The 115,343-nt window shown below is 46.8% G+C and carries 86 protein-coding genes, 2 tRNA genes and 2 pseudogenes (1 of these 90 running past the window's edge); 64 read left to right on the forward strand and 26 right to left on the reverse strand.

Going from position 1 to position 115,343, the window contains the following annotated elements:
- Positions 1-481, forward strand: partial view of an alginate lyase family protein gene (locus V6668_RS09725; protein ID WP_338708285.1) — the 3' portion only. It extends 1,442 nt beyond the left edge of the window; the window shows 481 of its 1,923 coding nt (coding positions 1,443-1,923); its start codon lies beyond the left edge, outside the window; the stop codon is at positions 479-481.
- A gap of 62 nt (positions 482-543) precedes the next feature.
- Here the strand turns inward: V6668_RS09725 and V6668_RS09730 are convergent, their stop codons facing one another.
- Genes V6668_RS09730 through V6668_RS09750 form a run of 5 tightly spaced genes read right to left on the reverse strand, consistent with a single transcriptional unit; the run spans position 544 to position 6,906 of the window.
- On the reverse strand, positions 544-1,722 hold the full coding sequence (locus tag V6668_RS09730) for a YheC/YheD family protein (RefSeq protein ID WP_127544307.1): 1,179 nt from the start codon (positions 1,720-1,722) through the stop codon (positions 544-546).
- Between the two features lie 35 nt (positions 1,723-1,757).
- Entirely contained in the window at positions 1,758-2,864 is a 1,107-nt protein-coding gene (locus V6668_RS09735) for a YheC/YheD family protein (protein ID WP_338708286.1), read from the reverse strand.
- On the reverse strand, positions 2,864-4,237 hold the full coding sequence (locus tag V6668_RS09740) for a YheC/YheD family protein (protein ID WP_036609869.1): 1,374 nt from the start codon (positions 4,235-4,237) through the stop codon (positions 2,864-2,866). Before V6668_RS09740 ends, V6668_RS09735 begins: the two co-directional genes overlap by 1 nt.
- A 60-nt stretch (positions 4,238-4,297) precedes the next feature.
- Positions 4,298-5,488, reverse strand: a complete 1,191-nt coding sequence (locus V6668_RS09745) for a YheC/YheD family protein (protein WP_338708287.1) — start codon at positions 5,486-5,488, stop codon at positions 4,298-4,300.
- 50 nt (positions 5,489-5,538) lie between these two features.
- Positions 5,539-6,906 carry a YheC/YheD family protein gene (locus tag V6668_RS09750; RefSeq protein ID WP_036609865.1) on the reverse strand — a complete coding sequence of 456 codons (1,368 nt, stop codon included), beginning with the start codon at positions 6,904-6,906 and terminating at the stop codon, positions 5,539-5,541.
- 237 nt (positions 6,907-7,143) lie between these two features.
- Between V6668_RS09750 and V6668_RS09755 the strand changes: the two genes are divergently transcribed.
- The 3 genes from V6668_RS09755 (at position 7,144) to V6668_RS09765 (ending at position 9,519) form a co-directional block, all read left to right on the forward strand.
- Positions 7,144-7,491 carry a YlbF family regulator gene (locus V6668_RS09755; protein ID WP_036609862.1) on the forward strand — a complete coding sequence of 116 codons (348 nt, stop codon included), beginning with the start codon at positions 7,144-7,146 and terminating at the stop codon, positions 7,489-7,491.
- 196 nt (positions 7,492-7,687) lie between these two features.
- Entirely contained in the window at positions 7,688-7,972 is a 285-nt protein-coding gene (locus V6668_RS09760) for a hypothetical protein (RefSeq protein WP_085981456.1), read from the forward strand.
- Between the two features lie 212 nt (positions 7,973-8,184).
- Positions 8,185-9,519, forward strand: a complete 1,335-nt coding sequence (locus tag V6668_RS09765) for a DRTGG domain-containing protein (protein ID WP_036609860.1) — start codon at positions 8,185-8,187, stop codon at positions 9,517-9,519.
- Between the two features lie 143 nt (positions 9,520-9,662).
- On the opposite strand, the gene V6668_RS09770 is transcribed toward V6668_RS09765, so the two are convergent.
- From V6668_RS09770 to V6668_RS09780, 3 genes are all read right to left on the reverse strand, one after another.
- Positions 9,663-10,004, reverse strand: a complete 342-nt coding sequence (locus V6668_RS09770; protein WP_338708288.1) for a YtpI family protein — start codon at positions 10,002-10,004, stop codon at positions 9,663-9,665.
- A gap of 81 nt (positions 10,005-10,085) precedes the next feature.
- On the reverse strand, positions 10,086-10,574 hold the full coding sequence (locus V6668_RS09775) for a hypothetical protein (protein ID WP_338708289.1): 489 nt from the start codon (positions 10,572-10,574) through the stop codon (positions 10,086-10,088).
- A gap of 21 nt (positions 10,575-10,595) precedes the next feature.
- Positions 10,596-10,925, reverse strand: coding sequence for a YtrH family sporulation protein (locus V6668_RS09780; RefSeq protein ID WP_026081169.1), 330 nt, complete (start codon positions 10,923-10,925; stop codon positions 10,596-10,598).
- 171 nt (positions 10,926-11,096) lie between these two features.
- Here V6668_RS09780 and V6668_RS09785 point away from each other — a divergent pair, with 171 nt between their 5' ends.
- The 12 genes from V6668_RS09785 to V6668_RS09840 all read left to right on the forward strand — a co-directional run bounded on the left by V6668_RS09785 (position 11,097) and on the right by V6668_RS09840 (position 24,847).
- Positions 11,097-12,767, forward strand: coding sequence for an AraC family transcriptional regulator (locus V6668_RS09785; RefSeq protein ID WP_338708290.1), 1,671 nt, complete (start codon positions 11,097-11,099; stop codon positions 12,765-12,767).
- Positions 12,768-12,886: 119 nt separating this feature from the next.
- Positions 12,887-13,804, forward strand: a complete 918-nt coding sequence (locus tag V6668_RS09790) for an ABC transporter substrate-binding protein (RefSeq protein ID WP_338708291.1) — start codon at positions 12,887-12,889, stop codon at positions 13,802-13,804.
- A 1-nt stretch (position 13,805) separates the two neighbouring features.
- Complete coding sequence (locus V6668_RS09795) at positions 13,806-14,390, forward strand: nitroreductase family protein (RefSeq protein WP_076252315.1); 585 nt, start codon at positions 13,806-13,808, stop codon at positions 14,388-14,390.
- Between the two features lie 162 nt (positions 14,391-14,552).
- Positions 14,553-18,665 (forward strand): DNA polymerase III subunit alpha, encoded by a 4,113-nt coding sequence (locus tag V6668_RS09800; RefSeq protein ID WP_338708292.1) that lies wholly within the window; start codon positions 14,553-14,555, stop codon positions 18,663-18,665.
- A gap of 309 nt (positions 18,666-18,974) precedes the next feature.
- Positions 18,975-19,466: a phosphatidylglycerophosphatase A family protein gene (locus V6668_RS09805; RefSeq protein ID WP_036609851.1), complete on the forward strand. Its 492-nt coding sequence runs from the start codon at positions 18,975-18,977 to the stop codon at positions 19,464-19,466.
- Between the two features lie 284 nt (positions 19,467-19,750).
- Positions 19,751-19,939: a hypothetical protein gene (locus V6668_RS09810; RefSeq protein WP_017689496.1), complete on the forward strand. Its 189-nt coding sequence runs from the start codon at positions 19,751-19,753 to the stop codon at positions 19,937-19,939.
- A 207-nt stretch (positions 19,940-20,146) separates the two neighbouring features.
- Positions 20,147-20,281: a hypothetical protein gene (locus V6668_RS09815; protein WP_255319678.1), complete on the forward strand. Its 135-nt coding sequence runs from the start codon at positions 20,147-20,149 to the stop codon at positions 20,279-20,281.
- A gap of 63 nt (positions 20,282-20,344) precedes the next feature.
- Positions 20,345-21,238 carry an acetyl-CoA carboxylase, carboxyltransferase subunit beta gene (accD, locus tag V6668_RS09820; RefSeq protein ID WP_036609844.1) on the forward strand — a complete coding sequence of 298 codons (894 nt, stop codon included), beginning with the start codon at positions 20,345-20,347 and terminating at the stop codon, positions 21,236-21,238.
- Positions 21,239-22,270 (forward strand): acetyl-CoA carboxylase carboxyltransferase subunit alpha, encoded by a 1,032-nt coding sequence (locus V6668_RS09825; protein WP_036609840.1) that lies wholly within the window; start codon positions 21,239-21,241, stop codon positions 22,268-22,270.
- A 105-nt stretch (positions 22,271-22,375) separates the two neighbouring features.
- A complete protein-coding gene (pyk, locus tag V6668_RS09830; protein WP_017689492.1) occupies positions 22,376-23,803 on the forward strand; it encodes a pyruvate kinase in 1,428 nt (475 codons plus the stop codon).
- A 101-nt stretch (positions 23,804-23,904) separates the two neighbouring features.
- Positions 23,905-24,441, forward strand: coding sequence for an acyl-CoA thioesterase (locus V6668_RS09835; protein ID WP_076318369.1), 537 nt, complete (start codon positions 23,905-23,907; stop codon positions 24,439-24,441).
- A 7-nt stretch (positions 24,442-24,448) separates the two neighbouring features.
- Positions 24,449-24,847: an FxsA family protein gene (locus V6668_RS09840; protein ID WP_036609835.1), complete on the forward strand. Its 399-nt coding sequence runs from the start codon at positions 24,449-24,451 to the stop codon at positions 24,845-24,847.
- A 100-nt stretch (positions 24,848-24,947) separates the two neighbouring features.
- Here V6668_RS09840 and ytvI read toward each other — a convergent pair whose 3' ends face one another.
- Entirely contained in the window at positions 24,948-26,066 is a 1,119-nt protein-coding gene (gene ytvI / locus V6668_RS09845) for a sporulation integral membrane protein YtvI (protein WP_036609832.1), read from the reverse strand.
- 530 nt (positions 26,067-26,596) lie between these two features.
- On the opposite strand from ytvI, the gene citZ reads away from it, so the two are divergent.
- The 4 genes from citZ to V6668_RS09865 all read left to right on the forward strand — a co-directional run bounded on the left by citZ (position 26,597) and on the right by V6668_RS09865 (position 30,667).
- Positions 26,597-27,709 carry a citrate synthase gene (gene citZ / locus V6668_RS09850; protein ID WP_338708293.1) on the forward strand — a complete coding sequence of 371 codons (1,113 nt, stop codon included), beginning with the start codon at positions 26,597-26,599 and terminating at the stop codon, positions 27,707-27,709.
- Between the two features lie 147 nt (positions 27,710-27,856).
- Positions 27,857-29,149 carry an NADP-dependent isocitrate dehydrogenase gene (gene icd / locus V6668_RS09855; protein WP_036609828.1) on the forward strand — a complete coding sequence of 431 codons (1,293 nt, stop codon included), beginning with the start codon at positions 27,857-27,859 and terminating at the stop codon, positions 29,147-29,149.
- A 15-nt stretch (positions 29,150-29,164) separates the two neighbouring features.
- Complete coding sequence (gene mdh, locus V6668_RS09860; RefSeq protein ID WP_036609827.1) at positions 29,165-30,106, forward strand: malate dehydrogenase; 942 nt, start codon at positions 29,165-29,167, stop codon at positions 30,104-30,106.
- A 135-nt stretch (positions 30,107-30,241) separates the two neighbouring features.
- Positions 30,242-30,667, forward strand: coding sequence for a hypothetical protein (locus V6668_RS09865; RefSeq protein ID WP_017689485.1), 426 nt, complete (start codon positions 30,242-30,244; stop codon positions 30,665-30,667).
- Between the two features lie 263 nt (positions 30,668-30,930).
- Here the strand turns inward: V6668_RS09865 and V6668_RS09870 are convergent, their stop codons facing one another.
- Entirely contained in the window at positions 30,931-32,490 is a 1,560-nt protein-coding gene (locus tag V6668_RS09870; RefSeq protein WP_036609826.1) for a histidine kinase N-terminal 7TM domain-containing diguanylate cyclase, read from the reverse strand.
- A 390-nt stretch (positions 32,491-32,880) separates the two neighbouring features.
- On the opposite strand from V6668_RS09870, the gene V6668_RS09875 reads away from it, so the two are divergent.
- The 12 genes from V6668_RS09875 (at position 32,881) to V6668_RS09930 (ending at position 46,225) form a co-directional block, all read left to right on the forward strand.
- Positions 32,881-33,753 carry an SDR family oxidoreductase gene (locus V6668_RS09875; RefSeq protein WP_076326999.1) on the forward strand — a complete coding sequence of 291 codons (873 nt, stop codon included), beginning with the start codon at positions 32,881-32,883 and terminating at the stop codon, positions 33,751-33,753.
- 292 nt (positions 33,754-34,045) lie between these two features.
- Positions 34,046-34,393: a cupin domain-containing protein gene (locus V6668_RS09880; protein WP_338708294.1), complete on the forward strand. Its 348-nt coding sequence runs from the start codon at positions 34,046-34,048 to the stop codon at positions 34,391-34,393.
- 43 nt (positions 34,394-34,436) lie between these two features.
- Positions 34,437-36,257: a two-component system histidine kinase PnpS gene (gene pnpS, locus V6668_RS09885; RefSeq protein ID WP_036609824.1), complete on the forward strand. Its 1,821-nt coding sequence runs from the start codon at positions 34,437-34,439 to the stop codon at positions 36,255-36,257.
- Between the two features lie 279 nt (positions 36,258-36,536).
- On the forward strand, positions 36,537-37,265 hold the full coding sequence (locus tag V6668_RS09890; RefSeq protein ID WP_036609823.1) for a response regulator transcription factor: 729 nt from the start codon (positions 36,537-36,539) through the stop codon (positions 37,263-37,265).
- A gap of 152 nt (positions 37,266-37,417) precedes the next feature.
- The gene (locus V6668_RS09895; protein WP_338708295.1) at positions 37,418-38,599 is read left to right on the forward strand and encodes a methyl-accepting chemotaxis protein; all 1,182 of its coding nucleotides are present in this window, start codon (positions 37,418-37,420) and stop codon (positions 38,597-38,599) included.
- A gap of 229 nt (positions 38,600-38,828) precedes the next feature.
- Positions 38,829-39,584, forward strand: a complete 756-nt coding sequence (gene pstB, locus V6668_RS09900; protein ID WP_036609821.1) for a phosphate ABC transporter ATP-binding protein PstB — start codon at positions 38,829-38,831, stop codon at positions 39,582-39,584.
- A gap of 63 nt (positions 39,585-39,647) precedes the next feature.
- The gene (gene phoU / locus V6668_RS09905) at positions 39,648-40,307 is read left to right on the forward strand and encodes a phosphate signaling complex protein PhoU (protein ID WP_017689478.1); all 660 of its coding nucleotides are present in this window, start codon (positions 39,648-39,650) and stop codon (positions 40,305-40,307) included.
- A gap of 235 nt (positions 40,308-40,542) precedes the next feature.
- Positions 40,543-43,197 carry a DNA polymerase I gene (gene polA / locus V6668_RS09910; protein WP_338708296.1) on the forward strand — a complete coding sequence of 885 codons (2,655 nt, stop codon included), beginning with the start codon at positions 40,543-40,545 and terminating at the stop codon, positions 43,195-43,197.
- Positions 43,198-43,315: 118 nt separating this feature from the next.
- The gene (gene mutM / locus V6668_RS09915; protein WP_076318373.1) at positions 43,316-44,143 is read left to right on the forward strand and encodes a DNA-formamidopyrimidine glycosylase; all 828 of its coding nucleotides are present in this window, start codon (positions 43,316-43,318) and stop codon (positions 44,141-44,143) included.
- Between the two features lie 142 nt (positions 44,144-44,285).
- The gene (locus tag V6668_RS09920; protein WP_370739093.1) at positions 44,286-45,059 is read left to right on the forward strand and encodes a manganese efflux pump; all 774 of its coding nucleotides are present in this window, start codon (positions 44,286-44,288) and stop codon (positions 45,057-45,059) included.
- Between the two features lie 9 nt (positions 45,060-45,068).
- Positions 45,069-45,665: a dephospho-CoA kinase gene (coaE, locus tag V6668_RS09925; protein WP_036609811.1), complete on the forward strand. Its 597-nt coding sequence runs from the start codon at positions 45,069-45,071 to the stop codon at positions 45,663-45,665.
- Complete coding sequence (locus V6668_RS09930; RefSeq protein ID WP_036609809.1) at positions 45,662-46,225, forward strand: lytic transglycosylase domain-containing protein; 564 nt, start codon at positions 45,662-45,664, stop codon at positions 46,223-46,225. Before coaE ends, V6668_RS09930 begins: the two co-directional genes overlap by 4 nt.
- An 82-nt stretch (positions 46,226-46,307) precedes the next feature.
- Here V6668_RS09930 and V6668_RS09935 read toward each other — a convergent pair whose 3' ends face one another.
- Positions 46,308-46,529 carry an alpha/beta-type small acid-soluble spore protein gene (locus V6668_RS09935; protein ID WP_017689472.1) on the reverse strand — a complete coding sequence of 74 codons (222 nt, stop codon included), beginning with the start codon at positions 46,527-46,529 and terminating at the stop codon, positions 46,308-46,310.
- A 116-nt stretch (positions 46,530-46,645) separates the two neighbouring features.
- Here V6668_RS09935 and nrdR point away from each other — a divergent pair, with 116 nt between their 5' ends.
- Complete coding sequence (nrdR, locus tag V6668_RS09940; protein WP_036609807.1) at positions 46,646-47,113, forward strand: transcriptional regulator NrdR; 468 nt, start codon at positions 46,646-46,648, stop codon at positions 47,111-47,113.
- Positions 47,114-47,298: 185 nt separating this feature from the next.
- Positions 47,299-47,371 (forward strand) — tRNA-Ala (locus tag V6668_RS09945).
- Between the two features lie 237 nt (positions 47,372-47,608).
- Here V6668_RS09945 and V6668_RS09950 read toward each other — a convergent pair.
- On the reverse strand, positions 47,609-51,238 hold the full coding sequence (locus tag V6668_RS09950; RefSeq protein WP_076318376.1) for an S-layer homology domain-containing protein: 3,630 nt from the start codon (positions 51,236-51,238) through the stop codon (positions 47,609-47,611).
- A 421-nt stretch (positions 51,239-51,659) separates the two neighbouring features.
- Between V6668_RS09950 and V6668_RS09955 the strand changes: the two genes are divergently transcribed.
- Positions 51,660-59,684, forward strand: a complete 8,025-nt coding sequence (locus tag V6668_RS09955; RefSeq protein WP_338708298.1) for an immunoglobulin-like domain-containing protein — start codon at positions 51,660-51,662, stop codon at positions 59,682-59,684.
- A gap of 95 nt (positions 59,685-59,779) precedes the next feature.
- Here the strand turns inward: V6668_RS09955 and V6668_RS09960 are convergent, their stop codons facing one another.
- Positions 59,780-60,310 (reverse strand): hypothetical protein, encoded by a 531-nt coding sequence (locus V6668_RS09960; protein WP_051447139.1) that lies wholly within the window; start codon positions 60,308-60,310, stop codon positions 59,780-59,782.
- A 208-nt stretch (positions 60,311-60,518) separates the two neighbouring features.
- Here V6668_RS09960 and V6668_RS09965 point away from each other — a divergent pair.
- A pseudogene (locus V6668_RS09965) lies at positions 60,519-60,926 on the forward strand (cyanophycinase); the annotation flags it as partial.
- A gap of 14 nt (positions 60,927-60,940) precedes the next feature.
- Here V6668_RS09965 and V6668_RS09970 read toward each other — a convergent pair.
- Genes V6668_RS09970 through V6668_RS09980 form a run of 3 tightly spaced genes read right to left on the reverse strand, consistent with a single transcriptional unit; the run spans position 60,941 to position 63,095 of the window.
- Positions 60,941-61,213, reverse strand: a complete 273-nt coding sequence (locus tag V6668_RS09970; protein ID WP_338708300.1) for a hypothetical protein — start codon at positions 61,211-61,213, stop codon at positions 60,941-60,943.
- A 4-nt stretch (positions 61,214-61,217) separates the two neighbouring features.
- Positions 61,218-62,156 carry an FAD:protein FMN transferase gene (locus V6668_RS09975; RefSeq protein ID WP_036609799.1) on the reverse strand — a complete coding sequence of 313 codons (939 nt, stop codon included), beginning with the start codon at positions 62,154-62,156 and terminating at the stop codon, positions 61,218-61,220.
- 9 nt (positions 62,157-62,165) lie between these two features.
- Positions 62,166-63,095, reverse strand: a complete 930-nt coding sequence (locus V6668_RS09980) for a LysR family transcriptional regulator (protein WP_338708301.1) — start codon at positions 63,093-63,095, stop codon at positions 62,166-62,168.
- A gap of 180 nt (positions 63,096-63,275) precedes the next feature.
- Between V6668_RS09980 and V6668_RS09985 the strand changes: the two genes are divergently transcribed.
- Positions 63,276-63,890, forward strand: a complete 615-nt coding sequence (locus V6668_RS09985; RefSeq protein WP_338708302.1) for an NADPH-dependent FMN reductase — start codon at positions 63,276-63,278, stop codon at positions 63,888-63,890.
- Positions 63,891-63,903: 13 nt separating this feature from the next.
- Positions 63,904-66,330, forward strand: a complete 2,427-nt coding sequence (locus V6668_RS09990; RefSeq protein ID WP_338708303.1) for a flavocytochrome c — start codon at positions 63,904-63,906, stop codon at positions 66,328-66,330.
- A 137-nt stretch (positions 66,331-66,467) separates the two neighbouring features.
- Here the strand turns inward: V6668_RS09990 and V6668_RS09995 are convergent, their stop codons facing one another.
- Positions 66,468-67,883, reverse strand: a complete 1,416-nt coding sequence (locus V6668_RS09995; RefSeq protein WP_338708304.1) for a PLP-dependent aminotransferase family protein — start codon at positions 67,881-67,883, stop codon at positions 66,468-66,470.
- Between the two features lie 152 nt (positions 67,884-68,035).
- On the opposite strand from V6668_RS09995, the gene V6668_RS10000 reads away from it, so the two are divergent.
- The 4 genes from V6668_RS10000 (at position 68,036) to V6668_RS10015 (ending at position 72,271) form a co-directional block, all read left to right on the forward strand.
- On the forward strand, positions 68,036-69,085 hold the full coding sequence (locus V6668_RS10000; protein ID WP_338708305.1) for an LLM class oxidoreductase: 1,050 nt from the start codon (positions 68,036-68,038) through the stop codon (positions 69,083-69,085).
- 346 nt (positions 69,086-69,431) lie between these two features.
- On the forward strand, positions 69,432-70,241 hold the full coding sequence (locus V6668_RS10005; protein WP_338708306.1) for a lysophospholipase: 810 nt from the start codon (positions 69,432-69,434) through the stop codon (positions 70,239-70,241).
- Positions 70,242-70,287: 46 nt separating this feature from the next.
- The gene (locus V6668_RS10010) at positions 70,288-70,809 is read left to right on the forward strand and encodes a MarR family winged helix-turn-helix transcriptional regulator (RefSeq protein ID WP_036609787.1); all 522 of its coding nucleotides are present in this window, start codon (positions 70,288-70,290) and stop codon (positions 70,807-70,809) included.
- Between the two features lie 112 nt (positions 70,810-70,921).
- Positions 70,922-72,271, forward strand: coding sequence for an FAD-binding oxidoreductase (locus V6668_RS10015; protein ID WP_338708307.1), 1,350 nt, complete (start codon positions 70,922-70,924; stop codon positions 72,269-72,271).
- Positions 72,272-72,442: 171 nt separating this feature from the next.
- Here V6668_RS10015 and V6668_RS10020 read toward each other — a convergent pair whose 3' ends face one another.
- The 3 genes from V6668_RS10020 to V6668_RS10030 all read right to left on the reverse strand — a co-directional run bounded on the left by V6668_RS10020 (position 72,443) and on the right by V6668_RS10030 (position 73,901).
- A complete protein-coding gene (locus V6668_RS10020) occupies positions 72,443-72,739 on the reverse strand; it encodes a putative quinol monooxygenase (protein ID WP_076252271.1) in 297 nt (98 codons plus the stop codon).
- Between the two features lie 64 nt (positions 72,740-72,803).
- Positions 72,804-73,454: a nitroreductase family protein gene (locus tag V6668_RS10025; RefSeq protein WP_338708309.1), complete on the reverse strand. Its 651-nt coding sequence runs from the start codon at positions 73,452-73,454 to the stop codon at positions 72,804-72,806.
- A gap of 27 nt (positions 73,455-73,481) precedes the next feature.
- Positions 73,482-73,901 carry a MarR family winged helix-turn-helix transcriptional regulator gene (locus V6668_RS10030; RefSeq protein ID WP_036609779.1) on the reverse strand — a complete coding sequence of 140 codons (420 nt, stop codon included), beginning with the start codon at positions 73,899-73,901 and terminating at the stop codon, positions 73,482-73,484.
- A 419-nt stretch (positions 73,902-74,320) separates the two neighbouring features.
- Between V6668_RS10030 and V6668_RS10035 the strand changes: the two genes are divergently transcribed.
- The 14 genes and pseudogenes from V6668_RS10035 to V6668_RS10100 all read left to right on the forward strand — a co-directional run bounded on the left by V6668_RS10035 (position 74,321) and on the right by V6668_RS10100 (position 100,558).
- The gene (locus V6668_RS10035; RefSeq protein WP_338708310.1) at positions 74,321-76,342 is read left to right on the forward strand and encodes an AraC family transcriptional regulator; all 2,022 of its coding nucleotides are present in this window, start codon (positions 74,321-74,323) and stop codon (positions 76,340-76,342) included.
- 51 nt (positions 76,343-76,393) lie between these two features.
- Complete coding sequence (locus V6668_RS10040) at positions 76,394-77,995, forward strand: helix-turn-helix domain-containing protein (RefSeq protein WP_338708311.1); 1,602 nt, start codon at positions 76,394-76,396, stop codon at positions 77,993-77,995.
- 108 nt (positions 77,996-78,103) lie between these two features.
- Positions 78,104-79,072 carry an ABC transporter substrate-binding protein gene (locus V6668_RS10045; protein WP_338708312.1) on the forward strand — a complete coding sequence of 323 codons (969 nt, stop codon included), beginning with the start codon at positions 78,104-78,106 and terminating at the stop codon, positions 79,070-79,072.
- Positions 79,073-79,885 (forward strand): (2Fe-2S)-binding protein, encoded by an 813-nt coding sequence (locus V6668_RS10050; protein ID WP_101313374.1) that lies wholly within the window; start codon positions 79,073-79,075, stop codon positions 79,883-79,885.
- Between the two features lie 236 nt (positions 79,886-80,121).
- Positions 80,122-80,643, forward strand: a complete 522-nt coding sequence (locus V6668_RS10055) for a TetR/AcrR family transcriptional regulator (RefSeq protein WP_036670036.1) — start codon at positions 80,122-80,124, stop codon at positions 80,641-80,643.
- Positions 80,644-80,762: 119 nt separating this feature from the next.
- Positions 80,763-81,717 (forward strand): annotated as a pseudogene (locus V6668_RS10060) (NAD-dependent epimerase/dehydratase family protein).
- 351 nt (positions 81,718-82,068) lie between these two features.
- Positions 82,069-92,925: a hypothetical protein gene (locus V6668_RS10065; protein ID WP_338708313.1), complete on the forward strand. Its 10,857-nt coding sequence runs from the start codon at positions 82,069-82,071 to the stop codon at positions 92,923-92,925.
- A gap of 111 nt (positions 92,926-93,036) precedes the next feature.
- On the forward strand, positions 93,037-93,276 hold the full coding sequence (locus tag V6668_RS10070; protein WP_338708314.1) for a DUF896 domain-containing protein: 240 nt from the start codon (positions 93,037-93,039) through the stop codon (positions 93,274-93,276).
- 336 nt (positions 93,277-93,612) lie between these two features.
- Positions 93,613-95,043, forward strand: coding sequence for an NAD(P)-binding domain-containing protein (locus V6668_RS10075; protein WP_338708315.1), 1,431 nt, complete (start codon positions 93,613-93,615; stop codon positions 95,041-95,043).
- A 133-nt stretch (positions 95,044-95,176) separates the two neighbouring features.
- Positions 95,177-95,662 (forward strand): hypothetical protein, encoded by a 486-nt coding sequence (locus V6668_RS10080; protein WP_036609765.1) that lies wholly within the window; start codon positions 95,177-95,179, stop codon positions 95,660-95,662.
- Between the two features lie 189 nt (positions 95,663-95,851).
- Positions 95,852-96,598 carry a DeoR/GlpR family DNA-binding transcription regulator gene (locus V6668_RS10085; RefSeq protein WP_017689448.1) on the forward strand — a complete coding sequence of 249 codons (747 nt, stop codon included), beginning with the start codon at positions 95,852-95,854 and terminating at the stop codon, positions 96,596-96,598.
- 2 nt (positions 96,599-96,600) lie between these two features.
- On the forward strand, positions 96,601-97,512 hold the full coding sequence (pfkB, locus tag V6668_RS10090; RefSeq protein ID WP_338708317.1) for a 1-phosphofructokinase: 912 nt from the start codon (positions 96,601-96,603) through the stop codon (positions 97,510-97,512).
- A 90-nt stretch (positions 97,513-97,602) separates the two neighbouring features.
- Positions 97,603-99,570 (forward strand): PTS fructose transporter subunit IIABC, encoded by a 1,968-nt coding sequence (locus tag V6668_RS10095; RefSeq protein ID WP_036609761.1) that lies wholly within the window; start codon positions 97,603-97,605, stop codon positions 99,568-99,570.
- A 199-nt stretch (positions 99,571-99,769) separates the two neighbouring features.
- A complete protein-coding gene (locus V6668_RS10100) occupies positions 99,770-100,558 on the forward strand; it encodes a class I SAM-dependent methyltransferase (RefSeq protein WP_338708318.1) in 789 nt (262 codons plus the stop codon).
- Positions 100,559-100,758: 200 nt separating this feature from the next.
- Here V6668_RS10100 and V6668_RS10105 read toward each other — a convergent pair whose 3' ends face one another.
- Both V6668_RS10105 and V6668_RS10110 read right to left on the reverse strand, forming a co-directional pair.
- Complete coding sequence (locus V6668_RS10105; protein ID WP_100529029.1) at positions 100,759-101,922, reverse strand: oxalate decarboxylase family bicupin; 1,164 nt, start codon at positions 101,920-101,922, stop codon at positions 100,759-100,761.
- A gap of 142 nt (positions 101,923-102,064) precedes the next feature.
- Entirely contained in the window at positions 102,065-102,913 is an 849-nt protein-coding gene (locus V6668_RS10110; protein WP_338708319.1) for an SDR family NAD(P)-dependent oxidoreductase, read from the reverse strand.
- 169 nt (positions 102,914-103,082) lie between these two features.
- Between V6668_RS10110 and V6668_RS10115 the strand changes: the two genes are divergently transcribed.
- The 6 genes from V6668_RS10115 to V6668_RS10140 all read left to right on the forward strand — a co-directional run bounded on the left by V6668_RS10115 (position 103,083) and on the right by V6668_RS10140 (position 110,624).
- Positions 103,083-103,520, forward strand: a complete 438-nt coding sequence (locus V6668_RS10115) for a MerR family transcriptional regulator (protein WP_422395249.1) — start codon at positions 103,083-103,085, stop codon at positions 103,518-103,520.
- Positions 103,521-103,764: 244 nt separating this feature from the next.
- On the forward strand, positions 103,765-106,368 hold the full coding sequence (locus tag V6668_RS10120; RefSeq protein WP_338708320.1) for a hypothetical protein: 2,604 nt from the start codon (positions 103,765-103,767) through the stop codon (positions 106,366-106,368).
- On the forward strand, positions 106,352-107,035 hold the full coding sequence (locus tag V6668_RS10125) for a DUF1266 domain-containing protein (protein ID WP_338708321.1): 684 nt from the start codon (positions 106,352-106,354) through the stop codon (positions 107,033-107,035). The genes V6668_RS10120 and V6668_RS10125 overlap by 17 nt, the downstream gene beginning before the upstream one ends.
- A 4-nt stretch (positions 107,036-107,039) precedes the next feature.
- Positions 107,040-107,942: a LysR family transcriptional regulator gene (locus V6668_RS10130; RefSeq protein WP_017689438.1), complete on the forward strand. Its 903-nt coding sequence runs from the start codon at positions 107,040-107,042 to the stop codon at positions 107,940-107,942.
- A 160-nt stretch (positions 107,943-108,102) separates the two neighbouring features.
- Positions 108,103-108,840 carry a fused MFS/spermidine synthase gene (locus V6668_RS10135; RefSeq protein WP_338708322.1) on the forward strand — a complete coding sequence of 246 codons (738 nt, stop codon included), beginning with the start codon at positions 108,103-108,105 and terminating at the stop codon, positions 108,838-108,840.
- Between the two features lie 272 nt (positions 108,841-109,112).
- Positions 109,113-110,624 carry a sensor domain-containing diguanylate cyclase gene (locus V6668_RS10140; RefSeq protein WP_338708324.1) on the forward strand — a complete coding sequence of 504 codons (1,512 nt, stop codon included), beginning with the start codon at positions 109,113-109,115 and terminating at the stop codon, positions 110,622-110,624.
- A gap of 49 nt (positions 110,625-110,673) precedes the next feature.
- Here V6668_RS10140 and V6668_RS10145 read toward each other — a convergent pair whose 3' ends face one another.
- A complete protein-coding gene (locus tag V6668_RS10145) occupies positions 110,674-111,036 on the reverse strand; it encodes a winged helix-turn-helix transcriptional regulator (RefSeq protein WP_036609739.1) in 363 nt (120 codons plus the stop codon).
- A gap of 223 nt (positions 111,037-111,259) precedes the next feature.
- Entirely contained in the window at positions 111,260-112,252 is a 993-nt protein-coding gene (locus V6668_RS10150) for a Gfo/Idh/MocA family oxidoreductase (RefSeq protein ID WP_338708325.1), read from the reverse strand.
- Between the two features lie 226 nt (positions 112,253-112,478).
- Between V6668_RS10150 and V6668_RS10155 the strand changes: the two genes are divergently transcribed.
- A tRNA-Leu gene (locus tag V6668_RS10155) sits at positions 112,479-112,562 on the forward strand.
- Positions 112,563-112,666: 104 nt separating this feature from the next.
- Here the strand turns inward: V6668_RS10155 and V6668_RS10160 are convergent.
- Complete coding sequence (locus V6668_RS10160) at positions 112,667-112,852, reverse strand: hypothetical protein (protein ID WP_338708326.1); 186 nt, start codon at positions 112,850-112,852, stop codon at positions 112,667-112,669.
- Positions 112,853-113,010: 158 nt separating this feature from the next.
- Here V6668_RS10160 and V6668_RS10165 point away from each other — a divergent pair, with 158 nt between their 5' ends.
- A complete protein-coding gene (locus V6668_RS10165) occupies positions 113,011-114,165 on the forward strand; it encodes a sn-glycerol-1-phosphate dehydrogenase (protein ID WP_338708327.1) in 1,155 nt (384 codons plus the stop codon).
- A gap of 223 nt (positions 114,166-114,388) precedes the next feature.
- Here the strand turns inward: V6668_RS10165 and V6668_RS10170 are convergent, their stop codons facing one another.
- On the reverse strand, positions 114,389-114,985 hold the full coding sequence (locus V6668_RS10170; RefSeq protein WP_017689431.1) for a helix-turn-helix domain-containing protein: 597 nt from the start codon (positions 114,983-114,985) through the stop codon (positions 114,389-114,391).
- Between the last annotated feature and the right edge of the window lie 358 nt (positions 114,986-115,343).

Below are 115,343 nucleotides of genomic sequence, written 5' to 3' on the forward strand. Positions count from 1 at the left end.
AGGGGTGGAGATCCCTATACTATTAATTGTGGATTGGCTGGAGGCAGAAGCAGAGCATACTCTGGAGCAACGTTTTCACCTGCATCCGCAAGCGGATATTGCGTTGAGAATGAATGAAGCTGGAGAAATGACGGCGGATATGAGCTATGAGGCATCTTCCATAACGCTGACGATGCAATGGGTTACGGCAGGCATCGGGAAGGGAGCCTTCGCGTTGACGGAGCAGCCCGGCTGGGTATCTGAGGTGTATGGTTCCAAGTCGGAAACATCGGTCATCCAGGGCAAGACTGATTTCTCGGGTAAAGTGGGTATTCTGACGTTGTGCCTCCCCGCGGATCATACAGACCAGGTTACACGTGTAACCACATGCCAACTGGAACCTGACCTGATGAGATTGGCATTATCTTATGTGCAAGGTGAGGAAAAAGGGTATATTGTGATTGACAACGACACGCTGCAATGGTCGAAAGAACAGAAATAAAAACAGTGAAGCAGGAGCAGATGCTCGCACTTGGCGAACATAGACTCCTGCTTTTTCTTCACTCACTTGGCTTTATTTTTTCTTTTTACTCTGGGTGATTTTTGCGTAACGGGCTTGGGACTGGCTGGCTTTCTGGCCGTTCCGGGAGGTCTGTTGCGATATACCCATAAGGCATACTCCAGCGGCTGAGTGATGGCTTTATAATAGATTTCCCGCTCCCCGATGCGAGCGAATACTTCACGTGCAGGTTTGGGGTTAACTTCAAGCAGGTAGATACGCCCGCTTCTGTCAATCGCCAAATCCAGTGCCAACTCACATAGGTCCCCATACGTATCTTCCAGAAACGAAGCAACATCAATGCCGAATTTCTCTGCAGTTGTGTTAATTTCTGCCCGGAGGTCGTCATCTTCGATCCATTGCTTCATGAGTCGGTCCATCGCTATTGCCTGACCGCCGCCATGCAGATTGGAGGTTACGCTTTTTTCTGCACCCATGCGTCCAGCACATCCAGTAAGCTCCCATTGTCCTTCTCCGTTCTTCTGAACGAGCATGCGATAATCATGCACACGTCCATTCGGAAGCTGAAGTTGAATGCCCTTTTGTACAAGATACTTGTCTTTCATGTTCCAGTGCTGGAGCAACGCGCCAAGTCGTGATAAATGAACTTTACGTGGAGTGATGATACGACGCTTCTGATCCCGCCCTTGAACAAGCACTGTATTAGCCTCGCTACTGCTGCGTTCAATGCGCAGAATACCACGTCCGCCTGTTCCATTAATGGGTTTGAGATAGACCAGAGAAGAAACTTTAAGCATCCGGTTTACATCGGACATATCCTGAAATAGAGCGGTTTCCGGCAGGTGTTCACGAAAGTTAGCTTTTTGCAAAAGGGTCTGGTGGATGGTCCATTTATTGCGCAGTGGCCTGTTCAGAAAGAGCAGATGCCCATATTTCTCACGAAAAGCAAGCAATTGCTGAAACCTTCGGTTACGCTGTATCCGGCAGCGATCAAAGATCAGGTCCGGGAATGATCGCCACTCCCTGGACCAGCCTTTTCCTTCATGAAAAACCATGGCTTCAATTTGTTTGCCGCCGGGGTGTACGTCGGCTGGTGTGAATACATAGATATCGAGTCCCCGCTTGCGCCCTTCAAGAATCATTCTGCGATAAACGCTTCGTTCTTCAAGAGCGCGATGTTCATTTAAGTACAACGTCATAATGCCCAGAACAGGTGAGGACACAAACAATCACCTTCTTTTTGCAGTATTCCTGTCTATCATCGTTTGGACTGACGGGCAAGATAAGCGCTGTAGTGAAATATACGTTCCAATGACCGCCGTCTGATCTGTGGTTCATCAAACTTCATGGGCTTTGCATTGGCTTCGAAGAACCAGAGTTCCCCCAGGTCATCAATGCCCAGATCCATGGACATTTCTCCGAGCGTGTAACCTGATCCCCGTTCTACCTGTCTTGCGATCATTAATGAAGTGGATTTCACACGTTTCATCAGGGTTGTTGACATTTCTTCGCCAAAAAGATCGGTCAGCAGCTTCTCAGGGTCTTCTACGCTCCCGCCGCGCGGCACATGAGTTGTAATGCTGCGGGAGCCAGCAAGTCTCGCTCCTACACCGGTTACGCTCCATTGGCCCTTGGTGTTCTTTTGTACAAGAACACGCAAATCGAAGGGGCGTTTACGAGAGGATGCCAGTTCAATGCCTTGTTGCATGATATAAGGCGTATGTCCGGTTTCTTTGCGAATTCGTGCCCATAACTTGGCAAGTGTAGATGCTTTATAGGTCGTGCTTCTACGTGTGGTTTGTATTTTGAGACGATAGGGAAGCCGTTCTTTTTCCTGAAATTTAAGCATCATGATTCCTTTGCCAGCTTTGCCGCTCTCGGGCTTAAGGTACAGATAGGGATACGCCCGTAGAACGGCACCCAGAGAAGAAGCACTTCTCATCCGCCGAGTATAAGGGATCAGTTGCTGAGTCGATTTGGATTTCCTGAGCCATTCGAACAGATCCCATTTGTTGAAAAAGAATGGGTTATACAGTTCGATTCCTGATTGCATGCATTCGTCAATTTTACGCTGCACGGAAGGTTTTCCTTCGTCTTCCCGGTTGGGAATACGATTGTACAGAACATGGGGAAGGGGGAAAGGTTGTGAAACCCACTTTCCACTCCCCTTGTTGTACGTATATCCTTTCACGGTGGGGCCACTCACGTTCAGATCCCGTACAGTTACAATGTACACCACGTATCCCATGCTCTCGCCTGTCTGTAAGATATCTTGAAAATTTTGATGATTTCCCCTGAACATACGCTGTTTATCATGCATGGTCAAAACAGCAATAACAGGTTTGAAATCATCATGAAGGGTCATCAAATCTCTTCCTTCTTCCGGAACTTGCTCAAATACAGGCAGTGTTCCAAGATGTGCTCCACCGACGATTTGCCCTCCACCCGGAGTGAAGGGTGACGGAAAATGGAGCGCCCGGGTTTGGCGTTCGCTTCGAACATCCATACATGTTCCTCCTGATCAATGCCCAGATCAAAGCCAATCTCACCAATCAGATGCTGGTGCTGGGTTTCAATCGCCTGGGCCAGTGTAATAGCGACGGATTTGGCATGCTGAAGAACTTCTCCCGCACGATCGCCGAAGTTGCGACTGAGCGCCTGCTCAGGAGTCATTAGGGAGCCGCCATTTTTGATGTGTGTTGTGACGCTGCCACGTCCTGCCTTTTTGGCTCCAATTCCGACAACAACCCATTGATTGTTACCATTTTTGTGCATGTGAAAACGGAAATCAATTGGACATTCATCAATCTCAATTAGGCGTATTCCCTGCTGAACTACATATCCGCGTAACTGTTTACCATGTCTTCCCTGAAGCATGCGCATCAGACTATTGAAGGACCCAAAACGCAGGAGTGCATTACCGCCTTTTTTGCGATAACGTGCGAAATATCCACGTTTGGGCGAATAAGTCAGGCGGTAGATCCCGTTCCCCAGACTTCCTGCAGTAGGCTTATAGTAGACGAACTGATGGCGTTCCAACATTTCCTTCATCTGTTCAACAGAAGGATTGGTAATCGATTCAGGGATATACCGTCCTGCTGCCGGCTCGTTCTCCAGCAACGTATAGATATCCGATTTGTTGAAGAAGCTCCAGTTGAAGAACGGAATTTTTCGGCGAACAAATCGTTCCCGCAGCTGGTTGATGGCTGGTGAAAAGTCTGAACGACGGCTTGGTAACCGGTTGTAGACAACATCGGGCAGAGGTACCGTTCTGCGGGTAAAGCTTCCGTTATCATTCAGGAAAAAACCCGATACCGTCTCGTTCTGCCAATTGATATCCCGAGGAGTAAATGCGTAAATGTAGGATTTACGGCTGCCTTCACGGAGTAACTGTTTGATGAAACCAGTACGGGAACCGAATGGATTCGTGCTCGTCGCAGGCCCATCAGAGAGTACGCCGATCAGTGGACCTAACTGGACCTCATCATTTTGCAAATTCCGGAGATAAATACTGCCCCGTTTGGGAACGTTCATCATATTACGGATACCTGAAGCGAGATACAGATGTTTACCTGCTTTTTTAATTGGTTTGATCGTTGCAGGTACCCGGTCACGCCCGAAGCGAAGGTGCACCGTTTTTTTGCCGGACAGGTTGAGGCTCTTCATTAAAGCGTTGGATACATAAACCACTTTATCCGGTTGCTTGGTGAAATGCAGATTGCAAAAGGTCAAACTCATGATTTATCCTCCTATCCTGAAAAGATCCTTGGGCTCCATGGCAAGCGGGCGCTGCGGGCCTCAGCCGCCGTGAATCGGGATGGGTTTCAGGCCAGCTTTGCTGGATGTATTCGGCAATTTCATTGGACGAAAGACGTCCGTGAGAACATGTTGTTGCAACAGATAACGGGCATAGGCAAGCGGCCGGGTATAAGTCAGGGTATGCATGCGTCGGTCGCCCGCTTCTGCAAATGAGGTGCGGCCTGGTTTGGAGTTGACTTCAATTAGCCAGAGTTGGCCCTCTGCATCTGCTCCGAAATCAAGCCCCAATTCGGCTAACCTGCCGAAACGGTTTTCCAGCAGGGTGGGGATAAGCGTAGCAGTCTGCCGGATGCTCTTCAGCAGAGTTTCCGTGCGGATCGTTCCATATCGCTGGAGCAGATATGCGTGGGCAGGATATGCTTTACCCCCACCGTGAAGATTGGACGTGAGTGAACCTTCGGGTCCTTCCCGTACCATACATCCGGTAAGTGTCCAGCGACCTTGCCCATTCTTTTGCATTAGAGCCCGTATGTCGAATGCTCTTCCATGATGGCTAAGCTCCAGATATGGCTGCACGATCATCTTACGCTCAGCCTGATGTAATGCTAGCCAGGAAGATACAGCCTGGGTATGGTTGAATGTAAGAAAAAAGGTTTCATTGTCCTCGTTACGCCCCTCCACGATCCATGTTGATGGAGTCGTTCCCCGAGACAGGCGAAAGGTATTTTTGCCATGAGTCCCGGATACCGGTTTGAAGAACAGTCCTTTGGGCCAACGGTCCAGCCATGTTTCCCAAGGAATACGCGATCCGATCCGGGTTGTGGGAGCAAGTTGTGACCTCAATTCAGGATTTCGGGACAACACACGATGTACTTCCCATTTTCCTGGAAGGGAAGCAGACCAATAACGGTGTTGATCTGTGCCGTTGGTTGGTATCCATTCCTTAAGCTGTTGTCTGACGTACCTGGAGATAGGGCGAAGACAACGATCCATAATGAGATCGACTGCAGGAACAGGTACCGAATTCCACTTCCCTTGATGATAGACATATCCCCATTGAAGAGGGAGATGGACTGCATCATTTGATATCGGGATCACAATAATCTGAAGGGCGTATTTCATGCTCACCAAACTGAGACGACGGCAGAAAAGTTCATCCGTAAAGGGAGGTGAGCCTTCGGTTGCACGTACCAGAATGGCCAGTGTCTTGGTCTGAGATGTTGGAAACATTACGCTGCACCTCTCCTCTATCAGATTTGTTTTCCATAGGGAATAACTTTTCAAAAACCCGCCAGGTACGTAGAATATTCGAGCATGGCTTTGACGGAAGGGCGGATCTTGCTCTCACTCAGTGGTGTATTATCATTCTTGGATGGTTTGGAGTTGACTTCGAGCAGCCATACGCGCCCAGTGGTGTCCAAGGCCAGATCAATACCAAGTTCACCAAAATGAGCAGGGATGGCACTCTCGATTCCTTTAGCGATATCCAGTGCTGCGGTATGCAATCCTGCATACGCGGAAGCTTTGGCTGATCCAGACAACTGTGTTTTGGCAACAGCATCCTTGACGGTGCTGAGACTTCCACCCCGTGCCAGATTGGATACGTAGTGACTCCCGCCCGCAATCCGGGCGACGATGGAGGTTACACTCCATTTACCTGTACGGTTTTTTTGCACGAGCGCACGGAAATCCACGGGTCTGCCACTGTTGTCAATGAGAGTCAGCCCTTGTTGGATCTGATAACGCGTTGTTTTCATTTTCCCAGACATACTGGCATACAGTTTATCCAGAGAAGTATACGTTTGTTTCCGGGTCCCCCCGACGCCAGTCGCCAGAGTCAGGAAGCTTCCGTCAATCTGACGTGAGACCCGGATGATCCCTTTGCCCAAAGAACCGCGGACGGGCTTCAGAAATACAACCGGATGTCGGTTGCACATCGTCTTGAGCATGGCAGACGTCTTGAGCAAATGAGACTCGGGAAGAACTCGTTTAAGCGTTGAAATGGACTTGAGTGCGTCAAACACTTCGTTTTTGTCCAGAAACTTTTCATTGAAGGTTTGCGTGCCGTAGAGCGATTTTACTTCTTTCATAAAATGCTGTACGCTAGGTTTGTTCTCAAGCTTGCGGGACGTTAGCCGGTTATTGACGACGTCTGCTACAGGCAGAACAGTCTTTTTCCAGCCGTCATCATACACCCAGCCTTTCATATAACCCGTTACCGCTCCAATATCCTCCGGTGTGAAAAAGGATACATAGGCGCCTTGCTTACGGCAGGCGTTCACCAGTTCTTGACAGAACATCGTGATGGAGCCAAAGGGCCGATCTGGCTGATCGGGATAATCCTGGCTAACCAGTACACTGATGTAGGGTCCAAGGCGAAGCGTACGGCTGGCTGAACGATAGGATACCCTCAGGACCGAACGTGGAACGAGACCGGTCTTGCTGGCAACTGTCTGATTGATGCGCAGCCCGTCATACCTTGGTACCGGAATAACAGTGACTTCGCGGCGGAAAGAGCCAAATTGCAGCTGAAGCGGCCTTCCTGAAGGGATTTTAAGCGCCTTAAGCACCCCTTCGCCCAGCATGATGACGTCGTCCTGCAGGATGCCCGAGCCGGTAACCTGAATCGTTACTTTTTTAGTGGACATCACGGATCTCCTTCCGGGCGGCAACTTGATGTCTGATCTCGAAGTTGAACGGCATCTGAACATGGCATGTGCTTCATCATATGAGGACATATAACCCTTGGTGATTGACCCATATGGATTAAATGCATTTGATTTCGAGGCAGGTTATGGATGGCCTGTTTCAGAGCGCCCTTGTTTGACAGGAGAGAAAAGCGTGTATTAACACGGATGAACAAACCAATCTGAGGAGGAATAATAGTGAACATTTATGACAAAGCCAATGATTTGGCCAAAGCACTGAGAGAAAGCAGCGAGGTGGAAGAGATTACTTCCGCGATGAAGCTGATTGAAGCTGATCCGGATGCAAAAGCAATGCTGGATAACTTCCGTGATCAACAAATGGAATTGCAACAACGTATGATGAGCGGGGATATGCCAGCTCCGGATGAGATGGAGAAAATGGAGAAGCTGTTTGAAGTACTGAGTTTGAATCTGAACATCCGTCGTTTGTTTGATGCGGAGCGTCGCCTCAGTGTCATCATTGAAGACGTGAATAAAATTATTGCTGACAGCCTGGGTCATCTGTACGGTGGCGCTGAAGCGTAAAAAGGTAGTTCAAAAAGTCCACTTTTGATTACGAAGGATGCCTAGCTTCATTCCATCTTCTCGGTACTGAAAACTGATCTTTTTGAACACGTACTAAACGCTTGTCTTGTTTTTTTACCTGAACCTTTCATATTAGCTCCTTATCGTTCATAGACTAGACATATAGAGTCGATCAAGAACGAAGGAGCTGTGAATGGTGAAGAGGTTGAAAAAAGCAAAACATGTGATCTATCTGCTTATTGCGTTGTCGATGCTGGTCATTGCACTGCCGCGGATTTCCTTTGCTGGAGGAATGGACTGGGTTAATATTTTTGGCATCGTATGGGTGCTGTTCTCCTTATTAATCGTTGGTGCACATCTGCATTTTATTCTCGGTGTAGATGAAGAGAAGAAGCGTGCACTGGAAGCCGTTCGCCGGGCGAAGTTGCGGCAGTGGGAGATGAAACTGCTGGACAAGCAGGAGCGGAGCGAGTCTGTATAAGGTACAGAATGAGATCCAACATGGAAGACCGGAATCCCTTGGTACAAAGGGGCCCCGGTCTTTTTTGGTACATACAGAATTAGAGGTTAATGGGATGATTAAATTCAGATGGCGAACTTGCCTGTGAGAATGGGTAGGGGTGGGGTTATTTTCCTAAAGCCGTGTTATAATAGATACAGTATAGTACAGATGCATCTTCGGGGGTGGTACAGTTGGACGGACAGGAAGAGAACGTCACGAAGCATGAACAGTTACTTCAACATATTGAACAACTGAAGGTTGGTAGCAAAATATCAGTACGTGGACTTGCGCGGGAGCTGGGTGTAAGTGAAGGGACAGCGTATCGTGCGGTGAAAGAGGCGGAGAACTTCGGGCTGGTCGTGACCAAGGAACGAATTGGAACGGTGCGGATCGAGAAGAGACCTCGGGGCATGTCGGAACAGTTGACCTTTGCTGATGTTGTGACCATTGTGGAAGGCCATGTGCTGGGGGGGAACGAAGGTCTCGCCAAACCGCTGCACAAGTATGTGATTGGTGCGATGAAAGAACAGGCAATGGCCCGTTATATTGACGCTGGGAGTCTACTGATTGTAGGTAACCGTGAAGATGCTCACTCGCTTGCCCTCGAACAGGGAGCGGGCGTGTTGATTACGGGAGGTTTTGGGACAAGTCGTGAAGTAAGAATTATGGCTGACGAGCTTGGGCTACCAATTATTTCATCCAGACATGATACATTCACGGTGGCTTCGATGATTAACCGTGCGATCTTCGACCGGCTGATTAAGAAAAAAATTATGCTTGTTGAGGATATCATTGGTCAGAAACCTCGCTTGCAGGTATTGAAGGTGACCAGTTCAGCCGCAGATTTTCATATGTTGGTTTCAGAGACGGGTGAACATCGCTTCCCGGTGGTGGATGAATGGAACCGGGTCATCGGGATTGTGAGTCTGAAGGATGTCAGTGAGCTGAAAGAAGATCAAAGTATTGAGAAATGTGTGATACGCCGCCCGATTACGGCCTCATTGCAGACATCTCTTGCTTCTGCTGCCCAGATTATGACCTGGGAAGGTATCGATTTTCTGCCAATCGTGGATCGGAATCGCAAACTGATTGCGTCCGTCACACGCAAGGAAGTACTTCAGGCCATGCGGGATGCACAGAAGCAGCCACAACTGGGAGAGACGTTTGATCATCTGATCTGGAACGGGTTTGCAGAGGAGCGCGGTGAACAGAACGAATTGTTATTTCACGGATTCATCATTCCTCAGATGGCAACGGATCTGGGTACGATCTCCGAAGGTGTTCTGTTGAATGTGATGACACAGGCTGGCCGGCGGGCAGCGTGGGATGTTACAGGGAACGACCATGTGGTAGATAATGTAACAACTTATTTTGTTCGACCGGTACAGATTGAGGATCAGATCCTGGTTCGCCCGTTAATTCTGGAAACCAGTCGTCGAACGTGCAAAATGGACATTGTGGTTACCCGTGAAGGCAGTGTGGTATGCAAAGCAGTAATGACATTGCAGTCGATTGACCATGCCTAGCAGGCTACGTTGCCTCGGGCATAGACAAAGAGAGTACTCCCTGATCAAGAAGCTCTGCCGGGTTGCGCTGTCGCGCGGTTCTGGCTTCGCTTAACGAAGGGGAAGTACTCTCTTTTTGCAGACAACGATAGCGCTTCAATGAATCATGCAGATTGTCCGGAGGTTTTACCTGATCCATTACTGGACCGTTGTTGAAGCCGCGCATAATAACTGCGGTTACGTATTCCGGCAAATACATTATACGCACCCATAATCAGAAATAGCGCTTCCACAATCACAGATAAAGTGGAGCCCGTGAAGACAAACATCAGAATCAGTGCAAGATCAACAAGCATGCCACCCATCCAGATATTTGTCCACGAACGGTACAGACCGGCGCTGGTAGCATCCGAACTTCTGTGTGAACGAATACTGTTCAACGCTGCAAAAACCATGGCAACAGCAAAGATCGCGATTAGTGCATATTTGAGTACATCAATGAACACAAAGACGCAGCTCCTTTTCTGGAAAGCATTTACTGCCCTTATTGTACCATGCAGAGATGCAGACAAGGGCAGTTTTTGCTGTTACGCAGGAACGTGCATGCGAATCTGTACCCAAACTTGCAGTACGCCTTCCATAACCAGCATCGTTTTGACCTGAACGGTGTATTCCTTTTCCCTGACTGAGTAAACTTTCTGATTCAGCATGATTCGCGTCATTTTGCTATACTCATCGATGTTGAATACATCTCTGCCCCGAAGTACCTCAAGTTCGTCTCCGAGCTTTTGTAACATCACTTTCAGAGAAGCCTCGTCTGGCCCCTTATCCGATTCTTCTGCACGGACTTTGATTTCCTTGATAACGGTTTGGCGTTTACTGTATTTTTTCAGCGTTTTGATATCCTCCTCATTCTGATGCAGCTGAAGCTGCAGCTCCTGATTGTTCAGCCACAACGCATTGTAACTCAGGTGAAATACGCCGTTGTAGACGACACATCCAGCGATCATTCCCAGAACAAACACAGCGGTCAATCGCATCAGCGGGCGGTAACGAGAAAATGGCGGAACTCTCATGAACGCTGTTCCTGTCTCATATTAGCTCCGGCCTCCGCCGCACACCCATTTCACCAGCTCGGTTCCCATATGCGCGCCCATAAAAGCAGAGATCAAATACAGGATTTGTTTGACTGCCGGAGACAGGTTACCATCCAGGAAATTGCTCTCGATGACACGCATGGGATCTATTGTGCCGCCAACAGCGGCTGCGAGTGCCCATATCTTTATTTTTCCAGAAATATCGAGCATCGTCTGTGTCGGAGGCTGAAGAGAGATCACGGCTCCAATACCTCCGATCATCGCGCCGCCCAGCACGATTCCAAACGCAATAAAGAAATCAAGAATGGCTTTGGACAAAAATGTGCTCACTGGCAACACCCCTTTCAGACCTAGCAGCACACCTCCTGTCTTCGGTCTGTCACAGGGGGAGCGGCTTGTACTTCTATTGTATGGGCGTGCCCCCAAACGTTATGATAGAATGTCGATAAAAATGTATCGAGCGATTAAAGTTACTCACAGTCTGGCAGGGGAGATAAAGATATGAACTTGGAGACGAAATACGGATTGTTATTCAGAGACTGGACCATGGTGCTGAAAGATGCCGTGCAGGTCAGCTTGCTCGCAGGGGAAAAGTATAACTTCGGCACAGGTGTAGCTGTGAGGTCTGCTGCCGTATCTGGCGTGGAGTTGGTTCTTGGAGTTAGCGGCGATGGAGAGGTTGAACTGGAAGAGGGCATCCAATCCATTCGTCCCCATGACTTGTTTCTAATCGAAAAAGGGCAGTCGCCCTTTCTGGTCAACCGGGGTTCAACTCCACTGGTCTGTTATATCATTCAATGTCATAGGGTTCGGCTGACGCAGGAGCTGGCGCCCACGGAAGACCCATGGGACAAGCAGAATGATGAGGACGATCACGAGCTTGAGCCAAGCAGCTTCGTTGCTCTTCAACATGCTGCTGTGGAGGATATTAAGAAGATCGTGGAGGCATTTCAACATACTGACTTGCATGATCCGATGTGGTGTCATCTTCTTTTTCAACAATGGATATGTAAATTGGTCGAGCATATAAGAAGGGAAGCTGAACCCGAAGTTCACTCGCAACAGCCCGATCAGGCTGTACAAAGAACGATTGACTACCTAGATGAACATTACGACGAACCTGTCACGGTCCAGCAACTGGCGCAGATGGCTAATGTCAGCCGCAAATGGTACACCGTAAGGTTCAGGGAAATCACGAATCAAAATCCAAGTGATTATATCACCGAATTACGCATGAAACGGGCCAAGGAGTTATTGAATCTTACTGGAGACAGTGTCTATGAGATTGCCCGTAAGGTCGGTTATGAAGATGAGCATTATTTCAGCCGAAGATTCAAGCAAAAAGTAGGACGTTCCCCCCGTCTGTATCTGCATAATCGTCGATATTTAGGAACCACGATGACTGCACCTGAGCTGTTATATACACTTGGGATGACTCCAATAGCTGCCCAAGCGCCGTTTTGTGAATTTCCGCATTACCTGAAAGAATCGTTCAAGCAAGTTCGCAAGTGGGAGAGAAGTCATGTACTCAACCTGGAAGAAATTCGGAGGATGAAACCCGATCTGATCATTGCGTCCGCATGGCAGGACAGCATGAATTATGAGCAACTTAACCGAATTGCAACAACGGTGCTTCTACCTGAGCGCAGCAACTGGAGAGAGGAACTAAGAGATCTGGGAGAATTATTAGGAAAAAGCAAACAGGCGCTGCAAGTGATCAGCAATTTTGATGAGGGGCTGTACCAGGCAAGAGAACAGTTACAGACGCTTATTCCTGGTGAGACTATCGTCTACATTCGTCTGACCCGTGAGGGAATAACGCTTTATGGGGAACAGTCTTCAAGGGGGAGTATGCTGTACCGGGAGCTGGATTTGAACATGCCCAAGGCATCTCTTTTTTCTGGGGAGGGAACGCTGGTTGCCGTTGAACATCTCGCTGAAATTCAGCCTGATCATATTCTGCTTCAGATGGAGGATGGGGTAGATGCCCGGCTTCATCTTTATGATCACCCGATGTGGGATCGGCTTCTGGCTGTGCAGAATCATCGGGTGTATGTGCTTAGCAATACGGAGTGGTATAATTTCTCGTTTTCCCCACTTGCCACTCAATATGCCATTCATGAGATGTTAGATCTTTTGAAGAGGAAGAGACTGATAAGACGTATGACCTGAACTTGCCGACTTCGCAAAAATCCAAATTGGGACGCCCAAATATCCATTCATTAATATCTGGGTGTGTATATAATGAGAATGAGAATCGTTATTATTTAAACACCGAAGGGGATAAACAGATGAAACATTCGAACAAATGGTTTGGATTAGGAATGATCCTTACCTTGCTACTGGCTACAGCTTGCGCGGGGACGAATGGAGAGAAGGCGGAACCCAATGCGGGAACCGAACCTCAGACACAAGCACAGCGCGTGGTTGCGACTTCGGTGACATATCCTGATTTTTTGTATGTTCTTGGTGTGACTCCTGTGGCTGCAGAGAACTATCATTCGGATTATCCGGATTATTTGGAAGGCAAATTCGACAGCGTGCCTAAGTTAGGTAATGGTTCCAACATGGAGGGCATTCTCGCAACCGATCCGGATATCATTATCGCGCCGAAATGGCGGGATGAGAAATTATATGACCAGTACGCCAAGATTGCCAAAACAGTTCTTCTTCCCGATAGGGACAATTGGCGGGATGAATTGAAGGATATGGGTGAGGCGCTGGGCAAGCAGAAGGAAGCGGAGCAGGCTATACAGGATTATGATAAGAAAATTGCGACTGCTCGCGATGAGCTAAAAGCTCTTGTAGGAGACGAGACGTTTATTTACTTAAGAATCATGCCCAAAGAAAGCTATGTTATGGGTGAACTGTCCAACAGAGGTATGGTGATTCATAAAGAGCTTGGATTGAAAACGGTAGCAGCCTATCCTAAAAATGAAGGGAGTGTGCCGGTCTCGCTGGAACTGCTTACCGAATATCAGGCTGATCACATCATTCTCCAAATTGATGGTGGCGATGACAACACGAATGCCCAGAAATTATACGATGAAATGAAAGAAAGTAACATCTGGAAAGGAATGAAGGCAGTCAAGGAAGATCAGGTATATCTGGTTGGGGACAAGGAGTGGATGAACTTTGGGTACTCATCCGTCGCTACTTTGAATGCAGTCGAGGATATTGTTTCTGTAATTAGGGAGAGAAATCACTAAGATGAAGAATACACAATCTAATTCGGTGGAGCGCGTTATTCGTGAGCGAAGAACAGTACGGTCATTCAGCAACAGACCCGTATCTGAGGATAAGCTACTTGAATTGCTTGAGGCTGCGGTGTGGGCTCCGTATCATTCCAAACAAGAACCATGGCGCTTTATCGTTTTTATGAACGAGGGTCGTAAAATGTTCAGCAATGCTGTGCTATCGACATATACACCACAAGAACTCGAACAGTTTGGGCAGAGTGCAGCGAAGGACTATTGTGAAGACACGCCAGTGCATGTGTGCGTTGTGGTTCGACAGGGTACGGATCGTTGGAAAAATGAAGAGGCTTTGCTCGCAGCTGCTGGGCTGATTCAGAATTTGCAATTGCTCGCCTGGGAAGAACGCATCGGACTGGTATGGAAAACAAACGAATACAACCGGGAGGATACGTTTGCCGCGAAAATAGGCCTGAATTCCGGCGAACGGTTGGTGGGGACACTTCATCTTGGGTACCTTCGAGAAGATGCTGTTTCACGACCTGTAAGCAGAAAACCGGCAGAGCAACTCATTACCTGGATTCGTCATGAAGAGGGATAAGAAGGTTACACAGACTTGTAAAAAGAGATGTACAGATATTATGATATATCTGTTACCTCTCTTTTTTTGTTCCCAGTCACACGTTTTTGCAAAGTTTAGCATACGTCTTTTATTTATAGATTTTTAATGGAATGTCTTTAGTGGGGAAAGGAAGAAAAAAACATGAGTTCTTTTGTGCATTTGCACGTTCACAGCGAATACAGTTTGCTGGACGGCGCTGCGCGTATTCCGGATCTCGTGGGCAAAGCCGCAGATCTCGGAATGACAACACTGGCGCTGACCGACCATGGCGTGATGTATGGTGCTATTCCTTTCTATAAAGCCTGCGTTGAACGAGGCATCAAGCCGATTATAGGGTGCGAGGCATACATGACAGCAGGGTCCCGCAAAGAGCGGGGAAGCCGCAAGGATCAACCGATTCATCATTTGATTTTGTTAGCCAAAAATATGACGGGTTACCGAAATCTGATGAAATTGTGCTCGATTGGACATCTCGAAGGTTTTCATTACAAACCCCGTGTAGATATGGAAAGTCTGGCTGCCCATCACGAGGGCATTATCTGTCTAAGTGCGTGTCTTGGTGGTGAAGTACCACAACATTTACTGCATGGACGAGAAGAAGAGGCGAGACGTGCGGCGTTACGCTACAAAAATATTTTTGGTGACGACTTCTATCTGGAACTTCAGGATCACGGGCTGTCGGAGCAAAAAAGGGTAAATCCACATTTGATCAAACTGGCTGCCGAGCTGGAGATTCCGCTTGTAGCCACCAATGATGCTCATTATCTGTCCGAAGAGGATGCGGAGCTTCAGGATGTATTGATCTGTATCGGAACGGGCAAGACCGTGGATGATGAGAATCGGCTCCGAATTGGAACCAATCAGCTCTATTTGAAAAGTGAAGAAGAGATGGCTCGTTTGTTTCCTCATGTACCGGAAGCTCTGGCAAACACCGTCCGCATTGCGGATTCCTGTGAGTTGAAGCTGGAATTTGGCAAATCGATTTTGCCGGAATACAGACCGCTTCCTGATGGACTCAGCCCTTCGGTGTATCTGCGTCAGCTGTGCGAAGAAGGAATGGAGGAGCGTTATGCGCAGTCCACACGTTGGACAGATGCAGAGCTTCGATCCGAACTCGAACAACGATTGGCGTATGAGCTGGGTATAATCGACAGCATGGGATTCTCGGATTATTTTTTGATTGTTTGGGATTTTATCGCCTATGCGCATAAACAAGGCATTGTTACTGGACCGGGCCGGGGCTCCTCGGCAGGTAGTCTGGTAGCGTACACTTTGCATATTACCGATGTTGATCCGATGAAATACAACCTGCTCTTCGAACGATTCCTGAATCCCGAGCGGATCTCTATGCCGGATATTGATATTGACTTCAGCGATGAGCGGCGGGATGAGGTCATTGATTATGTCGCGCATAAATATGGCAAAGCCCATGTCGCCCAGATCATTACGTTTGGAACGATGGCTGCCCGTGCAGCCGTACGTGATGTTGGGCGGGCCCTGAATGTGCCTTATGGCGAAGTGGACAAGGCTGCAAAGCTGATTCCGGCTCAACTTGGTATTAACATCGAGCGGGCCATGGAAGCTACACCTGAGCTGAAGGCGCTCTATGAAACCAAGCCTAAGACACGTGAGCTGTTGGATATGGCGATGAAGGTCGAGGGCATGCCACGTCATGCTTCGACCCATGCTGCGGGAGTGGTTATCTCCCGTGACCCGCTGACCGATGCAGTGCCACTTCAGGAGGGCAGTGAAGGGACAGCGTTAACCCAGTATTCCATGGAAAACCTGGAGTCTATTGGGCTGCTTAAGATGGACTTTCTTGGTTTGCGTACCCTCTCAATCATTGAGCGGTGTGTACGCTGGATTGGGGAACATGGAGAAATTCCGGATTTCCGCCTTATCCCCGATGATGATCCGTTAACGTACGAGATGCTTGGGCGAGGGGACACGATGGGCATATTCCAACTGGAATCTGCCGGGGTACGCCGTGTGCTGAAAGAGATGAAGCCAAGTAGTTTTGAAGATGTAATCTCTGTACTTGCCTTGTACCGTCCGGGTCCGATGGAGTTCATATCCAAATACATTCAGGGCAAGCATGGACAGATTGAAGTGGATTACCCCCATGTGGATCTGGAGCCTATCCTGAAAGATACGTACGGGATCATCGTGTATCAGGAACAGATCATGCAGATAGCCTCCCGGATGGCGGGTTTCTCGCTGGGTGAGGCAGATTTGCTCCGCAGAGCGGTCTCCAAGAAGAAACGGGAAGTGCTGGATCTGGAGCGTGGACACTTTGTACAAGGCAGCCTGAAACAAGGGTATAGCGAAGAAGAGGCAGACCTGGTCTATGATATGATCGTCAAGTTTGCCAACTATGGCTTCCCGCGTGCTCATGCCGCGGCATATGGTGTGCTTGCGTTCCAGACGGCGTATCTGAAGGCGCATTATCCGGTTCATTTTATGGCATCCATGTTAACAGCCGTAATGGGCAGTCATCGGAAAGTGGCAGAGTACGTGGTGGAATGTCGGCGTATGGACATGGAGGTGCTTCCGCCGGATGTGAATGAGAGCGGTATTCTGTTTACACCTGTATTTGTGCCGTCCGGCAGCGCAGGAACCGGGGATCAGAGCAATGCATCGCAGCAGACTGCGGGAGCAGATGCAGAGAATGACGCTGGAAGCCCTGCCGAAGAACATGCCACGAATGTTAACGTGGGTTCCTTCAGGGAAGATCGCGTTCATGAGCATGATGGGCATTCGGGACAAACCGAATATGGTGAAGCACCTCTACCGGATGATCCCGGTCCTGGACCGGAAGAGGACGGTGGTGGATATGAGTGGCAGGCAGCGACATCCATGCCTGAGGCATCCGACAACCGGAAGGAACCGGGATTGGTGACGGCTTCTTCAATGGAAAATGGTAATGACGAGGGACAAGAGGCCTCTTCCTCGCGCGCGGAGCAAGGGGAACTGTCCTCTGTGGAGAAGAACGTTGCAGTGTCTGATGATAATTCGGATGAGGAAAAATTAACGGGTGCAATACGATTTGGTCTGGCCGCTGTGAAAAATGTCGGTACCCAGGCAATGGAAAGCATTATGATCGTAAGGCAGGAGAGACCGTTCGACAGTTTGCTCGATTTTTGTCGTCGTGTGGATTTGCGTGTATGCAACAAACGTGTGATTGAATCGCTGATCCAGGCCGGAGCTTTTGACACATTACCTGGGCACCGGGCCCAATTGCTGGCGATGCTGGATGAGACTGTTGAAGCAGCGTTGAAATGGCGCAAGGAACGTGAGGATCTGCAGATTCAATTGTTCGACTTTGTTGAGACGCCAAACTGGGAGATTGAATATCCGGAAATTCCTCCTTATTCCTCAGGGCAGCAACTGGAACTAGAGCGAGAGTTGTTAGGTTTGTATCTCTCTGGGCATCCTCTGGATGACTATGAAGATGTGCTGGAATCGAGTGGGGCTGACCGAATCATGGAATTAACCGAGGCGGCAGACGATACGATGACCGTCGCAGCGGGTATGGTTGTGTCTGTGAAGTCGATTACGACGAAACAGGGCAAGGCTATGGCGTTCATGGAGCTGGAAGACCAGATTGAACGCTGTGAAGTGGTTCTCTTTCCCGAGGTATGGCGGCGTAGCCAGCAACATGTCGGGAAAGGTGAACTGCTCGTCGTGCGTGCCAAAGTGCAGCAGCAGGACGAAGGGTTTAAGCTGCTGGCTGAGGAAGTGGTGCCGTTGTCACCGGCGGCACTGGAGCAGCAACTGCGCAACCGTGACCGGCGCGTCAAGCCCGGCAGCGGTAGCTCTTCGCGTCCTGCGCAGGCGGCTTCGCCGCGGCGACCAGCGGGCGCAGGCGGGGATGCTTCCGCTGTGCGTAGCAACGGGAGCCAAGGCTCGGCAGCGACGCGCAACGATGCGGCGGGTACGGGCGCAACCACGGCGGCGGCTTCCCGGCCTGGCGGTGCCGCTGAGGCGGCAGGCAGCCCGGAGCAGAGCCGTGAACCGCGGGCTGTGGAGCAGCGGGTGTTCGTGAAGATTGCCCCGCATGCGGAGAAGCCTGAGCTTCTGGCACGTCTGAAGCAGTTGCTTCAGGAGCATCCCGGACCTGTGGCGACAGTGCTCTTCTATGAGCAACAGCAGAAGCTGCTTGCGCTGAGTGATGCCTACCGGATTAAGCCATCACCAACCTTGTTCTCCGAGATGGAGAAAATGCTGGGTGAAGGCACGGTCAAAATTAAATAAGAGGCTGTCCCGTAAGTGATAGCACTTATCCATAGTATGAAACCTGTTTGGCTCAATGCTGAACAGGTTTTTTTTGATTATTTTAGTGCGAGCTCGGTTCCCTGACGACAGGGTTTAAACAAACAAATTGCAGACTTGTTATAGGCCAGCTACAGACCAGAGCGGAATGTACAATCCTGAAACAGGTTTAGGCTGCGACTGGTCTTAACCATCCGCACATTTTATGAACATTTTAACAGGTTGCTGCATACACTTGAGAACACCGAAGGACCTCGTGGTCCTCGGGGGATTGATGCGGGAGGTCGAGATATGTCATATGAAATCGTAGAAGCCATGCTGGCCCGGCGGGGTGTACGGATTGATGCAATCGCAGCAATTGTATACCGTCTGCAAAAAGGGTACCACCCCGAACTGACCTTGGACGACTGTGTAACCAGCGTGAAATCCGTTCTGCAGAAACGAGAGGTGCAATATACGCTCTATACGGGTATTGCTCTCGACGAACTTGCGGAGAAAAAACTTTTGCCCCAACCGTTACAGGCTATTATGGAAGCGGATGAATCCCTGTATGGAGTGGACGAGACTCTGGCCCTCGGCATTACTCATGTGTATGGTATGATTGGTTTAACCAGCTTTGGTTACCTGGATAAAGAAAAAATAGGTGTAATTCATGATTTGAACGAACACACAACAGCCATTCATGTCTTTTTGGATGATCTGGTCGCAGGGGTGGCTGCTGCGGCTTCTGCCCGGATTGCACACAAAAATATTAAAGCCAAAAAATACCCCTCAGACCTTTAACCCCCTGTATTTCCATGCTTGTCTGTTATGGTCAATCTAATGGCTCATATGAAGGTCTTCAAGGGCGGCTGACGCTGCCCTGATAAGCTTGCGGCTACTTATGGAAGAGGTATGAACAAGAAGATTTCGTCAACCATATGAGTTATTCGTGGGGGACTAATGTCCCTCATGATCCCAAATTCTCCCCAAAGGTCCCGAACCCTTTCTTGCAGAAAAAAAGTGAGGTATGTTATCATTAGTCCAATATACGGGCTCTGAACATTAGCTTAGGGGGCGGACAAGGCATGTGGACGGTGATTTACATTGCACCGACAGCAAAGGTTGCGGACAAGATCAAGACCAAGCTTTCGGAAGAAGGTTTTCTGGTACAGACCCGTCCCATCAGTTTATCCAAGCAGCAATTTGAGATTCGCGTCCCTTCTGGGGAATTGGAAGAGGTCCAGGAAGTGCTGAATTCCATTCTGCATTCCTGATTTGTTCGACATCAACGTGCCTTGGCAGATGAAGAAGTACCATCGGTACATAAGGGACTAATCGCGTAAGCGGAGAGAGGAATCGACTTGCATGTATTGTATGCTGCTGTCCTTCCTTCTTTTTTTGTTAGGACAAGGACCGACCTGGTTGCTCCCGGAGACCCTACCAAGATAGATTCAAACATCGGCGCAACAATCTTTCGGTTTTTGCAGGTAACATCAATCGTGCTGACAGAAGCCGGTGATCCTTGCCCTGTACCGGCGGATTTTTTTGTTGTGAATGCTGGACAAGGCCCATGGCAGCGTGTGGGTCGTAAGCGGTTTACCGTAACACGCGGATGAAGCTGCCACAAGCAGCGCTCTGCAGGTTGCGGCCATCAAATCAACGGCTGGAGAGGTGTAGTTGTGTTCAAAGATATATTCCAGAAGAAACGGAAGTACGCTACCATACCTTCCGAGCGTGCACTTCCCGGCGAAGGCCAGGAAGTCCTAGAACGCCCAAAACGTGAAATACCTGAAGGGCTTATGAACAAGTGCAGCAAATGCGGCACGATTCAATATAGCAAGGAATTGGAGAAAAATCTGAAAGTATGTCCTGCCTGCGGTTACCATATGCGTCTTAACGCTATGGAGCGCATTGCTATGGTACTTGATGATCAAGGATTTGTTGAGTTTGATGCTGATATGATATCGGTTGATCCACTTGGCTTTCCTGGATATAGCAACAAATTGGAACAACAGCGTCTGAAATCGGGCCTGAAGGAAGCGGTAATTACAGGGGAAGGAACCATTGATGGCCTGCCTGTAGTTGTGGCTGTCATGAGCTTTGATTTCTTCACAGGCAGCATGGGTTCTGTTGTAGGGGAGAAAATTACCCGTGCCATTGAGCATGCCACAGAGAAACGGTTACCATTGATTATTTTCTCAACATCAGGTGGTGCCCGGATGCAAGAGAGTATTCTTAGCCTCATGCAAATGGCTAAAACAAGCGCAGCTTTATCCCGTTTGGATGAACAGGGCGGGCTGTACATTTCGGTCATTACGGACCCAACGACAGGTGGAGTCTCGGCAAGTTTTGCGAGCTTGGGCGATATTAACATTGCCGAACCTGGCGCTGTATTTGGTTTTGCCGGCAGAATCGTTATCGAACAGACGATCCGTCAGAAGTTACCTGATGATTTCCAGACGGCTGAATTTAATATGCAACATGGTCAGTTGGACATGGTTGTGCACCGGAAAGAGCTTCGGGCCACTCTTGGCAAGCTTCTGGATATGCATAGTGAAAAAGGAGGGGTCTAAATGGCGGGTGAGTTGCCATATGAAGCGCCTCTGGTTGAGATGCGCAAAAAGATTGATGAACTCGTACAGTTTGGACAGGAAAAAGGGATCGACTTCACGGACGAGATTGCCCGCCTGGAAGAACGTTACCATAGACTTGAAGAAGAGATCTACACTGGCATAACAGCAGCTCAGAAGATGCATCTGGCCCGTCATCAGCAGCGCCCAACGGCGCTGGACCTGATCCAGCTGATATTTACGGACTTCATTGAGCTGCACGGTGATCGCATGTTCGGAGACGATCTTGCGGTTGTTGGCGGACTTGCCAAGTTGAATGGAAAGACAGTAACGGTAATCGGACAACAGCGGGGGAAAGACACGAAGGATAATATCGCCCGCTTTTTCGGCAGCGCTCATCCAGAAGGTTTCCGAAAAGGACTTCGTCTGATGAAACAAGCGAACAAATTTGGCCGTCCTATTATTACGTTTATTGATACTAAAGGGGCGTATCCGGGTAATACTGCAGAAGAGAGAGGTCAATCGGAAGCGATTGCTCGCAACCTGATGGAAATGGCGAAGCTATCGGTTCCTGTTATTGTTGTGGTCATCGGCGAAGGTGGAAGCGGCGGTGCCCTCGCTATGGCTGTGGGTAATCGTGTGTTGATGCTGGAACATGCGATCTATTCTGCAATCTCTCCGAACGGCGCTGCTTCGATTCTCTGGAAGGATGCATCCAAGGCAGATCAGGCGGCTGAAGCAATGAAAATAACAGCCAAAGACCTGTTGGAGATGGAAGTCATTGAAGAGATTGTCCCTGAGCCACGCGGCGGTGCTCATCGGGATTATGAAGCGTCTGCTGCTTTCATCAGTGAAGCTTTGGTCCGTCATCTCGACGATATGAAGGGTTGGAGCGGGGATCAGCTGAAACAGGATCGTTATGAGAAATTCCGTAAAATTGGATCGGTCACGTTTGAACCTCAAGCATCCATTGAAGCCCCTCAAGAGCTTGTAAAAGTCGATGTTGCGAGTAATTTGTCGGGAAATGCTGAATAATGTGACGAATTTCCTATACAAATGAGCAAAAGTATAGTAAATTTAATAGTTGGAAAAAGAAAAATAGATAAAGAGTAATACCTTTAAAATCGGAGGAAACCCAAAATGCGTAAAACGAAAATTGTATGTACCATTGGTCCATCCAGTGAATCTCTGGAGAACACCAAAAAATTGATTATGGCCGGTATGAATGTGGCCCGTCTGAACTTCTCTCACGGTGATTTCGATGAGCACGGCGGACGGATCATTGCGATTCGCCAAGCATGCGAAGAATTGAACAAAACAGTAGCGATCCTGCTGGACACCAAAGGACCGGAAATTCGGACAGGTAAACTCGAAGTTGAACCGATCGAATTGGTTCAAGACGAGTACATCACTTTGACAACAGAAGAAATTCTGGGAACCAAAGAACGTCTTTCCATTACGTATACAGATCTTCCGAATGATGTTGAACCGGGATCTACAATTCTGATCGACGACGGTCTGATCGGACTGACTGTGGTGGAAGTGCAAGGCACCGAGATCAAATGCCGTATCGTTAACGGCGGATCGATCAAAAGCAAAAAAGGTGTTAACGTTCCGGGCGTTGCCATTTCTCTACCGGGTATCACCGAAAAAGACGCTAACGATATCGTATTTGGTATCGAACAAGGTGTCGATTTCATCGCGGCTTCTTTTGTACGTAAAGCAAGTGACGTACTTGAGATTCGTGAATTGCTTGAAAAACACAATGCTGGACATATCCAAATCATCTCCAAAATCGAAAACCAACAAGGTGTCGATAACCTCGACGAAATCCTTGAAGTGTCTGACGGCCTGATGGTTGCTCGTGGAGACCTGGGTGTTGAGATTCCTGCGGAAGAAGTACCATTGGTACAAAAACGCATGATCCAAAAATGTAACGTTGCAGGTAAACCGGTTATCACAGCTACACAAATGCTGGATTCCATGCAGCGTAACCCGCGTCCAACACGTGCGGAAGCAAGTGACGTGGCGAATGCGATCTTCGACGGTACGGACGCAATCATGTTGTCCGGTGAGACAGCTGCGGGTAAATACCCAGTTGAATCTGTTCTGACCATGTCCCGTATTGCTGAAAAAGCAGAATCTGCTCTGCCATACCAAGAGTTGTACCTGAAACAACGTGTTGCTCAACAAACAACAGTTACAGAAGCAATCAGCCAATCGGTTGCTCTCCAAGCTCAAGATTTGAACGCAAAAGCGATCATTACTTCGACTGAATCAGGACATACTGCACGCATGATTTCCAAGTATCGTCCAGAATCTCCAATCATCGCTGTGACAACGGAAGACAGAACTTCCCGTCGTTTGGCTCTGGCTTGGGGTGTAACTCCTGTCAAAGGAAGACTGGTTGATTCCACGGATGCTTTGTTCGAGAATGCAATTGAAGGCGGCGTAAAATCCGGACTTGTTAAAGAAGGAGACCTGGTTGTGATCACAGCAGGTGTACCTTTGGGTCGTTCCGGTTCTACCAACCTGATTAAAGTAAGCCAAATTCCAAACAACGCTTAATAGCGTCTTGGATGGAGAAGCAACAGGAAAGAAGCAATGGGGCTTTATTGTCCCGTTGCTTTTTTTCCATCTTATTGACACTTTACAACGAGGTAACACGTATGAATGATAGAGCGAAGGAGGCCGATAACGTGCGAGAACAGAGCAATGGTAACTGGTATGCGGCACGTCTTCGTGTACGCTATCAAGAAAGTGACCAGATGGGCGTGGTCTACCACGCGAACTATTTGAATTGGTTTGAAATCGGTCGAACTGAGATGATTCGCCAAATGGGGTATACATATCGTAAAATGGAGGAACAGGGGTTACTGCTTCCCGTAACCGGACTGGATGTGAAGTATCACAAGCCTGCCCGATATGATGATGAGATTATCATTTTCACCCGTATTGCTGCATTTAGTGGTCTGCGACTGAATTATGAGTATGACGTAAGACGCATGTCTGAAGAACCTGATGAGCATATGGCGATTGGAGAACGGGTATGGTCAACTGATGAATCACTCCCCGGTGAACGGCTAGTTACAGGTTCTACCCAGCATGTATGGGTGAATGGGGACTGGAAGCCAGTTCGGCTGGATAAGGCAGCCTCTGAGTTATACAGCGCGCTTGAAAAGGTGTGGCTTTCGGGAAAGGGGTAATACGTCAATGCGAAAATGGATGTGGGCTTTACTCTTAATCATTCCGGTGATTGAATTATTTGGTTTTATTCTGATGAGTGACTGGATCGGAGCCGGAAAGACATTGCTTCTCATGATTCTCACGTCCTTGATTGGTATAGCAATGTTGCAGTTTGAAGGGCGAAAAGTACTTGTGGACGCCAAATCCGAGATGGAGCGTGGCAAGGTACCTGGAAGAAAAATGGTCGATGGTCTTTTTATTTTTGTCGGTGGTTTCTTGCTTTTGATTCCAGGCTTTGTAACGGATCTGATCGGCTTTACACTGGTATTTCCTTTAACACGTCCGGTGTACCGTCTGTTCTTCCTGGGGTGGCTGGAGAAAAAAATGAAAAGTGGCAAAATTACGTTTTATCGTCGTCCGAAATGAAACACCAGTTGTTTTGCATAATGAAAAGGCTCCGCTCAACAGATGATTTCTGTTGAACGAAGCCTTTTTCTATTTTCCTGGGTGCTCATAAGGTCATGCCTCATCGGACACGTCCGTTGATGATATACGTTCTGAGGTCGCGTAATACGTTAGCCCGATTGAACGCATCGAGAATCACGAGACTGACAGGGCCAATAATCAAGCCCAGAACACCGAACAACTTCAAACCCACAAACATGCCAACCAGCGTGGCGAGTGGGTCGAGCCCTACACTGCTTGCAAGTACCTTCGGTTCAATAATCTGACGGGCGATCAATAAGATCAAATAGATAATACTAATCCCAATGCCCAGATACAGATCCCCATTCATAAAGAGGTACGCTGCCCAAGGCACCATGATAAGGCCAACACCCAGATAAGGAAGCAGATCGACCAAACCAATCATCAGAGCGATGGTGAAGGCTGAATTGACTTGCAATATAAGCAGTCCAATCATGACGAATAGTGCTGTAATCGAGATCATGATCAATTGTGCTCTTGCGTATCCGAACAGTGCCTTCTTAAGGTCGGTCCAGATGTCGGATATCGGCTTGCGAATGGAAGAGGGTACCCATCCCGATACGGTGATGTTGTGCCTGGTCCAGCTTTTGCTAATGAAGAATGTAGACAACAGAACAACGATTAATACCGCGCCCATGTTCGGCAGGGAAGTCAGCAGACTCAGAATCATGTTGAAAAATCCGGTGACCAGATCTGTGACGGCTGTACCTACCGTTTCAGTTGTTTTACTAATATTGCTGTTGATGGTTTCCTGGTAGTTGGGATTTTCCTTGTAAAATTCATTGATCTGCGCAGTCAAACTTTGAATGGTGTCATTCTGGGTCCAGCGCACAAACGTGTCCTTGATCTCATCAACATGAAGATCAAAGCTTGTCGTAAGTGAAATGACTTCTTTTACCATGCGGGTAATCGCCGCAGACAGCACCACCGCAATGGCTCCAAAATAAAGGATCAATGAAAGAGTCACAGCCAGCCAGCGCGGGAATCGTGCTCGATGCTGAAGCAGTTTCACTAACGGATTCATGGCATAGGCGATAATCCAGGCAATCGCAAAAGGGTACAAGAGCGGGAACAGCAAGTATATGGCAACGGCGATCAGAACGGCCGCAATGATAACCCATAAGCCACGGAGCAGGCGTTTCATTATTATTCTATCCAAGCATCAACTCTCCTTATTTCAATTAAGCCGACCTATGTATGATCCATGAAGCAGTATTAAAAATAGATGGCTATCTTAATTAATATAGAGCATTTACAAGGTTTTGAAACGCCGGGATGTTACCAGATCTTGTTCAAAAGCGGATTTTTGAACAAGATCTATGGGGATTCTTTCTTTTGCCTAGAGTATGCCTTAGTATTACAGAATATAGCAATAGAAAGTTCTCATACGACAGGATTGGTTAAAAAACATTAAATGTCAACCTTGTTTTTGTAAAGGCTTTCAAAAATGCTTTATCGGACCGATAAAGAAGTTTGATGTGCGAATGAACTCTCATCATGTTCACATAAACGACAAAATCCAGTATGATGTTATAAGTAAATACCGATTGACAGATAGGAAAACCGTAGTTTGAAATATTTGTTAATTTTAAAATGAAAATGTTTACAAAAAGAGAATAGGTGCATTTTGGCACTTATATGACACTCTGGAATGGTTCCTGATTTCGCTTATTAAAGGAGAGATGTAATATGACAGCTACCAAAGGTCTGGAAGGCATCGTTGCGACAACCTCTTCGATCAGTTCTATTGTAGACGGTGTGCTCACATACCGTGGTTACGATATCGACGATTTGGCTGAACATGCCAGCTTTGAAGAAGTTGCCTATTTGTTGTGGTTTGGTAAATTGCCAACAACGGATGAACTGAAATCCCTTCGTAAAAGCCTGAGCGATTACGCGCCGATTCCGAGCGAGTTGATTGCACAAATCCAATTGTATCCGAAAAACGTCAGTACCATGGCAGCACTTCGTTCCGTTGTCTCTGCACTTGCACTGTACGATGAGCAAGCGGATGAGATGACAACGGAAGCGAATGAGAACAAAGCGGTTAAGTTGCAAGCACAGTTGCCAACGATTGTGGCAGCCATCGCCCGTATCCGTCAGGGCAAAGAACCTGTGGCTCCAAAAGAAGGCGCTTCCATCGCAGAGAACTTTTTATATATGATGACTGGTGAAGAACCATCCGAGACCGCAGTGAAAGCATTGGATCAAGCCCTTGTCCTGCATGCGGATCACGAGTTAAACGCGTCGACATTTGCAGCCCGTGTAACGGTTGCGACGCTGTCAGATATCTATTCCGGTGTAACTTCCGCCATTGGCGCACTGAAGGGACCACTGCATGGCGGTGCTAATGAAGCCGTTATGAAAATGTTGAATGAGATCGGTACGCCAGATCGTCTTGAAGCGGCAATTCAGGAAAAACTGAATAATCGTGAAAAAATCATGGGCTTTGGACATCGGGTGTACAAAAACGGTGATCCACGCGCCAAACATCTACAGAAGATGTCCAAGGAACTTGGCGAGATGAACAATGATACGCGTTTGTATGATATGTCTGTGAAGATCGAGGAACTGGTAACAGGACAAAAAGGACTGAAGCCTAACGTAGACTTCTATTCTGCTTCTGTATATACCCAACTGGAGATCGAACAGGAATTATTCACTCCGATCTTTGCCATCAGCCGGGTGTCTGGATGGACTGCGCATATTTTGGAACAGCTTGCGGACAATCGCATCATTCGTCCACGTGCGGAGTACACTGGTCCTACAGAACAGAAATACGTTTCTATTGAACTTCGCTAATAGCCGCAAAAACAGTATAATAATATGGACGAGGTGAAGGGTTGGAAAGCAGAGGCTTTACTGGCTTAAGCTCTCAGGACCCTTCTCTCAACAAGACTAGTGGTATGATGAATACTGCATATACGAAACCTAGGAGGAATTTTAACTATGAAATTAGAAAAATTTGCTCACCCAACTGAAGGCGAAAAAATCCAAATTGATAACGGTACACTTCAAGTACCTAGTAATCCAATCATTCCATTTATCGAAGGTGACGGTACAGGCCGTGATATCTGGAAAGCTTCCAAACGTGTATTGGATGCAGCTGTTGAAAAAGCTTATGATGGCAACAAAAAAATCGCATGGTATGAAGTGTTTGCTGGACAAAAAGCATTCGATACATACGGTGAGTGGTTGCCGAATGATACACTGGAAGCCATTCGCGAGTATATCGTAGCGATCAAAGGACCATTGACTACGCCAATCGGTGGCGGTATCCGTTCCCTGAACGTAGCCCTGCGTCAAGAGCTTGACCTGTACACATGCTTGCGTCCTGTTCGTTATTTCGACGGTGTACCTTCTCCGGTTAAACGTCCTGAGTTGGTAGACATGGTCATTTTCCGTGAGAATACGGAAGATATCTATGCAGGAATCGAGTATGCTGAAGGTTCTGAAGAAGTGAAAAAAGTGATCCAGTTCCTTCAACAGGAAATGGGTGCTAACAAAATCCGTTTCCCTGAGACTTCCGGTATTGGTATCAAACCAGTTTCTTCCGAAGGTTCGAAACGTCTGGTACGTGCAGCTGTGCAGTATGCAATTGACCATAACCGTAAGACGGTTACACTGGTACACAAAGGTAATATCATGAAATTCACAGAAGGTGCCTTCAAAAACTGGGGATATGAAGTGGCTGAAGAAGAGTTCGCTGACAAAGTATTCACATGGGCACAATACGACATCATCAAAGAAAACGAAGGTACAGATGCAGCGAATGCAGCACAAAAAGCTGCTGAAGATGCTGGTAAAATCATCGTAAAAGATGCGATTGCCGATATCGCTCTGCAACAAGTATTGACTCGTCCAGGCGAATTTGATGTTATCGCAACATTGAACCTGAACGGTGACTATCTGTCCGATGCACTTGCAGCGCAAGTTGGCGGAATTGGTATCGCTCCTGGAGCGAACATCAACTACGTAACAGGACATGCTATCTTCGAAGCAACTCACGGTACTGCACCTAAATACGCGGACAAAGATGTCGTGAACCCTGGTTCCGTTATTCTGTCCGGAGTAATGTTGCTTGAGCACTTGGGATGGCAAGAAGCAGCTAACCTGATCTACAAAGGTATGGAAACATCCATTAACAATAAAACAGTAACGTATGACTTTGCACGTCTGATGGACGGCGCTACTGAAGTGAAATGTTCTGAATTCGCGGATCAAATCATTAAAAACCTGTAAGGGGAGATGTGAATCTTGACTATTCAGCGCAAAAAAATCACAGTAGTCGGCGCCGGTTTTACCGGTGCTACGACCGCATTAATGCTTGCCCAAAAAGAACTCGGGGATGTTGTACTGGTTGATATTCCTCAACTGGAGAACCCGACGAAGGGGAAAGCACTCGATATGATGGAAGCAAGTCCTGTTCAAGGATTTGACAGTCATATCGTCGGTACTTCCAACTACGAAGATACTGCAGGTTCTGAGATTGTAATCATCACCGCTGGCATCGCCCGTAAACCGGGTATGAGCCGCGACGATCTGGTCAATACGAATGCGGGTATCGTGAAGTCCGTTTGTGAAAATGTGAAAAAATATTGCCCTGATTCCATCGTCATTATTCTAAGCAACCCGGTGGATGCGATGACTTATGCAGCTTATCAGACCCTTGGTTTTCCTAAAAACCGTGTTATCGGTCAGTCAGGTGTTCTGGATACAGCACGTTATTGTACCTTCATTGCGCAAGAGTTGAACGTATCTGTTGAAGATGTTCGTGGATTCGTTCTTGGCGGCCACGGAGACGACATGGTGCCACTCGTTCGTTATTCGAGTGTAGGTGGTATTCCGATCGATACGTTGATTCCGGCAGACCGCATTGAGTCCATTGTTCAACGCACACGTGTTGGCGGAGGCGAGATTGTGAATTTGCTGGGTAACGGCAGTGCCTATTATGCACCAGCAGCTTCGCTTGTTCAGATGACCGAAGCGATTTTGAAGGACAAGAAACGTATCATTCCAGTGATCGCTTATCTTGAAGGTGAATATGGCTATAATGATCTGTTCCTCGGTGTACCAACCATTTTGGGTGGTAATGGCATTGAGAAAATATTCGAACTTGACCTGACAGCGGAAGAAAAAGCAGGATTGGACAAATCTGCTGATTCGGTTCGCAACGTCATTTCGGTAGTAAACCTGTAAGTTTGAAAACTTTTTGAACAGAAGCTAAAAGAAAACCTCCGGTAAACCCGGAGGTTTTCTTTTCTTTGGATAAGTTCCCCAGTATAATGGGATGTGATGTATAGCACACCGAAAATGTTGAGGAGGATGAAAATTTTGACAATGATTATGTATTTGCTCCATATTGTTGGAGCACTGGCGATGGGATTCTATTTGATTCTGCCATTTGTGGTCGGTAAAATCCGTACTTTGAATGCCGCAGCACAAGAGGGAGCCTTTGCATCACTTCGTTCTTTGAACAAAGTCGCGCAGTATGGACTTGTAATCCAACTTCTTACTGGTGGTTACCTGATGACCAAAGGTGAGTATTCTCATGTCTGGATGGCTGTCGTTGTTGTTCTGCTCTTGGCTATTGCGGCTATTGGAGGAATTATGGGTAAACCGCTGCGACTCGCTGCAGAAGGTGTGAAAAACAAACGTGATGTGGGTCCTGAGCAAAGCAAGATCCGTATGTTCAGTACACTTCTGGCTGTATTCTTGCTAATCATGGTGTACCTGATGGTGAATAATCAGGTGATCTAAATGCGTTGCGGACGGTTAATCCACCTTATGAAGATGTATTGTTAGTTGTTGGTTAAGCGTTTGCAGACGTACTTAGGACAAGCCGGATGAGATGTAAGATGGTGTTTCGTTGAAACAAACAAAAAATAGACAGCCTCATTGGCTGTCTATTTTTTGTTATTACCAAGATGAAATCAGCAGTCCTCGGTTTATTTGAACTGGAACTAGAGGGATCACTACCATACATATCATCATACATATTTATCTGACAAGGTCTACATTGGTTAGGATGTACTCACAGTATACGCCCGCACTGCATTTCGACCATTACGCTTGGATTCGTACAAGGCAGTATCAGCATCGCGTAACAAGGACTCCAGCGAATCTGACCCTCCATTGTACTGGGCAATACCAAAGCTTGAGGTGAGCGTAATAGGCACTCCCTTAACATCCAGGGGGTCATTCAACAAGGCAACTCTCAGTTGTTCGGCAAGTTTCTCGGCTTCTTGAAGCGAGGTATTCGGAAGAGCGATGACAAACTCCTCTCCTCCATAACGGGCAAATAACATCTCAGGGCTTAAATATCGATTACAGACAGAGACCACATGAATGATGGCCTGATCGCCAACATCATGCCCGTACGTATCGTTAATACGTTTAAAGTAATCAATATCAAATAAAATAAATGAAACAGGTTGCGGATTAAGCTGAGCTTCACTCAAAATCTCCCGTCCTCTATGCAAAAATTGAGTGCGATTATAGATTTTGGTCAGACCATCGAAATAAGCCAGTTGTTTCAACTGTTCTTGCAAGAAGCGTTGTTCCGTTATATCAATTAACATAATTAGACTGCCCACAGTCTGTGCATCCTTGTTATATACGTAAGATGTCCTGACCTGATAACAGACGGTCTCTCCATTTAACTGCCAGTACAGATCCGTTTGCAATCCTTCTCTTCCGTATTCAACGGGAAATGTCTTTCCAGCAAGATTAAGCCAGATATCATCCAAGGGTTGGCCAATCATGGTTGTATTAAGCTCTGGCAACATGTCACGCAGAGATCTGTTGTAATCGACCAGTCGATTGAAGCTATCCAGTACAATAACACCTTCACGCATGCTCTCGAAAATACTGTCTTTGGCGATGGGTACGATGGTTAGTAGACGTGAGGATAGAATCGCCCAGATATACATGGCAGATGTGATACACATGAGTACGGGTACGGGGTCCATCCCGCCGGGGGTCAAACCAAGCAAATACAGAAAAGCTGCGACCATAGGAATAATCTGTGAAGTAATGAGAGTAAGTAATTGACGACGATACATCTTTTTGGTGTGTCTCCATTGTCCGATCAAAATGAGGCAGGCACATAACAGACAGGAGAAGGTGAATGCACCATGTACAACATACCATTGACCCACTGCGATATCCATCAGAGGAACGGGACTATCTTCTCTCAGCCATACTTTTTTATAAAATAGATGATGAAAGTCATTGGTTGCAACCATACCTAGGGTAATGGAAGGGATTACAAACAGCGCGGCAGTTACCTTTTTGGATAACGTTTTTCCTGTGTACTTTATCATCAACATGAGGCCAAGAGATGCGGAGAAGGGCATGCCTATATACTCCACGGTGGTCCAAAACATCATCTGTTCCAGCGTGTTGCTGGCTAGCTCAATCGCATAACCAAAAGTATATACGGAGAGTGCTGCTGTGTAGAGAATGAATATTTTGGAACTGGGAATCTCGGATCTTCTGAAATAGGTATATAAACACAAAAAGACATTCAGCACGGCTGAAGTAGCGACGAGTGTTATATATGAATTAATATGCGATTCCATTGTCAGGTCTCCATGTTAGGTTAGAATGATTAAACCAATAAAGATGAGAGTTAAAGCACATCAGTATACTGTACATTGTACATCAGCCCAAGCAGCATAGGAATACACTTTGTATCATGAAACAGTCTAATTTCGAATAAATTTCGAATTTTTGGCCAAACAGGCATTGAAGCAAATTGGTTGTTTGATATCTAAAGAGAGTGGTAAATAACGATTAGAGACAGCACGCTGAGGCTTAAGTTGCTGTTCATCGCAGAAGAATAATCTGAACTGTTCATGCCATCCTACAGAATGAGACTTTTTCAGAGAACGAAAGACAAGGAAGTATACAGTTAGGGTCCATGTCTTCTGTAATCCAAACATGTTCACATTTTGAGAGGAGAATGTTAGATGTCAACCAACACACAACAAAATCAAAAAACAATGCCAGCACAGCATCAGGATCAACGCCCCGGTATTGAATCGGAGATGCATCCCAGACCGGAATTTGAGAAGCCTGAATACAAGGCAGCAGGTAAACTGACGGGTAAGGTGGCCCTTATTACAGGGGGTGACAGCGGAATTGGACGTGCTGTTGCTGTTACGTATGCCAAGGAAGGCGCGGATGTCGCCATTGTATACCTGAGCGAGCACGAAGATGCCAAGGAAACGAAACGTCAGGTCGAACAAGAAGGACGCAAGTGCATCTTGATTGCAGGTGACATTGGTGATGATGCCTTTGCGAAGAAATCTGTTCAGCAGACAGTGAATGAACTGGGCAAACTGGACATTGTCGTGAATAACGCAGCAGAGCAGCATCCACAGCAGAATCTGGAGGATATTACGCCAGAACAGTTGGAGCGTACATTCCGTACCAATATCTTTGGCATGTTCTATGTGACACAGGCAGCCCTGCCACATCTGAAGAAGGGCAGCACGATTATTAATACAACCTCTATCACAGCTTATCGCGGAAGCCCAACCCTGCTTGACTATTCATCTACCAAAGGAGCAATCACTTCGTTCACTCGTTCGTTATCAATGAATGTGATTGAGAAGGGAATTCGTGTCAATGCCGTTGCACCAGGGCCGATCTGGACACCACTCATTCCATCTACATTTGATGAGAAAAAAGTAAGTGAGTTCGGCGCAACGCAGCCAATGAAGCGGCCAGGACAACCGGATGAACTGGCTCCCGCTTACGTATACCTTGCTTCGGATGACTCTTCGTATGTAAGCGGACAGGTGATGCATGTGAATGGTGGCGAAGTGGTGAACGGATAATACGTTAAGAACGTTTAGATTCAGGATAGGATTGATTATATAGAGAGGCGTATCGCTTTCAGCATGGCTGAGCGGTGCGTCTTTTTTATATCAGGTGAATATGTATGTCAAAGATGCGGTTAGCACCTGTTTACAAAAGTCGGCATCTCTGTTGATACAACTATGATATTTTATTATTAGCCTTGTCTCACTGCAGTTGATAGCGTATTGCAAAGTACTGACTGAAAAGATTGGGAGTCCCCTAATCTGTGATATGATAGATCGAGCAATTATACTCGGAGGGACAAGTCATATGAAAATGAGCAAACAGAATGCAACACATTATATATGGGGTGCACAGTGCGATGGTTGGCATCTCGTTCAAAATGAAACACTGAGCATTATTCATGAACGAATGCCCGCAGGAACGGCTGAAATACGACATTATCATTCGGTAAGCCGTCAGTTTTTTTTCATCCTCAGCGGTGAAGCATGTATGGAACTTAATGGAGAGACGTTTGTGCTGGAAACCCATGAAGGAATAGAGATTGCACCCGGAATGCCGCATCAGATGAAGAATCGGAGCGACGAAGAAGTGGAGTTTCTTGTGATTTCCAATCCGGGTACCCGTGGGGACCGAATTGAACTGGATTCAATGTAGAGCAATTCATAAGATATTAATCTGATCATAAAGGAAGAGATAGATGAGACCGTTCCGAATTCGCCTTGCCATCATTATGATGGTGCTGATCGGCGTATCCGTCATTGTGGCTGGATATACGATGGGCAGAGTGTTTAAGACTACGCATATAGCCGCATTGGAGCAAACCATGGTGCGTGAAATTAATTTGCTCAAAGCAACTTTTCCATTCCATGATGCAAGTGATCCAACCTCGGAAGCCACACGAAAGTATTATTCAGATCGGGCGCTGGAACTGGATCGTCTGACGGATTCCCGGGTAACCTTCATCAATAAAGACGGCATGGTCATTGGAGATTCCGAGAGTGATCCGGCATCCATGGATAATCACTTGAACCGTGAGGAGATTAAGGGTGCCGTCGGAGATGGATACGGGCAATCCATACGTTACAGTGAGACATTGGGACAAGACATGCTGTATGTAGCACTACCTGTGAATTCGGATCAAAGTGACATGATTGAAATACCTAGCGGCAAATTTGATGGTTACATTCGTCTATCCATGAGTCTACAGGCTGTGGATCAAGGGCTTCAGCGTGGTTGGATGATCATGTTTGCTGCACTTGGGCTATTGTTCTTAATTGTCGCGTTTGTCAGTTATCGGGTTGCACGTGGATTAACCTCCCCGATTGAGCATATTACAAAAGTGGCCCATCGGATCACCAAGCTGGAATACGATGCCAGAGTTGATGTAACGCGTAGAGATGAGATCGGACAGCTGGGGCTTGCCATAAACGGAATGGCAGACAGCTTGCAGTCCCAACTGAAGACGATTCGTGACAATGAAGCGTTGTTACAGAGTGTCCTCGCGAACATGACCGGAGGTATTGTCATGATCGACGCAGGGCAATCTATTGCACTGGTCAATCGGGAAGCGGAGCGTATGCTTGGTATTCAAGCAGGAAAGGTTACGGGTAAGCCTTATACTGAATTGAAAAGACACTACGAATTAACTCGCACCATTGAAGAGAGTGTTGCACTGAAAGAACGGATGCATGAAGAAGTGAGTGTGTTCAACCCGGAGGAAAAACTGATCCGTATTGATGGAGTACCGATGTCCGAAGATGATGGTGGGTATCGAGGCATGTTGTTCCTGTTGCAGGACGTGACGGCGATTCGCCGATTGGAGTCCATGCGCAGTGAGTTTGTTGCAAATGTCTCTCATGAGCTCAAGACACCAGTCGCTGCGGTCAAAGGGTTTGCCGAAACGTTGCTCAGCGGCGGGGTACAGGATAAGGAGACAGAGCGATCATTCCTGAAAATCATCTATGATGAAGGAGATCGACTTAACCGATTAATCGGGGATATTCTGGAGTTATCCAAAATTGAATCGAAACGCGCACCGTTGCAATGCTCACCTGTGCATGTACACTCTTTCTTCGAAATGGTACTGGGCACCTTGTCCAAGGTGGCGGAGAAAAAGCAAATTCGTCTGGAAATGCATGTTCCGGAGGAACTGTACATTGAAGCGGATGAGGACAAGATGAAGCAGATTTTCATCAATCTGTTATCCAACGGCATCAACTATACCCCCGATGGTGGACGAGTGAAGTTACAGGTGACGATGGATAATGATGATGAAGTTGTCTTTGCGGTGTCAGATACAGGAATTGGCATACCGAAAAAAGATTTGCCGCGAATCTTCGAACGATTCTATCGTGTTGATAAAGGCAGATCCCGTAATTCAGGGGGCACAGGCCTTGGACTTTCCATCGTTAAACATCTGGTGGAATTGCATCATGGCAAATTGTCTGTAGAGAGTGAACTGGGCATGGGGACAACGTTCCGTGTGATCCTTCCATTCATTCAGGAAGAAGAGATGTAGGCGTCTGGTTAGGGCGTGTCTCAAAATTCGCTGAAGTGCATCTTTTACCGCCTTTTCGCCCCCTGCTGCGTCACTTTCCCTTGACGTGCCCCGGCACGCCTGCGGAAAACTTCCTGGCTTGGAACGAAAATTCGGAAAAATCTGCTTCCTTCAGAATTTTCAGACACGCCCTATCAAAATGTAAAAAGTGTGTATTGTTTTACACCGCGTTAACAAATTAGTGCTATGATAGAAAAAGTGTTGTGGCAACAGACAACCTATGAAGAGAGAAGGGGTATCATGGCACAGCGTTTACTAGTTATTGAAGATGAACCTACATTATCAAGATTACTCACGTATAACCTGACACAGGAAGGTTACGACGTTACGGCAGAGGATCACGGATCTGCAGGATATGATCGGGCCTTGTCCCAGGAATTTGATCTCATTTTGCTGGATTTGATGCTTCCGGGCATGAATGGTCTGGACATTCTGAGCAAGTTAAGAATACAGGGTGTTAGTACACCTGTTATCATTCTGACGGCCAAGAACGGTGAAGCCGAGGTTGTACAGGGACTGAAATCGGGTGCCGATGATTATATTACCAAACCATTTGGTGTATCTGAGTTATTAGCCCGAGTGGATGCGGTATTAAGACGTTATTCCAATGGCGAAGATTTACCACAGCTTGAGGACAAAGATGGCTCACGAATCATTCTGGGAGAACTGGAGATCTATCCTTTGAAATATGAAGTGACACTGGGTGGACAATCCATCAGTCTGCGTCCAAAAGAGTTCGAAGTACTGCTATATTTGGCCAAAAAGCCGGGTGTGGTACTGACAAGGGATGATCTGATGAACGCTGTGTGGGGCTTCGATTATATCGGAGGTCAACGAACCGTGGATGTACACGTCAGCTCATTACGTAAAAAGCTGGAGCTGGACCCGGAATCGGTTCACATTGATTCCATTCGTGGTGTAGGTTATAAATTGGTTGTCAAAAGAAAAACTCCCCATCATTCAAGTTAGCAATGATCGGGGAGTTTTATTTTACGTTCATTTAACATAAAGGAAGATTTTTCTTTACGTAGAGGGAGTAGCATGGACTTATCTGAGTGATACTTTGTACCTACATAACCCACCTCAAGACGGAGGTATTACGTAAAGGAGATTGCGCATTTATGCCCATGTTGCTCGAAGTGAAACCTGACCAGCCTCATGTTGTTTTACATAATGAAGAATTAACGACACCCATAATGGAGCAAACTGAAGTAGCACTAGTTGCTGAAGAATCTGTGATCCATTTGCATGACTATTATCGTCAGGTACCTGTCGCCGGAGTCCATACCACCTGTGGAGAAGCAGCGACGATGATGAATCAGGATCAGGAGTACCCATGTATTGTATTGTGTGATGAGCAGATGAAACCTACTGGATTGTTAATGCGAGAAACGTTATATCGGATGTTAAATGGCCGTTTTGCCGCAGATCTATTCTACCGTAAGCCGGTCATACAAGTAGTGAATACATCTCCGGTTATAGCAGATATTCATATGGAAGCCGCAACGATTATTGATATCGCACTTGGACGGAATGAACAGCATTTCTACGATTGTCTGCTGGTTACGGAACAAGGCAGACTGCTTGGTGTGCTGACGATGCGAGACGTAATGTCCCTCTCTCGCAGACTGCAACAGGCTGTTACGGAAGAGCGTATACGTACAGTAACCGAGAGCAGACAGGAGATATCCAGAATCAACGATGCGGTCACCAAGCTGGTGAATGCTGCGAATCAGACCGTTCATGAGGCCCGTGAGATCATGGCATTGTCCAAGCATGGAGAAGAGAGTTTGAAGGACGTTGATGCTTCCTATAACCGGGTACATCAGCATATGGAGAGTCAAGGACAACATGCGGATCACATGCTGAATTCGATCAAAACAGGCTCAGGCATGGCACAATCCATTCGCTCCCTGGCAGATCAAAGTGGTCTCCTCGCCCTGAATGCTTCCATTGAAGCAGCTCATGCCGGTGAATATGGACGAGGTTTTCAGATTGTTGCAGGCGAGATTCGAGCGCTCGCAAAACAGACCCGTGAGGTTGCGGGGAACATGTCTTCATTGCTAGAGAATATTGGTGGATTGACCCTTCAGACTGTTGAACTGGTTAAGGCAAGCGGAGCGGAGATTGACGACAGTTCGGTGCATGTCACCGCAGGGGGAGCAACGTTCCGACAACTGAACAGTGCGGTGAGAGATTTGTCTCGTATAGCAGAGGAGATCGCCATGGAAGGCGGGAAAGCTGGAGAAGTTGCAGAGCACATTCGTACGAAGCTGGATGAGATGGTTTCGAATAGTGAGTAAACTATAAAGTAGTCAATAAAGCAGGCATCAGCAATCAGATTGATCCATCAAGCAGATCATGAAGGTTAAGGATGTCTTTTTTACATTCCGTTAACATGAAAGTGATACTGTTTTTACAATGAAAGGGTAGGATATTAAAGATGGCCGAGCAGCGATGAAAGATTATCAGCATCGGTCTCAACGTAAAGGGAGTTTCCGTGTCCCTGCAGCGAAGGAGAAGTGAACATCCATGAAGGACCTCATTCACATTGAAAATCTTAATTTATATTATGATACGCATCACGCGCTTAAAAATATATCGATGGATCTGCCGGAAAAAACCGTTACTGCGTTCATCGGGCCGTCAGGTTGTGGTAAATCGACATTGCTTCGAACGTTAAACCGGATGAATGACATGATTCCGGGTGTTCGTGTGGAAGGACAGGTTATGCTGAATGGCTCCGATATCTACAGTAATGAGATTGAAGTGGAGACACTACGCAAACGAGTTGGCATGGTGTTCCAACAACCGAATCCTTTTCCAAAATCCATATACGATAACGTGGCTTATGGACCGCGCTTGCACGGGGTAACCCAAAAGGCTGAACTGGATCAGTTGGTGGAACAAAGTCTTGTCCATGCTGCCCTATGGGATGAAGTAAAGGATGTATTGAAAAAGTCGGCACTTAGTTTGTCCGGCGGACAACAACAGCGTCTCTGTATTGCACGGGCGCTGGCTGTACAGCCTGACGTTCTGCTGATGGATGAAGCAACGTCTGCACTCGACCCGATCTCCACATTGAAGATTGAGGAACTGGTGAAAGAATTGCATCACAAGTACACGATCGTTATGGTTACCCACAATATGCACCAGGCGGCACGGGTATCTGGACGCACGGTATTTTTCCTGAATGGTGAAGTGGTGGAGGCAGCTGATACGGAGACGTTATTCTCCACACCGCAAGATTCCCGGACCGAGGATTATATATCTGGAAGGTTCGGTTAAGCGAGCTGAATTGGAATGATCCCGGCATACCCGGAGATGATGGATAAGGAGGACATGAAATCTATGATTCGCAGAAAAGAATTTGATCAGGAGCTTGAAGAGCTGCGTACCTTGCTCAAACAAATGGGTGAACATGTAGGAGCAGCATTGGATGGTGCTATTGAGAGTTTACAAACGATGAACGCGGAGAAAGCTCAGGTCATCATCAAGAATGATGCGAATCTGAATGCCCTTGAAGACAAAATTATGGAACTTGGCTCCAAACTGATCATCACACAACAGCCGGTGGCAAAGGATCTCAGACGTATTATCGTGGCATTCAAAATCTCCAGTGATCTGGAGCGTATGGGAGATCTTGCGCTCGATGTGGCGAAGGTAACACTCCGGATGGATGGACAGAAGCTGATTAAACCTCTGGTGGATATCCCGCAAATGGCAGAAATCGTGAAATCCATGATTGATGAATCCATCGAATCTTTCCTGAAAGAAAACACAGACCTGGCCTACAAAATGGCTCAGACAGACGATCAGGTCGATCAACTGTACAGCCACATGATCAGTGATCTCTACACGTTAATGACAGAGCATCCGAATCAGGCTTCACAGGCTATGCTGCTGATGATGGTTGGGCGTTACATTGAACGGATTGGTGATCATGCAACCAACATTGGTGAGAGCACGGTGTACCTGGTGACAGGTAAACGTCCGGATCTGAATCAATAGGAAGAGCATTGCTTTGGAATTGGGGAATCAGTACTGATTAAGTAATGCAATCATATGAATGGAAAAGGGCTTTCTCTCAGGTAGGCTGTGTACAGCTGTCTGTGGAGAAGGTTCTTTTTTTGCGATTAAATGTAAAGTGAAAGAGGCTATTCTTTTTGATGTGACAGGTGGGTATGGTATCATGAGAGTAGATGTAATTTGAAGAGGTTGACCATATAATACGCGAGGTGCTGGAATGGACAAGTTTATTCTCATAGATGGAAATAGCATTATTTACAGGGCGTTTTTTGCAATGCCGCCTCTGACCAACTCGAAAGGTCTGCATACCAATGCGGTATATGGCTTCACTACGATGCTGCTGAGATTGCTTGAAGAGCATAAGCCTACACATGTCATGGTTGCATTTGATGCAGGCAAAATCACGTTCCGCCACGAAGGGTATCAGGAATACAAGGGTGGACGGGAGAAAACACCACCAGAGTTGTCAGAGCAATTCCCTTTGCTCAAAGAACTGCTGAAAGGACTTGGCATTGCTCAGTTTGAGCTAACTGGATTTGAAGCGGATGACATCATCGGAACGTTAACCAAACGCGCAGATGAAGCGGGTAGACAGGTGCTCGTTGTATCGGGTGACAAAGATATGCTGCAGCTTGCTTCCGAACATGTACATATCGGGCTGACGCGTAAAGGGGTAACCGATATTGAGCTGTATGATCCTGCTCAGATTAAGGAGCGTTATGGTCTGACGCCGCTGCAAATTATTGATCTCAAGGGTCTGATGGGCGATGCGTCCGATAACATTCCAGGGATTCCCGGGGTTGGAGAGAAAATAGCGTTGAAGCTGCTGCACCAGTTCGGATCGGTAGAAGATGTGCTGAACGGCACTAGTGAGCTGAAAGGCAAGATGAAAGAAAAGATCGAGGCCCATGCCGAAGATGCCCGGATGAGCAAACAACTCGCGACGATTCACCGGGAAGTTCCGCTGGAGCAGACGTGGGAGGATATGCAATTCGCTGGATTAAAAGAAGAACATGCGGGCCCTGCATTGGCCAAGCTGGAATTCAAATCCTTGCTCGAACGCCTGTCGTTCAGTGGCAGCATCGGTTCTGAACAGGAAGCGGTCCCTGCTGCCGAAGTTGAATCCTCCATTGCAACAGAGGACAACATCAGTGAGTTGTTCAGTTCCCTGGATTCCATTGATGTCCTCCACGTGGAGACACATGGGGATAACCCGCACCAAGCGAAACTGATTGGACTTGCTGTAGGTTCCGCTGGAACGTATACGTTCATATCTCCCGAATTGCTTCATTCCGAGGCTGCGGCTCCAGTGCGGGCTTGGCTTGGTAATTCAGACCAGCCGAAGCGCGGTTATGATCTTCATCGTGTGGACCTGGCCCTGCATGCGCATGGCATTGAATTTGCTGGTGCGTCATTTGATGTACAACTGGCAGCGTATTTGCTTGATCCAACGGAATCCAACCAGACGATTAGTGGACTCACGACCAAGTATGGTCTGCCTTCGCTTGTGGAGGATGACACGGTTATGGGCAAAGGGGCCAAGTACAAGGTACCGGAAGTGGAGATTTTGGGTGATTTCCTATGCCGAAAGGCTGCGGCAGTAGCAGCCATTATTCCACTTCAGGAGCAAGTGCTGGAAACCGATGAGATGAATTCGCTGTTCCATGAACTGGAGATGCCGTTGTCACGTATATTGGCGGACATGGAGAAACAGGGTATCAAGGCCAATACAGCCGATCTACAGGCTTTGGGCAGTGAGTTTGAAGAACAGATCAGCAGGTTGATGGCTGAGATCTACAAGCTGTCAGGAACGGAATTTAATCTGAATTCACCAAAGCAACTGGGTGAGATTTTATTTGATAGACTGGGCTTGCCAGTGGTGAAGAAAACAAAAACGGGTTATTCCACAGATGCGGAAGTATTGGAGAAATTGGCTCCTTATAATGATGTGGTCAAGCATATTCTGCAATATCGTCAGCTTGCCAAGCTGCAATCCACTTATGTGGAAGGATTGCTCAAAGAGATATCCAATCGGGATGGCAAGGTGCATACGTATTATCGTCAGACCATTGCTGCAACGGGACGACTTAGCAGTCAATTCCCGAACTTGCAGAACATTCCGATTCGGATGGAAGAAGGTCGCAAAATCCGGAAGGTATTTGTTCCTTCCGAGCCAGGATGGTCCATTTTGGCAGCAGACTATTCCCAGATTGAACTGCGAGTACTGGCCCACATTTCGGACGATGAGCGCTTGAAGGAAGCGTTTGTCAACGATATGGATATTCATACAAAGACAGCTTCGGATGTATTCGGCGTGAAGCCTGAGGATGTGGATGGGGATATGCGTCGTTCCGCCAAGGCAGTTAACTTTGGTATCGTGTATGGCATAAGTGATTATGGTTTATCACAGAACCTGCATATTACACGTAAAGAGGCTGCGCAGTTTATTGATCAGTATTTTGAAGTGTTCCAGGGTGTCCGCCGATACATGGATGACATTGTGAAGGAAGCTCGTCAGGATGGTTACGTCAAAACGCTGTTGGAACGTCGTCGCTACCTGCCAGAGATTAATGCCAGTAACTTCAATCTGCGTTCCTTCGCAGAGCGTACGGCGATGAATACACCGATTCAGGGAACAGCGGCAGATATCATCAAGCTGGCCATGGTACAGATGGATGAAGCGCTACGGGAACGCAAGTTGAAGAGCCGTATGTTGCTTCAGGTGCACGATGAACTTGTATTCGAAGTGCCTGCGGATGAATTGGAACTGATGAAAGAGTTAGTACCATCTGTTATGGAAAAAGCGTTGGAACTGTCGGTTCCGCTGAAAGCAGAAGTCAGCTTTGGTGATAACTGGTACGAAGCGAAATAAATCAAGTGCCGTGCGGTTTTTCCGGTATTTTACAAAAGGCCTTTCCATGTTTGAGATATAAGAAAAGGGTCCCGCTGAGCGCCATCTTCCGTTATAATATAGGGGAGGTGAGAACATCATGCCGGAATTACCGGAAGTCGAAACAGTCAGAAGAACATTGAATCAACTTATTGTGGGCAAAACGATTGATCATGTTACCGTTAGCTTGCCGCGGATTATTCAGCGGCCGGACGACATAGATGCATTTGCAATGGAACTCGCGGGACATACCGTCATTGGGGTGGAGCGCCGCGGCAAGTTTTTGCGTATTTTGCTGGACGGGCTGGTGCTTGTCTCCCATCTGCGGATGGAAGGAAGGTACGGTGTGTACGAGCAGCATGAAGATGTGGACAAACATACACATGTGATCTTCCATTTTAATGATGGTACGGAATTGCGTTATAAGGATGTGCGTCAGTTCGGTACGATGCATCTGTTCAATGCAGGTGAGGAACTGGTGTCCAAACCTTTGCTTAAGCTGGGACTGGAGCCGCTTGATCCCGCCTTTACGGTAACTGCATTCCGCGAGGCGGTTGGCAAGCGTACAACCAAAATCAAGGCTGTGCTTTTAAATCAGGCATATGTGGTCGGTATCGGGAATATTTATGTGGACGAGGCTCTATTTCGCGCAGCTATCCATCCCGAGACGATTGCCAAGACACTGACCGAAGCTCAGTTAACGGTGCTTCATGAAGCGATTGTGGCTACGTTGCAAGATGCAGTGAATGCAGGTGGATCTTCCATCAAGTCCTATGTGAATGGACAGGGTGAGATGGGGATGTTCCAGCATCAACTGAAAATCTATGGACGCAAATCAGAACCTTGTACAACTTGTGGTACGTTAATTGAAAAAACGGTGGTTGGTGGCCGTGGCACGCATTTTTGTCCGAACTGTCAGCTGTTGTAACATGAACTGAATGAACGAAATGATGAAATCATAGCACCCTTGGATTCCTCCCTCCATATACTGATATGGCAGAAATAAGCGGGCGTATACCCATACTGGCATCTTCAGTTGGCACGAGTACCGCACAGAGGAGGAGTCCGGGGTGCTGCATCATTTTATTTCATTGCTGGCGCTTGCTTTGGCGCTTAGTTTAGATGGTTTTGGAGTCGGGATTACATATGGGTTACGGAGGACTAAGATTCCCCTGTTATCTATCGCTGTTATTTCGATCTGTTCGGGATTTGTTATTGCCTTGTCGATGCAAGTAGGTGTGATGTTGTCCCATGTGGTGTCACCGGATATCGCTTCGATCGTGGGAGCCGTCATATTGATAGGTATTGGTGCATGGTCACTGTTGCAACTAATTCGAAAGCAAGGCAAAGAACAGCTGGAAACAGACACTGGAATGGGTGAGGGAACAGAAGCAAAGGTAACTGGAGTGGGAGAAGCACAAGAGAGACTGTCGGATTCAAAGGGCAGGAATCAGGTGCTCGCACTGGATCTGGAGCAGTCGGCTTCAAATGGATCACTGGAACGAATGGTATTTACACTGGAGCTGCGCAAGCTGGGCGTTGTCATTCAGATCCTTCGCAGTCCCTCCAAGGCGGATATGGATAACTCGGGGAGTATATCTGCTCAAGAAGCGATGTGGCTGGGTATTGCCTTGTCTCTGGATGCGTTTGGAGCAGGTTTGGGAGCGGCACTTCTGGGATTCCCTACACTATGGACAGCACTCATTATTGCACTGTTTAGTGGGGCGTTTCTGTCACTCGGCATGAAGGTTGGCCTACGATTCTCAGCTCTGCGCTGGATGCGAAGACTGTCTGTATTGCCAGCGCTAATGTTAATGATTATGGGAATAATGAAGTTGTTATGAGGTGAAACGATGAATATAGGCTTAACCGGCGGGATCGCGACAGGCAAAAGCAGTGTTTCCGCCTATCTCGCCAGTAAGGGAGCGTTGCTCATCGATGCAGACGTTATTGCCCGGGAAGTTATGATGCCTGGGCATCCCGTGTTGGCCGCCGCTGTTAAGCGGTTTGGACAAGCCATACTGAACGAAGATGGAACAATGGATCGGAAAAAGCTTGGGAGTATTGTTTTCGAACAACCAGAGGAACGAAAGGCATTGGAGGCTATCACACATCCGGCGATCCGAAAAGAGATGCGCGAACGGGCTGCTGCATACGCGTTGCAACATCCGGATAAACTTGTGGTATCTGATATTCCTTTGCTCTACGAATCAGGTCTGGAGGACGGTTTTGAGGAAGTCATGGTTGTATATGTCCCGAGATCGGTGCAACGAGATCGCTTGATGAGTCGGGATGGAATGACTGCAGCACAGGCTGAGGCTCGAATGGATGTACAGATGGATATTGAGCGCAAAAAACAGCTGGCAGACATTGTTATCGATAACAGCGGCTTATGGTCTGCGACGGAACAGCAAATTGACTCATATCTACAGCGTAAGGGTTTGTTATGAGAATATTGCGTAAGAAACGTGTATTGCTGTTGATGTTTGTTTCCTTTGTACTGGTGTTATTTCTGAATACAAACTGGATGGCATGGTTCTATCCCATACATTATAAGGAAGAGATCCGTGCCCAATCTCAGAGTTATGAGGTTGATCCGTTTCTGATTGCTTCCATTATCAAGGTGGAGACCAATTTTAAGACAAGCAAGGAATCCAAACGAGGTGCCATTGGGCTCATGCAACTGATGCCGGACACGGCGAACTGGATACTGGAACAAGCCAAAATTCCCGACACTTCGCTGGAGGAATTAAAGCACGAGCCAGAACGAAATATTCAGTTAGGCACATGGTATCTGCGGAATCTGTCCGATCAATTTGATGGCAATGAAGCAGTTATGATCGCTGCCTATAATGCGGGTCCAGGCAAAGTAAACAGTTGGCTTAGAGATGGTGTATGGGATGGCTCGTTCGATACGGTGAAAGATATTCCGTTTGGTGAGACGCGTCACTATGTACAAAGAGTCATTTACTATTATAATCAGTATGTAAAGATCTATAATACGTTCTAAGTATATAAGTAGAAGCACAGAGCAGGCCGGTTATTCACCGGCCGCTCCATGCTCCTCTGTGTAGCGTATTACGATGCAGATATTATTGGTATTGACCTGCCAATTGCTGTTCTGCAATTGTTACCAGACGCTTCGTGATGTATCCACCGATCGAACCGTTCTCGTAAGAAGTCATGTTACCTTGGTATCCGTCTTGTGGGATGCTGATTCCGAGTTCTTGAGCAACTTCATATTTCATTTGCTCGAGTGCTGCGGAAGCTTTAGTTACCACCAAGTTGTTGGAGTTACCATTGCTTTGTGCCATTGCTGTTCACCTCCTCGCGGGTTGGTAAAAGTATTATGTGTCGGCAATGCGTTTTTCATTACAAAATCAGTACAGGGAATATGTGGTAAAAAGTAAAACGTGGGAAGTGATCTGTTTTGAAGTGTCCTTATTGCGGTTATATGGGTACCAAAGTGCTTGATTCGCGTCCGGCCAACGAAGCAAAATCCATTCGTCGTCGCCGTGAGTGTGAGCAGTGTGCCCGAAGATTTACAACGTTTGAGATGATTGAGGAGACTCCACTGATCGTCATTAAGAAAGATGGCAGTCGTGAAGAGTTCAGCCGGGACAAAATTCTCCGTGGGCTTATTCGTGCCTGTGAGAAACGTCCAGTCTCCGTAGAGACCCTGGAGATGATGGTATCTGAAGTGGAGAAATCTCTGCGTAATACAGCCGATGCTGAAGTTGAGAGTCGCCAGATTGGTGAGCTGTTGATGGAACAGTTGTTTCCAGTCGATGAAGTGGCGTATGTCCGTTTTGCGTCGGTATACCGCCAGTTCAAAGATATCAATATGTTCATGAAAGAACTGAAATCCCTGTTGTCCAAAGACGATCTGGAGGATTAGTGAAGTTGGTAAAGGGAGAAGAGCAGTCTGGAGTTCCAGTCCGTGTGTACCAGAGAAATCGGTTGTTCTTCTCCAATCACTTTGGATCTTGAGAAAGTGATTGACAGCGAAAGCTGGATTTTATATGATATAGGAGTCGCCTGTGGAACGTAGCAGTGTTGGACAAGTTATCTATTTCATATCCTGGGGCCTTAGCTCAGCTGGGAGAGCGCATCGCTGGCAGCGATGAGGTCAGGGGTTCGATCCCCCTAGGCTCCATAATCAAGAATGCCATCACATTATTGTGATGGCGTTTTTTTGTGCGTGAAATAAATCAAAACATGCATTAATTAATTAGAATTTTTTGGACTTGGGGATGAATATTCTAGATGCAAAAATAGAGGGTTTAAAGTCCTGACTGTGGAGTTGTCAAAAAAAGTACAGTTTGAAAACAAGGAGACCCTACCGGCTGGATATTGTCCAGTCGGTAGGGTCTCCATTTTTCTGTATACGCTTTCAGTCAGCCAGATATTCGACGAATCTTACAAAGATCGTGGCTACTTCGGCACGGGTGGCGGTGGCTTTGGGAGCAAAGAAGTTGTCCGGCTTGCCTACTACAATGCCGGTGCCCCGCAGCGCCTGAACGGCCTCCAACGCCCAAGAGCTGATCTCACTCTCGTCCGTGAAGGACTTAGCGTGGCTTTCAGGCAGCTCATAGCCCTTGTACTTCATGTAGTTGTATAGTATCACCAGCATCTGCTCGCGCGTCATCGGTGAATTGGGGTCAAACAGGTTTGCGTTTGTACCGTTGACTATGCCTTTTTCGGCCGCCCACTCAGCTGCCGCGGTGTACCATTGCCCGTCCGTCACGTCGTTAAAGCGGGAACTCGTGTAGCTGGAGAGGTTTACGTTCTCAAGATTGGCCAGTACCTGCACGAACATTGCACGTGTCATTGCGGTGCCGGGTGAGAACGTTGTGGACGTCGTGCCGTTGAAAAGATCGTATGTGTAGGCGAAATTTATATAGCTGTAGAACCAGTCGTCCATGTTGGCATCCCTGAAAGGATTGCCCGATATCACGAGGAAGCCCAGTGGGGTGGCGTCATCAACCGCCAGCTCCGTACCCTCACGGATGTTCAGCGACATGCCGTTATCTAAGCTAACTTTTGCGCCGCTCGGTCCTATCACAACCGCTCCGCCGCTCCGTATCTTCGATCCGCCATGGATATCCACACGGTTGCCGTTTGGCAGGTTCACATGCGCGTCTTTGCCGCCTACTGTAACCGTACCGTCGCTCGCGATCGTCGAGCCTCCCGAAATGGTCACTGTGCTGTTGCCGCCGGGTAGTGTCACTTCGGCGCTCTTGTCTGCCGGAATGGTTACCTTACCGTTTGAGTCTATCGTTGTGCCTTCAGGTACCTTAATCTTCGTCCCGCCTTTGGTCGCAATCTCGCCGCCACCGGGGAGGGTGGTGTTGCCGTTTTTGTCTGTGACCGCGGGCTTATCCTTCGGTGTATTCACTGTGTAGGTCGACTTCAACGTTCCAGCGTCTGTCCCGGTGCCCGTATTGTCGGTGTTGCCCGTATTACCGATGTTGCCGGTATTTCCGGTGTTTCCGGTGTTGCCCGTATTGCCGCCAGAATCAGGCACAGTGGGAGTCGTCGTCTTCATCGGCGTCGTCGTTGCACTGATCTCCGCGCCGTCGCCCTTTGCATTCACCGCGATGATGGTGAAGTTGTAGCCTTGGCCGTTTGTCAGGTTCTTAAAGGTATATTTGGTCTCCGTCGCATCCAGTGTGACCGGCGTCACGTTGCCATACCATACCTTGTAGCCCAATATCGCACTGCCACCGTCGTCAGCAGGGGCGGTCCAGCTCAATGTGACCTGTCCGTCACCGGCTGTCGCTTTGAAGCCGCTCGGAGCACCGGGCACGACCGGTTTTCTCTGCGCGAACATCCAATCAAAGACGTCTGTGTAGTCATTGTTCCAAGCTGGCAAGTTAGAGGACTGCGCCGTGGGAGCTATGCTCCAATTCCCCATAGTTATCTCGTTGTAAAGAACCGCAGCTTCAACTTCGTGCGCTATGTAATCAGCCAGAACAGGTGTGTTGGCCGGATTCGGCCTCAGATTCGGCTGATCAAATTGATTGTAGGGCCACGTAAGGACCTCATTACTCTCAAAGCGCGAAGCCCTCGCGTTGATCATTTTCGGCATATTGTTATTGATAAAGTTATTGAGGTTAGTCTGGTAGCCTCCAACATTATGAGCATTTAAAAACATCCAATAGGCCAGGTTGTTGTGAGCGTCATTGTCCTTAGCGTTTGGTGAACCGCTTACCGGGGCCATAGGTGCGGCGGCAGCGAAGAAGCCAGGGTAGCTGTTAACTAAGTTGTTCGTATACTGGCCGCCCCAGGAGAAGCCTGCTGCGTAAACACGATTAGGGTCTACTTCGCCGCTGGCAATCAGGGCGTCTATGACCTTCTTAACATTCTCGGTTGAGGGAACAGATACGCCATTATAGGAAATATTCAGTACATGGCTGGCGTACTTGTCAGGATTTTTCTCCATTTTTTTCATTAGAGCGACCGAGCCGTTGGCGGATTTCATGGCCGCTTTTTGGTCTGTCGCAGCGTTTGTACCGCCGCGTGACATGCCGTGAGTATAAACATACAGCGGCAATCCTTTGATCACTTTACCGTCTTCATCCTTGTGTAGGTAGAGCGAGCGATTGACCGAATTGTCCGTGAATGTTGTAAACTTGTCAAGGATCGGATTCACAACTTTGTCCTGTTCAAAAACCACGTTGCGAAGTGGACTCCCCTCTGTCAGTACGATCTCTCCGTTTGGGACGATGTTGTAAACCTGCTTTGTCGAGTTACTGCTGCCATCCAGCGTTGTTTTGCCGCCGCTCGCTGAATAAAACTCAGACTCAACTACGATGTAACGGCCACTTGCCAGTCCGTCCTGATAATCCGGTGAATTGCTTACTGGCCCCAGATAGCCGCGTACTTTCGGCTCGTCATTAGCGTATACCCTTGTGATTTTGCGTGGTCCTTCAAAGGTCACTGCTTCGCCGTTCAGGGTTGTGTTCCTAGCCGATAAGGCAAACAAGTCCGGATTAAGCGCGGAGCCTAACGCTGCCTTCCCCTCGCCTAAGTCGATGATGACAGCCGTTGTGTACTCGCCACTGGCGAAGTTGTCATTCCATACAACAAAGGGAAGTAGCCCCGCGTCCGGATCGTTTTTGAATGTTACGTGAATGGTATGGTCAGCCTCAATATTCGAAAAGGTATAAGTGCCAGCAGATAGAGTCACGGTCTCGCCGTCTACCGTTACGGTATCCACCATTTTGCCGGAATCGGGGGTAAACGTAAATTCTTTGTTAGAGTCCCGATCTACTCTCAGAACATCGCCAGGTGGGTTCGGCGTTATTCGGCCGCCCGGTCCCGCAGTGGCGGTGATTGAGAATCTGGTGTCCACTTCATTGGCTAAAGAGAGCTGCAGGCTGTCTGTAAAAGAAGCAGCGCTGGTGTAAGCCGCGTCCGGATCTCCGAAACTGGAAACGACTTCATAGCGGTCACCGCCCTTTTCCGTTGAGTTATTGATATAAACCTCAAAGGTAAGCTTGCCCTCCTCCAAGGTCAAGGTTCTTTTGGGTATTCTCATCTCCACGATATATCCTGTTTCCGTGATCTGGGTCCATGCAGCTCTGCCCGGAGCGGCCTGCCCTGAGAACACGCCCGTCGCGCTGACGCGCCATTGGTTTGAGCCTCCGGTTCCGGTGCCGACATAAAACTCCAGACTGTCGTACTGGTGATCTCCGCCAGCTCCCTGATATAGATTACTGTCATTCACAACTACTCGGGAATACAGGTAGTCATGGTCCCAAAGGATTTTGGCTGTGCCCGTGGCATGGGGTCTGGGATCGGCGGGCACAGTGCTTTTGTTGATGTGATGCTCCATGGTCTGGCCCCAGAGTGGGTCGTTTGACCCGAGTTCGGGAGTTCCAAAAATGGCGGTGGGTGTTTCATTCGCTTCTGCGTTCTCGATGTTGTCAGTGGCGGCGGCATAGCTGGTAGGCATTAGCGACGCCACCATTACCAAGCAACAGAGGAACGCGAGCATTCTGCTAAATCGTTTTGGCATAAATGAAAATCCTCCTTATTTTTCGATGCGGTACGCCCACGGCTTACCGCATCGTATTTGGACACGTTGTCCATATGACAAGCGCCCAACTATATATATTATGTTTATCAGGCGTTCAATCCTTTAATTTAAACATAGAGTATATTTAGAATGAAAACGATTACTTCGAAGTATAGGGATAGTGTTGAAGTTTGCTTGAATTGCAATAAAAAAATCCACCTTATTAACAAGATACTACATTGAATTGGAAGTGTTGAAGATGTAATATGAGAAGAAATGTAAGCGCATTCTTTTTTTAAAAAAACGTATCTCTATTTCCTTGAGCGAGGTGGTCTGGTTTTATAGGTGAGAGATATGGGTTGTATGCTTCTGAAAATTAATCGAAGGGAAGAATGCTATGCGGAAGCAAATTACAATCCTAATGTTAGTTTTACTTATGACCTTCAGTAGCTGGTTTAATCTTGTTCTGCCATTTAGCAATCAAGCTTCAGCGGACACAATAACACCAACGATGTTGGCGCATTATCCATTGCTTGAGGATGTACAGGATATATCAGGTAATGAAAAGCATGGAACGGCCGTAGGAGACATTACTTACACCGATGGTCTCACTTTACCTGGGGGAACAGATAGTAATACAAACTACGTTCAGCTTCCTACTGGTTTGTTTGATAATCAAGAAAATACAACGATATCTGTATGGATCAAGAGCAACACTGGAAGTGGGAACTACTCAGCATTATTCTACGGTACTCCAGCAGCTGGCAATAACTTGCCAACGAATTACTGGATGTTTAATCCATCGAATCCAAGTGGTGATTTTAAGTCAGTATTTACGAATAACAATAATGTTGACCAGCCTTGGACGACTGAGGTAGGGGTATCAGGCACTTCTACGTCACAGTACGAAGGTCAATGGGTTCACTATACGACGGTCATTACAGAACGCTCTATTACAGGTTACATTAACGGTGTAAGTATAGGCACGACCGCCAAAGAGAAAACAACAGCAAGTTTTGGTACTGATTTGCATGCTTACATCGGTCGCTCCAATTATTTAGGGGATGCTACTTTTGCAGGCAGCTTTCAAGATTTAAGAATTTACGGAGAGGCACTAGATAATGAAGATATCGCTGTAGTATATGAACAATCGTTTAATGAAAAGCAAATACAACAAGGCAAAATAGAGCTAACGTTAGGTGATATATCGGCAGTTACAGAATCTCTTGAACTGCCTACTCAAGATAAGAATGGCGCAATGATCTCATGGACTTCTAGTGATGAGAGTGCGATTAGTGCAACCGGGGAAGTGTTCTTACGAGAAATGGAGCAACAAGTGACGTTAACTGCAACCATTTCTTTAGGTGGAAGCCAGGCAACGAAGGAGTTTATTGTTACCTTACTACCTAAGGATGACTCTATTGAGCAGATTGCCGTTAAGAATGTCTTGCTTAATGAACCTACATTTATTTTATCAGCGGGGGACAGCGAGATATTAGTAGCTACTATTTCACCTTCAAATGCAACAAATAAAAGAGTTATCTGGGCATCTAGTGACTCCAGTGTAGCGATTGTCAATTCAACGGGTAAAGTTACAGCTGTTAGTGAAGGTACAGCCACAATTACGGTACAGACTGAAGATGGAGAGTTTACAGCTACATCAGCCGTTACCGTTAAGGGAAAATCGCTAAAAGATGATCTTATTCTTCATTACAACATGAAGACGACTGAAGAAGTAGACGGTCAACTCGTACTGAAGGATGTTGCCAACAAGGCAGTTACATTTGACGGAATATTTAGAAATCCAAACAATGGACAATTCATTTCAAACAGTGAGGTTGGCTTTGTTTCCTTCAATGGTGGAAGCTCTATATCTATTAGTGGGCATGTTGAGATTCCTAAGGGCTCAAATGGACTAGATCTACTACACGGTCTGAATGAGATTACAGTATCTTCAATCGTGAACTGGACGAATGATGGGACGAATCGCTGGATCTTCGGTTTGGGTACGGTATTAACACCAGAAACGAACAAATATTTCTTCGTAACACCACGTCACGGTAGTGGATCAGGTAATATGATTGCCACAGGTATCTCTAAAAATGGCTGGCCGAACGAAGCATTAGTTACAGGTAGCGCAAACTCAAACCTTATCGGTGGGCAGTGGAAGCATGTAACGGTGTCCTTGTCCGAAGCTAGCAATAGGATAACGTTATTCGTGGATGGAGCTAAGGTTGCTTCGGGTAATGCAAAGGGACTAAAGCTGTCAGAAATTATTAATCCGGATGCTACTTTCTCTGGCTTTATCGGTAAATCAATCTTCTCAAACGATCCATACCTTCAAGGTAGCGTAGCTGATTTTCGAGTATATGATCGCGCGTTGACAGACCAAGAAGTAGGCGAGTTATATCAACAAGAAGGAGCAACTCACATCTCAAAAATACGTCAGCTGACTGTTGATGATGCAGCGAATCAACTCAACATCAGTCGTTACTTAGGTGAAGGCGATAAAAGCACCGATAAGATAACAAGAAACGTTACATTACCGACAAGCGGTAAAAACGGCGTGAGCATTACTTGGAGTTCCAGTCATCCTACTGTCATTTCTAACCATGGCACTGTACAACGTCCAGCTGTTCAAGCAGATAATGTTCAGGCAGAGCTTACGGCTACTTTAACGTATCAAGGAGTATCAACTACAGCTGTATTCCCTGTTACGATCTTGAAGCAATTCGATGATCAGCAGAAGGTTGATCTGGACGCTGAACAAATAGAGATCTACAATGCTGAGAACGTTAAAGGTAACTTACGTCTTGTTGCTACAGGTGAACAAGGCTCCACAATTACATGGGTATCTAGCAGACCGGCAGTTGTGAAAGGAACGGCTGAAGCGGCTGGTAACGCTACACAGCTAGGCTGGGTAAGCCGTCAAGCTATGGATACGCCCGTTACGCTAATAGCTACAATTACGAATGGTGCAGCTTCTAAACAGCTTACGTTTAACGTTACGATTAAACAAGCAACTGCGCCAGTGCAGCATGATGCTTACTTTTTTGCGTACTTTACAGGTGAATATGAGGGTGGTGAAGAGATATCCTTCGCTACAGCTGAAGATCCATTGTTCTGGAAAGGGTTGAATAACGGTAAGTCGATCCTTCAATCTGATATGGGTGAAAAAGGACTTCGGGATCCATTCGTTATACGGTCTCCAGAAGGGGATAAATTCTATATGCTGGCAACCGATTTGAAGATGGGTGAAAGTACAAATTTCGACCAAGCTCAAATTACGGGTAGTCATTACATGATGATTTGGGAGTCGGAGGATCTCGTTCATTGGAGCGAGCAACGTATGATCGAGGTTGCTCCTAAGACTGGAGGAAATACGTGGGCACCAGAAGCTATCTATGATCCAGTAACTGGAGAGTATATCGTATTTTGGGCATCATCGATGAAAAACACAGAGACATATGGTGATTATAACGGAAGACCTGCAGGTCAGTACAATGTGATGTACTACGCAACAACAAGAGACTTCTACAACTTCTCTGAGCCAAAGGTCATGATTGATGAGTCACTTCCGACAATTGATACAACGTTTATTGAGCATAATGATATGTTGTACCGATTCACCAAATCAGAAGTGAATACTAAAGTGTATGTGGAGAAAGCACCAACTTTTTATTATGACAAGGACGGTATTGCAGCAAACGGCCTTCAATACGACGCTGTTCCGGGTACACGTGATAATAAACTTGGCTTGATCGGAAATAATGGAAACAACGAAGGGCAGACGATTTTTAAAGATAATAATAAAGACAAATGGTATCTGTTCCTTGATTCATGGCCATATCATGTTCGATATACAACAGATCTGGATAGTAGCACGCAATATCTGAACAATGTATTAAGTAGTGATAAATATGCACTGCCGCCAGGACCACGACACGGGACGGTAATTCCAATCTCACGTGCAGAGTATTATGCTTTGCAAGAGAAGTATGCATGGAAAGGTCCGGCACCATCAACAGACCCGGTTGTACATTACTCATTCGATGCAAATACAGTGAATGGTACAACGGTGAATGATATTTCTGGCAACGGTCATCACGCAACACTAGTAGGTGGAGCAACGATCAATGAAGAGGATCGCATTGGTAAAACGGGTGGTGCACTAGAGCTTAATGGATCAACAGGATATGTGAAGCTGCCAGATAACTTGATTCAATCCTTGAATCTTGAGAAGGCTACGTTCTCTACATGGGTTCAAATGGACAGAAATCAAGCAAATCAAAGAATATTTGATTTTGCTTCCGACACAGGCAGACAGGTTAACCGCAACACCATGTACTTGAGCACACAAGGTGATACAGGTAGTCTAGAGTTTGCTGTGGTAACACCTTTTACAGAGAAATTTAGCAATGACAGCACGCGACTGGGATCAGAATATAAATATGCGGTGAGAAATTCCGGGTTATTACCAACGAAGACTTGGCAGCATGTTGCAATTACAATGGATGAATTTGATGCCGTATTGTATGTGAATGGTCAAGAGGTTAAACGTAGCTCGACATTTAACGTTGAGCCGAGAATGTTACTGGAAACAACGATGAATTATATTGGTAAATCGAGAAACAGCTCTCATAGTTTATTTGATGGTAAATTTGATGATTTCCGTATTTATAATCGTGCATTATCCGTTGAAGAGATTGCAACATTAGCTGATGAAGACGTTACTCCTCCAGTAGAGCAGCCATCTGGGGCAGAGCTCATTCTTCACTACAACATGGATGATATTGATGGTGCAACGGTTATTGACCAAACAGGAAACTTCAATGGAAAATGGATGAATCCGTCTAAAGCAGAATGGATTCGTACACAAGATGCTGGTGTACTAAGCTTTACTGGTGGCACAACTAACTCTTATGTAGAACTGCCACAAGGAGTTCTCGATGGATTAACGGATATGACCGTTTCATCCATTGTGAACTGGAGCGGTAAAAACGCTGCCGAGTGGTTATATGCATTAGGAAGACCAGACAATAATACGCACTATACGTACTTCACACCACGTTATAACGCTAACGGTCTAGCTCGCCTTGGTATCGCGACGAATGCTTGGAATAATGAGTCTTCAACTTCTACCACAGGCTTAAAGAATAATGAATGGAAAGTCGTTACGACTGTTGTTTCAGGCACGGATGGTACACTAACGCTTTATATCGATGGTGTTGCTGTTGCATCAGGCTCAACGAATGGAATGACACTAGAACAAATAAAAAATACTTCAGGCAGTAGTGGAACCATCGGTAAGTCATTCTATACAGCTGATCCATACTTCGGCGGGTTGATTGCAGACTTCCAAATCTATGATGGTGCTATGACTGCGGCAGATATTACATCACTTAAGGCTCATGCAGATCAGAAGATTGCTTTGATGGCGGGCATGCTTGTATCGGCTGCGACAGAGAAATTAACGATTCATGATCTTCTTGCTTCTAATGCATCAAAAGATGCGATTATAAGCAATGTAACATTGCCAACATCAGGTGCTTATGGCACAACAATAAGCTGGACTTCAGATAAGGGGAATGTCATCTCAACTACAGGTGTCGTAACTAGACCAGCTAACGCAACAGGTGATCAAGTTGTAACGTTAACAGCAGTATTTACAGATGGTACAGAGACAGTTAACAAAACTTTTCAGTTGACGGTTAAGGCATTGCCAAACGATGTCACTTCTGTAGATGAAGCAAAAGCAGCACTAGTCGTTCATAACATTAATGATGTAAGAGGTCATATATCATTACCAACATCTGGACTATATGGAACAACGATTACTTGGGCTTCTGCTCAACCAAACGTTGTTTCAGTTACTGGAGAAGTAAAACGTCCGGCACACGGTAGTGGAAATGTAGACGTGAAGCTTACAGCTACGATTACATTAAATTCAGCATCCACTACGAAGGAATTCATTGCGAAGGTGAAGGAATTGCCTGCTGATGAAAAATATGCGGGATACTTTTTCACATATTTCACTGGAGAAGGTACCGCAACAGGGGAGCAAGTATACTTTGCACTAAGTAACGGTAATGATCCGTTGAACTGGCGAGAATTGAATAATGGTAAACCTGTATTGACCTCTACCTTAGGGGAGAAGGGGGTACGTGATCCGTTCATTATTCGTTCGCCTGAAGGTGATAAGTTCTACATGATCGCTACCGATCTGAAAATTAACGGCAATGGTAACTGGGGCAGAGCACACACATGGGGCAGTCGTTCCATTATGGTTTGGGAATCGAATGATCTAGTCAATTGGACAGATCAACGCATGGTAGAGGTTGCACCGGAAGAAGCGGGTAATACATGGGCACCAGAAATTATGTACGACAACACAACAGGTGAATATATCGTATTTTGGGCATCAAGAATGTTTGATGACGCATCCCATACAGGCGATGCTTATCAAAAAATGATGTATAGCAAGACAAGAGATTTCTATACGTTTACTGAACCGCAAGTATATTTGGATTATGGATATTCAATCATTGACACAACGATGATTGAGCATGAAGGAAAAGTGTATCGCTTTACGAAAGATGAGCAAAACAACGGAGCTTCTGCTCCATTTGGCAAGATGATCTTCCAAGAGGTGGGTGACTCGATCTTAGATCCAACCTTCAAGATGATTAATCAAGGCGTTGGTAACATCAAATGGGTTGAGGGTCCAACGATCTTCAAATCGAATACAGATGAAAAATGGTATTTATTCGTAGATGAGTTTGGTGGAAGAGGTTATGTTCCATTCGAGACAACAAATCTTGCATCAGATGTCTGGACATTATCTTCTAACTACAACTTACCAGCTAGTCCGCGTCACGGAACGGTAATTCCAATTACACAAAGTGAGTATGATGCACTCAACGGGAAGAACGTACCCGTTAGCGGAATTAGCTTGGACAAAACGACGTTGTCCATCGTAGAAGGTCAATCAGGGCAATTGACAGCTACGGTAACACCAGCTAATGCAACGAAAAAAGCAGTAACATGGAGCTCTAGCAATACAGCTGTAGCGACTGTAAGTGCGACAGGTCAAGTAACAGCGGTGGCACCAGGAACAGCAAGGATTACAGTAACTACAGTGGATGGTGGTTTATCATCAAGCGCTACGGTAACGGTAACACCATTGGTTGATGGAACACCACAAGCACCAAACAGTGGTAATGGAAATGGTGGCGTTGACGGTAACATTCCTGCACCTACAGTACCAACAGCTCCAGGTGGAAATGAGCCAGTGGTCATAGACAACGGCCAAATAAACATTAAACCAGTTGTAAATGAGAGCGGTACTTCTGAAGTGAAGTTAAGTGCGGATACAATGAAGCGTGCGCTTGATCAAACGACAGGCGGTAAGTTACACATGCAAGTTGAAGCTGATGCAAGCTTGAACGGGCTAACGATGGAGCTCGCAGTAGATGCGCGCTTAACAAGTGGATCTTCTACGGTAGATCGCATCGAGATCAACATAGGCTCTGCAGTTGTAACAGTGGCAACCGAACTGCTTGGAACAGGAACAAGTGCAGGGAAAACGTTAGGATTGTCGATTAAGAAAATTGCAGCTAATCAACTGCCAGCTGGCGCACAAGCTCAGCTGAACGGTGAGGTCGTATACGATATCGAGCTAACGATTGATGGTAAGAAACTTACACAGTTTGATGGCAGAGATGATCTCGTGATTGAATTGCCATACACACTAAAGGCTAACGAAAATCCAAACAACGTCGTAGTATACGATGTGAAGGACAACGGAGAGCTAAGAGTCGTGACGAATGGTAAATACAATGCAGCGACAGGAAAAGTAGAGTTCAAGCCAACGTATCTGAGCAAGTATACGGTAGCGTATGTTGCAACGAGCTTTAAGGATGTGACTCAAGACTGGGCGAAGGATGCGATCTCAGCATTGGGGGCAAGAGGCATTGTGAAGGGTGTAGGTGACGGCGAGTTTAATCCGAATGGTCAAGTGACAAGAGCAGAATTCATCACCATGCTGATGAAGTTGTTTGAGCTATCGGATGAGAGCGCAACGACAAGCTTTAGTGATGTGAAGCAAGGAGAATGGTACCATGGAAATATCGCAACCGCGCAGAAGCTGGGGATTGTGAACGGGAAACCAGATGGACGATTCGGAGTTCATGAGAACATTACGCGAGAAGATATGGCGGTTATGGTATACAAGGCGATCCAAATTAAGCAACTAGCGTTAGCAAGTGGTGAAGCTACAGCCTTCAAGGATGAAGCAAACATCGCAAGTTATGCGAAGCAAGCGGTAGAGGCAATACAGGGAGCAGGCATAATAAACGGTGTAGGTAACGATGAGTTTGCACCGAAAAAGAATGCTAGCCGTGCAGAAGCAGCAGTGATGATCTATAATTTGTTGGGTTTGATGTAGACACATTAAGTATAGAGCAACGCCATCACATTACGTGATGGCGTTTTTATTTGGAATACTGGGGAACTCAGTGTACAAGGAAGAGTTTTTGTTGTCTATTCAGAGGTACGCGCTTTTTGCCTTGTCTCAATTAATTTGAATACGTCATCCACGTCGAGGGAAAACATCATGCTCTTGCTCGTTATCGGCTGGAAGTGGAATTCCAGCTTTTCTTTGCCGAATTGCTTCTCTAACTCCGTCCACTGCTCCGTTGACAATAATAGAAATGCCAACGTGTCACTGCCCAGGGATTCCATAAACCATCGAATCTGATATTGGGGAGCGATCATCTCCTCCATAGCCCGAACGGCACTGTCCCGATCAGTCCAATCATCGGCGAACGGAATCGTCAGCGTACGCTCGTCCGAACTTAACACGATATCGACGCCCCTTGGTTTGTCGATTTGGATAATTTTACACTGAATTTGGTGAGATTCCGGCAGTTGGCCGTTAAAGTAATGGATGATATCTCCCTCGTCTTCTCTCCAATCAATCCAGATTAACGACTCGTACTCTAAAAACTGTTCTATGACGTCTTCATCGGACGAATGTTTCAAGACATGGATAATCGGTTGAAGCGTACTCATTGTCATCCCATCCCTTATATAAAGTTGATATATACTCTATATTATCCTATAAGATGATCAGTTCTGAATAGGGCAACAGACATACTGCTTTTCGGAAATAGAACTACTCTCATCTTTCAATTCGATGTTATGATAATGGAGAGTTGTCTTTTAAGTTTAATTTTTAAAAATAGGAGCATGTCAATTATACATATGGAGGTAATAACGTTTGAGTACTCACTATTATTTCAGTTGGTTTAATGATTTTTTTCCAGAAAAGCTGGTCGGGCGGTTACATGAGGATATCACAGATAGAAAATCGCTTGTGATGATAAGCGCTAAGCCTTCTGATTATGAAGGAGAGCAAGTGAACTTTGAGGATATTACGGAATGGACTTGGTTAACGCAGGCTAACCTTAGTTTTGATGAATATCACTTCATTGATTATCGTATGCAGAAAGAAGAGGCTCATCAGTTGATTCGGAACGCTTCTGTCATTTTTATGTGTGGAGGATATCCTGTTCAGCAGCACGAGTTTTTGGCGGAATATGAACTATCCGATATTATTAAGAACAGTAACGCCGTTATCCTCGGTGCAAGTGCCGGTGCATTAAATATGGCTGCAAAATGGATATCTTAGGCCCTGTATATTTAATTTCTGAATCTAAAATTCAGAAATTGATGGAAACGCTCTGATATACATACGGTTTGTAAACAGCTGCAGAGAATGAGCATTTTTAGACCGCCTTCAATGGCGGTTTTTTTAGCTTTAAAGGTTTTGGATGCTCCTAGGGAATCAAAAAAATCTGGGTATAACAGCGATAGGAAAGTTATTCTGTCATCTGAGTGACCTGTGTAAAAAGGAAAAATTAGCTTGTTGCCTCTACCATCTTTTTCGGAAATGTAGCCAATCAACAATCTCATAACTTTACCCTGATATCGGATGGATTTTTCCCCTAAGATTATCGGTATAGGCCAGATTTCCATCCGTCGTGATTACGGCAGCCTCGATATCCTTCATATTATTAACTTTATGAATAATGGAGACCGCATCTAACCCAAATAATTCTGTAGTATATATATCGCAGTCGAGCGATCTATCCGCAATAATCGTTAAAGAAGCGATATTACTTTCGATTGGATAGCCTGTTCCGCTGTTAAATATATGATGGTACTGACCCCCTTTCTTCTCTAAAACTCTCTCGTATATTCCTGATGTAACGACGGATTGCTCCCGTATACTAACGAGTGCTGCTGCATTTCCTCTAGGTAAAAAGGGATTTTGAATTCCAACCTTCCAGTGACTGGACCCGGTGGGAGAATCGCCATGAACCAAAACATTGCCGCCCATATCGACCATAGCTGATGCAGCTCCGTTTTTCTTGAAAAATGACATAACTTGATCAGCAAAATAACCTTTAGCGATCGCTCCAAGGTCGATTTCCATGCCTTTTTTGAATAAATGGACCGTTTGTAGCTCATCGTCAAGCTGTATATGCTCCGGATTCAAGAGCTCCAGCACCGCTTTAATCTCGGTATCCTCCGGCACATGTGCCTCGCGAAAACCAATTCTCCACAATTTGATCAAAGGCCCTATCGCAATATTTAAAAATGAATCTTTTTTCAGGCTGTGTTCTTTGCCTATCTTAATAAGATCATACAGTTCCTTGTCTACTCTAAGCGGATGTGATGTGGCTTCTTTTTTTAGCATGGCAAGCTGCGATTGCTCACTGTTGGCACTGAACACTTGTTCATAATGGACAAGCATATTCACGGCTTCCTCGGCAAGCTCTTCAGCATCTGTCCCCTCGATATAGAGGGATATGTTCGTTCCCATAAGTGGTATCGTTCTCGTAAAAGGTTTCATGATAGCCTCCTATATTGCACATTGTTGTCCGTGATTGAGAAAAGTATGGATGAGGTCATGATCCACGCTATGCAGCTTTTTTTCTCCATGATGGGCTATAAAATAATCCAGACTCATCTTCTCTACAGGGATTGGATAGATGTTGTATTCCGAAGGGCACTCCTTGATATGGATACTTTCAGGCACAAAGGTCAGACCTAAATTATGCTTTGCCAGCTTCAGTACCGTGTAGATTTCATTGCTCTCCATAACGATATTAGGCTGCACCTTGTAGACACTGAGCAATTGATCAATCTGTTTTCGGATTGCCGAACCTTTGGACGTTAGAATAAGCTTTTGATTCAAAATGGTGCTGATCTCAATCGTGCCCTCCGGGATGACTGCAACATTCTCTTGATATAATTCGCAGCAACGCGGAATGATGGCCTGGTAACTGTGCCTGCCCCAGTTAAACGAGTTCAAGTTAGGGGAGATACTGCTTGAATTTTGCCCGATCCAGAAGTCCAGCTCATTATTTTGGAGACGTTTCTCATTTTTTTCAGGTAAATCCTCGACAAGATTAATTTTATAAGCAGGATGAAGCTCGAGAAAATCTGGTAAAAAAAGGGGCGTTAAGTACACACCGAGGCTGGGAAGGATTCCGATCCGTATCACCTTATTGCCAATATCCGATACATATGAGATTTCCCTTATAAGTTTCGCGTAGCTATGTTCAAGTGACGTTAAGTATTGATAATATATTTTCCCCTGCTCGGTTAATCGGTACGGAAGTTTGTTGCGAGTGATTAGCTCACAGCCCAACTCAATTTCGATTTTTTTGATAACCTTTGTGAGGTAGGGCTGAGATATGTAAAGGGATTGTGCGGCCCTGCTATAGTTGCTGTATTTCAATAGGCTGTCAATGTAACACAAGATATCTTGAGATTCTAACTTAGACATGTTCCTCACCCCTTGTGAAAAAAGTAACAAACTTTGAATTTGAGGTGATTATAACAAATTAGTTATCAAACTGCAATGAATAACTATTAGATCATTTGAGCTTTGATATGTTAGAGTTAGGCCGAAAGATTGAGCCTGACAGTTACGAACATCATCTCGAATGACAGAGAGGGGATTACGATGAACTATTTAGCTATCGTGGGCACGAATTCGGATGTGTCAACTAACCGCATGCTGCTTCAATTTATGCAAAAGCATTTTGCTAGTGAAGCCAAGATTGACTTGTTTGAAATTAAGGATTTGCCTGCCTTTATTGAAAAAGATGAATTAGAGGATGCTGAAGTTGATATTCCTGTGAAGGTACAAGACTTATTAGATCAAATTTCTAAAGCGAAAGGTGTCATTATCGCTACTCCTGAGTATGACCATGCAATCCCTGCCGTTCTGAAAAGTGCGCTGGAATGGATCAGTTATACCACTCAAACCTTGAAAGACAAGCCTGTTCTGATTGTGGGTGCTTCACATGGTGCGCTCGGTTCTTCCAGGGCACAAGCGCATCTTAGACAAATCCTGGACTCACCTGAGCTTGGTGCAAGAATGATGCCTAGTAGCGAGTTTCTTTTGGGAAAATCCCAGAGTGCATTTGATAGCAGTGGTAATCTCATTGACGCTCAAAAAGTGGCCGAGCTTGACGAAATCTTCAATGAGTTTGTTTTGTTTACGGAGATCACTACGGAACTGTTATCCAAAAGGACGTTGAAGAAAAAAACGAAAAAATTTTCCTGGCAAGAGTAGGGGGCTAATCACAATGAAAATCATAGCAATCGTTGGCACAAATGCAAAGAAATCGTATAATCGCAAGCTGCTTCAATTCATACAAAAGCATTTTGAGTCCAGAGCAGCCATTGAAATCCTCGATATTACAGATGTTCCGATGTTTAATCAGTCCGATAACCAAACAAACAGTGTAATTATACAATCGTTTAATGAAAAAATTATCGCAAGTGATGGTGTCATTATTGCGACTCCAGAATATAACCATTCCATCCCTTCATCCCTTAAAAGCCTGTTGGAATGGTTGAGCTTTGAAATCCATCCGCTGGCTGGCAAACCCGTGATGATCATAGGTGCGTCACAGGGAACACAAGGTTCCTCGCGTGCACAACTGCATCTTCGTCAAATCCTGGATGCACCAGGTGTCGAAGCTAACGTGATGCCAGGGTATGAATTTTTGCTTGGCAGCGCACATAAAGCATTTGACGAATCAGGCAACCTGAACAATGAAGGAACGATCGATTTCCTGGAAACATGTTTCCTGCGGTTCCTTCGGTTTGCCAAAATTTCAAATCAGCTGAACGAAGAAGAAGAATTCACTTATAATCCCGGTGTGTATGAGATCAATGCCATAGGTCACAGTGGCAATCTGCCGATGAAGGTATCCTTTAGTGAAAATAGAATAGAAAGCATCGATATCGATTCGAAGGGTGAAACGGAAGGGATCGCCGATGTTGTTTTTGTAAGAATTCCGAATAAAATCATTGAGGGACAGACGCTGAATGTAGATGCTCTCTCAGGTGCTTCTGAAACCAGTAATGCTGTCATCAATGGTGTAGCCAAAGCGGTTAAGCTTGCCGGAGTGAATCCTGACATCCTGAAAAGACGTCCAAAACCTGCTAGCAGCCAGATGAAAGATGACGAAGAATACACTTGCGATGTGGTCGTTGTAGGTGGAGGTGGCGCAGGACTCAGTGCTGCTGCTACAGCTTTACAACAAGGAGTAAGTGCGATTGTGCTTGAGAAATATCCTGCTGTTGGGGGAAATACGATCCGCTCAGGTGGTCCTGTCAATGCTGCAGATCCTGTATGGCAACAACAGTTCACTGAGAATCCAGGGGAAAGACAGACGATTGAGAATTTATTAAGTACCGATGAGAGCTTGATCCATCCAGAATATGTAGATGATTTCCATGCACTCAAAGAAGAGTTTACTGCGTATCAGGATAAGTTTGGCACAGAAAAGGCTTATTTATTCGACTCCCCACTTCTTCACAGAATGCAAACGTATTTTGGGGGCAAACGTACAGACCTGAATGGGAGCATGATCTATGGACAATACGGTCTGGTCAAAGTACTTACAGACCGTGCCTTGGAAAGTGTAAGGTGGCTTGAGGATATCGGGGTTGAGTATGATAAGAGTATCGTATTTGCTCCAGTGGGTGCCCTTTGGCGCCGCGGCCATAAACCTGTCAAAAGTTATGGCTCTGCCTTTATCATTGCACTTAGCAAATATGTAGAAGAGCATTCAGGAAAAATTATTACAGATAGCCCGGTCAAACAATTGATCATCGAAGATGGAAAAATAACAGGTGTTATCGCAACAGGTGTCAATGGTCAGAAAATAACCATTCATGCCAAAGCCGTTGTGCTTGCCAGCGGCGGTTTTGGTGCAAATACACAGATGCTCAAGGAATACAACACATACTGGAGCCATATTGACGATGATATCAAAACAACAAATTCCTATGCGATGACTGGTGATGGAATATCGCTAGGTAAGAGTGCAGGAGCAGCGCTGACAGGCATGGGCTTCACTCAAATGATGCCGGTAGCCGATCCGGATACGGGTGAACTCTTCAGTGGACTGCAAGTACCTCCTGAAAACTTTGTCATTGTTAATAAAAAGGGAGAACGATTTGTTAATGAATTCTCTGGACGAGATGTCCTAACGAAAGCAGCTATCGAGCAGGGAAGTTTATTTTACCTGATTGCGGATGACGAGATCAAGAAAACGGCAGCGAACACAAGCCAGGAAAAGATAGACCGTCAAGTCGAAGAAGGTACCTTGTTCAGAGCCGATACGATAGAAGAACTGGCAGTGAAAATCAAAATGGAACCTGAAGTTCTTAGAAATACGATTGATAAGTATAACTCATATGTGGATGCGGGCTTTGATCCGGAGTTCCATAAGGATACGTTTAGCTTAAAAGTCGAGAAGTCTCCATTCTATGCCACGCCTAGAAAGCCGGCAGTTCACCATACCATGGGCGGAATTAAGATCGACACCCAAACCCGCGTATTGGATGAAAATGGTCAGCCGATTGCACATCTGTATGCGGCTGGGGAAGTTGCAGGAGGTATACATGCAGGCAACCGTTTAGGCGGTAATGCCTTGACGGATATCTTTACTTTTGGGCGAATCGCTGGTAAGACTGCTGTTGATGAGATGAATGATTAGAATGTTAAAATAAGAAATATAGATCACTCCAGGTTCCATAGTAAAGAACCCGCTTAACACAAGGATTTTCGAGTGTTAAGCGGGTTTTTTCGATGTGGAAATGGTTTGGTTTTGTGGTCGTGGCCACACGAATGTTCTCAGACCCCAAACCAAGCCCGGTGAAGGGCATATACACCTTCTGTAATATCCTCAATACTCAATCCACCAAAACCAATCTGAACCATGGATTGCTCCGCTTGAGCTGGTTGCGCCCAAAAGGGGGATACCGGGTAGACCTGAACACCTTCCTTCTCAGCAGTAGCAATCAGCTTGTGTTCATCCATTCCGTTATGTACACGCAACAAAATATGAAGTCCTGCATCCTCACCAACGATGGTAACTTGAGCACCCATCATCTTCTGAATCATTGAAATAAGTGTGAATTGCTTCTGTCGATATACCTTCCTCATCTTGCGAATGTGGGCTTCCCAATGTCCATTACTCATAAACAGCTCTAGGGTGTTCTGCTGAAAAGGAGAGACTGTTTGATCATATAATCGGTAGTCTTGTTTACGGTGTAGCTCTACCAGGGCATGTGGTAGAACCATATACGCAATACGTAATGAAGGAAGAAGGCACTTTGAAAATGTCCCCAGGTAAACGGTTCGCTGTTGAGTATCCAGGCTTTGCAGGGAAGGTATCGGTTTGCCGACATATCTGAACTCACTATCATAATCGTCCTCAATAATGATCCCATTCTGATCTGTTGCCCATTTCAGTAATTGCATTCTCTTGGCCAGCGGCATGACCATTCCATAGGGGAACTGATGTGACGGTGTAATGTAGACGATGCGGGAATTGCTTTTGTATAACTTATGGATATGAAGACCATCTGCTTCCAGCGGAATCGGGTGAATGTTTAGACCTTTATGTTGAAAAACCGTCCGAACACCGTCATATCCCGGGTCTTCCATCGCGATACCATGACTAACGTTATCTATTAATCCAGATAACACACCGAGCAGGTATTGAACACCAGCTCCAATTATAATTTGATCAGGTGAACAATTTACTCCCCTAGAGCTGTGCAGGTAATTTGCAATTTCAGATCGAAGTCCCGGTTCTCCAAGAGGATCGCCATAAGAGAACAACTTCATTTGGTTCTGGATTAAGCTCTGATTGGATAACTTGCGCCAAGTGGCAAATGGAAAATGCTCGGCATCTACGTCACCATAACGAAAATTGTATCGAATCTCAGGGCTATCCTGAATACTGTTTTCCAACCAATTTTTACTCACTACATGGGACAGGGGCAATGCTTCCAGCTTCAAATCCATTATGTATAAGCCACTCCTTGGCCTGCTCTGGACATAACCTTCGGCTAATAACTGTTGATAGGCCATATCGACTGTATTACGGCTAATGTGGAGGTGGCTGGATAGTGAACGAATAGAGGGAAGACGACTATCGGCTGGTAACTTTCCGTTCAAAATATCTTTCTTAATATAGTGATAAAGCTGAGCGTATAACGGATCTCCAGACTCTTTGTTCAACAATAATGTCAAATCAATCATGCTAATCCTCCTCGTTGCCAGAACTGACCCTATGATTTTGTTGAGAGTTGTCACTACTTATGGGGTCAATCGATGGTTACAATTATATCAGTTCCGGTCGAATTGAAAAGATATCAGTGCACTGGATTACTATTGTTGTAGGAGGAGAAGGAATGAACAAACCTATAGATGTTATGGAACGAATAGAAAATCCGTCAACAAAAGCGGTGGAAAACTTCAATCAACACCCTGGTTTCCGCCGTATGTTTGCCCCAGACCAATTAACAATAGGGCTGTTTTTACCATTTAAATTCTATAAAGGACACATGGATGTTCTAAAAGGTCAAGCTGACCTCGTGGAAAGCATTGATCAACGCAATTTTGCAGCCGTATGGGTGCGAGATGTCCCTTTATTTGATCCCGGCTTTGGAGATGCTGGACAAGTATTTGACCCATTTGTCTATCTAGCCTATCTTGCTGCAAGAACCAAAAACGTCTCCCTAGTAACAGGAAGCGCGATCTTCACGCTTCGCCATCCGATTGATTTAGCCAAGGCAGCTGCATCCATTGATGTACTCTCGGGCGGACGACTTGTGTTAGGGATTGCTTCTGGCGACCGACCTGCTGAGTTTCCGGCATATGGGATAGATGGGGAGCATCGTGATGTGCGATTCCGGGAGACGGTGGAGTTTTTTCGTGAGCTTATACAGGATAGAACTGGCGCAATTCAATCTTCTCTTGGTCAATTGAAAGAGCTTGAATTGCTCCCGAAGCCCGCAGCCGGTGGCATTCCGCTCGTTGTGACGGGTTCAAGCAGGCAGTCTTTAGATTGGATTGCGGAGAACAGTGACGGCTGGCTCACATATCCCGAAGCAACGGCAAACGAATCCGGTCCTCAGATGCTTGGCCATAAGATTAGTGCCTGGCGTGAAAAAATACCTAATGGCATGTTCAAACCGCATATGACCAACGAATGGATTGATCTTGTGGAAGATGTCAATTATCCGCGAACACCGCTTCGTGGCGGATACATATTACGTACAGGTCGGGCAGGTTTGATTCAGCTTTTGGAGGAATGGCGAGCGGTGGGAGTTAATCATGCTGCACTAGGCATTCATTTTTCTAGTCGGCCTCCTGCTGAGGTGATTCAGGAGTTGGCAGAGGAAGTATTGCCGCTCTTTCCTACGCATGTGGGTCCGAAGCCGTTGTTTACAGGGTGGTAGAGCATAAAATTATTGCCTGATGACACAGATGGCTTTTCTCCGCATTTCTGTTAACGATCAGAAGAGTATCGATCCGCTGACAGCGATAAGGTCAGGGGTTCGATCCCCTAGGTACCATAACGAAAAAGACGTCATTACGAAATATATTATGGCGTTTTTTTGCCTTAATGTAAACGCTTTAATTATATATAGACAAGGGTTGCTGACGGTGATAATATTGTTTCTATAAGAAACGATATTGTTCTTATTGAATATAATTATAAGGACTTCATTCTTAATAAACGCCCTGTGCTAAAGAATTTTAATTGTTTGGTGCTTGAGCGTAACGAGAGGGATGGGAAATATTATGAGTATAATTGAAACAACAATTGAATCTTTTGACGGTACTCGGCTATATTCTAGTAAAAATTTAGTTAGTGATGCGAAGGCAGCTGCAGTCATTGTTCATGGACTATGTGAGCATGCAGGTCGCTACGATTATGTGACGGAACAACTAAATAAACGTGGTTTTAATGTATATCGGTTTGACCATCGTGGTCATGCCAGATCCGAGGGACAACGTACGTTTTATAAAGAGTTTGATCATCTTATTGAAGATGTTCATGTCATTGTCGAGGCGGCATTGCAAGAGAGCGGCGATCTTCCGCTGTTTGTCATCGGACATAGTATGGGCGGTTTTGCAACCTCGTCCTTTGGAACGAAATATCCAGGCAAGGTCAGAGGCATCGTACTATCCGGAGCGCTCACTCGTTACAATACAAAAGTTGCCGGAGAACTGCCGATGGATCTTCCTACAGGCACGTATTTCCCGAATGAGCTGGGCAGTGGCGTATGTAGTGATCCCGCAGTTGTATCCGCTTACGCGAATGACCCACTGGTTGAAAAGCAGATCTCTGTAGATTTATTTAACAGCTTGGGAAATGGCATAACATGGCTGAAGGAGAACGCCAAGCAGTTTACAGATCCCGTACTTGTTCTGCATGGAGCAAATGATGGACTGGTCAGCGAAAAGGATTCCCGTGACTTTTACGGCGATATCGCTTCAACGGATAAAACACTCAAAATTTATGCTCATCTGATGCATGAAATATTTAATGAACCGACTCGTGATGATGTTATTGAAGAAGCAATTACATGGATTGAAAAACGGATCTGATTTCAGTAGAGTAAGAGAGAGAATCTGAATATGAAAGGGATTACGCATGAAATTAGATTGGATGGGCGACCATCGGGAACTGATTGAGAAAATTATCAAATACGGTAATGCGTACTCAAACACGTATAAGCTGCAGCGAAGTTATGGTACAGACATGATGTTCTCTGCCTCACAGATTCAGACGCTGGAATACATTCTGGAAGCCGAGGACAAGGAAGAGAAGATGTCGGAAATGGCAGCACGCTTGGGCGTAAGCCGCAGTACATTTTCCAAGAACGTGAAGAATCTGACGGAAAAAGGCCTGCTCGAAAAATTTCATTTAAGCGGTAACCGCAAAGACATTTACGTCAAACCTTCTGAGAAAGGTCGCGAGGTATATGCGAAGTATACCGAATTTGTAAGGGAACTTTGCTTTGATGAGATTTTCAAGTATGCAGATCAGATTTCAGAAGCGGATAAGCAGAACTTTGTTCGCATCATGGATTTATTTGCCGACGTGCTCGTCTGGTATGGTGAAAAAGAACAGGAAGCGCGCAAGTTAATCAGAATTGATTCCTCTGAAACATGAACCTTGAAATTTAAGGCACCAGCCCATTCCTTCCGCGAATGTCCGTCATACAGTATAAAGTGCTTGATGCATCAGAGGCTGTAGGACAATTATTCAGCAGGGAGTGGGACGTGTGAAATCATCAACAAAGCTTACCGGACGGGTTATTTATAAAGGAGATCCGGGATATGAAGCGGCGCGCAAGAACTGGGACCCGCATACGGACAAATTTCCCAAAGTGTTTGTATTTGCCCAACGGACGAAGGATGTATCCAATGCTATCCGATGGGCTCGTGAAAACAATGTACCGATCAGGCCGCGGAGCGGCAGACATGCGCTTGAAGTGAATCTTTCACAGGTGAATGGCGGTATCGTGATTGATGTGAGTGATCTGAATTCCATCAAGCTTGATAAAAAAAATGGAACGGTTGTTGTTGGAACAGGAAACCGAGTGGGAAGAATTGCAAATACCCTTGCCAAGCAAGGTTTCATAGCTCCTTTTGGTGACAGCCCTACTGTAGGAATCGGTGGAATTACATTAGGTGGGGGAATTGGGCCTCTCCAGCGTACCATCGGTCTTATCAGTGATAACCTGCTTGAGGTGGAGATGGTGGACGCCAAAGGAAAAGTGATTCGGGCCAATAAAAATCGTAATTCAGATCTCTTTTGGGCCTCGCGGGGAGGGGGCGGTGGTAACTTCGGAGTATACACCCGCTACAAATTCAAAGTGCGCCGTGCTCCAGCGAAAGCAACTGTATTTAAGATTACCTGGCCATGGGCTCAATTCGAAAAGGTGCTCAAAGTATGGCAGAGGTGGGCTCCCTCTGTGGATACAAGACTGGGTAGCGAGTTGTCCATCGGACCGAAAAAGGGTGGTAATGTCGTCATGGAGGGGCTGTTCCTAGGGTCAAAAACAGAGGCACTCCGTCTATTGCAGCCGATTACGAGTGTTGGCACACCGACAAGTTCCATTGTTCGTTTGTTACCTTACACGGAAGTTGTGAAGTTCTTATTACAACCTGATCCGACCGAAACTCAACGGTATAGCAACCAGTTCTCGTCCGGTTTTGGACGAAAACCATTCCCCGACAAAGCCATTAAATCGATGCGAACATTTTTGGAGAACCTGGAAGAGGGACCAGGCGGATTCTATTTCCTCAACTGGGGCGGAGCAGTAAGTCGCAAATCACCTAGATCAACCGCCTTCTTCTGGCGTAAAGAGAAGTTCTATGTGGAATGGACCAGTACGTGGCTCAAACCATCCCATGCCGCCAAAAATATCGCACTCGCTCGTAATACTCGCAAGAAATTGCAACCATACATTGTGGGTTCCTACATCAACGTTCCAGACCAAGGGATCAAGAATTCCGGTCCAGTGTACTATGGAGCCAACTATGCCAGACTGCGGAAAGTCAAAGCAAAGTATGACCCGAAAAATGTGTTTAACAATCCGCAAAGCATTACTCCGGCTCGGATAGTGTAGTCCATGTTCACTTGTTTAATACCTCTTCAATGAGTGAAGAAAACACGCCTTAATTGGCGTGTTTTTTGTTGAAGTGAACTTATTTCAAAAGGAAACTAAAAAGCTGCCCTCGGTCATATGACCAAGAGCAGCTTTTTCACATGCACTATAAGCATGGCAGTTAATGCGCTATTAAGCTTTAACTTGTTCTCCAGCAAATACTTCAACGTTCATTGGAGCGGCCATGAATGCTGCTGCTTGTTGAACAAAAGCTTGGAAATGCGCGCTTGTGTTGTGGGATGCTGTAGCAGCTTCATCTTTCCACAGTTCAATCATCGTGTATTGTTGTTCGCGTTCTGTGCTTTTTGCCAAATCGTAGCTGATGTTACCTTCTTCTTGACGTGTAGCAGCCATCAGTTCTTTCGTAGCTGCGAGGAATGCTTGCTCTTGGTCCGGTTTAACTTGCAGATGAGCGTGAATGATAATCATAATGTATAACCTCCATATTGTGTTTGTTTGGAATGTGTTAAGAATGGGGAAACCGTCCCTGATATTATGCCCAAGTTGTGATTGTTTCTACAGGCAGGCGGTAGGATGGGTGACCTTCTTTGGCCGATTTACCGATCGAGATCAACATAACCGCTTGATAACGCTCTTTGTCCATGCCAAATGCTTCTGCGATTTGGTCTTTTTCGTAACCACCGATTGGGTTAGTATCATAACCGTGAGCACGTGCTACAAGCATTAATTGCATGGAAGCAAGTCCAGCGTCGATCATATTAACTTCGCGAATAGCGGAAGCAGGCATATTTTCATAATAAGGCAATACTTTTGATAGTTGCATATCTTTAACTTCTTGTGGCATATAACCGAGTTCTACGGCTTTGCCAAAAATTTCTTCCATATGTTCCGCGTTTTTCATGTCAATGAATACGCCAATGACTGCGGAGGAAGTCAACACTTGATTTTGATTAAATCTCGCAAGTGGAGCAAGCTTTTCTTTACCTTCAGTTGTATCTACAACCAGAAAACGCCAAGGCTGCAAATTGATCGAAGATGGTGCACGGGAAGCTTCTGACAGAATTTCAGTCATTTCTTCACGGCTAATTTTCACTTCAGGATCGTAAAGTTTAACAGAACGACGACCGTAGGTGATTTCGTTAAAATCATTGGTTTTTTGGAATTTGCTTTGAAGTGTACTCATGCATGGATCTCTCCTCTATATATGGGTTTAGAAATTGTTCTGCATACGTTCCAGGAAATCGGCGAGTGATTGAACTTCGTCTTCACTGAAATCCTGTAAAATCTGGTTGATAAAATTGGTCTTCTCAGCTTTGTAGCCTTCAATCTGCTTCCGACCGTGGTCCGTCAAACGAACAAAAGTGACCCGATTATCATCGGGATTCTTACGTCTTGTAACCATCAGGTCCGCCTCAAGTTGCTTCAAGTGGCGTGTAATCGCAGCACTATCAATGTTAATGATTTTCTGCAGCATGGATTGGTTAATCTCATCGACCTGATCCAGCTCATGCAGAATTTCAAAGCGAGAGGAACTGATACCTGTACAGCGTTCGAACTTGGGACTGAGTTTGTTACCCAACACGTTCAACAGATTGATGATTTGTTCTTCTTTGGAAACAATACGTGTCATGACTAGACCTCCCGGGTGAATCTGAATCATGAACAACGGCGTATGTTAACCAATGATTAATGTTGCAGTATACAATGCCATTGCCTAATGATTATTTGGATGCTCTCGAATCATTGATGTATCAATATTTGATGCGTCAATCATTGATGGCTCAATTAATATATCATGCCTTTTATGATTTTGCAACAGGTTAGAAAATGTTGCTGATTCTAGCGTTATTATCCCGCTACGTATACATTGCAGTCCAAATATGTTGTCCAAATGGATAAGTTAATATTGATTGTGCATGTTATTGAGAATTGTTATCAATTGATTTATAATGAAATGAAATATACATAATGAGCGAAAATTACAGGCAGTCATAAGAGCAGCAAGAAGGTATGTCGATGTAATATGGCGGGAGGGAAAGTACAGCGGATATGAATTTGAATGATCACATCAGGTTGTGGAATCATGTTTTTGTCAAAATACTGGATGTACGCCAAAACGCTTTGCATCCTGGGGAGAAGTTGAAGAATTATCAACTACCAGCAAGTACCTATTTATATATCACCGACGGAAGTGCACGGATACGAATGGATCAACACAGATACATCGTGGAGGGATTCCACATCATTCATGGAGGCAAGCAGGCGTATTTAAACATGGAGACGGATTCGGGCGTGGCGTATTATATGATTTTGTACAAAGCCATCCTAGCCTTGCCCTGTGGGATGGAAATTCAGTGTCTGATGGACCATGAACGTCCGTTTCAGGACCAATATGCACTTGTACCAACCCGTCCGCTACACATGTATCAGTGTATGGAGGAATTGAAGCAGGAGTGGGAGCAGTCTACTAAGCTTGCAAAGTTACATGCCAAAACTTTATTTCATCAATGGGTATATCTTTTATTGACAGACTTACACGAACAATCCATTCTGCCACATAAACCGGATACGGTCACACAGGCTATTGAATATATGAATGCTCATCTCCATGAGCCCATAGCTCTTGACGTAATGGCAGAAGCAATGGAATGCAGTGTGGGGCACTTGTCGAGGCTGTTCAAACAAAAGTTAAACATCAGTCCCATCCAGTATCTTGGACAGATTCGAATGGAGAGGGCGGCACATCTTCTGGTGCATACCAGTGCAACGCTGCAACAGATTGCAGAACAGATCGGCTATCCGGATGCACATTCACTGAGCCGCGGCTTCAAAAAAATAAAAGGGCTTTCTCCAATTCGCTACAAAAAAGGAGTAAGCCAACGGTTAAACAAGTCGAAACACCCATTGGTATTGAACAACAAGCAAGATTTGCCCAGTGTAATGCAAGAAAATGCCCTTCATTCGTTACATTCCCATCTATATAATGATATTGATTATCAATATCAAAAGAATGTTGGAGGGGAATTAATAATGCAAGGAAAATTCAAAATGACAGCACTAAGCATGTTGTTGTGTTTCACGCTATTGCTCACGGCCTGTTCCAGTCCAGCACCGTCTGCAAGTGGTACGCAAACAGAGACCAATGCGGCTACTACACAATCGGGTAACCAGGCAACGGAGGCAGGGAAATCGACTGCACAGCCGGAGACGCGTACCGTCTCTACAATGAGGGGAGATGTGGTAATCCCGGCCAATCCGCAGCGTGTTGCTTCAGATCAATATATGGGGTACTTGCTGAAACTGGGCATTGTACCGGTTGGTGTAAGAACATTTATGCTGAACGAAGGATGGATTGAAAAGTCTGGCATTGCTGCTGATGTTATAGCGGGTATTGAGGATTTGGGAGGAGAGTTCCCAATGAATCTGGAGAAGTTAGTGTCACTTGAGCCGGATCTCATCATCGGTTCCATTGATAAAAATATTGAGGATTACGAAAAAATTGCAACGACCGTCTTTTTACCTTATTGGGAAGGCGATAAAACTTCTGGCCCACTGGAAAAGCTGCGCCGGATTTCTGGTGTTTTTGGAAAAGAGAAGGAAGCAGAGCAATGGATCACGACATATGAAGAGAATATCGAAGAGACTAAGAAGCAGATTGCTGGTGTAATTAAAGAAGGCGAGACTGTATCCATCATACAAATAGGGTACAAAGCGTTGTATGTACTTGGTGCAGAAGGCGGGAACTATGGTAGTTCCACGATCTATGAGATGCTGAAACTGCCTCCAACTCAGCAAGCACTCGAAATGAAGGATGGATTCGAGACGATCTCCCTTGAAGTACTGCCTGAGTATATGGGAGATCATATCTTCTTATATGGTTCGGGTAGTGAGGACGCCAAAGAGATACTGAACAGCGAGGTTTGGAAACGTCTGCCTGCTGTGCAGAAAGGACAAGTCTACACCTATGGTTCCTTGGATGGTACAGAGGATGAGTTCATCATGGAAGATCCCTATTCACTGGAGTTGCAGTTGGATAGTATAAAGAATTTACTATTGGGAGCTGAAAAATAGAGTGTAATCAGTTCACATAGAATCGGATCCAAACAGGGAGGGGACGTGAGCATGGAGGAAAATGATTGGATCAAACAACTGGAGCGACTACATTTCTCTGCTGTCCACGTCTGCCATTACTTTAGCAATCCGGGGGCTGTTCAGCGTCGGATCTGGAAAAGGTTCGCCATTTGCAGGGTCATCGCTGGCAAGGGATCTTTGTCTATGGATAACATTGTACATACGGTATCTCAAGACGAGTGGTTTTTGTTGAAGCCAGGAATGTATGTGGAGTTTCAGACGGATATGGAAGCACCTGTCCGATATCAGATCATTTTATTTTCCTGTGTTACACTTACCCGGCGTAAGAATGCTTGGCATACCGAGGCATTTGATCTCCCTGTGACGGGCAAGCTTAATGTTCCTTCCAATACACGTGATATTCAGGAGATGATGGATACCCTGATGAGTGGAAAACACTCGTTTACGAGTCTGGAAAAGACGCGCAGGAAACATCTTTTGCATCAGTTGTTGATTCAGTTAATGATGCACGTGAATGAAGCAACACCCCCTGTAGCGGGGATGGATTTGGCACTTGATTATATGACGCATCAGTATAGGGAAGACATTCGAATTGATCAGATGGCCCGCATGGCAGGGCTCAGTGTGAATCATTTTATAAGAACATTCAAACGACAATTAAATATGACCCCGATTGAATATATCCTGAAACTACGTATGGCAAAGGCCAAGCAGCTGTTATTTTCTTCAGATAAAATCAAGGAAATTGCGGAGCAAGTGGGTTATAAGGACGAGCACTATTTCAGCAGAGTTTTCAAGAAAAACGAAGGAATCGCCCCAACGTTGTATATGAAAAATAAAGTGAATCGCATTGCCACCTTGTATTACGGGTTGGACGATTATGTGATAACGCTTGGTTTGAGGCCAGTATCCGCTTTATCTTATGGTCAGAGGGTGGCTCGTCATGTTGCCATACCTGCGCTTCAAGCACACAGTCATCAGGGACTTATTCTGGATAGCTTCAATCAGAACTATGATGATTTGAGGCGAGTCCAACCGGACCTGATCATTACAAGTGATCGTTTGGAGCCAAATGACTCCCTGAACCGTATCGCGCCTACCACCATGCTAGAGCACACCAACCATTTTGGGGAGAGGCTTCTGTATATGGCGGACATTATGGGCCGCACCGAACAGGCTGTACAGTGGATAGAACAACATGCTGAACTGAGCCGGGTTCTTCGAGGACGCATTCAATCGAGGTGGGGGAAACAGAGTGCTATGTTCATCCGGGTGACTTCTCATTTCTACCGAATGTATGGATTGAACAACCAGACAGGGGCCCTATTGTATGATGATCTGGGATTTTATTTGCCTCGTGATTTTCCTGAACAACAGTGGGCTGTAGAGAGCAAAGTTTGCGATTTGCAGTTATACGACGCGGATCATGTGTTTGTAATGGTCGATCCCACAGAAGAGGCACGTGCTCAACTGAGGCAATTACAGCAATCCGGTGAATGGTTGGCATTAAAGGCTGTTCAAGAAGGCCATGTATATAATGCAGGAGATATTTTTTTCAAAACGCTGGGTCCCACCGGACGCATGTGGGCCATGCGATATGTGGCAGAGCAACTTGGGGTTACCTTACGGTGATATTGTGCAAGAGAAGAGAGTGGAATAATCCATGGTAAGCCTGTATGCTTTTCCCTACTATAGTGATAATGATTATTATTATTAAATAGTAGAGGGGATTTACTACAAATGGTAAGACAGAGAGCAACAACGATGATACTGTTGGCCCTGCTTGTGCTCGTTCTGACGGCATGTAGCATAACAGAAGCAACGCCTCCGCAACAGGATACACCTGTGGAAGAGAGTGGTACGCAAACGATTGAGCATCTTAAAGGAACAACGGTTGTACCGCAAAAAATAGAGCGTATGGTGGTATTATCTGCTGCTTACATCGATCACATGTTGACGATTGGTGAGAAACCAGCAGGCGTTAATGTAGAAGTTCGTTACGGAGGAGATTATTTGCCTTACTTTGCAGATCAGCTTGCCGGCATTCCAACGGTAGGGTCTGCAGACAGTCCTAACCTGGAGGCTATCCTTCAGATTGATCCGGATGTCATCGTTATTGAGAGTCGAACTGCGGAGAGTACGTATGATCAGTTGGAGAAAATCGCTCCGACGATTGTACTTGGTACTGAATGGCTGGATTTTGTTGATGATACAACATATTGGACACAGGATCTGTTGACCATTGCCGGGATGTACAACAAAGTGGATCTGGCAAAAGAAAAGATAGCCGAGGTAGAGCAGCAGGCGAAGCAATTAAAAGCGAAGATCGAACAACTGGATCAAAAAAAGTTGGCTTATCTGCGTGTAAGAGAGAAGACCTTACAAATTTACGCGGCAAAAGGACATCCAACCAACACACTTTTGTATCATGATCTTGGATTTGTGCCAACGACTGTGACACCTGCCGAACAACGTGAGGATTTGTCCATGGAGAAAATTGCAGATGTGGATGCTGATTTCGTAGTTCTGGAGATTGACCCGAATGCCGATGAGTATGTAAACAACATCAACGCAAGCTCACTCTGGAAGGGAGTACCGGCTGTTGGTGCAGATCAGGTCTATACGACAGATTCGTTCTGGTTGTTTAAGGGCTGGGGAGCAATTGGGCGAAGCGAGATTATCAACGAAGTTGAAGAGATGATTCAATAGATGAGACATTATCCAATACATGATTATTCAGAGATGTCGGAAGTGTTACAGCAATTTTTTGTGACGACGATCCAAGTGGACTGCGATGATTCCAAGTATCCTTTCCGTGTGAAGGATCTGCTGAATGAAGAGAAACGAAACTTGATATTGCGTGAACAGGCTATGCAGCAAGGGCTTCAATTGGGCGGAAGAGGAAGTGCGGCCGTCGGTACACTTTTTGCCAAACGTTACTCCGTATTCGTGATGTCCGTAATTTCAGCATTCAGTCTATACGATACTATACTTAGCGTTGCAGACGATGATGTGCGGTTTGAATTGAATGGTGCAGGTGGCATGCGATATGAGACTCTGCTGGAGAGAACCTCTCTGGAGGGTGAAGATCCTGTTCAGCGCAGGTCAGAGAGTGGCTTGCTCAAGAAAAGAGTGCTGCTACATCTGGAACCTGTCCTGCGAGCGGTAGCCGTCGCTACAAGAGCGAGCGATAAGGTCATGTGGTCTCTGGTTGCCCATAATGTGCAACAATTGTATGCACGTATGATCAATGATCAGAGCATTTGGAAGACAGATGAACGGCTTGCAAAGATTCAAGAAGATCAAAGCCTCTGGCTGGATCGGCAAAACGATAATGCATGTACATTTGCCAATGAGCTGCAGCGCTTCGAACATTCCGGGTGGCAGGGACCTCCGTTCCTGCTACGCCGATATTGTTGTTTGGCTTATCTGGTTGGAGACGGAAGTCATACACATGGGTATTGTGACAGTTGTCCGAAGCTGGATTCGGAATCCCGATTGCGTAAACTTCTTCAGCAGTGAACAGACACTCTTGTACCGCATGGTACGAATCTGTTTCAGACAAACCATGTTCTCTTCGGTTTCCAGTGGATAGAATCTATGATCGACAAGTTACACAACCTGCAGCGGCTTGAGCCAGCGTCTGCGGGTTTGTTGGCTTTGTACAAGGTCACGATACCTTTGCATTGAGGGATAGTATTCGTTATACTTCAAGCTATTGATCAATTAATCACTAACTATTGGAGGGCGGAATTATCATGGCAAAGGATAAAGCAGCGTCGGTTAACCGGCGAAATGATATTATCTCTGCAGCAATTGACGTCTTCGCGGAAATTGGCTATTATCGTGCGACTACAGCCCAGGTGGCTGAACGGGCACAGATCTCACAGCCGTATATATTTCGTTTTTTCAAAACAAAAGAAGCTTTATTATTAACTGCAATTGAGGTCTCATGGACACGGGTGATTGATTCGTTTCGAATTGTGGTGGAGATGGCGACACCAGATCAGTTAGAGAATGATCTCATTGAAGCCTATGATAAGATTCTGGAATCGCACAAGAGCGAGATCTTGCTTCAGATGCAGGCGCAAACGATCCGGGAGGAAGTCATTCGTCAGGCTATGCAAAAAGGCATTAGTGATGTAAGAGCCATGGTACTGGAAGCTTTCACCGTTGCAGGAATTGCTGAACCGCTAAAAAGAACCATGATTTTTCTGGCAATCGGGATGTTGTGTAATGTATCTAATGCGCTGGATATGCCGGAGCTGAAGGAACGATAGAGAGGGAGGTAAAGTCCCTTTTTGAATTTTAGTTATTGATCAATCACTAATTGTAGTTTATATTATTCTCAGGTAAGTGATTGATCAATAACTAAATGGATGAAAGAGGTCGATCTACGATGAAAAAAGTTATTGTGATTGGAGCCACAGGTGGAACAGGTGCAGCAATTACGGAGGAATTGATTAGACGAGGGATTTCAACGATCGCATTTGGGCGCTCCCGTCAAAAGTTGGAGCAACTTGCGGTAAAATTGGGATATCCGGATCACCTGCTAATTGCAGTTGGAGATGCATTTCGGTCGGAGGATATTATCGTTGCTTCCCAGGAAGCGGATGTCATGTTTCATTGTGCGAATGTCCCGTATAACGAGATGGAAAGCAGGCTAATTCCGCTGGGCGAATCCGTGATGGCGGCGGCAGAACACTTGGGTCTGAACGTGGTTGTTATAGACGGAATCTATCTCTATGGCAGAAGACAAATGAGCGAGGTAACGGAAGAACATCCGAAGCAGCCACATACCCGCAAAGGCAAGACACGACTTGCCTATGAACAGATGTTATTCAGCACAAGATGGAGCAGAGCTCAGGTGATGATTATTCGCTTGCCGGACTATTATGGCCCAACGGCCAATCAGGCTTCCTATCTGGGTTCAACCCTTGAAGCGATAGCAAAAGGAAAGATGGCTTTTTTTATCGGGAATATGAACGTGCCGAGAGAGTATATTTATTTGCCGGATGCTGCGGTCATGGTGGTGGAGCTGGCAAGCAGAGAGATGACGTATGGACAGAATTGGAACATTCCTGGATCGGGGATCATCTCGGGTCATGACATCGTGCGATTGGAAGGCTGCGGGAAGAAGCAAACCTGTGATGGCGTTAGGAAGAGTGGGATTGTCTTTGATTGGACTAGGTGTACCCGTTATGAAAGAAATTGTAGAAATGTTATATCTGACTGAGGAACCCCTGATCCTGAGTAGACAGAAGTATGAGGAACGGATTGGCCCGGTTGTGGCAACATCTTTTGAGGAAGGAATTGCGTTGACGATTAAGGAGTTGGAGTTGCAGGGGGAGTAGAGGGGAATATATTTTTTAGAGAGAAGTAATTGATTGATCACTAACTGTGAAGGTTTCATAGGTATATTGAATAGGGGGCGCACAAAGCTAGTCCCGGGCATAGAGTGTACTATTGTAAAATGCGGGGATTTGACGTGGTGTACAAGGAGGGGGGATTCTCTTGTGAGCGGTATATCCAAAAGGAAACGCAAAATTTCCTTAATCAGTACAGGTAAACGGAAAGCAAAAAAATCAAAAAAGCACTCTATCCCAAAGAAGAAGAGTAAGTCTTGTAAGAAAAGCAGACGTAAATGCAAAAAAAAGAAAAGTCACAGGATTCCTTTCCTTCGCGGCCCACGGGGTTATCAAGGAATGAGAGGATTCACTGGAGCAACAGGTGCTACTGGGTTAACCGGAGACCATGGGTATCCCAGCATATGGGGAGCAACCATTTTAACAGGACGGACCGGAGTAACTGGAACCACGGGAAGTACCGGAATAACTGGAGTCACAGGTGCAACAGGAGCTACCGGACTGACGGGCACCACAGGTGTGACTGGAACTAGGGGAGTTACAGGTCTGACTGGTCAAACGGGTGAGGCGGGAGCAACTGGTTCTACAGGAAGTACAGGAGCTACAGGTGCAACTGGCACTGGATCAACTGGAGTCACAGGAACAACCGGCGCAACTGGAATTACCGGAATTGGTGTTACAGGCGTGACCGGTGCTACAGGAAATACCGGTATAACCGGCTTTACAGGTCCAACTGGAGTTGCAGGATTAGCTGGGGCTACCGGGTTCACTGGAGCAACTGGTCCAACTGGAATTGGTGTGATGGGACTAACAGGATCTACTGGTGAAACAGGATTCACGGGAGTTACAGGTTCGATTGGCCCAACCGGAGCGACGGGTCTAATAGGTATTACGGGTGCGACTGGATTAACGGGAAGTACTGGCGAAATTGGAATCACAGGCCCGTCCGGAGCAACAGGAACAACTGGTATTACTGGAACCACAGGTATCACAGGAGTCAGTGGCGTAACTGGAACGACAGGTACTACGGGCGCGACCGGCCCAACCGGTGAGACAGGTATCACCGGAGTTACAGGCGCTACAGGATTTACTGGGGCGATAGGAGCAACGGGAAGTACGGGTCCAACTGGAAATACTGGCATGACAGGGATAACAGGTGCGATCGGCGCAACTGGTGCCACTGGGGAAACGGGACTTACTGGTACGACAGGCCCCACTGGGGGGATAGGGTCTACGGGAGTTACTGGTGTAACCGGAACTACAGGAAGCACTGGTACTTCTGGAACAACAGGCACTACGGGGGCAACTGGATTAACGGGTGTGACGGGAGCAACCGGCGAAACAGGCATCACTGGCGTTACTGGATTTACGGGCAGTACAGGTGCGACCGGCACGACTGGTTTGACAGGATTCACCGGAGCGACAGGAAGTACTGGTGAGGCGGGGCTAAGAGGAGTTACAGGCACGACTGGTCTAACGGGACCCACCGGGGTCACTGGCGAAACAGGAACAACCGGAACTACAGGAAGTACTGGAATAACAGGTAATACTGGTGAAACAGGATCAACAGGTACTACCGGATTACCTGGCGTTACGGGTACCACGGGTGTAACCGGTTCTACTGGAATTACAGGCCTCACGGGAATTACTGGTGTGACAGGACTCACTGGGGCCACTGGTATAAGTGGTGTCACTGGTGAAACAGGACCAACAGGTACAACCGGAGTAACTGGCGTTACTGGAATTGCGGGCACAACAGGAACGACTGGAATAACAGGTGCAACAGGTATTACTGGATTTACAGGCAGTACAGGTGCGATCGGAGCAACTGGGGCCACTGGCACAACCGGAGTCACAGGTACGACTGGTGTGTCAGGACCCACCGGGGATACAGGAGTAACGGGAACTACCGGTACCACAGGAATAACTGGCGTTACCGGAGCAACTGGCGCCACTGGAGAGACGGGTCTAACTGGGAACACCGGCACTACTGGAGAAACGGGTACCACCGGAGTTACAGGTGCTACAGGATCTGCTGGGGCGATAGGGGCAACGGGAAGTACAGGTACAACCGGCGTTACAGGCATAACCGGCATAACCGGCAATACTGGTGTAACAGGAGCCACAGGAATTACTGGAGCAACTGGAACTACTGGAGATACAGGTCAAACAGGGGTCACAGGAACGACAGGGTTAACAGGGGTAACCGGAATCACCGGTGAGACTGGAGCAACCGGAATTACAGGTATCTCGGGAGTGACTGGCGTAACCGGAATGACGGGAATTACGGGAGCGACCGGGGCCACTGGTGTCACTGGAGAGACGGGTCTAACAGGAGGTACAGGTGCAACTGGTATTACAGGTCTTACGGGTGCGACTGGGACCACAGGAATCACGGGTACAGCTGGTGTAACTGGCCCAACAGGTGCGACTGGAGAAACAGGAAGTACAGGTGCCACGGGAGTAACCGGAACAACTGGTGTAACTGGAGAGTCGGGTCTAACTGGGGCTACAGGTGTAACGGGCTCAACCGGTTCGACTGGCCCAACAGGAGAGACAGGACTAACAGGTCTAACTGGAGCTACTGGAAGTACGGGTGCGACGGGAACAACTGGTGTTACAGGTGCAACCGGAGTTAGTGGCACAACAGGAATTACTGGTGTAACTGGCGCGACAGGACTCACCGGGGTTACTGGTTCAACTGGTAATACCGGAGCTACTGGCATAACCGGGGTCACCGGCGAAACAGGGCCAACCGGCACAACTGGCTTAACTGGCGTTACGGGTACAATTGGTGTGACCGGAGCAACAGGCGTCACTGGAGAGACCGGAGCTACAGGTCTGACGGGAAATACAGGACCAACGGGTGCCACCGGATTTACGGGTCCAACAGGTGAAACAGGAATCACTGGAGTTACAGGCCCTACTGGAGCAACCGGCTCAATCGGAACTACTGGAGATACAGGTTCAACAGGGGTCACAGGTACGACTGGTGTGACGGGACCGACCGGTGCAACTGGAGAAACGGGAATTACAGGTGCGGCTGGACTAACTGGCATTACCGGAACCACGGGTGTCACAGGAGGTACCGGAGCTACAGGAATTATGGGAGCGACCGGAACCACTGGCGTTACTGGGGAGACTGGTCTAACAGGGAACACAGGTGTAACGGGACTTACTGGTGTGACCGGAACTACTGGCACTAGTGGCATAACGGGAACAACTGGTATTACGGGAGTAACCGGAGCAACAGGTGTAACTGGAGAGACGGGTCTAACAGGAGGTACAGGTGCAACTGGTATTACCGGAACCACGGGTACTGCTGGTGTAACGGGCCCAACAGGTGCCACTGGAGCAACAGGAAGTATAGGTGCCACGGGAGTAACCGGAACAACTGGTGTAACTGGAGAGTCGGGTCTAACAGGATTCACAGGCGCGACGGGAGTGACCGGGGCCACTGGTGTTACTGGGGAGACCGGACTAACAGGAAACACAGGTGTAACGGGCCCTACCGGTTCGATTGGCCCAACTGGTATTACCGGAGCTACGGGCATAACGGGGGTCACCGGAGAAACAGGGCCAACCGGCACGACCGGCTTAACTGGCGTTACGGGTACAATTGGTGCGACAGGAGCAACAGGCGTCACTGGAGAGACGGGTCTAACTGGGAGCACAGGTACGACTGGAGTTACTGGTATAACCGGTCCGACAGGCACTACAGGACTAACAGGGAATACTGGTGAAACAGGATCAACAGGTACGATTGGGGCAACGGGTATCACGGGAGTTACTGGTGTAACAGGAATTACTGGTGCAACCGGAACTACTGGAGCTACAGGTCCAACAGGGGTGACAGGTACGACTGGTGTGACGGGATCAACTGGAGAAACAGGGTTCACAGGACCAACCGGTACGACTGGAGCAACGGGAAGTACGGGTACTACGGGAGCTACTGGTGTAACGGGCACAACTGGCATCACAGGGGAAACAGGTCTAACAGGATTCACTGGTCCAACTGGTGTTACGGGATTAACTGGAGCCACGGGCATTACAGGAGAGACGGGTGTATCAGGCGTTACTGGCACGACAGGACCAACCGGAGCCACTGGTGCGACTGGCATAACCGGAGTCACTGGAGTTACAGGAGCAACGGGGAGTACGGGTTCCACAGGAATAACTGGCGTAACCGGGCCGACTGGTGCTACTGGAATTACTGGCCAAACTGGAGAGACGGGTGTAACAGGGGTCACAGGTACGACTGGTATGACGGGACCCACCGGGGCTACTGGAGCAACGGGAACTACGGGAGTTACTGGCGTAACCGGCGCGACTGGAACTACGGGTACAACAGGAACGACTGGAGCCACTGGGATCACAGGTGTGACTGGAGCAACAGGAACCACGGGTATTACAGGAGAGACGGGTGTAACAGGAGTTACAGGCACGACAGGTGTAACGGGACCGACCGGAGCAACTGGGGCTACAGGGCTCACAGGTGTATCAGGAGCCACAGGCACAACAGGAGTTACGGGTATCACAGGTGTGACCGGTACTACAGGAACTACAGGTACAACGGGTGTAACAGGAGCCACCGGAAGTACTGGTTCAACAGGAGCTACAGGATTAACTGGTGTAACTGGGACAACAGGAACTACAGGTGCAACGGGCACCACCGGAAGTACCGGCACAACAGGAGTAACTGGACTTACTGGGGTTACAGGTAATACAGGATTTACTGGAACGACGGGAGCAACTGGCGTCACTGGAGAGACAGGAGCAACCGGCTCAATCGGAACTACTGGAGATACAGGTTCAACAGGGGTCACAGGTACGACTGGAGTTACAGGAGCTACGGGGAGTACGGGTTCCACAGGAATAACTGGCGTATCCGGGCCGACTGGTGCTACTGGAATTACTGGCCAAACTGGTGTGACAGGATCAACCGGAGTTACGGGAGTAACTGGACTTACTGGATTAACTGGGGAGACGGGTCTAACCGGGATTACAGGTGCGACTGGTGAAACAGGAATAACCGGCACGACCGGCGTAACTGGCATTACGGGTGTGACTGGAGCTACTGGAATTACCGGCGCCACCGGCACAACTGGCCAAACTGGTGAGACGGGAGTAACTGGACTTACTGGGGTTACAGGTAATACTGGAATTTCTGGAACGACGGGAGCGACTGGAGCCACTGGAGAGACGGGTCTAACTGGGGTCACAGGTACGACTGGTGTGACGGGGCCCACCGGGACTACTGGAGCAACAGGAACCACGGGCATTACAGGAGTGACGGGTGTAACAGGCGCTACCGGTACGACAGGTGTAACGGGACCAACCGGTGCCACTGGCATAACCGGCACGGCAGGACCAACAGGTGCGACCGGAGCCACTGGGGAAACAGGTATAACAGGGGTTGCAGGAACGACTGGGGCAACCGGAGCCACTGGTGCGACTGGCATAACCGGAGTTACAGGTACGACTGGTACTACAGGGGCAACCGGTCCAACGGGTATTACTGGTGACACAGGAATAACCGGCACGACCGGCGTAACTGGCATTACGGGTGTGACTGGAGCTACCGGAATTACAGGTGCCACCGGCACAACTGGCCAAACTGGAGAGACGGGTGTAACAGGGGGCACAGGTACGACTGGTGTGACGGGACCAACCGGGGCTACTGGAGCAACCGGTCCAACGGGTATTACTGGTGAAACAGGGCCAACCGGCACGACTGGCGTAACTGGTGTTACGGGCACAATTGGTGCGACCGGAGCAACAGGCGTCACTGGAGAGACGGGTCTAACTGGGAGCACAGGAGCCACAGGAATTACTGGTGCTACAGGTCCAACAGGGGTCACAGGAACGACAGGTGAGACGGGTCTAACCGGGATTACAGGTGCGACTGGTGCTACTGGAATTACTGGGGTAACTGGATTTACAGGTGTTACAGGAGCCACTGGAGAGACGGGTGTAACAGGGGTCACAGGTACGACTGGTGTGACGGGGCCCACCGGGGCTACTGGAGCAACAGGAACTACGGGCATTACAGGAGAGACGGGCGTAACAGGTGCCACCGGTACAACAGGTGTAACGGGACCAACCGGTGTTACAGGAGCCACTGGGGCAACCGGAACTACGGGAGTTACTGGCGTAACCGGCTCGACTGGAGAGACGGGTGCAACAGGCGTTACCGGCACGACAGGTACAACAGGACCAACCGGAGCTACTGGTGCGACTGGCATAACCGGAGTCACAGGTACGACTGGTGCTACAGGGGCAACCGGTCCAACGGGTATTACTGGTGAAACAGGAGCAACCGGCACGACCGGCGTAACTGGCATTACGGGTGTAACAGGAGCCACCGGAAGTACTGGTTCAACAGGAGCTACAGGATTAACTGGTGTAACTGGGACAACAGGAACTACAGGTGCAACGGGCACCACCGGAAGTACCGGCACAACAGGAGTAACTGGACTTACTGGGGTTACAGGTAATACAGGATTTACTGGAACGACGGGAGCAACTGGCGTCACTGGAGAGACAGGAGCAACCGGCTCAATCGGAACTACTGGAGATACAGGTTCAACAGGGGTCACAGGTACGACTGGAGTTACAGGAGCTACGGGGAGTACGGGTTCCACAGGAATAACTGGCGTATCCGGGCCGACTGGTGCTACTGGAATTACTGGCCAAACTGGTGTGACAGGATCAACCGGAGTTACGGGAGTAACTGGACTTACTGGATTAACTGGGGAGACGGGTCTAACCGGGATTACAGGTGCGACTGGTGAAACAGGAATAACCGGCACGACCGGCGTAACTGGCATTACGGGTGTGACTGGAGCTACTGGAATTACCGGCGCCACCGGCACAACTGGCCAAACTGGTGAGACGGGAGTAACTGGACTTACTGGGGTTACAGGTAATACTGGAATTTCTGGAACGACGGGAGCGACTGGAGCCACTGGAGAGACGGGTCTAACTGGGGTCACAGGTACGACTGGTGTGACGGGGCCCACCGGGACTACTGGAGCAACAGGAACCACGGGCATTACAGGAGTGACGGGTGTAACAGGCGCTACCGGTACGACAGGTGTAACGGGACCAACCGGTGCCACTGGCATAACCGGCACGGCAGGACCAACAGGTGCGACCGGAGCCACTGGGGAAACAGGTATAACAGGGGTTGCAGGAACGACTGGGGCAACCGGAGCCACTGGTGCGACTGGCATAACCGGAGTTACAGGTACGACTGGTACTACAGGGGCAACCGGTCCAACGGGTATTACTGGTGACACAGGAATAACCGGCACGACCGGCGTAACTGGCATTACGGGTGTGACTGGAGCTACCGGAATTACAGGTGCCACCGGCACAACTGGCCAAACTGGAGAGACGGGTGTAACAGGGGGCACAGGTACGACTGGTGTGACGGGACCAACCGGGGCTACTGGAGCAACCGGTCCAACGGGTATTACTGGTGAAACAGGGCCAACCGGCACGACTGGCGTAACTGGTGTTACGGGCACAATTGGTGCGACCGGAGCAACAGGCGTCACTGGAGAGACGGGTCTAACTGGGAGCACAGGAGCCACAGGAATTACTGGTGCTACAGGTCCAACAGGGGTCACAGGAACGACAGGTGAGACGGGTCTAACCGGGATTACAGGTGCGACTGGTGCTACTGGAATTACTGGGGTAACTGGATTTACAGGTGTTACAGGAGCCACTGGAGAGACGGGTGTAACAGGGGTCACAGGTACGACTGGTGTGACGGGGCCCACCGGGGCTACTGGAGCAACAGGAACTACGGGCATTACAGGAGAGACGGGCGTAACAGGTGCCACCGGTACAACAGGTGTAACGGGACCAACCGGTGTTACAGGAGCCACTGGGGCAACCGGAACTACGGGAGTTACTGGCGTAACCGGCTCGACTGGAGAGACGGGTGCAACAGGCGTTACCGGCACGACAGGTACAACAGGACCAACCGGAGCTACTGGTGCGACTGGCATAACCGGAGTCACAGGTACGACTGGTGCTACAGGGGCAACCGGTCCAACGGGTATTACTGGTGAAACAGGAGCAACCGGCACGACCGGCGTAACTGGCATTACGGGTGTAACAGGAGCCACCGGAAGTACTGGTTCAACAGGAGCTACAGGATTAACTGGTGTAACTGGGACAACAGGAACTACAGGTGCAACGGGCACCACCGGAAGTACCGGCACAACAGGAGTAACTGGACTTACTGGGGTTACAGGTAATACAGGATTTACTGGAACGACGGGAGCAACTGGCGTCACTGGAGAGACAGGAGCAACCGGCTCAATCGGAACTACTGGAGATACAGGTTCAACAGGGGTCACAGGTACGACTGGAGTTACAGGAGCTACGGGGAGTACGGGTTCCACAGGAATAACTGGCGTATCCGGGCCGACTGGTGCTACTGGAATTACTGGCCAAACTGGTGTGACAGGATCAACCGGAGTTACGGGAGTAACTGGACTTACTGGATTAACTGGGGAGACGGGTCTAACCGGGATTACAGGTGCGACTGGTGAAACAGGAATAACCGGCACGACCGGCGTAACTGGCATTACGGGTGTGACTGGAGCTACTGGAATTACCGGCGCCACCGGCACAACTGGCCAAACTGGTGAGACGGGAGTAACTGGACTTACTGGGGTTACAGGTAATACTGGAATTTCTGGAACGACGGGAGCGACTGGAGCCACTGGAGAGACGGGTCTAACTGGGGTCACAGGTACGACTGGTGTGACGGGGCCCACCGGGACTACTGGAGCAACAGGAACCACGGGCATTACAGGAGTGACGGGTGTAACAGGCGCTACCGGTACGACAGGTGTAACGGGACCAACCGGTGCCACTGGCATAACCGGCACGGCAGGACCAACAGGTGCGACCGGAGCCACTGGGGAAACAGGTATAACAGGGGTTGCAGGAACGACTGGGGCAACCGGAGCCACTGGTGCGACTGGCATAACCGGAGTTACAGGTACGACTGGTACTACAGGGGCAACCGGTCCAACGGGTATTACTGGTGACACAGGAATAACCGGCACGACCGGCGTAACTGGCATTACGGGTGTGACTGGAGCTACCGGAATTACAGGTGCCACCGGCACAACTGGCCAAACTGGAGAGACGGGTGTAACAGGGGGCACAGGTACGACTGGTGTGACGGGACCAACCGGGGCTACTGGAGCAACCGGTCCAACGGGTATTACTGGTGAAACAGGGCCAACCGGCACGACTGGCGTAACTGGTGTTACGGGCACAATTGGTGCGACCGGAGCAACAGGCGTCACTGGAGAGACGGGTCTAACTGGGAGCACAGGAGCCACAGGAATTACTGGTGCTACAGGTCCAACAGGGGTCACAGGAACGACAGGTGAGACGGGTCTAACCGGGATTACAGGTGCGACTGGTGCTACTGGAATTACTGGGGTAACTGGATTTACAGGTGTTACAGGAGCCACTGGAGAGACGGGTGTAACAGGGGTCACAGGTACGACTGGTGTGACGGGGCCCACCGGGGCTACTGGAGCAACAGGAACTACGGGCATTACAGGAGAGACGGGCGTAACAGGTGCCACCGGTACAACAGGTGTAACGGGACCAACCGGTGTTACAGGAGCCACTGGGGCAACCGGAACTACGGGAGTTACTGGCGTAACCGGCTCGACTGGAGAGACGGGTGCAACAGGCGTTACCGGCACGACAGGTACAACAGGACCAACCGGAGCTACTGGTGCGACTGGCATAACCGGAGTCACAGGTACGACTGGTGCTACAGGGGCAACCGGTCCAACGGGTATTACTGGTGAAACAGGAGCAACCGGCACGACCGGCGTAACTGGCATTACGGGTGTGACTGGAGCTACTGGAATTACAGGTGCCACCGGCACAACTGGTCAAACTGGAGAGACGGGTCTAACAGGGGGCACAGGTACGACTGGTGTGACGGGACCAACCGGGGCTACTGGAGCAACGGGAACTACAGGCGTTACAGGCGTAACCGGAGCGACAGGAACTACGGGTGCGACTGGTGCCACTGGCGTAACTGGTGCCACTGGCGTAACTGGTGTTACGGGTACAACAGGTACAACAGGTACAACAGGTACGACTGGAGCCACTGGGATCACAGGTGTGACTGGAGCAACAGGAACCACGGGTATTACAGGAGAGACGGGTGTAACAGGCGTTACAGGCACGACCGGCGCGACGGGAACAACAGGAAGTACGGGAACAACAGGAAGTACGGGAACAACAGGAACCACGGGTATTGCGGGTGTGACCGGTGCTACAGGAACTACAGGTACAACGGGTGTAACAGGTGCCACCGGAAGTACTGGTTCAACAGGAGTTACAGGTATAACTGGCGCGACCGGAATAACGGGAGCTACAGGACTAACTGGTGTAACTGGGACAACAGGAACTACAGGTGCAACGGGCACCACCGGAAGTACCGGCACAACAGGAGTTACAGGAATAACCGGAACAGCAGGCATTACGGGAGCCACCGGCCCGACTGGACCAACTGGGGCTAATGGAATTACGGGGGCAACCGGTGTAACGAGTGCAACCGGAGCTACGGGTGCCACTGGAGCAACAGGCATAACAGGAACTACCGGTGCGACTGGGGCAACGGGGCTGACAGGAGCCACGGGCCCAACCGGCCCCAATTTTGCAACACAAGGGTTCTCGGCATTCCTGGCTACACTTTCGACAGCAACCAGCACTCAGTTAACCAACTGGACGACTACGGCTCCCTATTACGGTAATGCCAACTTCATTGCAACCACAGGAAACTATACCGTCCCGGTAACCGGAAGATACTCTATTGTGGCCACGATCAATTATGCAACGACTGCAGCGATTGCTCTATCTCTGGGTGCAGGCGTTAACCCAGCCTTTCTTGTACAGAGAACATCCCCAACGGTAACTACACTTGTCAGTGGTTTGTTGCCCGTCCTAAATGTCGCGATTACGCTACTCACACTGCGGGCAGTGCTGGGAAGCGGTTCAGTGACTTTGGCAGTAGAAGTCGCATTGAACGCGGGAGATGTGATTGGACTGTTCTATGCTGCAAACGGGTTGACGATTACATTGAACCTGGGCAGTGGTGCTACAAATGGCATTGTATGGTCTGTGCATGAGATCACCTAAACACTTCACAACGGATTGCGCCTATTTACAAATTCGTAAAGTTGTAATAAGTTAGTTTGAAGATATTCGAAATATCTTTTGGCAAGTGGACTAACAAGTGAGGTGGATTTCATGATTCCTATTTTGGGACGCATTAACGAATTAAGTCGAAAACAACGTAGCAGCGTCGGTTTGACAAAAGCAGAAAAAAGCGAGCAGCACGAGCTTAGAAAACAATATTTGCAGGCTATTCGAGGTCAGGTACTGACAACCATGCTGGCAGTATCCGTTGTGGACCCACTGGGTCATGATGTGACCCCTGAGAAATTAACCCACGAAAAATTGCAGCGCCGTGAACAAGCCGGCCAATAGCATTCCTTTAATAAGACAGACCAAGGTTACATCTTGGTCTGTCTTTTTTTATTTTCTGTAGAGCATCCATCAGGAAAAAAGCACTTTAAAAGAGGAAGGTACCATCCAATTAGTGTTTCGTAGGAATTAACAAGCATGTTAGATATTTTTAGTATTGATGACAATAAATCTACCGCGAACTTCAAAAAATCCCCGATAACTCATATAATAACGCTAATATATTTCAGAAACACAAAGAAAAATCACAATTACTCTCAATATAACTGACAACAAACTTACATCAAATAATCAAAGAAAGACTAGTTCATATATGTATCTCGAAAGGGTTGATGAATCATGAGCCTGGAAGCATTGAATGAACGTGTGAAGAATGATCTGGCTTATTTGTCATTTGGTGGCGCGAACTGGGTACGTCCAAGAGAACATGCGGATGGTCATGTCTATGATGTCGTCATTGTGGGTGGAGGCCAGAGTGGATTAGGAGCGGCATTTGGACTTCTTCGTGAACGGATCTCCAATATTGTAGTCATTGACGAGAATGCATCGGGGCTTGAAGGACCTTGGGAGACTTATGCACGTATGGTTACTTTGCGCACACCCAAGCATCTGACTTCCATCGATCTGGGTATCCCCTCGTTAACCTTTCGCTCATGGTGGGAAGCACAGGTAGGGCCCGAAGGTTGGGAAGAGGTAGATAAAATCCCGCGTGGAGACTGGATGAATTATTTACGCTGGTATCGGAAAGTGCTGAATCTGCCTGTGCTTAATGAGGCAGAATTGACGCTGGTTGAGCCTATGGAGAACGGAATACATCGACTTCATGTGAACAAGGCAGGAACTCAGATGGATGTTATACTTGCTCGCAAAGTAGTGTTTGCTACGGGAATACAAGGTGGTGGAGAGTGGCATGTACCCTCCATGATTGCCGATAGATTACCTCGGGAGCTGTATGCCCATACGTCTGAAGCGATTGATTTTGATCGGTTAAAAGGTAAAAAGGTTGCTGTGCTTGGCGGCGGCGCTTCTGCTTTTGATAATGCCAGTTATGCCCTTGCCACGGGTGTGGCGGAAGCTCATGTATTTGTGCGGCGGGAACAACTGCCAAGTATTAATCCCATTCGTCAGATGGAACAATCCGGTATGATTGAGCGATACCACGCTCTTCCGGTTGCTGATAAATATGAGGTGATCTCTCATTTCTTCAAATTCAATCAACCGCCAACCAATGATACGTTTAATCGTGCGGCAGCCTGGCCTGGTTTCGAGCTGCATCTGAACGCTCCATGGCTGAGTGTAGAAGCGACGGACCAAGGCGCGATTGTGCATACCGCACAGGGAGCATATGAGTTTGATTTTCTAATTATTAGCACAGGTCTGCTTAGTGATCCGGCACTCCGTCCTGAACTGAAGCTTGTAGAGCCATACATCGCACGCTGGGAGGACTGTTACCAGGCTCCGCCAGAGCTTCGCAATGCGTTGCTGGACGCACATCCATACCTGAGTTCCGGGTTTGCAATGACAAGCAGGAGTGAACAGGGTGAGAGACCGTTGCACGGACTGTTTGTATTCAACTACTCTGCACTTGCCAGCTGTGGTCTGTCGGCATCGGCAATATCGGGAACGAAGAGTGCAGTGCCGAAACTGGTCTCTGCCATAGCGGATCAATTGTTTCTCGATGATCGAGAGGTTATTTTGCAACAATTTTATGCGTATGAAGAACAGGAATTTACGGCTACGTGGGCGAAAAGTGGTGCCCTCGCTGAGTAACGCACTCTATAATATTGTGAACGTGTGGCATCTGATGCTGCACGTTTTTTTGTTTTTCATATGAAGAAGGTTACACTTGCCTTTAATTTGTTGTAAAATGTCGGTTGGAACATGTTAAAGGCAGGGATAATAGATGAATGAAATGAACTATGAACAATTTAGAGCCCATTTGAAGAAAGCGTCGCGTAAACGAAATGTACCTTTGATTAAGATCGTTGCATTTCAAGAGAAATACATGAAGATTGAAGAAGTTCAATTTTACGATGTGGAACAAAATCATATGAGTGTTCGGGCTTGCAATACGTTGTGGATGCACCTGGAGAATAAATCTTTCCGTAATATGGTGTCCCAACATTTGCAGTTTTATAGAGATATGGAGAACCTGGGTCGGCATTCCTTTGAGAATCTGATCAAAGAACTATATGATACGTCTGTTCCTGTGCTGCTCGATTACAATCCCGCTCATTATTATACCTCGGGGCAGCTCGCTGAGATTCTGGTCATGGACGAGGAGAGGTTAATTGAACAATTGGAGATGGGTCGCTTCAAGGGTGCTTTTATTAATGAAGATGGCAAATGGCTTAAACCCAAACCGGATGCTATGGTTGTAGAGTCATAAACGTCATGCAGTTCCCATGAACAGCAAAATCCTGCAACGCCGCGCATCAAGCGCTGGAGGCTGCAGGATTTTTAATGGAGATTCTAAGTCGAAAGATGCGGGTTTTTGAATGTTTTTAAATTATTTTGAATGAAAGTGGTTGTTTTTTGAGTGAATTATGATACTATAGAAGCAGTTGGAGGAATGAAGATGCTGACTGAAGAACGATATGCTGCAATTATAGAGCGCTTACATTTACAGGGAATTGTGAAATTACAAGAGCTTGTTGATGTGTTGGGTGCTTCTGAATCAACGATTAGGCGTGACTTGATCGATCTGGAGAGTCGTCAGATGCTCAAACGCATCCACGGCGGTGCCGCACTGGTGAATGAAAAAACGCTGGAACCGGGCATGGAAGAAAAAACGTTCAAAAACATTCAACAAAAAACGACAATTGCCCGTTTGGCTGCACAGGAGATCGAAAATGGCGAATGCATTTATCTGGATGCAGGAACGACAACGTTAGCCATGATTCCCTTTATTGAAGCTAAAGACGTAACGGTTGTTACCAATGGACTTTCACATGTTGAGGCTTTGGTAAGCAAGCGTATTCGCAGTTATTTGCTCGGAGGTATGATGAAAATTCATACAAAAGCAGTCATTGGCAGTATCGCATTACAGAACATGGATAATTTCCGTTTTGATAAATGTTTTCTTGGAAGCAACGGAGTTGATCCCGAAATGGGGTATACAACACCGGATCCGGAGGAAGCCTTGATTAAAAGGCGTGCACATCAATTGTCGGGAAAATCTTATGTGCTGGCTGATTCAAGCAAAATAGGGGAAATTACTTTTGCCAAATTGTTTGATTTGGAGGAGGCCGATTTGATTACCGAGCAGATGCCAGAACATTGGCGGCCTGGAATCGCCCAGAAAACTAAAATAATTGAGGGATAACGATGATATATACGATAACACTTAACCCGTCCATTGATTACATCGTGGAAGTGGATGAGCTGAAGCTTGGCGGATTGAATCGAATGAATCGGGATTTGAAGCTCCCTGGCGGCAAAGGCATTAATGTCTCTCGCATACTGAATCAACTTGGAGCAGATAACACGGCTATTGGTTTCCTTGGTGGATTCACGGGACGTTTCATTAATGACAAGTTGCAAGAAGATAACATTCGGACAGACTTTGTTACGATTGCAGACGATACTCGCATTAACATCAAGCTGAAGCATGGAGAAGAGACAGAGATTAATGGTCTTGGACCTGCAATAAGTGCCGAAGAGGCGGAGCAGTTGCTTCACAAATTGTCCTCATTGCAAAAAGGAGATATTGTCATTCTCTCCGGCAGTGTACCTCCTTCACTTGGAACGGATTTTTATGATCGTCTCATTAAAGTGTGCAAGCAAACGGGTGCCGAATTTGTGATTGATACAACTGGCCCTGCGTTAATGGAAGCTCTTGAACATGTACCATTGCTGGTGAAGCCAAATCATCATGAACTGGCTGAACTGTTCGGTGTAACGATTAATACTCGCGAGGAACTGGTGTTATACGGGCGTAAGTTGCTGGAAGCCGGTGCCAAACATGTGTTGATCTCCATGGCAGGCGAGGGTGCATTATTCATTACCAAATCGGAAGTTTATCATGCAAATGTGCCAAAAGGCACTGTGAAAAACTCGGTTGGTGCGGGTGACTCCATGATTGGCGGATTCGTAGGTACCTATGTACAGAGCGGAGATTTGCTGGAAGCTTTCCGCACAGGGGTTGCATCTGGAAGCGCAACTGCGTTCTCGGATGATCTGGCAACACGTGAATTGATTGATGAATTGCGTAATCAAGTGACCATTACGACAATCTAGTCTAACGGTCTTATAGAAGGTCTTTATTGTAATTGTAATGTAGTGAGGCCTGCCTATGCAGGCCGACTGAACTTAAGGGAGTGTACCAAGATGAGAATAACAGACTTGATGATCCAAGAAACGATGATCATGGACCTGCAAGCCACAACCAAAGATGAGGCTATTGATGAACTAATTGCAAGCCTGAACCGAAGCGGACGAATCAATGATCCGGTCCTGTTCAAGGAAATGATCTATAAAAGAGAAGCTGAATCCAGCACAGGTATCGGTGGCGGAATTGCAATGCCACATGCCAAAACAACAGCGGTGAACGAACCAACAGTTGTATTTGCCAAGAGTAGAAAAGGACTTGATTTTGAAGCGTTGGATGATCAGCCAGCTCATGTGTTCTTCATGATTGCGGCTCCAGAAGGCGCAGGTAATACCCATCTGCGTACGCTTGCAGCTCTTTCCAGGTTGTTGATTGATAGCGATTTCATCTCACAATTGATGAGTACAGATACACCAGCCGAAGTTAGTGCATTGTTTGATGCCAAACAGGCTGAAGCAGCTGAGAAGGAAGCAGCCAAAGAAAAAGAAAAAGCTGAAAAAGCAGCAAATGCTGCATCCACTTCTACTACTGGTCAGCAACAGAATACTTCTGGTGTGATTGTAGGTAATGCCAATTCGGAAGATTTTGTTGTTGCGGTTACAGCCTGTCCAACCGGTATAGCTCATACGTTTATGGCTGAAGATGCACTTAAAAAGAAAGCTCAGGAAATGGGCATTAATATTCGCGTAGAGACAAACGGCTCTGAAGGAGCGCAGAATGTTCTCACTGCTGATGAGATCGCTCGTGCTAAAGGGGTTATCGTTGCCGCAGACAAAAATGTGGAGATGGCACGTTTCGATGGCAAACCGGTATTGCAAAGACCGGTGAGTGATGGAATCCGTAAATCCGAAGAGCTGATTCGCAAGGCTGTTAACGGTGATGCACCGATCTATCGCAGCCAAGGCGGAAATGCCAAGGAAGAGGGCGCAAGCACTGGCAAGATTAGTGTAGGTAGCAAAATCTATAAAGATCTGATGAATGGTATCTCGCATATGCTGCCATTCGTTGTAGGTGGCGGTATACTGCTAGCAATCTCCTTCTTGTTCGAACAGCTTGCTAGCCCTGAGAATCCGATTGTGCAACTGCTTCAAACGATCGGTGGCGGAACAGGTGCGTTCCACTTCCTGATTCCGGTACTTGCCGGATTTATCGCGATGAGCATTGGTGATCGCCCAGCCTTGATGCCTGGTATGGTCGGTGGATTGATGGCGGTTAACTCAAACGCCGGTTTCCTTGGTGGTTTGGCTGCCGGTTTCCTGGCGGGTTATGTAGTTATTGGTCTCCGTAAGTTGTTCAAAGGATTGCCAAAAGCGATTGATGGCTTGAAACCAATCTTGCTGTATCCGGTATTTGGTTTGCTGATCGTAGGTGCCATCAGTTTCTATGTCTTTGATCCAATCTTTGGTTCCCTGAACACTTGGCTTGTAGATGCACTTGGTAACTTGGGTACAGGTAATGCGGTATTGTTGGGCTTGCTGCTTGGCGGTATGATGTCCATCGATATGGGTGGACCGTTCAACAAAGCGGCTTACACATTCGCCATTGGGGTATTCACATCCAGTGGTAACACAGACGGTGCATGGATGGCAGCGGTTATGGCAGGCGGTATGGTGCCTCCTCTGGCGATTGCACTTGCAACAACATTCTTCAAATCCAAATTTACAGAGCAAGAACGCAAATCAGGCTTGACTAACTATGTACTTGGATTCTCTTTCATTACAGAAGGTGCAATTCCATTTGCTGCGGCTGATCCATTACGTGTATTGACTTCTTGTATTCTGGGTTCCGCTGTTGCTGGCGGATTGACACAACTGTGGAGCATTAATGTACCAGCTCCGCACGGCGGGATCTTTGTTGCAGCACTGGCGAACCACGCATTATTGTTCCTGCTCGCTGTTGCGATTGGTTCTGTGATCTCCGGTCTGATTCTAGGACTGTGGAAGAAGTCACCAACGCTTGTGAAGTAATAAATATAAGAAACATCTCCTGGGTGAAACTCACTTGGGGGATGTTTTTTATTTCAGCTTTTTTGTTAAGTAGTGGAAAGTTGCCTCCGGATTTGTGTAAAATGCTTATTTAGCTTTTACATTCATCTATGGTAAAATAAATATAATTATATTTTGAAACTATGTTTCGTCTAATGAAACTTATGCAGGAGGAATTGGAATGTCTGATGTAATCAAAAGTCAGGTGCAGAAGCAGTTTGCGAAAAATGCAGGTAAATATGTGACGAGTTCGGGGCATGCCAGCGGTGAGGATCTCGCGTTGCTCGTGGCTTCATCTCAAGCCACTCCGGATATGAACGTGCTGGATATCGCCACTGGAGGAGGGCATGTCGCTAATGCATTGGCTCCACTTGTTCAGCGGGTGACAGCCCTCGATCTAACGGAAGAAATGCTTCAGGTAGCTGAAGCATTTATCCAGGGCAATGGACACCGTAATGTAGATTTTGTTGCCGGGGATGCAGAGAAGCTGCCATTCGATGATGATATCTATGACCTTGTAACCTGCCGAATCGCTGCTCACCATTTTCCGGACGTTTCTTCGTTTGTTCATGAGACATTACGAGTTGTGAAGCCCGGCGGAAGGTTGTTATTCATTGACAACGTGGCACCTGAACGGGATGAGAATGACCAGTTTTACAATGAAGTGGAGAAGTGTCGGGATGCAAGCCATGTTCGGGCATGGCGCAAGACGGAATGGATTCATATGCTGGAGTATGCCGGCTTCCGAATGGAAACGATGGTTTCCTTCCAGAAGCGCTTTAAGTTTGAAGAGTGGTGTAACCGTGCGGCACTGCCGGAACGGGAGAGAAGGGAACTTGAAGCAAGTATGTTGAGTGCACCGTCCATCATCAGAAAATTTTTCAATTTTGAAGTGACAACGAACGGGAAGCTCGACAGCTTCCAAGGAGAAAGTGTGTATATCCAAGCGACTAAACCGACTCATGTCTGATTAGGTAAAGACCATTTAGTTAGCTGAGCAGTTCCTAAATGAGTAAAAGGTTGTATACCAATAAAAATAAAACAAGCAGAGTACCTTGAATAGGTAAAGTTGCTTGTTTATTTTTTGACCGAAACGACGGTTCAGACGGTCCCTCTTCTTGACACGTGTCACTTCCTATTTCAGGACTAATGATAGAGATACATACTAAATTAAACGACAGGCCATTTTACTTTACGCAAGGCATCGAGCAACTCAGGCGGCGCATTCAGATTGTCACGGACCAGATCCCGCGGGGTTAACGCCATCCACTGATTCAGCGATACATCCTCGAATCGATCACTTCGGAATATCTCCAAAAACCATAACGTGTCTGTGCCGGTATTTTGTATATAGTGTCCCATTGCGACAGGAACATATCCGACATCTCCAGCCCGATAGTCAAATGTGCGAGCAATGCCATTGCCTCCAAAGACAGTCATTCTCCCTTGTCCTGTCAGATAGTATTGCCATTCATCTGCATTGGGATGCCAGTGCAGTTCACGCATGGCGCCAGGTCGGATCTCAACGAGTGCGGCAGCAACGGTAGTTGAGATGGGGAAGTTGGTGGAGTCTACGATCCGCACGCTTCCACCGGGTGTAATGAGTGGTTCCTGGGCCAGCAATCGGTGTTTGAATGTGAGAGGAACGGTACCATATGGCGACTGAATTTCTTGGCTCTCGATGGAACCCGGGACGGTATCTTGGAAAATGTAGACCTGTTCCTTCGGCATTGACTGAAAAGCGGATTCGGGCACGCCGAAATTGACAGACAATACCTCTGGTGGGGTATGGGCAAACCAATCGGATATGGATAACGTATTCAGATCGGAGAAGGACCCGTCATCAAACACAAGCAGAAATTCACAACCATCCTCCAGTCCCTGAATGGAATGGGGTAGACCCTTGGGGAAAAACCAGAGATCGCCAGGCCCGACATCCGCAATAAAATTACGTCCGTTCTGATCTACCGAAGTGATTCTTGCCGTTCCCCAGATCATATAGGCCCACTCGGATTGCTGATGCCAGTGCAATTCCCTTACACCTCCCGGTGTCAGGCTCATGTTCACACCTGCCAGTGTAGTGGCAATAGGGAGATCCCGTACGGTGATTTCACGTGACCAACCCCCATGGTTCAATTGCATATGGGTATCGGAAAAAGACATTCTCAGATTGGGCAATAACCCGTTATCGGTTGCCGGAGGTACCAGCATATCGGGGTTTTGTATATCTCTCATGACGTCTCTGGGTCCCAGATCAGGTCCACCAGCGCCATCACTGCGAATGGGTTGCGGGATAATAAATGATTTTTCGTTAGGTTGCTGTCCTTTAGTCATTGAGTGATCCCTCCAGATTCAATAACATGTCACACGCGACATTGTATCGTTATGTTTACACCTATGAATCAGGGCCTGGATAATATGAGGGACAAACGACAAAAAAAGACGTGACCGCATGTGATCACGTCTTTATTCTAGACTACATTGTACGAAAACGCTGCTCGTAGATCTCGTTTACCCGCTTTAAAACAGCAGGGCCTTGCTCTGTGAAACGAAGCGTTGTCGCTTTATTTTTGACCAGGAACGCACCGGATTCGTGTCTGGCTGGGGATAAGGCCGCATTGTAGAGCAACGAAGCGCCATGGCTTGGATGAGGAAAGAACCATTTCATGATAGGTTTGATATAGAAGGGCAGGCCGGATGTTTTGTTGCCCCTTAGCGTGTTATTTCCACCGGGATCTACGCTTAGTAATTGTATGCCATCCGCACTGGCAGACTTGGCAACCTCGCGTGTCCATAGGGATAAGCCGAGCTTCGAGGTGGCATAAGGACCAAACAGCTTTTTGAATTCGGCTGGACGTTCCAGGATGTTCATATCAAATTGTCTGACCAGATTGAACGAGGTGGTGGAAGTATTAATAACTGTTTTCATCTGTCCTTTGAGTAATAGCTCAACTAATTCCATGTAGATGATGTAAGGGACTACCGTCTGAAGTTCAAAGTGCAGTTCATGCCCCTGATCAGAGAAACGAAGTTCGGCAGCGCTGCCCCCCGCATTGTTAAACAAAACATCGATCGAATCGGTATCGGATTTAATCTGATCTAGTGCAGTTCTCAGACTGTCATAGTTGGTCAGGTTAGCCTGAACCCAACGGAGCTGGCCTGAACGTAAGGCGTTCTGAATATCGGTATCCTCGGATGGGAAAGCAGAACGGTTGAGACCGATTACCTGCCATCCTTCAGCCAGTAATTTGCGTGTCAGTTCAAGACCAATTCCTGACGTTGATCCTGTGATGAGAGCTGTGCGAAGCTGATTTTGTATATTCATATATACCTCCAGATAGAATGGGATTACAGAACGAATCTGTATGCTGCGCTCATTCTATAACTTGGAGTCGACTCCAAGTCAAGGGGTGTTGGGATGGAATGGATCATGCTTGACTTGGAGTCAGCTCCAAGTTGTAATATGGAGAGAAATGAATGTGGAGGAGGCCCATATGATGAGTGAGAATGAAGTGTTCTCCATTAAAGAAACGTCAGAACAGGCCGGATTATCAGAAGATACAATTCGTTATTATGAGAAGATTGGGCTGCTTCCCCGAGCGGAACGCAAGGCCAATCGCCATCGGGTATATCGCTCGGAGGATATCCATACGATGAAGTTGATCACTTGCCTGAAAAAAACAGGAATGTCTCTGGAGGAAATGAAGCCTTATTTACAAATGTCCATGGATTCCGATCTCGCCGATTTCCCGGATGAACGGGAGATGCTGGTGAATCACCGGAAGAAAGTTGAAGCACAGATTGCTTCGCTACAGCAGGTGGTTGATTTTATCGACGAGAAGTTGGAGAAACGAAGTATGTATCCTGATGAATGTCCTATTACCGGGGAGAACCAGATGTCTGTTTTTGAAAAACAGAGCCTATTCTCTTGATGGCACTGCTACCTATTTGAATCCGAAAACCCACGTCATGATGACGCGGGTCTTTTTGCTGTTTCTAGTATTTAATATCGAGTGTATGACGAAGTCGTTTGATATCGCTTTTTACGAAGAGGGTTGTCTGAAAAAAAGCATACTGAAGAAGGGATATGATATATTAATGAGCGATGTTACACTTTTTTGATAGCAACTACATCTGTAGGTTGAGAAGAATTCTAGATAAGAGAGGAACGACAGCATGGATTACTGGGGAATACTTGGTATAGAGCCTACTAAAGATTTAAATGCGATTAGACGGGCTTATTCATTACGGTTAAAACATAATCATCCAGAAGAGAATCCCGAAGGGTTCAAGGAGCTTAGAGCAGCTTACGAGCAAGCTGGAAAAATAGCATCAACAGGATCGATCCAACCGATAAATGTTGATTTTGATGATGATCGTACACACCACTTCACGGAAGATACGCAGGTTTTAGCTCAAGGTATACATATCGAAGACTTACATATAGCTCCTCCTAAGCGGGAAGATCCGCTACGTGAAGTTGTAAATCATTTTCTGGAGAGAACGATCAGACTGTATGAAGATTTTGACTCACGCATTCGTTACGATCTATGGGTGAACCTTGTGGAGGATGAGCAATTCTGGAGCATTCAGGTTCGGGAAAGACTACACATCGAATTGTTAGATGTTTTGGCAGAACGAAGCTGGCTGCCTAGTATGGTATGGAAATTATTAGATGATACGTTTGGCTGGATGGACAATGAACAGGAGTTAAGCGAGCGATTTTCTTACTCGTTTCTAAGTCACATTCGTTACCAAAGTCAAAGTCTATATGATTTGCAGCTTGAATTTTTACACCAAGCGGCAGCAGATGGTTTGGAGATCGACGATTATTTATATTTTCGTGAATTCGCAAGACGTGCACTCATTCATCAAGACTTGGACACAGCGCACGAGATGTTGGGCAAAGCTTACGCAATGTATGAACAAGACCCTGTGTTACTGCGCTTGATTGCGGTATATTCGATGAATGTTGAGGATTGGGAGACTGCACTCCACATGTATTCCAGGCTTGCAACTATACTACAAAATGAGCCTCAAATTTTCCGTCACTTGGCAGACGTGTTACTGAAGTGTGGACATGCTGAAGAAGCGTTATCCATCAACATGCAGTTGTCGGATGCAACTGAAGCAGTGATCTATAGTCCTGCTTTATCATCTGCAGCGCAGTGTCTGATCCAGTTGGGTAGAAAAAATGAGGTCATAGCCTTATATAAGGCGGCGTTAGAACGATTCCCAGCGGACTTGGAACTGCGAACTCGTCTATGGCATGTACGCAATGAATATGAGCAAGAACGCATCACGATTTTGGAAGAGGAGTTTCAAAATAACATCCAACCTGGAACGGAACAGATCGAGGAACTGATCGAGCTTTACCGTATAAGGAAAAGATCAGACAAGGTAATATCCATGATTGAAGGATTTGGATCAGAAGTACTGTTAAGCAGGAAAGCGTGGTTTTCGGCTGGTCAAACCGTATATGATGTAGATCGAAAACTTGCTTTACAGTACCTTAATCAGTCTGTCGCAATGTCCACAGAAGAAGCCTTTGTTCATCAAGAGGCTTTGTACTTACGCATAAAAGTCAATTATGATCTTGATCATGATGAGGCAGTAATATCAGACGGTCTTATTGTGAAAGAATACATGTCAGAAGAGCCGGGAGTCTATTTTTATCTCGGTGAAGCCTATCGAGCGCTGGAACAATATGAACAGGCTACCTTGAATTATTTACAGGCAAAAACATTAAATGGTGGCGCAGGCTATGAATTTGGATTAGCTTTCAGTTACTATCATTTAGAACAGTATGATAAGGCTATAACTTGCTTTGAGACTTATATGAATGAAGGTAATGAAAGTGCTGATCTCTATCACTACCTTGGCATATCGTATATGAATGTAGATCGATTCGAGGATGCTGTTCAGTGTTTCCAAGCTTGTTTACGTATCGAGAGTTATCCGAGCACGCTGTATCATCTATTTACAACCTACAGAAGACAAGCCAAGATTGATCTTACGTTGTCTACCATTGAACAATATTTGGAGACTGGGGACACTGCGTATCAAGATGAAGCTCTTGGTGTAGCAGCGGATCTCCATTTTGCTAGAAAGAACTGGAGCACTGCCCATGATTTCTTCTTAGTGCTCCATAAAAAGATACCGGAGGTTTCTTTATTAACAAAAATGATTGCTGTCTGCCTGCTTGCGGATCGTAAGTTTGAGGAGGCAACAAAATGGATTTTGAAGATTCAGGATCACGAACCTAATAATCCGTGGGCGCTTTTACAAATGATTCGCATCTTTGCCGAACTCAAGCAGTGGTATGAGTTGGACAGCGCTATGGTGCATTATTATAAAACAGTAGAACCTGCCAAGATTGATGGTTACAGCTATTATTATGGGGGCTTACATCTATATCAGGCACGTAAATACGATGTCGCTTGCAAAATGTTGACCCGGGCTTACGAGTTTGGTTTGCGGGGGGATACATGCAGTTTACTGAGTTTATCCTATATGCATCTTGGTCAAGGAGAGCCGGCACTTGTGTATGCCAGAGAGGCTGTGGCAGACCGACCTGATCATCCGGATTACCTTGCACGTCTGCAGGATATGGAAGAGCGTCTGAGTCGACGGGGAGCCTGGTTCAATAAGCTGAAATTCAATATATTCCAGATGGGGTTGAAACAAACCGTACCACTTCAATTCCCTGATCTATTGAATGATGAAGAGCTCAGACCGTATTATAACGTGGAGGTATTCAACGATGCATTCTTTGCTTGATACAAGACAGCAGTGGACACTGGCAGCGGGAGCCATTTTACTTGAGGCAAATGCTTTGGAATTTGCCACAGGGTATGATATTGAACGATTGGATGGGAAAAGGGAAGGCATCATTGAGATGTTTGGTCGGGCATGGAGTATTCGGGACGAGCAGTCATTTCATCAGCAAATGGAAAGTTTTCGAGAAGGAAGCGGGCACCATGATAAATTTGATCAACACAGGGCGTTATTGTCCGTAATGACTCATCAGGAGCAGGAAAACTACATCCTTGGTTTGGAGGAAGAGACGCTCAGAACTCAATTGAGGGTCATCCAGCTCTATGACAGTCGCCTGAATGCGGCAAGCATCAGCGCCTGGGACTGGGGAAGAGCCATATCAATTACACGGATGGCGATGCAGGTCGGTTATGTAGATGAGAAGACGGCATGGACGTTTATGTATGAAATGGCGCAGCGAATTCAAAAGGCGTATTCAAGTTGGACGGAATTCGGGCTTGCCTACCTTATAGGACGTCAGTATTGGCATGAAGAATTGGAGACGGAGTCAGCCCTGGAGCACTTTTCGCTTGTAGAGCATTTGTTCGAGCGGGCAGACAGTCCATGGAATGTACTTCTGTGGGAAGAAGCAACCGTTGGTCTGCCTGTTGAACCAGAAAGAGAGGAATAGTGCAGTGACATTACAACAACTAAAATATGTGATCGAAGTTGCCACGCGCGGTTCCATGAATGAAGCAGCCAAAAGGTTGTTTATCTCGCAACCCAGCCTTTCGAATGCCATTCGGGATCTGGAGCAGGAGTTGCGAATTACTATTTTTGAACGTACCAATAAGGGAATATCTCTGTCTAAAGAAGGCGTTGAGTTTCTGAGTTATGCACGTCAGGTGGTAGAACAAGCTGAATTGCTGGAGAATCGTTATCTGAACGCCAAGCCATCCCCGCAGCACTTCTCTGTATCGACGCAGCATTATGCGTTTGCAGTGAATGCCTTTGTTCGTCTGGTACAGCAGTATGGTCAGGATGAATACGAGTTGGCGCTTCGGGAGACAAAGACCTACGAGATTATTCAGGACGTGAAAAGCCTGCGCAGTGAAATTGGCATCCTGTATTTGAATGAGTTCAATGCCAAGGTAATTAACAAATTGTTAAAAGATGCGGGGCTGGTTTTCACCAGTTTGTTCACAGCCAAGCCTCATATCTTTATCAGTGTGAAGAACCCGCTGGCGAAGCAGGAGTCGGTTGCAATCGAGCAACTGCAGGATTATCCCTACTTGTCATTTGATCAGGGAGAGTATAATTCCTTTCACTTTTCCGAAGAGATCCTGAGTACGTTATCTCACCCCAAAAGCATACAGGTCAATGACCGCGCAACATTGTTTAACCTGTTGATTGGTCTGAACGGTTATACGATCTCTACGGGTGTACTTAGCGCTGATCTGAACGGAGACGAGATCATTCCTGTACCGCTGGAATGTGAGGAATCCATTAATGTAGGGTGGATAAGCCACAAGAGCACTTCTCTCTCTAATCTGGGTGTAGCATATGTCCAGGCTCTGCATGAGGCCATAGGGTCTTAGAAGTGTTAAAACGTTCATCAAAAGGCCGTTTCCGTATGAGTCGGAACGGTTTTTTTGTTGTACTATGATCTTTAAAGTATAGGGTGGTATGTTGTCATCCCGTGTAATAGAATGAAGGTATATGTCGAATGTGTGCAAGAGATCGAAGGGAGAACGGTTAGTGAGAGTTCTGTATCGGAATAAAAGTGAACAGCATGAGCTGACGGTATATGATACCAAAAAGCTTTATGGAGAGAAGGGCCAGTTTCGTGTATTAGAATTCTCCAATGCAGCTGTGCAGGGAGCCATGGATCTGGATGAGCCTAACCGGATGGTGTTGGAGTATCCGAGAGCGATGGTGCATCTAATGGAACGGAATGATCCTGAGTTTGATACCGTATTTGTGGTGGGACATGGTATTGGCACATTGCCAACCTACTTGTCTGATCGTCAGGTAAAGGTGGCTGAGCTTGACGCAGAGGTCGTGGAGTTGAGCCGGACCTTTTTTGGATATGAGGGAAGTCCTGTGCTCATTGGGGATGGTCGTGAATTATTGGGCCAGGAACCTGCTGCGTCATATGATTATATTATTATTGATGCCTTTACGGCAACGGGTACACCCGAGCAGTTTATATCCAGTGATTTTTTTGCCATGGTCAAGGACAAGCTGGACTCGAACGGAGCTGTGATCCTTAATGTGTTCGGGCGTGCGGGCAATGATCGGCTTGTCAATGCGATCTATACGACACTTCAGGCACAGTTTGCCTATACACGTGCATTCGCATTACCTACAGAAACAGCGGATGAAGTTCAAAATCGCATTTTAATGGGTAGTCATCACCCGATCGAATTTCAGATTCGTCAGATGGCAGGGTTTGTTGAACAAGAGCCAGAAGAAGGATATATCATTGTCGATTAGGGCGATCCTGAACAGTGATTCTTCCAGGGAAAGTAAAATGTCATTAAATCGTCAATCTTACGATGTAATTGTTAAGATTTCTCAGTCTCTTTATTTGATCTTAACAACTTTCGTATAAGATAGAAGGAATATGCTTTTTCATGAAAATCCGGGGGAAGTAAACGATGATTGCACAGATCAAGAGATCTAGAAGATTACGAAGAAAAATAAAAAACATCAAGAAGATCAGCCTCACGGCTTTACTCGGCGGGTTGGTCACTATTTCAGTTATAATGACATTGACCCTCATGGTCATCTCATCTTATACATCTCAGAAACAGTCACTCATTGATAACACCCTGTCCTTAAACTATGCAAGCGCTGTGCAAATGAGTCAAACGCTGGATTCGCTTTTTTATTCCATGCAAGAGAGCTTGAAATATGCAGCCAATTATTTCCCGGATATGGATCACTCCAATACAAAAGAGTTGAATTCCACATTGGATTTGGTTCGCAATAGCAGTAATTTTTTCAATTCCGTTTCTTTGGTAAATAAAGCTGGGGTAGTCAGGTCAACCTCACCTTACTCAGAGGCTAGTGTAGGTCACCATGTTAGTTCCAATGCAGCAAAAGAAGCGGTTAAATTGAGAACTTCGTATATCTCCGAAGCGTACCAGACACCCAGAACCAAACGCAGAATTGTATTTGTCAGTGAACCGATCTTTGATTCTGCAGGGGATTACCAAGGAACAATCGGTGGAAATATCTTTTTGCAGGAAAATAATATATTGAGTCTGTCTTTTGGCAGTCAGCTCAAGACAAGTAATGGGTCCTACTTTTTTATTGTGGATAAGAAGGGCACTTTGTTATTTCACCCAAACACCAACCGAATTGGTGAAAATGTCAGTAAAAATGAAGTGGTGCAAAAGCTGCTAGTAAACAAGCACGGTAAAGAACAATACAAAAACCTGGCAGGTGTGGATTCGCTTGCAGGTTATTACAAAGTTCCATCAACAGATTGGGGCGTCGTAATCGTGTCTCCAACCCAAACGGTGTACGATCAGTTGAATCATCATATCCGTATGTTGTTACTGTACACCTCAGTGCCTTTCCTGATCCTGACCCTTATTGTGGTTCGGGTTGCACGCAAGCTGGCCAGTCCTTTTGCTATGCTGGCTGATTTGGTGAATCAGGTCGATAAGGGACAAGTAGAACTGCCTGTGATGAAACCTCACTGGAATAGAGAGGCAGACCTTCTAACAAGAGCAGTTGTTGGCGCATTAGCGAACTTTAGGAAACAGACAAACCAGCTTGTCTATGATGCCAGAACAGATGTTTTAACAGGCATGAACAATCGCAGAACCTTCGAAGAAGTCATTCAGGAATGGATTCAGGATGAGGCGCCATTCTCCATTATTGTTCTGGATATCGACCGCTTCAAGTCCATTAATGATACATTCGGGCATCATGCTGGGGATGAAGTATTAAAACACATTGCCAATATCATTCAATTGTCTGTTCGACCAGAAGATGTATGCGCCAGGTTTGGTGGAGAGGAATTTGTAGTCTTGTTAAGAAATTCCGAGTCTAACGTCGCTTTTGAGATTGCTGAACGTATCCGAATAACGGTCGAAGAAAGCATATTGCCTATAGATCGTTCCGTCACCATCTCGGCTGGAATTGCTGAATATCCCAAGCACTCCACAACATCCACAGAACTGTTTCACCTGGCGGATAATGCATTGTATCAAGCGAAGGAAGAGGGACGTAACCGTACGGTTACGATCCAATCGGTTATTAAATAAGCAAGCAAAGAAGCTGTTCCCTAAAACTAGGGACAGCTTCTTTTGTGTACTATACCTCTTGTGAGGATCTGGCCAGAACCTCATTTGTATACGTTTCTCCCCAATCTCGCATGCTGAAGATAATCGGCCGTAACGTTTCACCAAATGGTGTGAGGGAATACTCCACTTTAGGTGGGATCTGGGGGTATATTTCACGATGAACAATTCCGCTGCTTTCCAACTCTCGAAGTTGCAGGGTGAGCATACGCTGGGTGATGTCAGGAAACAATTTTCGGATCTCGTTAAATCTCAAAGGACCGGAGAATAAATGATACAAAATGGCACCTTTCCATTTGCCTCCGATCACACTGAGGGTAACTTCCACGGAACAGCCGTATGGCGCGGGACATAGCTTGGTTGCGTCCTTTTTCATTATAAGTACACCTCCACTTTACGGTGATTTTCTATAGTATCTATTTGGGTGGTTATATTACATAACGTACGTATAGTTCATGAAAGAGCATATCACTTATGATGCGGATTATAAACCCTAATTATAGTCGAAGGCAGATGTGCTGATGTCTATAATATAAAAAAGAGCCCCGGTTTCAGGCTCTTCGCTGGAAGTATAAAATATGATGATGAGCGTATATACGCTACTTCAGTGACGATAGAATGGAGTCACATAGATCCATTGTTGCAATATTATCCCTGGCGCTGGAATGTGGGACAGTCTGATTCTGGCAACACGCGATGAAGTGCGCCATTTCACCAACAAACCCGCGTAGATAAAGGTCACGATAAGCTCCTGACATGGGAGATCCGGAAGGCGTATATACGGTATCTTGCTCCTCGAGAGATTTCCAGGGAAGGCTGGTCGAGCTTCGGGATTGATGAACAGTAAGTGTGTTGATCTCTTCAGCTGACGCAAATCCGTTGTCAAAGGTGACGAGTACACTTTCACTCTCCCGTGACCAAGCACTCATGCCGGTAAAATAAGCGCTGCCTACTACGTTATTCTCAAATACAAGGGAAATGCTTTGATTAATGTGTTCCCCGTCCTTCACGGTTGTGCCTGTAACTCGTATTGCTTCTCCGAATAAGTAACGCATCAGATCAACCATATGAATGGCAGCGAGCTTCATGAACTGTTCCTCATCCTTGCAAAATGGGGTACTGTCTACAGCGAATTTCATCTGGAATGAACGTACCTTACCTAGCGAACCACTATCAATTAGCTCCTTCAGCTTCATGTATATGGGGGCATAACGTTTCATAAAACCGACCATGACAACGACGCCAGCCTGCTCGGCAGCTTCTGCTACAGTGGTGGCTTCCGCTGCGTTCCATCCGAGCGGCTTATCCACGTATACATTCTTGCCAGCCCGAATGCATTCGAGAACAAGAGCGGTCTGATCAACAGGCTGGGCGACCACAACCACTCCGTCACAGATTTCCTGCTGCAACATAAGCTGAGCATTGTCATACGCTTGTCCGTTGCTGCCAAATCGCAGCAGAGCTGCTTCAGAGCGTTCCATACTGCGTGTGGCAATGGCCTGGATCTGCGCTCCGGCTTCAACAACAGAAGGGTAAATATTCGTGGATGCATGAAACCCGGCACCGATAAAACACAGATGGGTTGTTTTCAAGGTGGATCTCTCCTTCATTTTTGCATTCGTATGGATGGTATATTTGTTGTTTAATGCTACGATAGGGTGTTTGAAGTTGTGAAAAAAGGACATATGTCCTATTCTTGAATGAATAAAAAAAGAAGTTGCATTTTTATTTTGGAGCATGTATACTCTGAATTACGGTAAAACAAGGAATTGTTTCACCTTAACGCTTTTCATCGATGGATGAGGAGATACATATTATGCGGTCGTGGCGGAATTGGCAGACGCGCACGGTTCAGGTCCGTGTGGGCTAACCCCCGTGGAGGTTCGAGTCCTCTCGACCGCATCTAACAAAAAAGGTTCGTGAGTTGCTCTAGGGCAATTCACGAACCTTTTTTATTTTGTGGATCATTCGTGTGAAGCCTGCATTTTGCTACCAGCATGCTAATGCTAATGTTGCCGCTGGCGCAGAATGACTGCCGTGATGATCCCGGCAATGGCTCCTGCAATACCAAATAGCGTTACACTGGCAACCACTTCAACCGACTGGAGACAAAACAAAAAAGCGATACCGCTGCCAAAAGTGGTTCCGGCGAGAAATCCGAGCGAAATTCCTAATTCTTTCGTTAATTTCATTGCTTCACCTACTTGGAAATGTGAGATATGGATTTGCAAATATTGGGTACAGGCAGTAAAGTGTGATCAGGAAAATCATCACATTTTATTTCCTTTTTTATCTTGTGGTTTTAACCCGTTAATTATGCATGATATCTCATATGGGAGGGTAAGAGCGAATGAATATGAACGAACGAATTGCAGCATGGAATGAGGAAGCACAGCAGTGTGCTTGCGGTCATCAACACAGAGTGGTGGATATGCTGATACATCTGGAAGCTGGTGCCATTCAGAGGTTACCGGGTTATTTGTCTGAGCAAGGATATCGTCAGGTGACGGTTGTTTATGATCGACATACGTTTCGGGCCGCCGGATCTGATGTGCTGAGTAGTATTCGCGAAGCGGGAATGCATGTGGATGAGATCGCTCTACCGGAGAATCGCACGGGGGATATCATTGCGGATGAAGCAGCTATTGTACAGGTCATGTTGGGTGTGAGACTCGAAAGTCAGGCTGTAATTGCGGTGGGTTCAGGTACCATTCATGATCTGGTGAGATTTGTTTGTTCCAAAATGAATAAGCCCTTTCTGTCGATACCGACAGCGGCTTCAGTAGATGGCTTTACCTCTGCGGGTGCACCCTTAATTGTAAGCGGAATCAAACAGACATTTCAGGCTGTTCCGCCTGAAGCCATTTTTGCCGATATGAATATCCTGGAGCAAGCTCCCCAAGTGATGACGGCTGCCGGATTCGGAGATATGCTTGGTAAATATACTTCACTTGCAGACTGGATTGTTTCTCGTGAACTGGGCGGGGAACCGTTCTGTCCGGTTGCTTATCGGATGACAGAAGAAGCGCTGCATACCTGCATAGATCATGTACAAGCGATTGCGGAGGGGCGAGCAGAGGGAGTAGCTGTATTAATGGACGCATTAATTGTTTCCGGTATCTCCATGCTGATCATCGACCATTCCCGTCCGGCATCCGGAGGTGAGCATCATCTGTCCCATATTTTGGAGATGGATCTGATGCAAGCGGGAGAAAGACCGGTTCTGCATGGTGCCAAAGTTGGTGTAGCATGTGCATTGCTTACAGTGAAATATAAAGAACTTGCACAGACATCCGGCGAACCGGTGTTTGGGATATATGATCAATTGCCGGAGGCTTCTCAGCTCATCGCATGGTTGGAACAAGTAGGTGGACCTGTGACTACTGAGCAACTCGGTGTAACCCCTGAGATGGTGGAACATGCATTCAACACAGCGCATACGCTTCGTCCTCGATATACCGGATTGAGATATATCAATGAAGTATTGAACACGAGTTTAGGATGACCTTTTAGAGAGAATGATCATGATGAAATGCTTTAACTTCGCTTGTAACGGGCTGTGATGGCTCTCCTTGGGAGCAAAAGGTGAAAAAGGGTAGGTTATCTGACATTTCTGATGGAGTAGCCAGAACAGTGCTTCAAATCCGAGAGACGAGGCATACATTTTATTTTAAAAAAGGCTCTGGCCTCCCTATGGGGAGATCAGAGCCTTTTGGCTGTTCGCTTATTTAGTTGTTGCGACGATCTTTCAAGATGACATCTGCGAACAAAATAGTTTTCGGGATACGGAAAAATTGCTCCGCTTGTTCCTGAAATGCAGCAGAAGGCAGTGTTCCCTGATGCAGCCATTTGCGGAAAGTGCCGGGATGAACCCCGATCCAGTGGCTGACATCTGTCACCGACAGATCATGGACCATACACAAGCCTGTCAAAATACGGTTACTAACCGGAGAACGGGTCACCGTACGCTTCATGAAGCGAGATGACTCGGGTTGACATATGACAGGGCTATTACGCACAACTTCTTCATTGAAGAGAATATGACGCGGGTAGCCGAGTAATTGGCAAGTCTTGTCCAAATTGGTACTGCCGGGTATCCGTCCTTCATATACCCACGCACTGACACTGCGTGAAGAGATGGAGAGGTCTTCAGCAAGCTGGGACAACTTGATATCATTGGCCATCAGCACGGCAAGAAGAACACGATTGCGGATTTGACAGCGTGTCGGTTTTCGGAATCGTTTAACACGGACGCCTTTTCCCAAGTATTTACGGTTGATCAGAGACCACGCCTGGATGGAATGTTGTTCTGGTTGATTAGGCATATTTCCTCCGATTTTTTTTAACCAAATACTACAATAAACAACGGGGTACTTTCAAGTGCCGGGATTACCGGTTACAAATGCGTCAATGCGTGAATTCACGATAAAGAGGGAACTACGAACTAGACCATGCGCAATTCACATCCTAGTATATTCCTAGATTACAATGTTTCACTAAAAATGAGGGGAGAAATTGGACAGGAATAAAAATAATATAGTTCCAATTACTTATCACTAGGTCTAAAGAACTTTTATCTGTTTTTTGTTGATATGATGCGGTTTATTTCCCTGAATTCCCCAAAAGCATGTGATTTTCGTTCCACTGTTGCGAAGAGGATGTGCACAAATCTGAAATGATAAA

The sequence above is a fragment of the Paenibacillus amylolyticus genome (genome assembly GCF_036894225.1).
GTDB lineage: Bacteria > Bacillota > Bacilli > Paenibacillales > Paenibacillaceae > Paenibacillus > Paenibacillus amylolyticus.

Bases quoted from the DNA above. Each gene is read 5' to 3' on its own strand.
- V6668_RS09840 (WP_036609835.1), top strand. From the start codon at position 24,449: ATGCGAAAATGGATGTGGGCTTTACTCTTAATCATTCCGGTGATTGAA.
- V6668_RS10055 (WP_036670036.1), top strand. From the start codon at position 80,122: ATGGCAAAGGATAAAGCAGCGTCGGTTAACCGGCGAAATGATATTATC.
- V6668_RS10145 (WP_036609739.1), bottom strand. From the start codon at position 111,036: ATGAAAAAGGACGCAACCAAGCTATGTCCCGCGCCATACGGCTGTTCC.
- V6668_RS10140 (WP_338708324.1), top strand. From the start codon at position 109,113: ATGACATTGACCCTCATGGTCATCTCATCTTATACATCTCAGAAACAG.
- V6668_RS09870 (WP_036609826.1), bottom strand. From the start codon at position 32,490: ATGGAATCGCATATTAATTCATATATAACACTCGTCGCTACTTCAGCC.
- V6668_RS09995 (WP_338708304.1), bottom strand. From the start codon at position 67,883: ATGATTGATTTGACATTATTGTTGAACAAAGAGTCTGGAGATCCGTTA.
- V6668_RS09890 (WP_036609823.1), top strand. From the start codon at position 36,537: ATGGCACAGCGTTTACTAGTTATTGAAGATGAACCTACATTATCAAGA.
- V6668_RS10000 (WP_338708305.1), top strand. From the start codon at position 68,036: ATGAACAAACCTATAGATGTTATGGAACGAATAGAAAATCCGTCAACA.
- V6668_RS10100 (WP_338708318.1), top strand. From the start codon at position 99,770: ATGTCTGATGTAATCAAAAGTCAGGTGCAGAAGCAGTTTGCGAAAAAT.
- V6668_RS10050 (WP_101313374.1), top strand. From the start codon at position 79,073: ATGAGACATTATCCAATACATGATTATTCAGAGATGTCGGAAGTGTTA.
- V6668_RS10020 (WP_076252271.1), bottom strand. From the start codon at position 72,739: ATGATTATCATTCACGCTCATCTGCAAGTTAAACCGGACCAAGAGCAA.
- V6668_RS09745 (WP_338708287.1), bottom strand. From the start codon at position 5,488: ATGTTTCCAACATCTCAGACCAAGACACTGGCCATTCTGGTACGTGCA.
- V6668_RS10070 (WP_338708314.1), top strand. From the start codon at position 93,037: ATGATTCCTATTTTGGGACGCATTAACGAATTAAGTCGAAAACAACGT.
- V6668_RS09825 (WP_036609840.1), top strand. From the start codon at position 21,239: ATGGCGGGTGAGTTGCCATATGAAGCGCCTCTGGTTGAGATGCGCAAA.
- V6668_RS10010 (WP_036609787.1), top strand. From the start codon at position 70,288: ATGAAATTAGATTGGATGGGCGACCATCGGGAACTGATTGAGAAAATT.
- V6668_RS09955 (WP_338708298.1), top strand. From the start codon at position 51,660: ATGTTAGTTTTACTTATGACCTTCAGTAGCTGGTTTAATCTTGTTCTG.
- V6668_RS09880 (WP_338708294.1), top strand. From the start codon at position 34,046: ATGAAAATGAGCAAACAGAATGCAACACATTATATATGGGGTGCACAG.
- V6668_RS09810 (WP_017689496.1), top strand. From the start codon at position 19,751: ATGTGGACGGTGATTTACATTGCACCGACAGCAAAGGTTGCGGACAAG.
- V6668_RS09740 (WP_036609869.1), bottom strand. From the start codon at position 4,237: ATGAGTTTGACCTTTTGCAATCTGCATTTCACCAAGCAACCGGATAAA.
- mutM (WP_076318373.1), top strand. From the start codon at position 43,316: ATGCCGGAATTACCGGAAGTCGAAACAGTCAGAAGAACATTGAATCAA.
- V6668_RS10165 (WP_338708327.1), top strand. From the start codon at position 113,011: ATGAATATGAACGAACGAATTGCAGCATGGAATGAGGAAGCACAGCAG.
- pnpS (WP_036609824.1), top strand. From the start codon at position 34,437: ATGAGACCGTTCCGAATTCGCCTTGCCATCATTATGATGGTGCTGATC.
- V6668_RS10035 (WP_338708310.1), top strand. From the start codon at position 74,321: ATGAATTTGAATGATCACATCAGGTTGTGGAATCATGTTTTTGTCAAA.
- V6668_RS09990 (WP_338708303.1), top strand. From the start codon at position 63,904: ATGAAAATCATAGCAATCGTTGGCACAAATGCAAAGAAATCGTATAAT.
- V6668_RS10080 (WP_036609765.1), top strand. From the start codon at position 95,177: ATGAATGAAATGAACTATGAACAATTTAGAGCCCATTTGAAGAAAGCG.
- V6668_RS10110 (WP_338708319.1), bottom strand. From the start codon at position 102,913: ATGAATATACAAAATCAGCTTCGCACAGCTCTCATCACAGGATCAACG.
- pfkB (WP_338708317.1), top strand. From the start codon at position 96,601: ATGATATATACGATAACACTTAACCCGTCCATTGATTACATCGTGGAA.
- V6668_RS09895 (WP_338708295.1), top strand. From the start codon at position 37,418: ATGCCCATGTTGCTCGAAGTGAAACCTGACCAGCCTCATGTTGTTTTA.
- V6668_RS09800 (WP_338708292.1), top strand. From the start codon at position 14,553: ATGAGTTCTTTTGTGCATTTGCACGTTCACAGCGAATACAGTTTGCTG.
- citZ (WP_338708293.1), top strand. From the start codon at position 26,597: ATGACAGCTACCAAAGGTCTGGAAGGCATCGTTGCGACAACCTCTTCG.
- polA (WP_338708296.1), top strand. From the start codon at position 40,543: ATGGACAAGTTTATTCTCATAGATGGAAATAGCATTATTTACAGGGCG.
- V6668_RS09970 (WP_338708300.1), bottom strand. From the start codon at position 61,213: ATGAGATTGTTGATTGGCTACATTTCCGAAAAAGATGGTAGAGGCAAC.
- phoU (WP_017689478.1), top strand. From the start codon at position 39,648: ATGATTCGCAGAAAAGAATTTGATCAGGAGCTTGAAGAGCTGCGTACC.
- V6668_RS10030 (WP_036609779.1), bottom strand. From the start codon at position 73,901: ATGACACGTATTGTTTCCAAAGAAGAACAAATCATCAATCTGTTGAAC.
- V6668_RS09960 (WP_051447139.1), bottom strand. From the start codon at position 60,310: ATGAGTACGCTTCAACCGATTATCCATGTCTTGAAACATTCGTCCGAT.
- V6668_RS09875 (WP_076326999.1), top strand. From the start codon at position 32,881: ATGTCAACCAACACACAACAAAATCAAAAAACAATGCCAGCACAGCAT.
- icd (WP_036609828.1), top strand. From the start codon at position 27,857: ATGAAATTAGAAAAATTTGCTCACCCAACTGAAGGCGAAAAAATCCAA.
- V6668_RS10095 (WP_036609761.1), top strand. From the start codon at position 97,603: ATGAGAATAACAGACTTGATGATCCAAGAAACGATGATCATGGACCTG.
- V6668_RS10160 (WP_338708326.1), bottom strand. From the start codon at position 112,852: ATGAAATTAACGAAAGAATTAGGAATTTCGCTCGGATTTCTCGCCGGA.
- V6668_RS09835 (WP_076318369.1), top strand. From the start codon at position 23,905: ATGAATGATAGAGCGAAGGAGGCCGATAACGTGCGAGAACAGAGCAAT.
- V6668_RS09985 (WP_338708302.1), top strand. From the start codon at position 63,276: ATGAACTATTTAGCTATCGTGGGCACGAATTCGGATGTGTCAACTAAC.
- V6668_RS10040 (WP_338708311.1), top strand. From the start codon at position 76,394: ATGGAGGAAAATGATTGGATCAAACAACTGGAGCGACTACATTTCTCT.
- V6668_RS10125 (WP_338708321.1), top strand. From the start codon at position 106,352: ATGCATTCTTTGCTTGATACAAGACAGCAGTGGACACTGGCAGCGGGA.
- V6668_RS09785 (WP_338708290.1), top strand. From the start codon at position 11,097: ATGAACTTGGAGACGAAATACGGATTGTTATTCAGAGACTGGACCATG.
- V6668_RS10170 (WP_017689431.1), bottom strand. From the start codon at position 114,985: ATGCCTAATCAACCAGAACAACATTCCATCCAGGCGTGGTCTCTGATC.
- V6668_RS09805 (WP_036609851.1), top strand. From the start codon at position 18,975: ATGTCATATGAAATCGTAGAAGCCATGCTGGCCCGGCGGGGTGTACGG.
- V6668_RS09975 (WP_036609799.1), bottom strand. From the start codon at position 62,156: ATGAAACCTTTTACGAGAACGATACCACTTATGGGAACGAACATATCC.
- V6668_RS09735 (WP_338708286.1), bottom strand. From the start codon at position 2,864: ATGACCCTTCATGATGATTTCAAACCTGTTATTGCTGTTTTGACCATG.
- coaE (WP_036609811.1), top strand. From the start codon at position 45,069: ATGAATATAGGCTTAACCGGCGGGATCGCGACAGGCAAAAGCAGTGTT.
- V6668_RS10105 (WP_100529029.1), bottom strand. From the start codon at position 101,922: ATGACTAAAGGACAGCAACCTAACGAAAAATCATTTATTATCCCGCAA.
- V6668_RS09795 (WP_076252315.1), top strand. From the start codon at position 13,806: ATGAAGAATACACAATCTAATTCGGTGGAGCGCGTTATTCGTGAGCGA.
- V6668_RS10115 (WP_422395249.1), top strand. From the start codon at position 103,083: ATGATGAGTGAGAATGAAGTGTTCTCCATTAAAGAAACGTCAGAACAG.
- pyk (WP_017689492.1), top strand. From the start codon at position 22,376: ATGCGTAAAACGAAAATTGTATGTACCATTGGTCCATCCAGTGAATCT.
- V6668_RS09790 (WP_338708291.1), top strand. From the start codon at position 12,887: ATGAAACATTCGAACAAATGGTTTGGATTAGGAATGATCCTTACCTTG.
- V6668_RS10065 (WP_338708313.1), top strand. From the start codon at position 82,069: ATGAGAGGATTCACTGGAGCAACAGGTGCTACTGGGTTAACCGGAGAC.
- V6668_RS09935 (WP_017689472.1), bottom strand. From the start codon at position 46,529: ATGGCACAAAGCAATGGTAACTCCAACAACTTGGTGGTAACTAAAGCT.
- V6668_RS10005 (WP_338708306.1), top strand. From the start codon at position 69,432: ATGAGTATAATTGAAACAACAATTGAATCTTTTGACGGTACTCGGCTA.
- V6668_RS09950 (WP_076318376.1), bottom strand. From the start codon at position 51,238: ATGCCAAAACGATTTAGCAGAATGCTCGCGTTCCTCTGTTGCTTGGTA.
- V6668_RS09750 (WP_036609865.1), bottom strand. From the start codon at position 6,906: ATGTCCACTAAAAAAGTAACGATTCAGGTTACCGGCTCGGGCATCCTG.
- pstB (WP_036609821.1), top strand. From the start codon at position 38,829: ATGAAGGACCTCATTCACATTGAAAATCTTAATTTATATTATGATACG.
- V6668_RS09980 (WP_338708301.1), bottom strand. From the start codon at position 63,095: ATGTCTAAGTTAGAATCTCAAGATATCTTGTGTTACATTGACAGCCTA.
- V6668_RS09930 (WP_036609809.1), top strand. From the start codon at position 45,662: ATGAGAATATTGCGTAAGAAACGTGTATTGCTGTTGATGTTTGTTTCC.
- V6668_RS10025 (WP_338708309.1), bottom strand. From the start codon at position 73,454: ATGAGTACACTTCAAAGCAAATTCCAAAAAACCAATGATTTTAACGAA.
- V6668_RS09775 (WP_338708289.1), bottom strand. From the start codon at position 10,574: ATGAGAGTTCCGCCATTTTCTCGTTACCGCCCGCTGATGCGATTGACC.
- V6668_RS10085 (WP_017689448.1), top strand. From the start codon at position 95,852: ATGCTGACTGAAGAACGATATGCTGCAATTATAGAGCGCTTACATTTA.
- V6668_RS10045 (WP_338708312.1), top strand. From the start codon at position 78,104: ATGGTAAGACAGAGAGCAACAACGATGATACTGTTGGCCCTGCTTGTG.
- V6668_RS10075 (WP_338708315.1), top strand. From the start codon at position 93,613: ATGAGCCTGGAAGCATTGAATGAACGTGTGAAGAATGATCTGGCTTAT.
- V6668_RS10120 (WP_338708320.1), top strand. From the start codon at position 103,765: ATGGATTACTGGGGAATACTTGGTATAGAGCCTACTAAAGATTTAAAT.